The sequence below is a fragment of the Halomonas sp. C10-5 genome, assembly GCF_057169305.1.
This window is the reverse complement of sequence record NZ_CP175665.1, coordinates 1124749-1236790: the sequence shown is the minus strand read 5'-3', so window position 1 is coordinate 1236790 and position 112042 is coordinate 1124749. Positions and strand designations below refer to the sequence as shown.

At 67.0% G+C, this 112042-nt stretch carries 103 protein-coding genes, 1 tRNA gene, 1 other RNA gene, 1 pseudogene and 1 riboswitch (2 of these 107 running past the window's edge); of the genes and pseudogenes, 39 read left to right on the top strand and 67 right to left on the bottom strand.

Features of this window, described 5'->3' with window-relative positions; all coding sequences use genetic code 11:
- From mrdA to ACJ7IV_RS05805, 5 genes are all read right to left on the bottom strand, one after another.
- Positions 1 to 592 carry the 5' end (the start) of a penicillin-binding protein 2 gene (gene mrdA / locus ACJ7IV_RS05825; protein WP_483866178.1) on the bottom strand. It extends 1316 nt beyond the left edge of the window, so 592 of the gene's 1908 nt are visible here — the first part of the coding sequence; it begins with the start codon at positions 590 to 592; its stop codon lies off the left edge, out of view.
- 51 nt (positions 593 to 643) lie between these two features.
- A complete protein-coding gene (gene rlmH / locus ACJ7IV_RS05820) occupies positions 644 to 1111 on the bottom strand; it encodes a 23S rRNA (pseudouridine(1915)-N(3))-methyltransferase RlmH (protein WP_483866177.1) in 468 nt (155 codons plus the stop codon).
- Positions 1108 to 1470 (bottom strand): ribosome silencing factor, encoded by a 363-nt coding sequence (rsfS, locus tag ACJ7IV_RS05815; protein WP_213312635.1) that lies wholly within the window; start codon positions 1468 to 1470, stop codon positions 1108 to 1110. Before rsfS ends, rlmH begins: the two co-directional genes overlap by 4 nt.
- Before the next feature lie 84 nt (positions 1471 to 1554).
- Positions 1555 to 2184, bottom strand: a complete 630-nt coding sequence (nadD, locus tag ACJ7IV_RS05810) for a nicotinate-nucleotide adenylyltransferase (RefSeq protein ID WP_483866546.1) — start codon at positions 2182 to 2184, stop codon at positions 1555 to 1557.
- A 47-nt stretch (positions 2185 to 2231) separates the two neighbouring features.
- Positions 2232 to 3542 carry a glutamate-5-semialdehyde dehydrogenase gene (locus ACJ7IV_RS05805; RefSeq protein WP_483866176.1) on the bottom strand — a complete coding sequence of 437 codons (1311 nt, stop codon included), beginning with the start codon at positions 3540 to 3542 and terminating at the stop codon, positions 2232 to 2234.
- A 101-nt stretch (positions 3543 to 3643) separates the two neighbouring features.
- Between ACJ7IV_RS05805 and ACJ7IV_RS05800 the strand changes: the two genes are divergently transcribed.
- The 3 genes from ACJ7IV_RS05800 to ACJ7IV_RS05790 are packed head-to-tail and all read left to right on the top strand — an operon-like array spanning position 3644 to position 6872.
- Positions 3644 to 4522 carry a hypothetical protein gene (locus ACJ7IV_RS05800; RefSeq protein WP_483866175.1) on the top strand — a complete coding sequence of 293 codons (879 nt, stop codon included), beginning with the start codon at positions 3644 to 3646 and terminating at the stop codon, positions 4520 to 4522.
- Positions 4509 to 5435 carry a diguanylate cyclase domain-containing protein gene (locus tag ACJ7IV_RS05795; RefSeq protein ID WP_483866174.1) on the top strand — a complete coding sequence of 309 codons (927 nt, stop codon included), beginning with the start codon at positions 4509 to 4511 and terminating at the stop codon, positions 5433 to 5435. The genes ACJ7IV_RS05800 and ACJ7IV_RS05795 overlap by 14 nt, the downstream gene beginning before the upstream one ends.
- Positions 5436 to 5468: 33 nt before the next feature.
- Entirely contained in the window at positions 5469 to 6872 is a 1404-nt protein-coding gene (locus ACJ7IV_RS05790) for a bifunctional DedA family/phosphatase PAP2 family protein (RefSeq protein WP_483866173.1), read from the top strand.
- Here the strand turns inward: ACJ7IV_RS05790 and ACJ7IV_RS05785 are convergent.
- Genes ACJ7IV_RS05785 through mpl form a run of 3 tightly spaced genes read right to left on the bottom strand, consistent with a single transcriptional unit; the run spans position 6869 to position 9555 of the window.
- Positions 6869 to 7492 carry a LysE family translocator gene (locus tag ACJ7IV_RS05785; protein WP_232911744.1) on the bottom strand — a complete coding sequence of 208 codons (624 nt, stop codon included), beginning with the start codon at positions 7490 to 7492 and terminating at the stop codon, positions 6869 to 6871. The genes ACJ7IV_RS05790 and ACJ7IV_RS05785 overlap by 4 nt on opposite strands.
- Positions 7493 to 7550: 58 nt before the next feature.
- Positions 7551 to 8171: a flavin prenyltransferase UbiX gene (locus ACJ7IV_RS05780; RefSeq protein ID WP_483866172.1), complete on the bottom strand. Its 621-nt coding sequence runs from the start codon at positions 8169 to 8171 to the stop codon at positions 7551 to 7553.
- A complete protein-coding gene (gene mpl / locus ACJ7IV_RS05775) occupies positions 8164 to 9555 on the bottom strand; it encodes a UDP-N-acetylmuramate:L-alanyl-gamma-D-glutamyl-meso-diaminopimelate ligase (protein ID WP_483866171.1) in 1392 nt (463 codons plus the stop codon). The genes ACJ7IV_RS05780 and mpl overlap by 8 nt, the downstream gene beginning before the upstream one ends.
- A gap of 185 nt (positions 9556 to 9740) precedes the next feature.
- Here mpl and ACJ7IV_RS05770 point away from each other — a divergent pair, with 185 nt between their 5' ends.
- Positions 9741 to 10997, top strand: coding sequence for a 6-phosphofructokinase (locus tag ACJ7IV_RS05770; RefSeq protein WP_483866170.1), 1257 nt, complete (start codon positions 9741 to 9743; stop codon positions 10995 to 10997).
- 95 nt (positions 10998 to 11092) lie between these two features.
- On the opposite strand, the gene ACJ7IV_RS05765 is transcribed toward ACJ7IV_RS05770, so the two are convergent.
- Positions 11093 to 12826: a bifunctional protein-serine/threonine kinase/phosphatase gene (locus ACJ7IV_RS05765; RefSeq protein ID WP_483866169.1), complete on the bottom strand. Its 1734-nt coding sequence runs from the start codon at positions 12824 to 12826 to the stop codon at positions 11093 to 11095.
- A gap of 235 nt (positions 12827 to 13061) precedes the next feature.
- Between ACJ7IV_RS05765 and ppa the strand changes: the two genes are divergently transcribed.
- Entirely contained in the window at positions 13062 to 13592 is a 531-nt protein-coding gene (ppa, locus tag ACJ7IV_RS05760; RefSeq protein ID WP_483866168.1) for an inorganic diphosphatase, read from the top strand.
- Positions 13593 to 13723: 131 nt separating this feature from the next.
- Here the strand turns inward: ppa and ACJ7IV_RS05755 are convergent, their stop codons facing one another.
- Complete coding sequence (locus ACJ7IV_RS05755; protein ID WP_483866167.1) at positions 13724 to 14965, bottom strand: DUF2333 family protein; 1242 nt, start codon at positions 14963 to 14965, stop codon at positions 13724 to 13726.
- Between the two features lie 235 nt (positions 14966 to 15200).
- On the opposite strand from ACJ7IV_RS05755, the gene dsbD reads away from it, so the two are divergent.
- The 7 genes from dsbD to purH all read left to right on the top strand — a co-directional run bounded on the left by dsbD (position 15201) and on the right by purH (position 23445).
- Positions 15201 to 17081, top strand: a complete 1881-nt coding sequence (gene dsbD / locus ACJ7IV_RS05750; RefSeq protein ID WP_483866166.1) for a protein-disulfide reductase DsbD — start codon at positions 15201 to 15203, stop codon at positions 17079 to 17081.
- Positions 17082 to 17309: 228 nt separating this feature from the next.
- Positions 17310 to 17777: an acetyl-CoA carboxylase biotin carboxyl carrier protein gene (gene accB, locus ACJ7IV_RS05745; protein ID WP_483866165.1), complete on the top strand. Its 468-nt coding sequence runs from the start codon at positions 17310 to 17312 to the stop codon at positions 17775 to 17777.
- A 43-nt stretch (positions 17778 to 17820) separates the two neighbouring features.
- Complete coding sequence (accC, locus tag ACJ7IV_RS05740; protein WP_161432751.1) at positions 17821 to 19170, top strand: acetyl-CoA carboxylase biotin carboxylase subunit; 1350 nt, start codon at positions 17821 to 17823, stop codon at positions 19168 to 19170.
- Positions 19171 to 19399: 229 nt separating this feature from the next.
- Entirely contained in the window at positions 19400 to 20314 is a 915-nt protein-coding gene (gene prmA, locus ACJ7IV_RS05735) for a 50S ribosomal protein L11 methyltransferase (protein ID WP_483866164.1), read from the top strand.
- Positions 20315 to 20391: 77 nt separating this feature from the next.
- Positions 20392 to 21453 carry a tRNA dihydrouridine synthase DusB gene (dusB, locus tag ACJ7IV_RS05730; protein WP_483866163.1) on the top strand — a complete coding sequence of 354 codons (1062 nt, stop codon included), beginning with the start codon at positions 20392 to 20394 and terminating at the stop codon, positions 21451 to 21453.
- A complete protein-coding gene (gene fis / locus ACJ7IV_RS05725) occupies positions 21450 to 21770 on the top strand; it encodes a DNA-binding transcriptional regulator Fis (RefSeq protein WP_161432749.1) in 321 nt (106 codons plus the stop codon). The genes dusB and fis overlap by 4 nt, the downstream gene beginning before the upstream one ends.
- A 94-nt stretch (positions 21771 to 21864) precedes the next feature.
- On the top strand, positions 21865 to 23445 hold the full coding sequence (gene purH, locus ACJ7IV_RS05720) for a bifunctional phosphoribosylaminoimidazolecarboxamide formyltransferase/IMP cyclohydrolase (RefSeq protein ID WP_483866162.1): 1581 nt from the start codon (positions 21865 to 21867) through the stop codon (positions 23443 to 23445).
- 157 nt (positions 23446 to 23602) lie between these two features.
- Here the strand turns inward: purH and ACJ7IV_RS05715 are convergent, their stop codons facing one another.
- The 3 genes from ACJ7IV_RS05715 to folE all read right to left on the bottom strand — a co-directional run bounded on the left by ACJ7IV_RS05715 (position 23603) and on the right by folE (position 26188).
- Positions 23603 to 25060 (bottom strand): NAD-dependent succinate-semialdehyde dehydrogenase, encoded by a 1458-nt coding sequence (locus tag ACJ7IV_RS05715; RefSeq protein WP_483866161.1) that lies wholly within the window; start codon positions 25058 to 25060, stop codon positions 23603 to 23605.
- Positions 25061 to 25184: 124 nt separating this feature from the next.
- Positions 25185 to 25586, bottom strand: a complete 402-nt coding sequence (gene folX / locus ACJ7IV_RS05710; protein ID WP_205743548.1) for a dihydroneopterin triphosphate 2'-epimerase — start codon at positions 25584 to 25586, stop codon at positions 25185 to 25187.
- Between the two features lie 44 nt (positions 25587 to 25630).
- Positions 25631 to 26188 carry a GTP cyclohydrolase I FolE gene (gene folE / locus ACJ7IV_RS05705; protein WP_213312506.1) on the bottom strand — a complete coding sequence of 186 codons (558 nt, stop codon included), beginning with the start codon at positions 26186 to 26188 and terminating at the stop codon, positions 25631 to 25633.
- Between the two features lie 261 nt (positions 26189 to 26449).
- Here folE and ACJ7IV_RS05700 point away from each other — a divergent pair, with 261 nt between their 5' ends.
- A complete protein-coding gene (locus tag ACJ7IV_RS05700; protein WP_483866160.1) occupies positions 26450 to 26992 on the top strand; it encodes a hypothetical protein in 543 nt (180 codons plus the stop codon).
- A gap of 54 nt (positions 26993 to 27046) precedes the next feature.
- Here ACJ7IV_RS05700 and ACJ7IV_RS05695 read toward each other — a convergent pair whose 3' ends face one another.
- Together ACJ7IV_RS05695 and ACJ7IV_RS05690 are read right to left on the bottom strand one after the other, a co-directional pair.
- Complete coding sequence (locus ACJ7IV_RS05695; RefSeq protein ID WP_483866159.1) at positions 27047 to 28033, bottom strand: serine/threonine protein kinase; 987 nt, start codon at positions 28031 to 28033, stop codon at positions 27047 to 27049.
- 41 nt (positions 28034 to 28074) lie between these two features.
- The gene (locus tag ACJ7IV_RS05690) at positions 28075 to 28791 is read right to left on the bottom strand and encodes a double zinc ribbon domain-containing protein (RefSeq protein WP_483866158.1); all 717 of its coding nucleotides are present in this window, start codon (positions 28789 to 28791) and stop codon (positions 28075 to 28077) included.
- Between the two features lie 69 nt (positions 28792 to 28860).
- On the opposite strand from ACJ7IV_RS05690, the gene bioB reads away from it, so the two are divergent.
- The 4 genes from bioB to dkgB all read left to right on the top strand — a co-directional run bounded on the left by bioB (position 28861) and on the right by dkgB (position 32331).
- A complete protein-coding gene (bioB, locus tag ACJ7IV_RS05685; protein ID WP_483866157.1) occupies positions 28861 to 29985 on the top strand; it encodes a biotin synthase BioB in 1125 nt (374 codons plus the stop codon).
- Positions 29986 to 30067: 82 nt separating this feature from the next.
- Positions 30068 to 30152: transfer RNA gene (locus ACJ7IV_RS05680), tRNA-Leu, on the top strand.
- A 269-nt stretch (positions 30153 to 30421) separates the two neighbouring features.
- Positions 30422 to 31414, top strand: a complete 993-nt coding sequence (locus ACJ7IV_RS05675; RefSeq protein ID WP_483866156.1) for a hypothetical protein — start codon at positions 30422 to 30424, stop codon at positions 31412 to 31414.
- 113 nt (positions 31415 to 31527) lie between these two features.
- Entirely contained in the window at positions 31528 to 32331 is an 804-nt protein-coding gene (dkgB, locus tag ACJ7IV_RS05670; RefSeq protein WP_483866155.1) for a 2,5-didehydrogluconate reductase DkgB, read from the top strand.
- Positions 32332 to 32350: 19 nt separating this feature from the next.
- Here dkgB and ACJ7IV_RS05665 read toward each other — a convergent pair whose 3' ends face one another.
- The 7 genes from ACJ7IV_RS05665 to ACJ7IV_RS05635 all read right to left on the bottom strand — a co-directional run bounded on the left by ACJ7IV_RS05665 (position 32351) and on the right by ACJ7IV_RS05635 (position 40499).
- Entirely contained in the window at positions 32351 to 33139 is a 789-nt protein-coding gene (locus ACJ7IV_RS05665; RefSeq protein WP_483866154.1) for an ABC transporter ATP-binding protein, read from the bottom strand.
- Positions 33139 to 34104 (bottom strand): FecCD family ABC transporter permease, encoded by a 966-nt coding sequence (locus ACJ7IV_RS05660; protein ID WP_483866153.1) that lies wholly within the window; start codon positions 34102 to 34104, stop codon positions 33139 to 33141. The genes ACJ7IV_RS05665 and ACJ7IV_RS05660 overlap by 1 nt, the downstream gene beginning before the upstream one ends.
- Positions 34104 to 35012: a cobalamin-binding protein gene (locus tag ACJ7IV_RS05655; RefSeq protein ID WP_483866152.1), complete on the bottom strand. Its 909-nt coding sequence runs from the start codon at positions 35010 to 35012 to the stop codon at positions 34104 to 34106. The genes ACJ7IV_RS05660 and ACJ7IV_RS05655 overlap by 1 nt, the downstream gene beginning before the upstream one ends.
- Positions 35012 to 36892 (bottom strand): TonB-dependent receptor domain-containing protein, encoded by a 1881-nt coding sequence (locus tag ACJ7IV_RS05650; RefSeq protein WP_483866151.1) that lies wholly within the window; start codon positions 36890 to 36892, stop codon positions 35012 to 35014. Before ACJ7IV_RS05650 ends, ACJ7IV_RS05655 begins: the two co-directional genes overlap by 1 nt.
- 136 nt (positions 36893 to 37028) lie before the next feature.
- A riboswitch (cobalamin riboswitch) is annotated at positions 37029 to 37272 on the bottom strand.
- A gap of 70 nt (positions 37273 to 37342) precedes the next feature.
- Positions 37343 to 37798, bottom strand: coding sequence for a hypothetical protein (locus tag ACJ7IV_RS05645; RefSeq protein ID WP_483866150.1), 456 nt, complete (start codon positions 37796 to 37798; stop codon positions 37343 to 37345).
- Positions 37799 to 37826: 28 nt separating this feature from the next.
- Positions 37827 to 39152 (bottom strand): IS200/IS605 family accessory protein TnpB-related protein, encoded by a 1326-nt coding sequence (locus tag ACJ7IV_RS05640; protein WP_483866149.1) that lies wholly within the window; start codon positions 39150 to 39152, stop codon positions 37827 to 37829.
- Positions 39153 to 39302: 150 nt separating this feature from the next.
- Positions 39303 to 40499 carry an MFS transporter gene (locus tag ACJ7IV_RS05635; RefSeq protein WP_483866148.1) on the bottom strand — a complete coding sequence of 399 codons (1197 nt, stop codon included), beginning with the start codon at positions 40497 to 40499 and terminating at the stop codon, positions 39303 to 39305.
- 189 nt (positions 40500 to 40688) lie between these two features.
- On the opposite strand from ACJ7IV_RS05635, the gene ACJ7IV_RS05630 reads away from it, so the two are divergent.
- Positions 40689 to 40943 (top strand): hypothetical protein, encoded by a 255-nt coding sequence (locus ACJ7IV_RS05630; RefSeq protein ID WP_483866147.1) that lies wholly within the window; start codon positions 40689 to 40691, stop codon positions 40941 to 40943.
- Between the two features lie 54 nt (positions 40944 to 40997).
- Here the strand turns inward: ACJ7IV_RS05630 and ACJ7IV_RS05625 are convergent, their stop codons facing one another.
- Positions 40998 to 43574 carry an EAL domain-containing protein gene (locus ACJ7IV_RS05625; protein WP_483866146.1) on the bottom strand — a complete coding sequence of 859 codons (2577 nt, stop codon included), beginning with the start codon at positions 43572 to 43574 and terminating at the stop codon, positions 40998 to 41000.
- 101 nt (positions 43575 to 43675) lie between these two features.
- Here ACJ7IV_RS05625 and ACJ7IV_RS05620 point away from each other — a divergent pair.
- Positions 43676 to 43793 (top strand): annotated as a pseudogene (locus tag ACJ7IV_RS05620) (IS30 family transposase); the annotation flags it as partial.
- A gap of 390 nt (positions 43794 to 44183) precedes the next feature.
- Complete coding sequence (locus ACJ7IV_RS05615) at positions 44184 to 44786, top strand: hypothetical protein (RefSeq protein WP_483866145.1); 603 nt, start codon at positions 44184 to 44186, stop codon at positions 44784 to 44786.
- Between the two features lie 106 nt (positions 44787 to 44892).
- On the opposite strand, the gene ACJ7IV_RS05610 is transcribed toward ACJ7IV_RS05615, so the two are convergent.
- Positions 44893 to 45201: a hypothetical protein gene (locus ACJ7IV_RS05610; protein ID WP_483866144.1), complete on the bottom strand. Its 309-nt coding sequence runs from the start codon at positions 45199 to 45201 to the stop codon at positions 44893 to 44895.
- 132 nt (positions 45202 to 45333) lie between these two features.
- Here ACJ7IV_RS05610 and ACJ7IV_RS05605 point away from each other — a divergent pair, with 132 nt between their 5' ends.
- Positions 45334 to 45810, top strand: coding sequence for a nucleoside deaminase (locus ACJ7IV_RS05605; RefSeq protein ID WP_483866143.1), 477 nt, complete (start codon positions 45334 to 45336; stop codon positions 45808 to 45810).
- A 16-nt stretch (positions 45811 to 45826) separates the two neighbouring features.
- Here ACJ7IV_RS05605 and ACJ7IV_RS05600 read toward each other — a convergent pair whose 3' ends face one another.
- The 6 genes from ACJ7IV_RS05600 to ACJ7IV_RS05575 all read right to left on the bottom strand — a co-directional run bounded on the left by ACJ7IV_RS05600 (position 45827) and on the right by ACJ7IV_RS05575 (position 53186).
- A complete protein-coding gene (locus ACJ7IV_RS05600) occupies positions 45827 to 46708 on the bottom strand; it encodes an HTH domain-containing protein (protein ID WP_483866142.1) in 882 nt (293 codons plus the stop codon).
- A 73-nt stretch (positions 46709 to 46781) separates the two neighbouring features.
- Positions 46782 to 47747: a zinc-binding metallopeptidase family protein gene (locus ACJ7IV_RS05595; RefSeq protein WP_483866141.1), complete on the bottom strand. Its 966-nt coding sequence runs from the start codon at positions 47745 to 47747 to the stop codon at positions 46782 to 46784.
- A 180-nt stretch (positions 47748 to 47927) separates the two neighbouring features.
- On the bottom strand, positions 47928 to 49739 hold the full coding sequence (locus ACJ7IV_RS05590) for an acyl-CoA dehydrogenase C-terminal domain-containing protein (protein WP_483866140.1): 1812 nt from the start codon (positions 49737 to 49739) through the stop codon (positions 47928 to 47930).
- A 250-nt stretch (positions 49740 to 49989) separates the two neighbouring features.
- Entirely contained in the window at positions 49990 to 50757 is a 768-nt protein-coding gene (locus ACJ7IV_RS05585; protein WP_483866139.1) for an SDR family NAD(P)-dependent oxidoreductase, read from the bottom strand.
- Between the two features lie 16 nt (positions 50758 to 50773).
- Positions 50774 to 52444 (bottom strand): AMP-binding protein, encoded by a 1671-nt coding sequence (locus ACJ7IV_RS05580; protein ID WP_483866138.1) that lies wholly within the window; start codon positions 52442 to 52444, stop codon positions 50774 to 50776.
- 166 nt (positions 52445 to 52610) lie between these two features.
- Positions 52611 to 53186 carry a TetR/AcrR family transcriptional regulator gene (locus ACJ7IV_RS05575; protein ID WP_483866137.1) on the bottom strand — a complete coding sequence of 192 codons (576 nt, stop codon included), beginning with the start codon at positions 53184 to 53186 and terminating at the stop codon, positions 52611 to 52613.
- A gap of 157 nt (positions 53187 to 53343) precedes the next feature.
- Here ACJ7IV_RS05575 and ACJ7IV_RS05570 point away from each other — a divergent pair, with 157 nt between their 5' ends.
- Both ACJ7IV_RS05570 and ACJ7IV_RS05565 read left to right on the top strand, forming a co-directional pair.
- Entirely contained in the window at positions 53344 to 54531 is a 1188-nt protein-coding gene (locus tag ACJ7IV_RS05570) for an acetyl-CoA C-acyltransferase (protein WP_483866136.1), read from the top strand.
- Positions 54531 to 55307 (top strand): alpha/beta fold hydrolase, encoded by a 777-nt coding sequence (locus ACJ7IV_RS05565; RefSeq protein WP_483866135.1) that lies wholly within the window; start codon positions 54531 to 54533, stop codon positions 55305 to 55307. The genes ACJ7IV_RS05570 and ACJ7IV_RS05565 overlap by 1 nt, the downstream gene beginning before the upstream one ends.
- 17 nt (positions 55308 to 55324) lie before the next feature.
- Here ACJ7IV_RS05565 and ACJ7IV_RS05560 read toward each other — a convergent pair whose 3' ends face one another.
- The gene (locus ACJ7IV_RS05560; protein ID WP_483866134.1) at positions 55325 to 55561 is read right to left on the bottom strand and encodes a hypothetical protein; all 237 of its coding nucleotides are present in this window, start codon (positions 55559 to 55561) and stop codon (positions 55325 to 55327) included.
- A 301-nt stretch (positions 55562 to 55862) separates the two neighbouring features.
- Here ACJ7IV_RS05560 and arsH point away from each other — a divergent pair, with 301 nt between their 5' ends.
- The 4 genes from arsH (at position 55863) to ACJ7IV_RS05540 (ending at position 59147) form a co-directional block, all read left to right on the top strand.
- A complete protein-coding gene (gene arsH / locus ACJ7IV_RS05555; protein WP_483866133.1) occupies positions 55863 to 56588 on the top strand; it encodes an arsenical resistance protein ArsH in 726 nt (241 codons plus the stop codon).
- Positions 56589 to 56601: 13 nt separating this feature from the next.
- Complete coding sequence (gene arsB, locus ACJ7IV_RS05550) at positions 56602 to 57711, top strand: ACR3 family arsenite efflux transporter (protein WP_483866132.1); 1110 nt, start codon at positions 56602 to 56604, stop codon at positions 57709 to 57711.
- The gene (locus ACJ7IV_RS05545; protein ID WP_483866131.1) at positions 57696 to 57977 is read left to right on the top strand and encodes a CC/Se motif family (seleno)protein; all 282 of its coding nucleotides are present in this window, start codon (positions 57696 to 57698) and stop codon (positions 57975 to 57977) included. Before arsB ends, ACJ7IV_RS05545 begins: the two co-directional genes overlap by 16 nt.
- A 132-nt stretch (positions 57978 to 58109) precedes the next feature.
- Positions 58110 to 59147, top strand: coding sequence for an IS110 family RNA-guided transposase (locus ACJ7IV_RS05540; RefSeq protein ID WP_483865541.1), 1038 nt, complete (start codon positions 58110 to 58112; stop codon positions 59145 to 59147).
- A gap of 301 nt (positions 59148 to 59448) precedes the next feature.
- On the opposite strand, the gene ltrA is transcribed toward ACJ7IV_RS05540, so the two are convergent.
- The gene (gene ltrA, locus ACJ7IV_RS05535) at positions 59449 to 60687 is read right to left on the bottom strand and encodes a group II intron reverse transcriptase/maturase (protein WP_483866130.1); all 1239 of its coding nucleotides are present in this window, start codon (positions 60685 to 60687) and stop codon (positions 59449 to 59451) included.
- Between the two features lie 587 nt (positions 60688 to 61274).
- Positions 61275 to 62495, bottom strand: a complete 1221-nt coding sequence (locus ACJ7IV_RS05530; protein WP_483866129.1) for an RNA-guided endonuclease InsQ/TnpB family protein — start codon at positions 62493 to 62495, stop codon at positions 61275 to 61277.
- Positions 62496 to 62685: 190 nt separating this feature from the next.
- On the opposite strand from ACJ7IV_RS05530, the gene ACJ7IV_RS05525 reads away from it, so the two are divergent.
- Together ACJ7IV_RS05525 and ACJ7IV_RS05520 are read left to right on the top strand one after the other, a co-directional pair.
- Positions 62686 to 64035, top strand: coding sequence for a permease (locus tag ACJ7IV_RS05525; protein WP_483866128.1), 1350 nt, complete (start codon positions 62686 to 62688; stop codon positions 64033 to 64035).
- Between the two features lie 43 nt (positions 64036 to 64078).
- Complete coding sequence (locus ACJ7IV_RS05520; RefSeq protein WP_483866127.1) at positions 64079 to 64312, top strand: thioredoxin family protein; 234 nt, start codon at positions 64079 to 64081, stop codon at positions 64310 to 64312.
- A gap of 45 nt (positions 64313 to 64357) precedes the next feature.
- Here the strand turns inward: ACJ7IV_RS05520 and ACJ7IV_RS05515 are convergent, their stop codons facing one another.
- From ACJ7IV_RS05515 to ACJ7IV_RS05460, 12 genes are all read right to left on the bottom strand, one after another.
- Complete coding sequence (locus ACJ7IV_RS05515) at positions 64358 to 64690, bottom strand: chaperone modulator CbpM (protein WP_483866126.1); 333 nt, start codon at positions 64688 to 64690, stop codon at positions 64358 to 64360.
- Between the two features lie 3 nt (positions 64691 to 64693).
- The gene (locus tag ACJ7IV_RS05510; protein ID WP_483866125.1) at positions 64694 to 65635 is read right to left on the bottom strand and encodes a DnaJ C-terminal domain-containing protein; all 942 of its coding nucleotides are present in this window, start codon (positions 65633 to 65635) and stop codon (positions 64694 to 64696) included.
- 168 nt (positions 65636 to 65803) lie between these two features.
- A complete protein-coding gene (locus ACJ7IV_RS05505; protein WP_483866124.1) occupies positions 65804 to 66154 on the bottom strand; it encodes a metalloregulator ArsR/SmtB family transcription factor in 351 nt (116 codons plus the stop codon).
- A gap of 60 nt (positions 66155 to 66214) precedes the next feature.
- Positions 66215 to 67441 carry an organoarsenical effux MFS transporter ArsJ gene (gene arsJ / locus ACJ7IV_RS05500; protein ID WP_483866123.1) on the bottom strand — a complete coding sequence of 409 codons (1227 nt, stop codon included), beginning with the start codon at positions 67439 to 67441 and terminating at the stop codon, positions 66215 to 66217.
- Positions 67434 to 68465 (bottom strand): ArsJ-associated glyceraldehyde-3-phosphate dehydrogenase, encoded by a 1032-nt coding sequence (locus ACJ7IV_RS05495; RefSeq protein ID WP_483866122.1) that lies wholly within the window; start codon positions 68463 to 68465, stop codon positions 67434 to 67436. Before ACJ7IV_RS05495 ends, arsJ begins: the two co-directional genes overlap by 8 nt.
- Positions 68466 to 68515: 50 nt before the next feature.
- The gene (locus ACJ7IV_RS05490) at positions 68516 to 68938 is read right to left on the bottom strand and encodes an arsenate reductase ArsC (RefSeq protein ID WP_483866121.1); all 423 of its coding nucleotides are present in this window, start codon (positions 68936 to 68938) and stop codon (positions 68516 to 68518) included.
- A gap of 130 nt (positions 68939 to 69068) precedes the next feature.
- Positions 69069 to 69905 (bottom strand): phosphate ABC transporter ATP-binding protein PstB, encoded by an 837-nt coding sequence (gene pstB / locus ACJ7IV_RS05485; protein WP_213312627.1) that lies wholly within the window; start codon positions 69903 to 69905, stop codon positions 69069 to 69071.
- A 33-nt stretch (positions 69906 to 69938) separates the two neighbouring features.
- Complete coding sequence (pstA, locus tag ACJ7IV_RS05480) at positions 69939 to 71105, bottom strand: phosphate ABC transporter permease PstA (RefSeq protein WP_483866120.1); 1167 nt, start codon at positions 71103 to 71105, stop codon at positions 69939 to 69941.
- An 18-nt stretch (positions 71106 to 71123) separates the two neighbouring features.
- Complete coding sequence (gene pstC / locus ACJ7IV_RS05475; protein WP_483866119.1) at positions 71124 to 72380, bottom strand: phosphate ABC transporter permease subunit PstC; 1257 nt, start codon at positions 72378 to 72380, stop codon at positions 71124 to 71126.
- Positions 72381 to 72487: 107 nt separating this feature from the next.
- On the bottom strand, positions 72488 to 73498 hold the full coding sequence (locus ACJ7IV_RS05470; protein ID WP_483866118.1) for a substrate-binding domain-containing protein: 1011 nt from the start codon (positions 73496 to 73498) through the stop codon (positions 72488 to 72490).
- A 202-nt stretch (positions 73499 to 73700) separates the two neighbouring features.
- Positions 73701 to 74435, bottom strand: a complete 735-nt coding sequence (locus ACJ7IV_RS05465) for a sulfite exporter TauE/SafE family protein (protein ID WP_483866117.1) — start codon at positions 74433 to 74435, stop codon at positions 73701 to 73703.
- Entirely contained in the window at positions 74428 to 75612 is a 1185-nt protein-coding gene (locus ACJ7IV_RS05460) for a Bcr/CflA family multidrug efflux MFS transporter (protein WP_483866116.1), read from the bottom strand. The genes ACJ7IV_RS05465 and ACJ7IV_RS05460 overlap by 8 nt, the downstream gene beginning before the upstream one ends.
- Positions 75613 to 75747: 135 nt before the next feature.
- Between ACJ7IV_RS05460 and tal the strand changes: the two genes are divergently transcribed.
- Positions 75748 to 76686, top strand: a complete 939-nt coding sequence (gene tal, locus ACJ7IV_RS05455) for a transaldolase (RefSeq protein ID WP_483866115.1) — start codon at positions 75748 to 75750, stop codon at positions 76684 to 76686.
- A 73-nt stretch (positions 76687 to 76759) separates the two neighbouring features.
- Here the strand turns inward: tal and ACJ7IV_RS05450 are convergent, their stop codons facing one another.
- The 9 genes from ACJ7IV_RS05450 to ACJ7IV_RS05410 form a co-directional block, all read right to left on the bottom strand.
- A complete protein-coding gene (locus ACJ7IV_RS05450; protein ID WP_161432683.1) occupies positions 76760 to 77272 on the bottom strand; it encodes an STAS domain-containing protein in 513 nt (170 codons plus the stop codon).
- Positions 77259 to 78419 (bottom strand): PP2C family protein-serine/threonine phosphatase, encoded by a 1161-nt coding sequence (locus ACJ7IV_RS05445; protein WP_483866114.1) that lies wholly within the window; start codon positions 78417 to 78419, stop codon positions 77259 to 77261. The genes ACJ7IV_RS05450 and ACJ7IV_RS05445 overlap by 14 nt, the downstream gene beginning before the upstream one ends.
- Positions 78420 to 78428: 9 nt before the next feature.
- Positions 78429 to 79208 carry an MlaA family lipoprotein gene (locus ACJ7IV_RS05440; RefSeq protein ID WP_483866113.1) on the bottom strand — a complete coding sequence of 260 codons (780 nt, stop codon included), beginning with the start codon at positions 79206 to 79208 and terminating at the stop codon, positions 78429 to 78431.
- Positions 79209 to 79233: 25 nt separating this feature from the next.
- The gene (locus tag ACJ7IV_RS05435; RefSeq protein ID WP_483866112.1) at positions 79234 to 80355 is read right to left on the bottom strand and encodes a beta-ketoacyl-ACP synthase III; all 1122 of its coding nucleotides are present in this window, start codon (positions 80353 to 80355) and stop codon (positions 79234 to 79236) included.
- Positions 80356 to 80418: 63 nt separating this feature from the next.
- Positions 80419 to 84444, bottom strand: coding sequence for an ATP-dependent RNA helicase HrpA (gene hrpA / locus ACJ7IV_RS05430; protein WP_483866111.1), 4026 nt, complete (start codon positions 84442 to 84444; stop codon positions 80419 to 80421).
- Positions 84445 to 84674: 230 nt separating this feature from the next.
- Entirely contained in the window at positions 84675 to 86381 is a 1707-nt protein-coding gene (locus ACJ7IV_RS05425) for an AMP-binding protein (protein WP_483866110.1), read from the bottom strand.
- A 127-nt stretch (positions 86382 to 86508) separates the two neighbouring features.
- Complete coding sequence (locus ACJ7IV_RS05420) at positions 86509 to 87312, bottom strand: class II glutamine amidotransferase (protein ID WP_483866109.1); 804 nt, start codon at positions 87310 to 87312, stop codon at positions 86509 to 86511.
- Positions 87305 to 89140 carry a VWA domain-containing protein gene (locus ACJ7IV_RS05415; protein ID WP_483866108.1) on the bottom strand — a complete coding sequence of 612 codons (1836 nt, stop codon included), beginning with the start codon at positions 89138 to 89140 and terminating at the stop codon, positions 87305 to 87307. The genes ACJ7IV_RS05420 and ACJ7IV_RS05415 overlap by 8 nt, the downstream gene beginning before the upstream one ends.
- Positions 89141 to 89173: 33 nt before the next feature.
- Positions 89174 to 89602, bottom strand: a complete 429-nt coding sequence (locus tag ACJ7IV_RS05410) for a hypothetical protein (protein WP_483866107.1) — start codon at positions 89600 to 89602, stop codon at positions 89174 to 89176.
- Positions 89603 to 89647: 45 nt separating this feature from the next.
- On the opposite strand from ACJ7IV_RS05410, the gene ACJ7IV_RS05405 reads away from it, so the two are divergent.
- Complete coding sequence (locus tag ACJ7IV_RS05405; protein ID WP_483866106.1) at positions 89648 to 91735, top strand: S9 family peptidase; 2088 nt, start codon at positions 89648 to 89650, stop codon at positions 91733 to 91735.
- Positions 91736 to 91778: 43 nt separating this feature from the next.
- Here the strand turns inward: ACJ7IV_RS05405 and ACJ7IV_RS05400 are convergent, their stop codons facing one another.
- From ACJ7IV_RS05400 to dnaX, 6 genes are read right to left on the bottom strand one after another with little or no spacing between them, the layout of a single operon-like run.
- Positions 91779 to 92225, bottom strand: a complete 447-nt coding sequence (locus tag ACJ7IV_RS05400; protein WP_483866105.1) for a YcgN family cysteine cluster protein — start codon at positions 92223 to 92225, stop codon at positions 91779 to 91781.
- The gene (locus tag ACJ7IV_RS05395) at positions 92225 to 92536 is read right to left on the bottom strand and encodes a YcgL domain-containing protein (RefSeq protein WP_483866104.1); all 312 of its coding nucleotides are present in this window, start codon (positions 92534 to 92536) and stop codon (positions 92225 to 92227) included. Before ACJ7IV_RS05395 ends, ACJ7IV_RS05400 begins: the two co-directional genes overlap by 1 nt.
- The gene (rnd, locus tag ACJ7IV_RS05390) at positions 92536 to 93660 is read right to left on the bottom strand and encodes a ribonuclease D (protein WP_483866103.1); all 1125 of its coding nucleotides are present in this window, start codon (positions 93658 to 93660) and stop codon (positions 92536 to 92538) included. The genes ACJ7IV_RS05395 and rnd overlap by 1 nt, the downstream gene beginning before the upstream one ends.
- A 47-nt stretch (positions 93661 to 93707) precedes the next feature.
- Complete coding sequence (recR, locus tag ACJ7IV_RS05385) at positions 93708 to 94313, bottom strand: recombination mediator RecR (RefSeq protein ID WP_483866102.1); 606 nt, start codon at positions 94311 to 94313, stop codon at positions 93708 to 93710.
- Between the two features lie 2 nt (positions 94314 to 94315).
- The gene (locus ACJ7IV_RS05380) at positions 94316 to 94645 is read right to left on the bottom strand and encodes a YbaB/EbfC family nucleoid-associated protein (RefSeq protein WP_161432671.1); all 330 of its coding nucleotides are present in this window, start codon (positions 94643 to 94645) and stop codon (positions 94316 to 94318) included.
- A gap of 20 nt (positions 94646 to 94665) precedes the next feature.
- Positions 94666 to 96636, bottom strand: a complete 1971-nt coding sequence (dnaX, locus tag ACJ7IV_RS05375; RefSeq protein ID WP_483866101.1) for a DNA polymerase III subunit gamma/tau — start codon at positions 96634 to 96636, stop codon at positions 94666 to 94668.
- A gap of 159 nt (positions 96637 to 96795) precedes the next feature.
- Between dnaX and ACJ7IV_RS05370 the strand changes: the two genes are divergently transcribed.
- Positions 96796 to 97761 carry a DNA-binding protein gene (locus ACJ7IV_RS05370; protein WP_483866100.1) on the top strand — a complete coding sequence of 322 codons (966 nt, stop codon included), beginning with the start codon at positions 96796 to 96798 and terminating at the stop codon, positions 97759 to 97761.
- Between the two features lie 3 nt (positions 97762 to 97764).
- Here ACJ7IV_RS05370 and ACJ7IV_RS05365 read toward each other — a convergent pair whose 3' ends face one another.
- The 5 genes from ACJ7IV_RS05365 to ffs form a co-directional block, all read right to left on the bottom strand.
- Entirely contained in the window at positions 97765 to 98814 is a 1050-nt protein-coding gene (locus ACJ7IV_RS05365; RefSeq protein ID WP_483866099.1) for a histone deacetylase family protein, read from the bottom strand.
- Between the two features lie 14 nt (positions 98815 to 98828).
- Positions 98829 to 99623: an ABC transporter ATP-binding protein gene (locus ACJ7IV_RS05360; RefSeq protein WP_282041823.1), complete on the bottom strand. Its 795-nt coding sequence runs from the start codon at positions 99621 to 99623 to the stop codon at positions 98829 to 98831.
- Entirely contained in the window at positions 99620 to 100501 is an 882-nt protein-coding gene (locus tag ACJ7IV_RS05355; protein ID WP_483866098.1) for an ABC transporter permease, read from the bottom strand. Before ACJ7IV_RS05355 ends, ACJ7IV_RS05360 begins: the two co-directional genes overlap by 4 nt.
- A 47-nt stretch (positions 100502 to 100548) precedes the next feature.
- Positions 100549 to 101511, bottom strand: coding sequence for an ABC transporter substrate-binding protein (locus tag ACJ7IV_RS05350; RefSeq protein WP_483866097.1), 963 nt, complete (start codon positions 101509 to 101511; stop codon positions 100549 to 100551).
- Positions 101512 to 101788: 277 nt separating this feature from the next.
- Positions 101789 to 101885, bottom strand: an RNA gene (gene ffs / locus ACJ7IV_RS05345) — signal recognition particle sRNA small type.
- Between the two features lie 246 nt (positions 101886 to 102131).
- On the opposite strand from ffs, the gene ACJ7IV_RS05340 reads away from it, so the two are divergent.
- The 3 genes from ACJ7IV_RS05340 (at position 102132) to ACJ7IV_RS05330 (ending at position 106232) form a co-directional block, all read left to right on the top strand.
- Entirely contained in the window at positions 102132 to 103355 is a 1224-nt protein-coding gene (locus ACJ7IV_RS05340; RefSeq protein ID WP_483866096.1) for an ATP-grasp domain-containing protein, read from the top strand.
- A 66-nt stretch (positions 103356 to 103421) separates the two neighbouring features.
- Positions 103422 to 105461, top strand: a complete 2040-nt coding sequence (locus tag ACJ7IV_RS05335; protein WP_483866095.1) for a hypothetical protein — start codon at positions 103422 to 103424, stop codon at positions 105459 to 105461.
- Positions 105462 to 105467: 6 nt separating this feature from the next.
- Positions 105468 to 106232: a TlyA family RNA methyltransferase gene (locus tag ACJ7IV_RS05330; RefSeq protein WP_483866094.1), complete on the top strand. Its 765-nt coding sequence runs from the start codon at positions 105468 to 105470 to the stop codon at positions 106230 to 106232.
- Positions 106233 to 106246: 14 nt separating this feature from the next.
- Here ACJ7IV_RS05330 and mscK read toward each other — a convergent pair whose 3' ends face one another.
- Entirely contained in the window at positions 106247 to 109675 is a 3429-nt protein-coding gene (gene mscK / locus ACJ7IV_RS05325) for a mechanosensitive channel MscK (RefSeq protein ID WP_483866093.1), read from the bottom strand.
- Between the two features lie 137 nt (positions 109676 to 109812).
- Here mscK and ACJ7IV_RS05320 point away from each other — a divergent pair, with 137 nt between their 5' ends.
- The 4 genes from ACJ7IV_RS05320 (at position 109813) to ACJ7IV_RS05305 (ending at position 111984) form a co-directional block, all read left to right on the top strand.
- On the top strand, positions 109813 to 110874 hold the full coding sequence (locus ACJ7IV_RS05320) for a phospholipase A (protein WP_483866092.1): 1062 nt from the start codon (positions 109813 to 109815) through the stop codon (positions 110872 to 110874).
- 96 nt (positions 110875 to 110970) lie between these two features.
- The gene (locus ACJ7IV_RS05315; RefSeq protein ID WP_483866091.1) at positions 110971 to 111294 is read left to right on the top strand and encodes an ElaB/YgaM/YqjD family protein; all 324 of its coding nucleotides are present in this window, start codon (positions 110971 to 110973) and stop codon (positions 111292 to 111294) included.
- The gene (locus ACJ7IV_RS05310) at positions 111294 to 111701 is read left to right on the top strand and encodes a phage holin family protein (RefSeq protein WP_483866090.1); all 408 of its coding nucleotides are present in this window, start codon (positions 111294 to 111296) and stop codon (positions 111699 to 111701) included. Before ACJ7IV_RS05315 ends, ACJ7IV_RS05310 begins: the two co-directional genes overlap by 1 nt.
- Positions 111691 to 111984 (top strand): YqjK family protein, encoded by a 294-nt coding sequence (locus ACJ7IV_RS05305; RefSeq protein ID WP_483866089.1) that lies wholly within the window; start codon positions 111691 to 111693, stop codon positions 111982 to 111984. The genes ACJ7IV_RS05310 and ACJ7IV_RS05305 overlap by 11 nt, the downstream gene beginning before the upstream one ends.
- Positions 111985 to 111992: 8 nt before the next feature.
- On the opposite strand, the gene ACJ7IV_RS05300 is transcribed toward ACJ7IV_RS05305, so the two are convergent.
- Positions 111993 to 112042 carry the 3' portion of a barstar family protein gene (locus ACJ7IV_RS05300; RefSeq protein ID WP_483866088.1) on the bottom strand. It continues 424 nt past the right edge of the window, so 50 of the gene's 474 nt are visible here — the last part of the coding sequence; its start codon lies off the right edge, out of view — the gene reads right to left on this strand; its stop codon occupies positions 111993 to 111995.

Here is a 112042-nt window from a genome sequence, read left to right as displayed (position 1 = left end):
CATAGCGGCCGGGGTCGAGTCGCTCGAGCTCCTCTGCATTGATGCGCCCCACGTAGCCCAGGGCGTGGGCCATCACCTCGGCGTCGGGGTAGTAGCGCAGCAACTGGGCCTCCACCTCGACTCCCGGCAGCAGGTGGCGGTTGACCGCCAGGCGTGCGATCTGCCCCTCGTCGAGATCACTCATCAGCAACGCCGGCTGGAAGGGGCGCTGACGCTGACGCGAGCGCACGCGGAAGGCCTCCGCCTCATCGTCGGAGAGCTCGAGGATCTCCACCAGTCGCGTCAGGGTGGCGTCGAGATCCTCGACCCGCTCACGCACCAGGGTCAGGTTGTAGGTGGGTCGATTCTCGGCCAGCAGCTCACCGTTGCGATCGTAGATCAGGCCGCGGGTGGGTGGCAGCGGCTCGACACGCACCCGGTTCTTCTCCGAGCGGGTGGTGTAGACCTCGTGCTGAACCACCTGAAGGTAGGCCAGACGCCCCATCAACAGGCCGGTGAGGCTGAACACCACCACCAGCGCAAGCAGCGCACGCACCCGGAAGATGCGCAGCTCCTGCTCGGGGCTCTTGAGGTTATGACGTGACTTGCGCATCGGGTTCCCGGGGTTGGCGAGAGCGCGGCGAGAGAGCGGCGAGGCGTCGACTCAGCGGTGGTAGGGGTGGCCGACCATCAGCGTCCAGGCGCGATAGAGCTGTTCGGCGAGCAGTATCCGCACCAACGGGTGGGGCAACGTCAGTGGCGACAGCGACCAGCGCTGGTCGGCGGCGGCGGAGAGCTCCGGCGCCAGGCCGTCGGGACCACCGACCAGCAGCACCACATCACGGCCAGCCAGCCGCCAGCCTTCAGCCTGCTCGGCGAGCCGCTCGGTACTCCAGGCCTTGCCCCCCACTTCCAGGGCGACCACATGCTCGTCGCCGCGCAGCCTGGCGCGTATCCGCTCGGCCTCGCTGGCCATGGCGCGGGCAAGGTCGGCGTTCTTGCCACGCTGCCCGGGGGGGATCTCCTCCACCTGCAGGGCGAAGTCACGGGGCAGGCGCTTGCGGTACTCCTCGACGCCCTCGGTGACCCAGGCGGGCATGCGTGTGCCCACCGCCAACAGGCGCACCTTCATGCGCCGGACAGCTCGTTTTCACGTTCCAGATCGCTGGGCAGATCGGCCCAGAGCCGCTCCAGGTCGTAGAGCTGGCGGGTCTCGGGCAGCATCACATGGACCACCACGCTGCCCAGATCGACCAGCACCCAGTCCGAGCCGGCCTCGCCTTCGACGCCACGCGGCTGCAGGCCCTGCTCCTTGGCCCGCTCCACCACCCGCTGGGCCAGTGCCGCCACATGGCGGGTCGAGGTGCCGCTGGCGATGATCATCAGATCGGTCACGCTGGTCAGCCGTGCGACGTCCAGCTGGACGATATCCTTGGCCTTGAGTTCTTCCAGCGCGTCCACCGCCAGAGTCTTGAGAGCGTCGTTGTGCATAGGGTCTTCTGTCAGGCTGTCGTTGAATGGGCATTGTAACCCCTTGACCACCATCTGACAGGGTCCGTTCACCCTGAGCAGCCTTCAGCCCCGCCGATAGAGGTCGTAGGCCAGGATGTGGCGCTCCACCGCCTCGGGCAGCAGGTAGCGCACGCTGCGACCGGTGGCAAGGCGTTGCCGCAGCTCGGTCGCCGAGATCGCCATCCGCGAGGGCAGCCGCAGGCGCAGCAGGCCACCGGCGGGGCGCGCCATCAGCGTCTCGGCGTCGTCGCACTCGCGCCCGGTGATCAGTTCACGCAGCGCCACCGGCAGCGGGGACTCGAAGTCGGGGCGGTCCACCACCACCAGGTGGGCCAAGGCGAAGAGCCGTTGCGGTTCGTGCCATTCGGCCAGGCGCAGGAAGGCATCATGACCCAGCGCCATCACCAGCCGCGCATCGGGACCCAGTTCCTCGCGCAGCGAGGCCAGGGTGTCGGCACTGAACGAGGGGCCCTCACGCGAGAGTTCGCGGTCGTCGGCGACCAGCCCCGGAGTATCGCCGATTCCCAGGCGCAGCAGCGCGAGGCGCTCCTCTGGTGTGACCCGGGGTTCCCCACGCAGCGGCGGGGCCTTGGCGGGAATCATCAGGACACGATCGAGGGCCAGTGCCTCGCGAAGCTCCACGGCGCTGCGCAGATGGCCCAGGTGCACCGGGTCGAAGGTGCCGCCGAGCATGGCGATACGGGCCGGACCTGCGCGCTGCCCCGGCGGAGACGGCTCGCTCACTGGCGAACCTGGCCGTCGCCCAGCACCACGTACTTGCGAGTGGTGAGACCCTCGAGCCCCACCGGGCCGCGGGCGTGCAGCTTGTCGGTGGAGATGCCGATCTCGGCGCCCAGTCCGTACTCGAAACCGTCGGCGAAACGGGTCGAGGCGTTGACCATCACCGAACTGGAATCCACCTCGGCCATGAAGCGCCGGGCGAGAGTCCAGGACTCGGTGACGATGGCGTCGGTATGGTGGGAACCGTAGCGCTCGATATGTGCCATGGCGGCCTCGATACCATCAACCACGCGGATCGCCAGCACCGGGGCCAGGTACTCGGCGTGCCAGTCCTCCTCGCCGGCCGCCACCACATCCGGGAGGACTTCCCGGGTGCGCTCGCAGCCACGCAACTCGACGCCATGCTCGGCGTAGGCCGCGGCCAGCTTCGGCAGCAGGGACTCGGCCAGCGGCGCATCCACCAGCAAGGTCTCCATGGTGTTGCAGGTACCGTAGCGGTGGGTCTTGGCATTTACCGCGATGGCCAGCGCCTTGTCGGGATCCGCGGTGGCATCCAGATAGACGTGGCAGACGCCATCGAGGTGCTTGATCACCGGCACCCGGGCCTCGCGGGTGATGCGCTCGATCAGCGACTTGCCGCCCCGCGGGATGATCACGTCGACAAACTCGGGCATGGCGATCAGGCGACCCACGGCGGCGCGGTCGGTGGTGGCCACCACCTGCACGGTCCCCTCGGGGAGTCCCGCGGCGGCCAGGCCCTCGCGGATGCAGGCGGCGATGGCGGCATTGGAGTCGCGCGCCTCGGAGCCGCCGCGCAGGATGGCGGCATTGCCCGACTTGAGGCACAGGCTGGCCGCCTCGAGGGTGACGTTGGGGCGCGACTCGTAGATGATGCCGATCACCCCCAGGGGCACGCGCATCTGACCGACCTGGATGCCGCTGGGACGAGCGCGCAGGCCGTCGACCTCGCCCACCGGATCGGGCAGGGCCGCCACCTGGGAGAGCCCCTCGATCATCGCATCGACACGGCCGTCATCCAGGGCCAGGCGGTCGAGCAGGGCGGCATCCAGGCCACTCTCACGCCCGCGGGCGAGATCGCGGGCATTGGCGGCCAGCACCTCACCCCGCGCCGCCTCCAGGGCCTCGGCCATGGCCAGCAGCGCGGCGTTCTTGGGCCCAGTGGGCGTGCGACGCAGGACCGCGGCGGCTTGCCGCGCCGCCTGCCCCAGGCCGGTCATGTAGGCTTCGATATCGCGGATCTCCTCGGCGCCTGCCGCGGCGGCGCCGTCGCGCTGGACTTGAGCTGTCATGCCAGAGGGTATCTCCTGTGGGCGTGGCCTGAACGTGCCGGAACGGCGCTATACTGGCGCCGAGTGGGCACATCGCGGAAAGGGAGTCATAGTAAGCCACCATGCAGAGCAAGTACAAAGTCAGCCTGTTGCGCCTCAACCTGCTGCTGGCGGCCCTGCTTCCGGCGCTGATGGTGCCGACCGCCCGCGATTTCTCCGAAGGCATGCTGCTCGGCCTGGCGGCGGCTTGGCTCGCCATCAGTGCCGGTCTGGTCGAGTTCAGCCATCGCCGCCCTCCCCTGGTGCCCTGGCAGCTGCTGCCCAGCCTGCTGCTCAGTGCCCTGCTGTGGACATCCGCCGAACACTACCCCTTCTGGCTATGGGGATGGGCCGCCCTGGTGATGCTGCCCCAGCCCGCCTGGATGGCCGCCCTCAACGTGCTGCTGGCCACCCTCTCCTGGGCCTGGGTGGCACGCCTGCTTCCCGTCGAACAGGCACTGGCCGCCGGCCTGGTGCTCGCCCTGCTGCTGGCACTCGGCCTCGCCCGGGCACGCCGGCTGATACCTCTGCATGGCCAGGCCAGGGGACGTGTCAGCCTGGAGCCGGGGCTGCGCCTCTGGCCTCGCGCCAGCCTGGCCCGTGACCTGGCCCGGGAGCGTGGTCGCGGCAGGCGCGACGGCACCCACAGCGAGCTGCTGCTGGTACGCACCCGACGGCGTCACCTGTGGCGTGTGGCACGACAACTGTGCGACATGACCCGACGCTTCGAGCACTGCTATCGACTCGATGGCCGTACCCTGGCGGCCCTGCTGGTCTGTCGCGACGCCGCCCAGGCGGCCAGCAGGCGCGCGACTCTGCTGCAGCGCCTGGGCGAGGTGGAGCGCGTGAGGGCAGTGCCGCTGACAAGCACCCACTCGCTGACCGAGGAGTTCCGCGCCCTGGAGAAGCAGGCCACCACTCGAAGCGCGACGCAGGGAGCGACGCCCGATGCCGATACCTGAGACCCCACGGCTGCTGGCGGGACTCTATGCGCTGGGTGCGGTGCTGCTGCTCGGCCAGGCGCTATGGCACTACCTGGTCGGCGACTACACGCAGATCCTGCTGCCGGCCCTGCTCGCACCCCTGCTGCTGACCGCCGCGCTGATGCGCCTGGGTCAGCAGGAGACGGCACGCCTCTCGGCCTACCTGGTGCTGATCTGCGGCTACCTGATAGTCGCCACCACCCTGCCGGGAGAAGGCCATCTGGCACTGCTGTGGCTGGGACTCCCGGCAGTGCTGACCCTCCTCCTCCTGCCGCTTGGACCGGCCACGCTGCTCAACCTGACTCTGGCGCCGATCTGGCTGCTGCTGGCCGACGGCGGCCTGTCATTGCCGCTGTCACTCGCCTACCTGACGCTGGTGTTCGCCGCCGGGCTCGCCCCCTGGGGAATACGCCACCAGCGGGCCCTGCTGATGGCCACCGACCCCCGCGACGAGGAGTGCACCGCCCTGAGGTCGGCGCCACTGCTCGAACGACTGGAGAGCGAGGTGGAGCGTGCCGGGCTGCTGGACCAACGACTCGCCGTGGTGGTGATGCACCTCCCACAGCTGGAGATGGCCGATGAACAGTTCGGAGACCCCGCCCGACTGCCCCTACTGGACGCCTTCTGCAGGACGGTGGCGGAGTACAGTCGCGACCACGACCTGCTGGGCCGCATTGGCGGAGCCGACTTCTGGCTGGTGCTTCCTGACACCACCGAGAGCGGGGCCCTGCTGGTGCGCCAGCGCATCGAGGAAGCAGCGGCCGGCGCCATGCTGAACGACACCGGGGGCCTGGAGGTACGCGGCGCCACCTGCGCCCACTCCCCCGGACAGACCTTCATGGCACTCAAGCACCGCCTGGATGCCACCACACGACGCCTCGCCGATGGCTGAGCCCCTGCTCGCTCCGGCCCCGGGAGGCCTGTCATGAACCTTGCCCAGCTGCTCTACCAGCTCACCCCCTCACCGGGGCTGCTGCTGCTGATCATCGCCTGCATCGCCATGCTGGAGTCCCTGGCGCTGGTGGGGGTCCTGGTGCCCGGCGTGCTGCTGATCACCGCCGCCGCCTCCATGGCCGGGCACCAGGAGCTGGCCCTGCCGGCGACCCTGTTCGCCGCCTTCCTCGGCGCGGTGGTGGGCGACGGCGCCAGCTTCGTGCTCGGCTACACCCAGCGCGAGCGCGTCACCCGGCGCTGGCCGCTGTCGCGCCACCCGGAGTTCCTGGCCCGCGGCGCCCGTTTCTTCCAGCGCTACGGCGTGCTGTCGGTGTTCCTGGGGCGCTTCGTGGGGCCGGTACGGCCCATGGTGCCGCTGATCGCCGGCATGCTGCACATGTCGCCGCGCACCTTCACCTGGGCCAACCTCGCCTCCGCGGCGCTGTGGGCCCCGGCCTATGTGCTGCCAGGCTACCTGCTGGGACGCACCTGGGAGCAGCTGCTCGAGGTACCCCCGACGCTCAAGAAGCTGCTGGCGGTGCTGCTCGTGATGCTGCTGGTGCTGGCGGTGGCCTTCTCCTGGCTGCGTCACCACGCCGGCAGGCGCGGTCGCGTCTACCGCTTGACCGCCGGCCTGGCCCGGCGACACCCCCTGCTGCGCAACCTGTGGCTGCGCCAGAGCGGCAGCGGCGAGGTCCCGCTAGCCAGCCTGATGCTGCTGATCCTGGCGTTGGGCGGGGTATCGGGCTGGACCCTGCTGGTGATGCAGCATGACCTGCATGGCCCATTGCCCCTTGACCAGCAGATCCAGGGGCTGTTCGCGGCACTCGCACTGCCGGCCCTGACCCTGGCCAGCGAGGGACTGGCACGCATCGGCGACCTGCTCGGCGTGGTGGCGCTGAGCCTGCCCTGGGGCGTGTGGCTGGTGTGGCGGCGGCGCCTGGATGCCTTCTGGCACATCACCGCCGGGCTGGTGGGGATCGCGGCGCTCAATAGCCTGGGAAAGGCCCTTTTCGCGCGGCCGCGACCCGATCTCCCCGCCCACCTGGCGGACTCCTTTTCCTACCCCAGCGCCCACGCCTCCAGTGCGGTAGTCCTGTTCGGCCTGGCCGCGGCCTTCGCCGCTCGGGAGCTCGCCCCGGCCTGGCGCCACTGGGCCTACTGGGCGGCCATCCTCGCCGCCACCCTCATGGCGCTGTCACGCCTGGTGATCGGCGTGCACTGGTTCAGCGACCTGGTTGGCGGCGCCCTGCTGGGCCTGGTGGTCTGCGCCCTGGTACAGCTGGCCTGGCAGGCACGACCGCGGCCCCCGCTCGCCCCCTGCCCCTGGCCCTGGCTGACGGCGGCCTCGCTGGCTCTGGTGGCGGCACGCATCGCCTGGTTGCCGCCGGTCTAGCCCAGTGCCAACCACAGGCCGACACCGACCATCAGAGTGCCGGCGATGCGGTTGAGCAGGCGCACGCTTCCGCCTCGCGACAGCAAGCGGCGCAGCCGGCTGCCGCCGGTGGCGTAGAGCAGCAGGCAGATGAACTCGATGGTCAGGATCAGCGCCACCAGCACGACGAGCTGGCCGGCCAGGGCCCGCTCGGCATCGAGGAAGGGGGGCAGCAGCGCCACGAAGAAGGCCCACCCCTTGGGATTGGCCACCGCGGTGACGAAGCCCTGGGTGGCCAGCTGCACGCGCCCGGCGGGCGCCACCGCAAGCCCCTCCTCGGGGATCGCCATGCGCCCCCGGGAGCGCCACATCATGATGCCCAGATAAGCCAGGTAGGCCCCGCCCAGCCACTTGAACAGCGCGAAGAGCTCCGGCTGGCGAAGCATCAGGGCCGCTACCCCGGCGCCTGCCGCAGCGGCCACCAGCCCCACCCCGACCAGCTCCCCGGCCATCATCCACAGGCTGCGGCGCACCCCCTGGGTCATGCCCAGCACCATGGCCAGGGTCATGCACATTCCGGGGGTAAGGGAGACTAGGAAGAAGGTCGGCACGAAGACCGAGAGCAGTGAGAGGTTCAGCATGCCAAATCCTTGGTGTAGCGGCAGGAGTCCAGGGTGGCAGGGATGGGTGACGCTTCGCTTACGCGCCCTCGCCCCAGCGCGGCACCAGACGATGCTCGATGCCCAGCTGATTGAGGATTCGCGCCACGATAAAGTCGATCAGGTCGTCTATCGATGCAGGCTTGTGATAGAAACCCGGCGCAGCGGGCAGAATCACCGCCCCCAGGCGCGTCAGGTTGAGCATGTGCTCCAGATGGATCGCCGAGAGCGGCGTCTCCCGCGGCACCAGGATCAGGGTGCGCCTCTCCTTGAGCGCCACGTCGGCGGCACGCTCGATCAGGTTGTTGCTGGCCCCCGTCGCCACCGCCGAGAGGGTGCCGGTGGAGCACGGGCAGATCACCATGGCGGAAGGCGCCCCGGAGCCGGAGGCCACCGGTGCCATCCACTCCTCACGTCCGAAGCAGCGGATCTGGCCCGGCCGGGCCCCGCTGCGCTCCGCGAGGGCCGCGGCCAGTCGCTCGGGGCGGGCTGGCAGTTCGCCGTCGGTCTCGGTGGCGATCACCAGATGGGCCGCCTTGGAGATCATCACCCACACTTCATGGTCCGCCGCCACCAGCGCCTCGATCAGGCGCAGCCCGTACTGGACACCGGAGGCACCGGTCAGCGCCACGGTTACCGGGGATGCAAGGTCCTCAGCCATGGGCAGCCTCCAATGCCACCAGCAGTTTCTCGTGGATACCGCCGAAGCCACCGTTGGACATCACCACGATCCGGTCATAGGGCCTGGCCTCGGCGACCAGGGCCGCCACCAGGGCGTCCAGGTCCTGCTCCAGATGTGCCGGCACCGGGCTCGCCGCGATGATCGGCTCCAGCGGCCAGTCCAGTCCCTCGGGGCGATACCAGAAGGCGACATCGGCGGCAGCCACGCTTTCCGCCAGGCGCTCACGCAAAGTGCCCAGACGCATGGTATTGGAGCGTGGCTCGACCACTGCCAACAGCCGGCCCCGGGCAGTGGCGGCCCGCAGTCCCTGGAGGGTGGCGGCGATGGCCGTGGGGTGGTGGGCGAAGTCGTCGATCACCTGGATATTGGCCACCTCCCCGCGCAGCTCCTGGCGCCGCCGCGGCGACTCGAAACGCGCCAGGGCGGCGGCACCGCGGGCCGGATCCACTCCACAGGCGTGGGCGGCGGCCAGCGCCGCCAGGGCGTTGCGGGCGTTGTAGGTGCCGGTCAGTGGCCAGTCGACCACCGCATCCTCGTTGACGCTTTCCTTGCCCTGGCCCTCCTGATGTATCACCCGGAAGCGCGAGGCGTCGTCGCGCTCCAGCTCGAGCCGCCAGGGGCTCGCGGGGGCCTCGCCGAAGCGCACCACCGGGGTCCAGGCCCCCATGGCCAGCACGCGCTCCAGCGCCGGTTCGTCGTCGGCCACCAGCAGCAGCCCCTTGCCCGGCACGGTGCGCACCAGATGGTGGAACTGGCGCTCGATGGCGGCCAGGTCCTCGAAGATATCGGCGTGGTCGAACTCCAGGTTGCCCAGCACGACGATCTCGGGGCGGTAGTGAACGAACTTGGAGCGCTTGTCGAAGAAGGCGGTGTCGTACTCGTCGGCCTCCACCACGAAGGGCGCATCCGCAGCGCCGAGGCGTGCCGAGACACCGAAGTTGCGCGGCACACCACCGATCAGGAAGCCCGGCACCAGGCCCGCCGACTCCAGCAGCCAGGCAACCAGACTCGCCGTGGTGGTCTTGCCGTGGGTGCCGGCCACGGCGACCACCCGTCGGCCCGGAAGCACGTGCTCGGCCAGCCACTGGGGGCCTGAGACGTAGGACAGGCCCACATCGAGCACCGCCTCCACCTCGGGATTGCCCCGCGACAATGCATTACCGATCACCACCAGATCGGGGCGCGGTTCGAGGTTGGTGGGCGAATACCCTTCGCACAGGGCGATACCGGCCTCCTCGAGCTGGGTACTCATGGGCGGATAGACGCCCGCATCCGAGCCGCTGACCGTATGGCCCAGCTCCCGGGCCAGCAGCGCCAGGCTGCCCATGAAGGTGCCGCAGATTCCGAGGATGTGAAGGTGCATGGGACTCGCTCCAGCATGGATCCGGTGGCCGCGCCGGCATGGCGCGGAGAGTGGCGAGACTAGCATGGCCCCGACGAGGCCCTCCAGCTCCCCCGGGTGCAGCGCGAGGGGCTTTCGGCTAGAATCCTTCGACTTTCGCCCCATTCAACCCGAACAGCAGCGACGACCAGGAGCAGACAAGCCCCATGGCCCATAATGCCTTCTACGCCCAGTCCGGCGGCGTCACCGCCGTGATCAACGCCAGCGCCTGCGGCGTGATCGAGGCCTGCCGCCGCCACCCCGAGCATATCGGCAAGGTCTATGCCGGCCACAACGGCATCATCGGCGCCCTCACCGAGGAACTGATCGACGTCAGCCAGGAATCGGACGAGGCGATCGCCGCGCTGCGCCACACCCCGGGCGGCGCCTTCGGCTCATGCCGCTACAAGCTCAAGGACATCGAGAGCCATCGCGCCCAGTACGAACGCCTGATCGAGGTGTTCCGCGCCCACGACATCCGCTACTTCTTCTACAACGGTGGCGGCGACAGCGCCGACACCTGCCTGAAGGTTTCCCAGCTCTCCGAGAAGCTCGGCTATCCGCTGACTGCCATCCACGTCCCCAAGACCGTGGACAACGACCTGCCGATCACCGACAACTCGCCCGGCTTCGGCAGTGTGGCCAAGTATATCGCCACCTCCACCCTGGAGGCCTCGCTGGACATCGCCTCCATGTGCGCCACCTCCACCAAGGTGTTCGTGCTCGAGGTGATGGGCCGCCACGCCGGCTGGATCGCCGCCGCCGGGGCCCTTGCCGGCCAGGGCGAGGGCGAGCCGCCCCACCTGGTGATCTTCCCCGAGATCGCCTTCGACCGCGAGGCGGTCATGGCCCGCGTCGACGAGGCGGTGAAGAAGTACGGCTACTGCGTGATCGTGGTCTCCGAAGGCGCCCGCTACGAGGATGGCACCTTCCTCGCCGATGCCGGCAATACCGACGCCTTCGGCCACCGCCAGCTGGGCGGCGTGGCGCCGACCCTGGCCGGCATGGTCAAGCAGGACCTGGGCTACAAGTACCACTGGGCGGTAGCCGACTACCTGCAGCGCGCCGCACGCCATCTGGCCTCGAAGACCGACGTGGAGCAGGCCTACGCGGTGGGCGAGAAGGCGGTGGAGCTGGCCATCGAGGGCAAGAACGCGATGATGCCGGCGATCAAGCGTGTCTCTGACACGCCCTACGAGTGGCGCATCGAGGCCGCCCCGCTGGCCGAGGTTGCCAACCGCGAGAAATTCATGCCCCGCGACTTCATCAGCGAGGATGGCTTCGGCATCACCGCCGCTTGCCGCCAGTACCTGTCACCGCTGATCCAGGGCGAGGACTTCCCGCCGTTCGACAACGGCCTGCCCCGGGTGGCGAAGCTGGCCAAGCACCGGGTCGAACGCAAGCTGCCAGAGTTCAAGCTATAAGCACCTAGCGTGAGCTCGAGTAAAAAGTAGAAAGTGGCAAGCAAGCCCCGCTGGCAATGCCGGCGGGGCTTGTTTGTCACTTGCCACTCGGCGCTTTAACGCAGCAACCAGGAAAGCACCAGCAGCAGCAATAGGATCGCCGCGATGCCTTGCCAGAAGTGGCCGGAATCACGGAATCGACGCGGGCTCATGCGCGATGCTGAGGCGTCGCGAGAGATCGCCAGCGGCTGGCGCAGCTCGCGCAGAAACTCCGACATGCGTCGGTAGCGCAGCGCGCGCTGGGGATCCAGCGCCCGGCGCAACGCCTCGTCCAGCGCCTGGGGTACCTCGGGGTTGCGCTGACGTGCGCTGCGGTAGACCAGCTGCTCGAGGTCGGTATGGCGCAGCAGTCGGTTGGGCGGCACCTCGTAGGGCAGCTCGCCGGTCAACAGCCAGTAGACCGTGGAGGCATAGGAGTACTGGTCGCTGCGCCGCCCGATATCGTCGTCCAGGGCGTACTCCGGGGCGCTGTGTTCGGTGAGCCCCACCGAGCGCAGCAGCTCGCGGGCATCCTTGTGTCCGCTTCCGTCACGCATTCGACAGGCACTGAAGTCGGTCAACACGACCTGCCCATGGGTATCGATCAGTACGTTACCGGGATGGATCTGCTGGTGCAGCAGCTCCCGATGGTGAAGGGCCTGTACCGCCTTGCCCAGCTGGTTGGCGATATCCAGGCGCTGGGCGAAGGTTGCCTGGGGATGGCGCCGCGCCCACTCGACCAGCGACTCGCCCTCGACATGGGCCATCAGGTAGTAGAGATAGCGCCGGGGCCGCGATGGCTCCATCACGCGCACCACGAAGGGTGACTTGACGCGCTCCACGACCCACTGCTGGAGCAGGAAGTGCTCCAGGTAGATATTGCGATGGGAGAGCTCGGGGCTCGGAGCCTTCATCACCATCACACGCCCGCTCTGCAGGTCACTCACTCGGTAGACCCGCGACTGGGCGGTGCGTGACAGCACGGCCTGCACCTCCAGGCCGTCGAGGCGATCCCCCGGGGAGAGCTCCGGAGGGATCGGCAGCTCGCCGTATACCTTGGCCGGGCTGTCGGACTGGACGTCAGGCAGCTCATCGATGCGCACCAGCTGGAAGCAGAACTGATCGGCCCCGTAGCCGCGGGACTGGGCGCGCTGGACCGCCGCCTCGGCCAGGCGGTCACAGGCAGCATCGAGGTCGCTGGCATCCTGACGAATCAGCTGCACATACTCCGACGGCATCAGGGTGCCCAGCACCGCCTGGGTGGTAAACAGGAACAGGTCCCCCTGCTTGGCCGGAAAACGGGCATAATCGATGTCGATGCTGTTATCCATGCCCAGGGCACGGGAGGGGTAGCGATAGCCCCCCAGGTCGGTGACATGGTCACGAGTCAGCTGCTCGAACTCCGCCCCGCGTAGTCGAAACACCAGGGTATCGCCCATATGGAACAGGTGCGCCTCGGTGCCGCGCAGCACCAGTGCCGATAGCGAGGTGACATAGCTGCCCTCCGCCACCTGGCGGCTCTGGCTGTAGGTCCAGGCATTGAGGGCACGCAGTACTCGGGTCGCTGATGTCTTGACATCCCAGTGGTCGGGGGTGGAGTAGTAGTCGGCAAGAAAGCTGCGCACGCTGAGGTCCCCGGCCTGCTTGGCCATACTGTTGCGCAGTGTGGCATCGCTGATCAGCGCACAGGCCCCCTTGGCGTTGAGCTGGGGTGCCTCGGGCAGGCGCACCGACATGGAGCTGCGATGGCGCCGACGATCCGGCGCCACGAAGGCCTGACCAAAACTCAATGACAGCTGCGCGGGAGCCACTTACCCCTCCTTGCCCGATGGTTGCCTGCCCGAAGCCGCGCTCCGGGGCGGCGCCCATCATACACGGGAGCACGCCACGACGGTGCCCCTCCGAAGGTGCCGCCCTGTTGGGGCGACGGCACCTAGGTCGAATTGGTATTCAAACCGGTGGGCCCGTATAATTCTGCGGATTTTTCCCGCGCGATTTGCCAAGCCCAACTGACAACCGCCATTTGCAAAACCCAAGGAAGCGACGATGAACTTCGACAATATCCCCGCCGGCAAGGATCTCCCGAACGACCTCTACGTGGCGATCGAGATTCCGGCCAACCACGCGCCGGTGAAGTACGAGATCGACAAGGACATGGGCGCCCTGCTGGTCGACCGCTTCATGGCCACCCCGATGTTCTACCCGGCCAACTACGGCTTCATCCCGCACACCCTGGCCGACGACGGTGACCCCCTGGACGCGCTGGTCGTGACGCCCTACCCGGTCCAGCCCGGCAGCATCATCCGCGCCCGCCCGGTCGGCATCCTCAACATGACCGACGAGGCCGGCGAGGACGCCAAGCTGGTCTGCGTACCGCATCAAAAGCTCTCCAGCCTCTACGATGACGTCCAGGAAGTGACCGACCTGCCCGAGCTGCTGCGCCAGCAGATCGCCCACTTCTTCGAGAACTACAAGGATCTCGAGAAGGGCAAGTGGGTCAAGGTGGAGTCCTGGGAAGGCGTCGAGGCGGCCCGCAAGGCGATCGAGAAATCCGCCGCCGCCTATCACAAGGCCTGAATTCGCGTCCGACTGCGGCCCTCGGCCGCCTGGACTCGAGTCAGACGTGAAGCGGGCCGCCCAAGGGGCGGCCCGCTTCATTTGTCGCCTGCCAAACCCGGCCAGCCCTTCACTGGGCCGGTTGATACCGGCTACTCGCTGGCCTGTGGTGCCGGCTCTTCCTGACCGGCCTCTTCCTGACCGGCCTCTTCCTGACCGGCCTCTTCCTGACCGGACTCTTCCTTACTGGCCTCTTCCTGGCCAGCCTCTGACTGCTCGGCCTCCTGTTGATCAGCTGCTTCCGTCGCGGCCTGGGTCTCACGCTCCACGTCGACCACTTTGGGCTCGCTGGCGGGCACCTGGGTCACTTCATCGCCAGGGGCATTCTGGGCGGCATTCTCGCCAAGGACCGTGGTGATCTCCTCGACCAGGTCGCGGGCCCGGCTGACATGAAGCGCCATCACCAGCGTATGGTTGGCGAAGGGGCCGAAGCCGGAGCCGCTCATCACCACCGGGCTCCACAGGCGTCGCTGGGTCATGGCCAGCTCCGCACGCAGGCGCTCCCAGCGCTCGGTCACCCCGGCACTTTCCAGAATATCGGCCTGGTCGCGCTGCACTCCCTCGAGCATCTGGACCAGTGCCCAGCTGGTGCCGCGCGCCTCGAAGAAGACGTTGTCAACCCGATACCAGGGGGTGCCCTCGGGAAGGGCTTCGCGATCAATGGCCAGCTCACGCAGCAACTGGTGCCCGCCGGCGCCCGAGGCCAGGCGCAGGGAGAGGTCGTCGAGGCGCACCCCGACATCGGCCAGCCAGCGGCGCAGCCCGGCCCCGGGAACGAAACCCTCGGCCTGCATGCCACCCAGCGCCGCCAGCTGACTATCCAGGGCGGCCACCGCCGACGCCAGATGGGTCTCGGTGGCGGGCCGGTACCAGTCGAGGCCATCTCCGGCCAGACCACGGATCGCCTCTTCCAGGAGCTCCACTTCACTCGGGTGCATGGAAGGCAGGGCCCGCGCCAGATCCCTGGCCTGGGCCAGCACACCCCGCTCCCAGCTCGGCATATTGTCCAGCCACAGCCCCGGCGGCAGCCGGTCGTTGCGCAGGTAGCCGCCCGGCTTGTCGTAGAGGGTCTCGACGATGGAGGCCAGGGTCGCCACCGTCACCGCGCCTCGCGCGGCGGGTTCGCCACCGGCATCCCCACGCCGCTCCATGGGTACCTGCTCGACACTGTGCGGCGCCGGTGTGCGGCTCCACCAGATCCCGAGGGCCAGCGTCACTACCAGATAGATCACCAGCAGCGTCAGCAACGGCTTCCAGATCCAGCCGTATTCGGGGCGCTCCAGTGCTTCAACTCTCTCGCGACGCCTGGCGCCGCCCTTGCCCATCCAAGCCATGTGCAGGTTCCTTTCCGATACGAGACATGGGAGCGTGCGACAACGTGGCACACCTCTCGCCACGCCACTCGATGAAGACACGCCCTCCCCTGCGTTATCCTAGCACCCGACCCGCGCAAGCGGTCAGCTCATCCACCCTACCGAGCCACAGGGCCACTACCGGACTGGCACCGGAACCCTGGGCAACGGGTGGAGTCTGATCGCCAGCCACACACCAACCAAGGACAGGATTTCCGTGATCAGCCTTCGACGAACTGCCCTGACGGCCCTGCTGCTGTTGCTGATGCCGATCGCCGCCCAGGCCCAGTGGTTCGGCAACGACGAAAAGGAGTTCCTGCCGGTGCTGGAGGCCTTCCAGCCCAGTGCCTGGCATGATGGCGAGACCCTCTACGTTGGCGTCGACGTGGAGGAAGAGCACTACCTCTACCGCCACCAGTTCGATGTGGCCTCCGAGGTCGCCCTGGGCGAGCCCGAGCTCCCCGAGGGCAGCTTCACAAGCGACGAATTCCTCGGCGACGTCTATATCTTCCGCGACCGCGTGGTCTTCGAGGTGCCGCTCGAGGAGCCGCAGAGCGGTGTGCTGCCGCTGACCCTGACCTTCCAGGGCTGTGCCGATGCCGGGCTCTGCTACCCCCCCGAGCGTGTCGACCTGGAGGCCTACGAGCAGCAGGCACCGGCGGCCTTCGCTGGCTGGCAGCCATCGGATGGCGACAGCGATTCCGCCGCGGGGGGCGGCGGGGAGCAGGCCGGTGCTATTGGCTCTCCCGGCGACTTCGCGGCACCACAGAGCGAGGACGGCCGCTTCCAGTCACTGATGGCCGAGGCCAGCCTGCCACTGGCACTGGGGCTCTTCTTCCTCGCCGGACTGGGGCTGACCTTCACCCCCTGCGTACTGCCCATGGTGCCGATCCTGTCGTCGATCATCGTTGGCCAGAACCCCAGCCGGCCACGCGCCTTCGCCCTCTCCGCCAGCTACGTGGCCGGCATGGCGCTCACCTACGCCCTGGTCGGCGTGCTGATGGGCCTGTTCGGGGCCGGACTCAACCTCCAGGCGCGCCTGCAGTCGGCACCGGTGCTGATCACCTTCGCGGTGCTCTTCACCCTCTTCGCCCTGGCCATGTTCGGCGCCTTCGAGATGCGTCTCTCCCCCCGGCTGGCCGGCCGCATCGACGGCTGGCAGGCGCGCGCCCAGCAGAGCGGCCCCGCCGGTCTGGCCCTGGCCGGCGCACTGTCGGTGTTGGTGGTCTCGCCCTGCGTCTCGGCGCCGCTGGCCGGTGCCCTGGTATTCATCTCCACGACCGGCGACGCCCTGATGGGCGGTAGCGCCCTGCTCGCCCTGGGCCTGGGCATGGGGGTGCCGCTGCTGCTCGTGGGCACCTTCGGCACCACCCTGTTGCCGCGCAGTGGTGCCTGGATGAACGGTGTCAAGATCGCCTTCGGCATCCTGCTGCTGGGGGTGGCGATCTGGCTGGTCGAACGCCTGCTGCCCGCAGCCGCCGTGCTGCTGCTGTGGGCCGCCCTGGCGGTCGGTACCGCCCTGGCACTCGGCGCCATGTCCACCAACCTGCCCCAGGGGTGGGCACGGGCCCGCCAGGCGCTCGGGCTGCTGCTGCTGGCATGGGGGGTGGCCCTGGTGCTCGGAGCGGCCAGTGGTGCCAGCGATCCGCTGCGTCCGCTGGCACCGCTGACTGCCGGCACCGGGCCGGCGTCAGGTGGCACCCAGCCCGCTGCCGAGGTGACCACCGTTGACGAGCTCGACGGACTGCAACAGGCACTCGCCTCGGTACCCGAGGGTCAGGCCGCCTTCGTCCACTTCACCGCCGATTGGTGCATCTCCTGCAAGCAGCTCGAGCGTCAGGTCTACCCCGACCCCCGGGTCGCCGAACCCCTGGCCGCCTTTGCCCGAATCAACGTCGATGTGACCGACACCGATGCCGCCAGTCGCGAACTGCTCGACCGCTACGAGCTGTTCGGGCCACCCAGCCTGCTGTTCTTCCACGCCGGCGAGGAGATTCGCTCGGCTCGCATCCAGGGCGAGACCCGCGCCGAGCCACTGGCGGAACACCTGAAAGGCGTGCTCGGCTGGCTCGAGGAGCGTAACGCCGGCAACGCCTGAAACACGCATCATGACGCCGTTCACGCGCCGCTCAGCGGAGCGTGAACGGCGTTTTCGTCTGCGCTGGACATCATCCCGGTTTTTCGGCAAACTCCTGCGCTACCCTCTTTTAACGGCCTGTAGAGGCGGAAGAGTCGCTATCTTGCCGCGATCTAATGAAACTTGGCCATGGTTGACAGCACCGGGCCAACGGCCACTCACCGCACCCAACCGATCGGGACGAACGTCATGGATATCCGCAAGGTCAAGAAGCTGATCGAGCTGCTCGAAGAGTCAAACATCAGCGAAATCGAGATCCAGGAAGGCGAGGAGTCGGTTCGCATCAGCCGCCACCCCAACGGCGTGAACTGGCAGCCCAGCATGCCCCAAGGCTACGCCCCGGCCCCCCATCCGGCTCCCGCCGCGGCTCCGGCACCCGCCGAGAGCGCCGAGCCGGTCGCCGCCGAAGGTCCCAGCTTCCAGGGCCAGGCCATCACTTCTCCCATGGTAGGCACCTTCTACCGCTCACCGGCCCCGGGCGCCAAGGCCTTTGTCGAGGTCGGCTCCCACGTCAAGAAGGGCGAGACGGTGTGCATCGTCGAGGCGATGAAGATGATGAACCAGATCGAGGCCGACCGTGACGGTGTAGTCGAGGCCATCCTGGTCGAGGATGGCGAGCCGGTAGAGTTCGACCAGCCGCTGGCCGTCATCGCCTGAGCATCGCTTAGCTCTTCATTCACCCGATACTGGCGGACCCATCATGCTGGACAAGGTTCTTATCGCCAACCGCGGCGAGATCGCCCTGCGCATCCTGCGCGCCTGCAAGGAACTGGGCATCAGGACAGTGGCGGTCCACTCCAAGGCCGACCGCGAGCTGATGCACGTGCGCCTGGCCGACGAGGCCGTATGCATCGGGCCGGCCCCTTCGGCCCAGTCCTACCTCAACATCCCGGCGCTGATCAGTGCCGCCGAAGTCACCGACAGCAGCGCCATCCACCCCGGCTACGGCTTTCTCTCCGAGAACGCCAACTTCGCCGAGCAGGTGGAGCGCTCCGGCTTCACCTTCATCGGGCCCAAGGCCGAGACCATCCGCCTGATGGGCGACAAGGTCAGCGCCATCGAGTCGATGAAGAAGGCCGGCGTACCCACGGTGCCGGGCTCCGACGGCCCGCTGCCCGAAGGGGAAGGTGAGGAAGCCGAGATCCTGGCCACGGCACGCCGCATCGGCTACCCGGTGATCATCAAGGCCGCCGCCGGCGGCGGCGGGCGCGGCATGCGCGTGGTGCACACCGAGGCGCACCTGCTCTCCGCGGTCAACGTGACCCGCACTGAGGCCCACACCTCCTTCGGCGACGGCACCGTCTACATGGAGAAGTTCCTTGAGAATCCGCGCCACGTGGAGGTGCAGGTACTCGCCGACGGCCAGGGCAATGCCATCCATCTCTATGACCGCGACTGCTCGCTACAGCGCCGCCATCAAAAGGTGATCGAGGAGGCCCCCGCGCCGATGCTCGATCCCGAGGCCCGCGCCGAAGTGCTCGAGGCGTGTCGCCAGGCCTGCATCACCATCGGCTATCGCGGCGCCGGCACCTTCGAGTTCCTCTACGAGGATGGCCAGTTCTTCTTCATCGAGATGAACACCCGCGTGCAGGTAGAGCACCCGGTGACCGAGATGGTCACCGGCGTGGATATCGTCCGGGAGCAGCTGCGCATCGCCTCCGGTCTGCCGCTCTCCATCCGCCAGGAGGATGTGGAGCTCAGCGGCCACGCCTTCGAGTGCCGCATCAATGCCGAGGATCCGCGCACCTTCATGCCCTCTCCGGGCAAGGTCAGCCTCTATCACCCGCCGGGCGGCCTGGGCGTGCGCATGGACTCCCACCTCTACACCGGCTACACCGTGCCGCCCCACTACGACTCGCTGATCGGCAAGCTGATCACTTGGGGTGCCGACCGTGAGACGGCGCTGACCCGCATGCGGGTCGCCCTGGACGAGCTGCTGGTGGAGGGCATCAAGACCAACACCGACCTGCACAAGGATCTGGTGCGTGACGGCTACTTCCGGCAGGGTGGCGTCAATATCCACTATCTGGAGAAGAAGCTGGGGCTGTAACTCTTTGATCCTCAGCCACTTCAACCCCGAGTGCCACATAGCTCGGGGCTGATCCGGCGGCAGGCTTGTTCGGGGGCGCTGTGACCCCCTCCTTGGGCGCTACCGACGCCATCCCTGGCGTAGCCCCCCCTCCAAGTCTGCCCCCGGCGCCCCTAGCCAAGCCATTTTTCCAGGCCGCATCGACACCGCCGTGCGGCCTTTTTATTTCTGAGCCACCACGGGAACCTTTATGCCCTGGCTTCAACTCAAGGCCCATATCGCCCCGGAGCAGGCCGAGACCCTCGAGGAGCTGCTGCTCGCCGAGGGGGCCACCGCCATCACCCTTCAGGACGCCCATGACGACCCGGTATTCGAGCCCGAGCGCGGTAGCACTCCGTTGTGGCACGAGACGGTACTCACCGGGCTCTACGACGACCTAGAGGGGGTCGATGCCATGCTCGAACGGGTGCATCAGGCCTGGGCTGCCGAGCAGCCCGAGGAGCCCTGCCCCGAGATCGAGGTCGAGCTGCTCGCCGACCGCGACTGGGAGCGCGAGTGGATGGATGACTTCACGCCGCTGCAGATGGGTGAACGGCTGTGGATCGTGCCCAGCTGGCACGAGCCCCCGGAACCGGGCGCGGTCAACCTGCACCTGGATCCGGGTCTCGCCTTCGGTACCGGCACCCACCCCACCACCGCACTCTGCCTGGCCTGGCTCGACGGCCTGGCGATAAGCGAGGCCCTCGACGGCCAGGCGATCCTCGACATAGGCACCGGGTCGGGAATACTCGCCATCGCCGCCCTCAAGCTCGGGGCCGCCAGCGCGACGGGCACCGATATCGACCCCCAGGCGCTCACCGCGAGCCGCGACAACGCCGAACGCAACGAGGTCGCCGAGGACGCACTGCGCCTCTGCTACCCGGAGCAGCTCGACGACGGCGAGGCCTTTCCGGTCGTGGTGGCCAACATTCTCGCCGGGCCGCTGGTCGAGATGGCGCCGATGATCGCCGGACACATCGCCCCCGGCGGACGCCTGGCGCTCTCCGGCATCCTCGCGGCCCAGGCCGAGGAGGTACTCCAGGCCTATCGTGAACAGGGCCTGCGCATGGACGAGCCGGTCACCCGCGAGGGTTGGGTCCGTCTCACCGGTCGTCGCCCGAGCTAGCCACGCCCGACTGCCACTTCACCCTGTCCGGCGGGGGGCGTATGATATGCCCCCTCTTGCCGCCACTGCCCCGAGCCATGTCCGACTCCAGCCAGCCATTGCCCCGCATCGGTGACCATACCCTGCCCAACCGGGCCATCCTGGCGCCGATGGCCGGTGTCACCGATCGCCCCTTCCGGCAGCTGTGTCGCCGCCTGGGTGCCGGGCTGGTGGTTGGCGAGATGGTCACCTCGGATCCCAACCTGTGGCACACCCGCAAGTCGCGGCTGCGCATGGACCACCGCGGCGAGCCCGGGCCGCGCAGCGTGCAGATTGCTGGGGGCGACGCTGCGATGCTGGCCGAGGCCGCCCGCCTCAACGCCGACCAGGGCGCCGAGATCATCGACATCAACATGGGCTGCCCGGCCAAGAAGGTCTGCAACAAGGCGGCCGGCTCCGCGCTGCTGCGCGACGAGGCGCTGGTGGCCGAGATCCTCGAGGCGGTGGTGGCAGCAGTCGACGTGCCGGTGACCCTGAAGATCCGCACCGGCTGGTGCGCCGAGAGCAACAATGGCCTGCGCGTGGCACGCCTGGCCGAAGACGCCGGCATCCAGGCCCTGGCGGTGCACGGTCGTCACCGCCAGCAGCGCTACGCCGGACGCGCCGAGTACGACACCATCGCCGCCATCAAGGCGGCGGTGAAGATTCCGGTGTTCGCCAACGGCGATATCGACTCACCCGAGAAGGCCGCCGAGGTCCTCGACTATACTGGAGCGGATGCGGTGATGGTCGGGCGTGGCGCCCAGGGCAATCCCTGGATCTTCCGCGAGATCAACCACTATCTGCGCCATGGCGAACCCCTGTTGCCGCCGAGTGACGGCGAGCGTGCCGGCGTGCTGCGCGACCACCTGGACTCGCTCCACGATTTCTACGGTGACTTCATGGGCGTGCGTATCGCACGCAAGCACGTCGGCTGGTACCTGGCCGGCGACGATCGCTTCCATGAGGCCCAGCGGCGCGAGCTGAGGGGGTGCTTCAACCGCCTCGAGAGCACTGCCGACCAGCACCGTTTCATCGATGACCTCTTTGGTCATGCCCATTCGTCGGCCACCGCGCCTGACGAGTCGGGTGCGACCGCGAAAGGAACACGAGCCGCATGAACAGCCAAGCCCTTCCATCCGACCCAGAGCTTTCGACAGGCCGCCAACTGGACGATGCCACGCCTGATCTCTCAGTGCAGGAAGGTGGCCAGCAGCCGCTTCGCGAAGCGGTGGACCTCTCCATGCGCCGCTACTTTGCCCATCTCGATGGCGGTGAAGTCACCGGGCTCTACGCCATGGTAATGGCCGAGGTCGAGGCCCCGCTGCTCGCCTCGGTGCTCGAGCATACCCAGGGCAACCAGACCCGCGCCGCCGAGATGCTCGGCCTCAATCGCGGCACCCTGCGCAAGAAGCTCAAGCAGTATGATCTGATCTGATCCCATTCAAGAGGGGAGCCTACGGGCTCCCCTCGGCGCGTCGCCCGACCCGCCACCACCCTTTCCCTCGCCCAGCCGTCAAGAGAGTATCCCCATGGCCCAAACCTCCCCCACCCCGGTTCGCCGCGCCCTGATCAGCGTCTCCGACAAGACAGGCATCGTCGACTTCGCCCGCGGGCTAAGCGAGCGGGGCGTCGAACTGCTCTCTACCGGTGGCACCTTTCGCCTGCTCAAGGAGAACGGCATCGCGGTGACCGAGGTCTCCGAGCACACCGGCTTCCCGGAGATCATGGACGGCCGGGTCAAGACCCTGCACCCGAAGATCCACGGCGGCATCCTGGGACGCCGCGGCCAGGACGACGCGGTGATGGCCGAGCACGATATCGCGCCCATCGACATGGTGGTGGTCAACCTCTACCCCTTCGCCCAGACCGTGGCGAAGCCTGACTGCACCCTCGAGGATGCCATCGAGAACATCGATATCGGCGGCCCCACCATGGTGCGCGCCTGCGCCAAGAACCACGCCCACACCACCATCGTGGTGGATGCCGGCGACTACGCCCGGGTGCTGGGCGAGATCGCCGCCCAGGACGGCGCCGTGTCTGACGCCACCCGCTTCGACCTGGCGGTAAAGGCCTTCGAGCACACCGCCGGCTATGACGCCGCTATTGCCGACTACCTCGGCCAGCGGGTCCCCGGCGGCGAGGACGGCTTCCCGCGCACCTACAACCTGCAGTTCGAGAAGAAGCAGGCCATGCGCTACGGCGAGAACCCGCACCAGAGCGCCGCCTTCTACGTGGAGGCCGATGCCAGCGAGCCCAGCGTGGCCACCGCCGTACAGCTCAACGGCAAGGCGCTCTCCTTCAACAATGTCGCCGACACCGATGCCGCCTTCGAGTGCGTCAAGGCGTTCACCGATACCGCCTGCGTGATCGTCAAGCACGCCAACCCCTGCGGCGTGGCAGTGGGCGCCAGCGCGCTGGAGGCCTACGACAAGGCCTTCGCCACCGACCCCACCAGCGCCTTCGGCGGCATCATCGCCTTCAACGTGCCACTGGATGCCGAGACCGCCCGCGCCATCATCGACCGCCAGTTCGTGGAGGTGATCATCGCCCCCGGGGTGGCCCCCGAAGCCGCCGAGATCATCGCCGAGAAGCAGAACGTGCGCCTGCTCGACGTCGGCGCCCACTGGCCCGGCAGCCGTGGCCATGCCCACGACTTCAAGCGCGTCACCGGCGGGCTGCTGGTCCAGGACCGAGACCTGGGCATGGTCGGCCGCGACGAACTCACCGTGGTCAGCGAGCGAGTCCCCACCGAGCAGGAGCTGCGCGACCTCGCCTTCGCCTGGAAGGTGGCCAAGTACGTCAAGTCCAACGCCATCGTCTACGCCAAGGACGGCCAGACCATCGGCGTGGGTGCCGGCCAGATGAGCCGCGTCTACTCCGCCAAGATCGCCGGCATCAAGGCCGCCGATGAGGGTCTCTCGGTGCCGGGCTCGGTGATGGCCAGTGACGCCTTCTTCCCCTTCCGCGATGGCATCGACGCCGCCGCCGCCGCCGGCATCGCCGCGGTGATCCAGCCCGGCGGCTCCATGCGCGACCAGGAGGTGATCGACGCCGCCAACGAGGCGGGCATTGCCATGGTGTTCACCGGCATGCGCCACTTCAGGCATTAAGCGGCCAAGCGGCCAAGCGGCCAAGCGGCCAAGCGGCCAAGCGGCCAAGCGGCCAAGCGGCCAGAATGATTTTCACCCGTCCAAAAGCAGGCCCCGAAGGTTTCAGCCTTCGGGGCCTGCTTTTAACTTGGCGCTCGGCGCTTTCAGCTTGGCGCTATCAGCCCAGATCGATACAGAGGTACTTGGTCTCGAGGAACTCGTCCAGCCCCTGGTGACCGCCCTCGCGGCCGAGGCCCGATTCCTTGACCCCACCGAAGGGAGCAGCAGCGTTGGAGATCAGGCCGGTGTTGATGCCGACCATGCCGTACTCCAGGGCATCGGCGACGCGCCACACACGGCCTAGGTCACGGGAGTAGAAGTAGGCGGCGAGGCCGTACTCGGTATCGTTGGCCATCGCCACCGCGCTCTCCTCGTCATCGAAGGGGAACACCGCGGCCAGCGGGCCGAAGGTCTCCTCCCGGGCCACCTTCATCTGGTCGGTGGCGAAACTGATCAGGGTCGGCGAGAAGAAGTTACCGCCCAGCGGGTGCGGGTGGCCGCCCAGCAGCAGCTCGGCGCCGTGATTAACGGCGTCCTGGACGTGGTCGCTGACCTTGGAGACGGCGTTCTCATCGATCAACGGGCCGATGTTGATGCCCTCCTGGGTACCATCGCCCACCTTGAGTTCGCTGTTCATGGCCACGGCGAGCTTCTCGCAGAAGGCGTTGACCACGCTGGACTGCACCAGGAAACGGTTGGTGCACACACAGGTCTGGCCGGCATTGCGGAATTTCGCCGCCATGGCGCCTTCCACCGCGGCGTCCAGGTCGGCATCCTCGAAGACGATGAAGGGGGCATTCCCGCCCAGTTCCAGGGAGATCTTCTGGATATGCTGCGAGGCGTTGGCCATCAGCTCACGCCCGACCTCGGTGGAGCCGGTGAAGGTGATCTTGCGCACCAGCGGCGACTCGGTCATGGCCGCGGCGATCTCGCTGGCACGCCCGGGTACCACGTTGAACACGCCGCGCGGCACGCCGGCGCGCTCGGCCAGCAGGGCCAGGGCGGTGGCCGAGAACGGCGTCTGGCTGGCCGGCTTGCAGACGATGGTACAGCCAGCGGCCAGGGCCGCCCCGGCCTTGCGGGTGATCATGGCAGCAGGGAAGTTCCAGGGGGTGATGGCCCCGACCACACCTACCGGCTGCTTGGTCACCACGATGCGCTGATTGGCCTTGGCGGCGGGGACGGTATCACCGTAGACACGGCGTGCCTCCTCGGCGAACCAGCGCAGGAAGCTGGCCGCGTAGGCGATCTCCCCGGCGGCCTCCTTGAGCGGCTTGCCCTGCTCGAAGGTCATGATCATCGCCAGATCATCCTGGTGTTCGAGCATCAGCTCGTACCACTTCATCAGGATGTCGGCGCGCTCCAGGGCGGTCAGTCCCTTCCAGGCCGGCAGCGCGGCATGGGCGGCCTCGATGGCGCGTTCGGTCTCGGCGCGACCCAGGCGCGGCACATCACCCATGGGCTCGCCGGTGGCCGGGTTGACGACCTGGATCTGCTCGCCGCTGTCGGCGGCTACCCAACTGCCATCGATATAGGCAAAGGGGCAGTAGAGCTGCGTTTCCTTGAGGGCTTCCATCTTGTTCTCCCGCCGCATCGCGGCATTTGTCGGTTTGCCCTCATGCTAAGCGCAAAGGCCCCACCACTCCAAGCGACGCTGCACACCTTTTCGCATACCGGCATCAACGCGGCTTGCGGCTCTCTCAGCGAAGCTGACGGCTCTCGGAGAGAGTAATGGAGACCGAGTCGGCGAAGCGCAGGGCGTGGGGCTTGTCGATCTCGACCTGGGCGGTGAGCACCTGCTCGTGGGCCATGATCAGGTCGAGCACCTCGCGAGTCATGCGCTCGAGCAGCAGAAAGCGATTCTCCTCGACATGGGCGATCACCTGCTTGGTGATGGTGCGGTAGTTCAACGCCTGCTCGATATGGTTGAACGCCACCGCCTTGTCGGCGCGATAGCGGATCACCGCATTGATCACCACGTCCTGGCGGTTCTTGATCTCCTCCTCCTTGATGCCGATATGCGTGCGCAGGCGGAGGTTCTTGATGCGAATGGTCGCCAGATCATGGTCGAAGTGCTGGTCGTCGATGGCGTGCAGCGGCATGGCCGACTCTCCTGGGTAATGCACCTGAGTGGTGAGCTGGGGGCTCAGCGTCCGTTGATCAGCGTCAGGAACTCCTGGCGGGTCGACTGATTCTGGCGGAAGGCGCCGAGCATCACCGAGGAGGTCATGCTGGAGTTCTGCTTCTCGACACCGCGCATCATCATGCACAGATGGCGAGCCTCGATCACCACCGCCACGCCACGAGCACCAGTCACCTCCTGAACGGCCTCGGCGATCTGGCGGGTGAGGTTCTCCTGGATCTGCATGCGGCGGGCGAACATGTCAACGATGCGCGCGAACTTGGAGAGCCCCAGCACCTTGCCATCAGGCAGGTAGGCGATATGGCACTTGCCGATGAAGGGCAGCAGGTGGTGCTCGCACATGGAGTAGAGTTCGATGTCCTTGACCAGCACCATCTCGTCGGTCTCCGACTCGAACACAGCGCCATTGACGATCTCCTCCAGCGACTGAAGATAGCCGCGGTTCAGGAACTGCATGGCCTTGGCGGCGCGCTTGGGCGTGTCACGCAGGCCCTCCCGCTCGGGATCCTCGCCCAGCGCGAGGATGATCTGCCGGTAGTGGTTGGCGAGCTCTTCTGTCATGGGGGCCCCGTCAGGTCGTCACTGGATACCAGTTTTCATATACACTATATATACAGAATCTTAGATTTGTACAAGATACTGTCGCTCCAAGCCCATAGTCTAGCAGCCTGCCGACCCCGTTCGGCATTCCCGCGGCGCTTTCTCGCCTTGCCTCGACTCGCGACATCCTGCCGCACCCGAAAGGGGGCGGTGAGCCGATACCTCAGGCTGTGATATTATGCAGTCTTTCATGCTGTGCAGATCTTTCCGCGAGAGCCCGACATGACCAAGACACCACTGCTGCTGGGCCTCCTGCTGGCCCCCTCCCTGGCATCCGCCGCCACCCTTGAGCTCCCCGCCGATGCACGCCTGGAAGTGCAGGTGGTCGAGTCATTGAGCCTCGGCGCCGACACCCCGCGCCAGGACGACATCCTGCTGCGTCCGGTGGCCGATGGCAGCGGTAGCCACCAGGTGCCCGACTACTGCGTGATGGTCGGCGATGCACAGCTCGATGGCGAGCGCATCCGTATCACCACCTCCAGCGTCACCTGCATCGACACCGAAGGCAACGACAGCCATATCTACAGTGGCGAGATCTCCGCCGCGGCCTACGACAGCGACGGCGAGTTCGGCATCAATGCCTGTCAGGAAGGCCGCTGCGAGCTCTCCCCGGAGCACGGCTTCGAGCTCCAGTTGGCCAGTGAGCTGGCCATCGAGGAACAGGCGAACCCGTCCGAGCAGATCAATATCGAGCGCCGCCAGGCCGAGGGCGACGGCGTCGCCAACCCGATCCCCGCCGAGCAGCCCGATCCCGATACCCAGTAATCCCCCCACCGACAGCTGATCCGCGCCTCCTCGTCCAGAAGAGGTGCGGCGTCTTCATGCCAACCAGCGCGGCGCCCGCTCGAGCGCCTGACGCTGCTGCTCCAGGGTCCTGATATGGCCGTCCCAGTAACCCGCATCTGCCAGCCAGGGAAAGGCTACCGGAAAGGCCGGGTCCTCCCAGCGTGAAACCAGCCAGGCGCTGTGACGCAGCAGGCGAAGGGTACGCAGCGGCTCGGCCAGGGCCAGTTCGCGGCGGTCGAACTCGCGGTGCTGCTCGTAGCCTTCGATCACCTCCGAGAGCTGCATGTGCCGCTCCTCCGGGGCCTGCGCGGTGATCAGCATCCACAGGTCCTGCACCGCCGGGGCCATCAGGCAATCGTCGAAGTCCACCAGCGCGAAGTGTTCGTCGCGACCCAGGATATTGCCGATATGGCAGTCACCATGGACGCGTATCGCCTGCTCTGGGTCCCAGCGATATGCCGCCAGCGCTTCATGCAGCGCCGTCGTGACACGCTCATAGGCCTGGCGCTGAAGGCGACCCAGCCAGGGGCCGGCGAGCACACGCTCGCGGGCGTCGCGCACCATGCCATCCAGGTCCATGGCGCCGCGGTGCCTGAAGGGCTTCCGCTCACCCACCGCATGGACGCTGCCGATCAGCTCGCCCAGGGCAAACAGGTGGGCGGGGTTCTCCAGCTCCGGCGCCTGACCCGGCAGTTGCGGAAACAGCGCAAAGTGAAAGCCCTCGGCATACTGCAGGCTGCGCCCTTCGGCGTCGCGCCAGGGTGCTGCCACCGCCACGTCCGCCAGCGCGAGTTCGGCGAGGAAGTCATGCTCCTCCTGGATGCGCGCATCGCTCCAGCGTTCCGGGCGATAGAACTTGGCCACCCAGCGACGGCGCTCGTCATCGTGGACCAGGTAGACGCGGTTCTCGTAGCTGTTCAACGCGAAGGGCTCGCCGGGCAGCCAGAAACCCAGCGACTCGATGGCCGCCACGACCCGGGCGGGAGACAGCGTGGAGAAGGGGTGCAGATCAGCATCCATGGTCCATCCTCCAAGGAAAACCCCACTCTACCAGGCTTCGCTCATATTTCCCCCAGTGGCGTGCGTGCCACGGCCCAAGCCTCCACCTCCTCGGCTCCGGCGGCCAGACAGGCGCGAGCCAGGGCATCCAGGGTCGCCCCGGTCGTCATCACGTCGTCGAGCAGCGCCACTCGGGGCGGCAAGGCGACCTCCACCCGGAAGCCTCCACGCAGGTTGGCTCGCCGTTCGCTGCGGCTGAGCCCACGCTGACTGGGCGTATCGTGCAGGCGTCGGCCACGCAGCAGCGGCACCCCCAGTCGCCTGGCTAGTCGTGTCGCCAGCCACTCGGCCTGGTCGAAGCCACGCCCGCGGGCGCGATACGCATGCAGCGGTACCGGCACCAGTGCCTGGGGCCAGGTGCTCGCCCGCTCGCTCAGTGCCGTTTCCAGCAGCGCCAGCAGCACCGTTCCGGCCCGCGGTGAGGCCTGGAACTTGAAGCGCCGCACCAGCCAGGCGATCTCGTCGTTGTAGCGCAACGGTGCCCGAGTACGCACGAAGGCCGGTGGCCGTCGCAGGCAGGTGCCACACGTCCGGCCCCGCCACGCCTCGGGCTGCGGCTCGCCACACACGGGGCATGCGGGCAGGTTCCACGACAGCCCCTCGAAGCAGGCCTGGCACCAGGGCCGCTCGGCGAGGACCGGCGCGAGGCAGAAGGCGCATCGCCCCGGCAGGGCCCGGCGCAGCACCCTGTCAACCAGAAGATAAACACGAGTTGACATCGCCATCTCGCACCGTAAGCTATCCGTCAACTTGTTAATTCTCACAAAGTTGACCATAGGCACTTCCCCATGACTCCGACGCCGCCTTCCGGTGCAGCCGATACCCAGAACCTAGCCACCCCGGGCGAGGTGCGCCACGACTGGACCCTCGACGAGATCAAGGCGATCTTCGCGCTGCCCTTCAACGACCTGCTGTTCCAGGCCCAGCGGGTGCATCGCGCCCACTTCGACCCCAACGCCGTACAGGTCTCCACCCTGCTCTCGATCAAGACCGGCGCCTGCCCCGAGGACTGCAAGTACTGTCCGCAGTCCGGCCACTACAACACCGGCCTGGGCAGGGAGAAGCTGCTGGAGATCGAAAAGGTTGTGGAGCGGGCCCGGGCGGCCAAGGACGCCGGCGCCAGCCGCTTCTGCATGGGGGCGGCCTGGAAGAGCCCCCGCGAGCGTGACCTGGAGGTGGTGCTGGAGATGGTGCGCCGCGTCAAGGCGCTGGGGCTCGAGACCTGCATGACCCTGGGCATGGTCGATGATGACCAGGCGGGGCTCCTGGCCGAGGCCGGCCTCGATTACTACAACCACAACCTCGACACCTCACCGGAGTACTACGGCGAGATCATCACCACCCGCACCTACGCCGACCGCCTGGCGACCCTGGGCCACGTGCGCGAGGCGGGCATGAAGGTGTGTTCCGGCGGGATACTGGGCATGGGCGAGGCACCCCGCGACCGCGCCGCCCTGCTCCAGCAACTGGCACACCTCGATCCGCACCCGGAATCGGTGCCCATCAACATGCTGGTCAAGGTGCCCGGCACGCCGCTCGAGAACGCTCCCGACCTCGACCCCATCGAGTTCATCCGGGCCATCGCCGTAGCTCGCATCCTGATGCCGAAGAGCCACGTGAGACTCTCCGCCGGCCGCGAGCAGATGGATGATGCGACCCAGGCACTGGCCTTCCTGGCCGGGGCCAACTCGATCTTCTATGGCGAGCAACTGCTGACCACCGCCAACCCCCAGGCGGAGCACGACCGGGCGCTGTTCACCAGGCTCGGCCTGCATTCCGAACCAGTGGATTCCAGCATGCCTACTGGCTGCGCCGACGCTACTCGCCGGCAGGCCTCACCGGAAGTCGAGCTGGCACACCAGATCAGCGAAGCGGGCTCCGTCGATCTCGCCTATGACGCGAGCGGCAAGTGAGCATCTGCTAAAACGATCGGCTCGGACGCTGTGATGGCAATTGACTTGCCTCGGGGCGTCCGTAAAATACGACGCCTGCCGTGCGGATGTGGTGGAATTGGTAGACACGCCAGATTTAGGTTCTGGTGCCTTCGGGCGTGGGAGTTCAAGTCTCCCCATCCGCACCATTCGATTTCCCCCTAGCTTCTCCCCTCCTAGCATCGTCTAGTCGATGTACCGGATTTCCTGATGTGACCGTATTGTGACTCAGGCGGTTGACGCTCCCCGGACCCGATGCGGCGCAAGATGCGCGTAACGCTCCATCATCGTGATGCTGGACATCTCGCCACAACCGGTACCGATACCATTTCGGCACAGGAAATGCGCCGAATTACCGAGGTCATGAAGGGCTGGTTCGGATAGACTGCCGTGAACGTATTCACGCGAGATCCTAGAGATGAGAAAGGCGCTCATCGCCCTTGCCGCATCGCTGAGCCTGATGCCCCATGCCCAGGCCGACACTCAGATGCCCCATGACGATAGCGACCTGCCCGAATGGGCGGAAAAGCGTATCGGCCCCTTCCACGCCACCATGACCGACTGGGTGGATGGCACGTCCCGCAGCATCGACGGCTTCTTCGGTACCACCGACGCGCTGACCGTGGACTCCGACTCCTACCTGCGCATCAGCCAGGAGTTCGCCTGGAAGGAGGGCGAGGAGTTCGACCAGGACCTGGGCGCCCGCTTCCGCCTCGACCTGCCCACCACCGAGGAGCGCCTGCGCCTGATCATCGAGAGCGAGCCGGAGGAGACTCGCGGCACTCTCGGCGAACAGGAGTCCTCGCTGACCGACGACCGCGTCGACAGCATCGAGGACGTGCTGGTGGGACTGCGCACCATGGGGGAAGGCGACCGCACCCGGGAGTGGAACACCGAGCTCGGCGGCGGCGTCAAGCTCCGCCTGCCGCTGGAGACCTACGCCCGCGTCACCTCCGAACGGCTGTGGACCCTGGACGACGGCCCCTGGCAGCTGCACAGCGACAACCGCTTCTCCTGGTTCAACGACGACGGCTACTCGGCGCGCACCCGCTGGGATCTGGGCCGCCCGGTGGACGAGAAGCGTCACTTGCGCTTCATCAGCAACGCGCAGTGGCGTGAGGAAGTGGACACGCTGGAGTTCAGCCAGACTGCCGAACTCAACCAGCGCATCAGCAGTCGCAGCGTGCTGCGCTACTCCGCCGTGGTGCTGGGCGAGAGCCTCTCCCACACCACCATCGAGGACAGCTACCTGCAGCTGCGTTTCCGCCGCGATATCCACAAGGGCTTCACCTTCCTCGACGTCGCCCCGGCGCTGCACTTCCCTCGCGAGGTCGACCGTGACCCACGCTGGGCACTGACCCTGCGGGTCGAGATGTACTTCCGCCGCTTCATCGATCAGGTCTCGCTCTAGACTCGAGTGCGCCATGATAGCGACGCGGCCTTGAAGGAGCGGGACCGAGCCCCAAGGTGAAAAGGCAACGGCTCGCCGCGGCGGGCCCGCCATCCATCGACAAGGAGTCGCCCATGACGCGCATTCCCAATCCCGGTTTCGGCACCTTCCGCCTGGAAGGCGAGGTCCTCAAGGAGAGCGTGAAGAGCGCCCTGGCGGCAGGCTATCGGCATGTCGACACCGCCCAGTTCTACGGCAACGAGGCCGAGGTCGGCGAGGCGCTACGCGAAAGCGACATACCACGCGAGGAGATCTTCCTCACCACCAAGGTGTGGCACGACCGGCTGCGCCCCGGCGATCTGGAGGCCAGCGTCGACGAGAGCCTGGATCGGCTCGACACCCCCTACGTCGACCTGCTGTTGATCCACTGGCCCTCACCGGACGGCGAGGTGCAGATGGACGACTACCTGAACGCACTCAAGGCGGTGCAGGATGCCGGCAAGGCGAAGCATATCGGCGTTTCCAACTTCACCCGCGCCCACATCGACCAGGCGATCGCGATCCTCGGCGAGGGGACGCTGCTCACCAACCAGGTTGAGGTACACCCCTACCTGCAGAACCGCGAGCTGGTGGCGCACTGCCAGGAGCACGGCATCCAGGTCACCGCCTACATGCCGCTTGCGGTGGGCAAGGTGATGCAGGACGAGACCCTCAAGGCGATCGCCACCGACCACGGCTCCAACCCGGCCCAGATCGCCCTGGCCTGGATCAAGGCCCGTGGCCTGGTGACCATCCCCTCCTCCACCAAGGCCGAGCATATCCAGAGCAACCTGGCGGCCTTCGACATCACCCTGAGCCAGGAGGAGATGGCCCGCATCGCCGAGCTCGACCGCGGCGAGCGTATCGCCAACCCCGACTTCGCCCCGGCCTGGGACTGACTCGAGCAGTCACACCCCCTCAGCGCGCCGGCACGAACACCGGCGCGCCATCCACCCAGGCGGTGGCCAGCCGCTGGCCATAGAGGCGCTCCAGCGCCTCGGGAACCAGCATTGCCGCCGCCGGCCCCCAGCACGCCTCGCCATCCGGATAGAGCAGCAACAGGTGGTCGCACCAGCGCGCCGCCAGGTTGAGGTCGTGCAGACACATCATCACCGCCCGCCCCTCTGTCGCCTGCTCCCTGAGCAGCGCCATCACCGATGTCTGATGATGCAGGTCGAGGTGGTTGGTAGGCTCGTCGGCGAGCCAGATTGCCGGCGCCTGGGTCAGCACCGTGGCAATTGCCAGGCGCTGACGCTCTCCGCCCGACAGGGTGCTCACCAGACGCTCGGCCAGGTGGGCCACGTCGAGTCGCTCCAGCGCTGCCTCGGCCAGTCGCAGCTCCTCGGCGCCCTCCATCTGCCAGGGAGAGAGCCAGGGGTGACGCCCGATCAGTGCCGTCTCGCGCACCGTGGCGGGGAAGCCATCATGGCGCTCCTGGAACACCAGCCCCAGGCGCCTCGCCACCTCGCGGCGGCGCAGCGCAGCCAGGGGCCGTCCATCGAGGCACACCTCACCACGACACGGCGGGCGTAGTCCGGCCAGGGTGTGCAGCAGGGTGGTCTTGCCGGCACCGTTGGGCCCCAGTACGCCCCATACCTGCCCCGCCTCGACACCCAGGTTCAAGGCGCTGCCATCCTCGCGCCCCGGTACGTCGATCACCAGCTCACGGGCCGCCAGGGCCGACGTTGACTTGGCAAGATCGCCCATCAGGATCCCCGGTAGAGCAGGTAGAGGAAGGTCGGCACGCCAAGCAGAGCGGTGATCACTCCCACCGGCAGCTGCTCAGGGGCAATCACGGTACGCGCCAGGGTATCGGCGAGCAACAGCAGGGTGCCACCGGCCAGGGCACAGGCGGGCAGGATCAGGCGCTGGTCGTTGCCCAGCGCCAGGCGCAGCATATGCGGCACCACCAGGCCCACGAAGCCGATACTGCCGGCGCCGGTAACCGCCGCGGCAGTGAGCAGGCTGGCCGCCAGGTAGAGGCTCCACTCCAGCCGCCGTACCGACACACCAAGGGCAGCGGCCTGCAGCGGCCCTCGCGCCAGCACGTTGAGGTGGCGCCCAAGAGGCACCACCAGCAGGCAGGCGCCAAGCAGCAGCGCCAGCAGCGGCCAGGGGGAGCCAGCATGGGCGAGATCGCCCATCAGCCAGTAGAGCATGCCCGGCAGGCGCTCGACGGGGCTAACCGCCAGCATCAGCGTGATCAGCGCGCCCCAGCCAGCCGCCACCACCACCCCGGTGAGCAGCAGCCGCGACGGCGTCCAGCCGCCACGCCCGTGGGCCAGGCCGAACACCAGCAGGGTCGAGACCAGGGAACCGACGAAGGCCGAGCCCGAGATCACGAGCCCGCCGACTCCCGCCAGCATGGCCATCAGCGCCCCCACCGCGGCCCCCCCGGAGAGCCCCAGCACGTAGGGGTCGGCCAGCGGGTTGCGCAGCAGCACCTGCATCAGCGCCCCGGCCACGGCGAGCAGCCCGCCCACCGCGAAGGCGGCAAGCGAGCGTGGCAGGCGCAGCTCCAGGATCAGGGTGCGCGAGAGCGCCTCGCCTCCGCCGCCCAGGGTGGCCAGGATCTCCCCGGGCGCCAGGCTCACGCTGCCCAGCGCAACGGAAAGCACCAGCGCCACCAGCGCGGCCAGCGCCAGCAGCCCGAGGGGGCGAAGCAGCGCCATCACTCGACCGCCTCCCCGCGCCGTTCACGGGCCTCGTCGAGCAGCTCGCAGACCCGCCGACTGCCCTCCAGCAGTCGCGGAGTGGGCCGCTGGATCAGCGACGGCGGCACGAAGAAGAGGTTGTCGCGTGCGACCGCGGTGAGACCCGGATAGCCACGCCAGCGATCCAGCCAGTCGCGATTGTCCTCGCCCCGGCCACCGGCGAGGATCACCTCCGGGTTAGCCGCCAGCAGGGCCTCCTCGTCCAGGCGAGGCGCCAGGCGCTCGAGCCCGCCGAACAGGTTGAGGCCACCGCACAGCCGCAGCACCTGGCCGATCCAGTGCTCGTCGTTGATGGTCATCAACGGCTGGTCCCACACCTGGTAGAAAACCGACACCGGCGTGGCCTCGGCGTAACGCTCGGCAAGCGCCGCCATGCCCTTCCGGAAGCGCTCGGCTTCGGCCTCGCCCGCCTGCCGGGTACCGGCCAGGTGCGCCAGTTGCTCGATGGAACCGCTCACTTCGGCGAAGGTGCGCGGCTCGATATAGAAGACCGGCATGCCCAGCGTGTCGAGACGCTCGAGCTGCTCGGCGGGGTTGCCGGTGACCCAGCCGATCACCAGATCGGGCTTGAGCGACAGCAGGCGCTCCAGGTCGAGCCGGCTGTGGCTGCCGACCCGGGCAATCTTGCTAGCTTCGGGGGGATAGTCGCTGTGGTCGACGACAGCCACCACCCGTTCCCCGGCTCCGGCGGCGAAGGTAAGCTCGGTGGCCCCCGGTGACAGCGCAGCGATGCGCGAGGCGGGCTCATCCAAGCACACCTCGCGCTCCAAGGCATCCACGGCACACACCTCGGCCCGAGCCTGGGCCGCCGCCAAGGGCAGCAGCGCCAGACCGCTGAGGAGTAGTAGAAAGAGTCGATTTATCATCACTGCCCGAAGTGCACGCTAAGGAAGGCGCTGCGACCGGCGTTGATATAGTCGAATGGAATGCTCGCCCAGGTATCAGGATCGAGGTCCGATCCCTGGGCCGTGGCATACTCCTTGTCCATCACATTCTCCACGGTGGCACGCAGCGACCATAGCGGCGCAAACTGCCAGCCGGCGCGCAGGTTGACGATACCGTAGCCGGGCAGACGCTGCTGGTTGGCGCTATCGTTGTAGCGGTGATTCTGGGCGACCCAGGATGCGCCCATTGACCAGTCACCCAGCTCACGATCGATATCGACACGCAGGCCTTCGCTGGCGCGGCGTGCCAGTCGATTGCCGGTCTCGCGATCCTCGGGGTCGATCCAGGTGAGTGCCGTCGCCAGTGTCCAGTCATCGATCTCGACGCCTGCCGAGAGCTCGACCCCACGAATACGAGCCTCGTTGACGTTGACCGGTCGGAAGCTGGCATCTGGAGCGATCAGGTTCTCCACTTCGGTCTGGTAGGCGGCGAGATCCCAGAACCAATTCGAATACTGGCCACGAACACCCAGCTCGAAAGTCTCGGAAGTCTCGGCTTCCAGATCCGGATTGCTGGACCCCATAAACGGGAAATAGAGTTCGTTGAAGGTGGGAGCCCGAAAGGCCGTTCCGTAGCTGGCCCGGGCGACATGGCGATCATCCAGGGCATAGCCCAATGCCAGGCTACCGGTAAGCTCCTCGCCGAATGCCTCGTTGTCGTCGTGGCGCAGGCTGAGCTGGGTGGTCAGCGGCTGGAAGTCCAGCAGACCCTGGGCGAACACTGCGCGGTTGTTACGACTCTCCTCGTCGTAGCTGAGCCCCGAGGTCTGGCTATCGCCAAGATCATCCTCGCTGTACTCGGCACCAATCACCACCTCATGGGGGCCGAATGCCAAGGTGTTCTTCCAGTTGGCGGCGCGGGTTCGAGTCTCGAACAACGAGGTATAGGACGGTGCCACGGTATCGCGCTCATCGCGAGCCTCACTCAGGCTGACACGGCTCGACCAGGTATCCGTCACCGGAGCTTCTGCATAGACCGCCGCGACCTGCTGAACGATGTCGTCCTCGGCAGGGCCCGAAACGTCGTATTCCGTATTTCCCCGTCCACGCAGCGCCAGCATGCCCACCTCGGCGCCGCCGTCGAAGGTATGCGAGAGCCGCACCAGCCCGGTGGTGTTGTCATAGCCCTTGTCGTCACCGTCGCGGCGTACCGGTTGTCCCTCGGTATCGAAGCGGCTGGCGGCGAAGTGGTAGCGAGTGCCGCCCTCGGCGCCAGAGAGGCTGGCGCTGTAGCGCTGGGAGTCGAAGGAGCCACCTCCGAAGGAGAATCGCGGCGTGGGCCCACCCTCCCCTTCCGGGGTGAAGAGCTGGATCACCCCACCCACCGCATCGGCGCCATAGAGGCTGCCGCGGGGGCCACGCACGATCTCGGCGCGCTCGAACATGCGTGGGTCGAGGAACTCCCAGGCCGCCCCGCCACTGGTGGCGGAGCGCAGGCGAATGCCGTCGATCAGCAGCACGTTGGCATTGCTGCCAGTACCACGCATAAAGACGCTGCTCTGCTTGCCAAAGCTGCCCTGGGTGGTCACATCCACCCCCGACTGGCCGCGCAGCAGATCGGTCAGGCTCGTCGGATCCTGGCGACGCAGGGTGGCCTCATCCAGCAGGGTCACCGAGGCCAGGCTCTCGTCGGCAGTGCGCGGCGCCAGGGCCGCAGTAACTACCATGGGGTTCAGGGTCTGGGGAGCGTCGGCACGGTCGGCCGCCTCGTCCTGTGCCGAGGCGGCGTGGGAGATGACGGCCAGCGGCAGTGCGGCCAGGGCAAAACCCCTCAGGCCACGGAAGACATGCGAAGTGTTCATTTTCTGTCCCTTGCTCGCCGTGCTCACCCGCACGGCGCTCATTCTTTTATGGAGCCGGCGAGAAGAGGCGAGGAAGGGAGGAAGTCGGCGAAAGGAAATGTCGACGCGTGCCCAGCCCCACGACCGCCCTCCGCGATCCGGCATGAGCTCTCGGGCCGGTCTCCGGGCTGACGAGCGAAGGGCTGGCTTGAAGCCTGGCCTGCTTCGGAACCGCCGCCTTCCCATGCCGTCAGGCACAGTGGCGTTGTGGCAGCTCGTATCTCGATCACCGTTGCGGGGGCAGCGTCGGAGTGGCGGGTTGTTGTGAAGAACACCGCGAACCGACTTCCCGTTTACCCGATGGAGCGTCATCCATCGGCACCTGAGAGTGCGCGTAAACTAGCAATCCGGCGGGAGGGCGTCAATTCGCTGGGCCGCCGCTCGATACACCAGCGCGGTGCCCCGCACCAGTTACTTTACCTTGTCCTTCCACATGGCATGGCAGGTGACGCAGGCGGTATTCAGTTCCTGCAGGGACTGGCTGGCGGCGGGCCAGTCCCGCGCTGCCGCCGCTTCGGCGGTGCCCTCGGAATATTCATCCAGCAGCTTGTCGAAGGAGACCAGGCTGGACTTGAACCCGGCCTGGTCCCCTTCCGCCATGATGGTCCAGGGGTCGTGGCTCGGTGCCGGATGGGTGAGGATGATGTTGGCCCCGCTCTTCACCATCTGCGGATTCTGCCGCAGGATGCCTTCAAGCATCAGGCCGGAGGCGCCGCCCATGACCTCCATCAGCTCGCGATAGGTCATGTCTGCACGCTCCATGCCGGCCACCAGGCCTTCGGCGGTGCCCTCCTGAGCCTGGGCACCACCCACCAGCAGGGCCAGGGTGGCAGCGATCAGCGATGTGGTCCTGGCAAGGGATGTCATCGGTCTCTCTCGTGAACACTCCCACGCATCATGCGACGCATTGATGCGGGGCTTCAGGCTCTCGCCGCCAGAGCGTTGAGAGCGTGACCGGTGTTCTCGGTTTGCCAGGGGAGCTTCTGCCCGCTGACAACTGCCCGTCCTTGCGGCGGGTCAGCTTGTGTTTCCAAGCCCAATAGCGGGCACCGATGTTGTAGCTGGCGTTGAGGTCGGCGTTGTACTGCTTGCCGTTCGGAAAGGTAGCCAGTTCGTGCTGTGCCTTGTCCCGCTTGACGCGACCCGAGCCATCGAAAGCCCAGGAAGACGTGCCCCGGGCATAGACGTAGACAACCCGACCACCCGCCTCGGCCATTTTCTGCTCGATCAGCGTGGCCAGCCAGCGATGCAGCCACTGATGAAAGCGCTGGCGAAGTCCCGACCGCTTCTTGCCAGCCTTGGGGCGCCCGCCCTTCAGGTCTTCCAGCACGATCACATCGGCTCCCTGTGCCAGTGCGAAGTCGACCAGTCGACGGGAGGTCTGCTGGGCGATGTCCTCGTTGATGTGCTGGGCCTTGCGATACCATGTCCGCCCGAACCCTTTCGAGAGCCTGGCGGTCTTGCGCGCCTTGCGGCGAATCAGCGTGGCGCGCTTGTCGCGACGGTCTATGTCCGCGGCGGGGTGGAAGAATCCACGCGCTGCGACAGTGCCGTCCGGTGTCACGATGCTGGCCGTGGCCAGCGTATTGATCCCCACGTCCACGGCGCATACGCGCTGCTGGTCAGGGAGGGATTGAGGCGCCAACGCCACCGGCACCGCCAGGTGGCAGCGTCGATTGAGCACCAGGGTGGGCGACTTCACCGTGCCGAGAAGATGGCGCTGACGTACCGCCTTGATCGCCACGTTATGCCACAGCCACTCCTTGCCATCCCACAGCTTCAGGCTGGCGGTGGTGAAGTCGGCATCGAACTTGACCAACTGCCCGCGATACATCGCCGGATAGCAGCCGGCCACGGGGTTGAAGCGCGGTGGCTGGGCATTTTTCCGCTGGCGATCTCCCGACTGCCAGGCCCAATAGCGGGTCAGGTAGCTCGATACCTGGCCCTTGACGAACTCGATGGCGGCTCGGCGCAGGTAAGACGGAAACTTATAGAAACGCTTGGCGAAGTAGTGGTGGCGAGGCGAGGGATTTTTACTGGTGGGGTGCATCAGCCGCTCCACGGCAGCGGCAAAGCTGGAGGCCTGCTGCAGCGACGGCCAGTTGGCCAGGACCACCACCGACAACGCACGGCAGAACTGACGGTACTCCGCCAGCGTCAAACGCATCAGGTGTCGCTGCTGCGTCGTGGCTTGTAGTGGCCACTTGTCCGTGCGAATCATGGTTCGAGTCATGGAAAAAGCCTAAGCCATTACCTGATATTTACCCAGTATTTGCCTTGACGTTCGCCAAGGCTCGCCGCTTAACTAGCGCATCACGCTTCGCGTCGATACGTAGGATGCGCGGCTGACTGGCTCAATGTGACGGCATGCTCAGGCGCATGCTTCTGTCGCTTCCGCCGGCCATAGCCTCGCGGCCAGCAGGGTGGCAGCCAGGGCCAGGATGGCCAGGACCGCGAAGGCGGGCATCATGCCCAGGGCGCTACCCAGCCAGCCGGCCAAGGGATAGGCCACCAGCCAGCAGGCGTGGGAGAGCGAGAACTGGGCGGCGAACAGTGCCGGGCGCTCCTCCGCCGTACAGGATTGCTTGAGCAGCCGGCCGGTGGGGGTCATCACCATCGAGGCACCGGCGCCCAGCACGAACCACAGCAGCAACAACCCCACGAAGCCGGGCGCCATCAGCCCCGCCAACAGGCTGGCACTCATCAGCAGACCACCCGCCAGCATCACCGGGCGCTGCTCCAGACGCTCCAGCAGCCTGGGCAGGCTGAGCGCGACGACCATGGAGCCACCACCTGCGGCAGCAAAGGCGATAGCCACCTGGGTCTCCCCCAGGCCGAGCCCATGGCGCACGTAGACCACGGTATTGACGATCTGCATGGCCCCGGCCGCGGCCACCGCCATGTTGAGGGCCAGCAGTCCGCGCAGCCGCGGGGTGCCGAGATAGCGACTCATGCCCCGGGTCAGCCTGACCCAGACCCCGCCGCCGGTCGGCTGAGGATGCGGCGAAGGCAGCGACACGCTGACCACCAGCAGCGCCGAGAGCAGGAAGGCCGTCGCATTCAGCACGAACAGCAGGTTGAAGGAGATCACCACCAGCAGCAGCGCGGCAACCAATGGGCTCAGCAGGTTCTCCAGGTCATAGGCCAAGCGTGACAGGGAGAGCGCGCGGGTGTAGCGCCGTTCATCCTCGAAGATATCGGGAATCGTGGCCTGGAAGACCGGTGTGAAGCCAGCCGAGCAGGCGTTGAGAAGGAAGATCAGAAGGTAGACCTGCCACACCGCGGTGACGAACGGCAGGCTCACCACCACCGCGGCGCGCAGCAGGTCGAGGGTGACCAGCAGGGCGCGCCGTGGCAATCGGGTGGCATAGGCACCCACCATCGGAGCGATGCCCACATAGGCGATCATCTTGATGGCCAACGCCGTGCCCAGCACCTCCCCGGCACGCTCCCCGGCCAGTTCGCTCGCCAGCAGCGCCAGGCCGACCGTGGTCAGCCCGGTGCCGATCAGGGCGATCACCTGTGCGGAGAACAGGTGGCGATAGCGACGGTCGCGAAACAGCTCCATACCGATCCTCTTGGCGTGGGGTGACCAATGACCACCCGCAGGCATCTCGACTCACACCCTCCCTGAGGGGATACGGATAGCCTAATTCCGGTCGTGTGAAGGATAATTGATACTGGGCAAGTGAAGACGATTTCGCCCATCATGTCGTCAGGGCCAATGGCCTTGCCACCCATTCACAAGGAGAGGTGTATGAAATCCCTGTTCCGAGCTGCCGCCGCGCTGTTGGCGGTCATTGTCCTCTCGGGCTGTGCGGTCTACGCCGATGGCTACAGTTATCGCACCGGATATGAGCGCAGCCAGGGGGTGCCAAGCGGTCACCTGCCGCCTCCCGGCGAATGCCGTATCTGGTATCCTGAGCGGCCGGATGGGCAGCAGCCACCGCCCGGAGACTGCGACGAGCTCCGTTACGAGGTTCCCCCTGGCGCACGCCTGATTCGCGGCTGACGCGCATAAGGAATGGCACCTTATCTAGCCTAGCTGTTTAGTCCCGGGCCTGTTTCAGTGCCCCGTTGCTACCGGCAGTTGCCCGGGCAGTTTCAGGACAGCTTCCCGGGACATCGGCCTCGCGAAATAATAGCCCTGCAACAGGTCGCAGTTGCGGCGGACCAGGTCCTGCTGCTGGTCCCACGCCTCGATGCCCTCGGCGACCACCACCAGGTCCAGGTGGTGCGCCATGGTGATGATCCCCTGCACGATTGCTGCGTCGCTGCGTTTGGTCCCGATATCCTTGATGAAGGCACGGTCGAGCTTGAGCTTGTGGATAGGCAGGTCACGCAGGTAGCTAAGGCTGGAAAAGCCGGTGCCGAAATCATCCAATGCGACACGAATACCCATCGCCTTGAGCTCGTTGATGAGTTCGATGGCCGGCTCGGCGCCGTCGATCAGCACGCTCTCGGTGACCTCCAGTTCCAGCAACTCGGGCGGGAGGCCAGCATCGTCTAGTGCTGTCCTAACATCCTCCAGAAAACCAGTACGGCGGAACTGCAGCGAGGAGATGTTCACGGCAACCGGTCCCGCAAGCCCACCTCTGTCACGCATGGCAGCGGCGTCCTGACAGGCGCGACGCAGGATCCAGCGCCCCAGTGGGATGATCTGACCGGTCTGCTCGGCCAGCGGAATGATTACCCCGGGTGAGATCATCCCACGTTCGGGGTGGTGCCAGCGGATCAGTGCCTCCAGCCCTCGGATACGACCGTTCACCGCTTCCACGATAGGCTGGTAATGGAGCTCGAACTGGTCATGCCGCAACGCCGTGTGCAGGTCATGGCGTAACAGCACAGTCTCCTTGGTGATCCGTTGCTGGTCACCTTCATACCAGTGCCAGGTGTTGCGTCCCTGCTGCTTGGCGTCTGCCACCGCCAGATCGGCGCGCTGCATCAGCTGGTAGGCATAGTCCACACGTTCGCAGTTGCAGGAGATGCCAATGCTGGCACTGATGTGCAACGGCCTGCCTTCGACCATGAAAGGTTGAGAAATCGTGTTCAATATCCGCTCGGCCATCTCGATACCTGCCTGGCGCCCGTCGAGGTCGGGAAACAGCAGGGCGAACTCGTCACCGGTCACGCGTGCCAGAGTATCGTCAGTCCCCACCACCTGACGCAGACGTTCACCGACGGCAACCAGCAGCTGGTTGCCGATGTGGTAACCCAACCCATCATTGATCGTCTTGAAGCCGTCCAGGTCGAGGTGCATCACTATCAACAGCCCCGATGCTTCCTGGATCTGCTCGAAAGATGTCTCCAGGCGCTCATCGAATACCGCACGGTTGGGCAGGCCAGTCAACTGGTCATGCAGCGCCTGATATGCGAGTTGGGCCTCCTGCTCACGATGTTGGGTGATGTCCTGTTGGATGCCGATGTAGTGGGTGCAGTTTCCCTCCTCATCGAACACCGGGCTCAACGAGAGATGGTTCCAGAAGGTCGTGCCATCCTTGCGGTAATTGAGCAGCGGAACATCCACAGGCTGCTGCTCGGTGAGGGCCTGATGGAGGGCGGTAATGGCCTCGGGGTCGGAATCCGGACCCTGAAGGAAGCGGCAGTTGCGGCCTAGCACCTCCTCCGGGGCATATCCCGTGAGTCGATAGAAGGCGTCATTGGCATATACCAGAGGTATGTCGGGCTCAGCCGCATCGGCCATGACCACGCCATTGGGTGTGGCCTGTATGCCACGCTCCAGCAGCCGGCGCGCTTCTTCTTCCTGCTTGCGCGCGGTGACGTCGCGGCAGATGCCGTACACCCCGACCACCTCACCATCCACCGAGACAGGAAAGTTCAGGATCTCTAGTCGATAGGAGTGTCCGTCGCGATGGACGCCGACGGTTTCGTACTGGTGTGCTCCCCCTTCCCTGGCGATATCGAATCCCGCCTGGGTATGTTCCCTGAAGGCCGGCTCGATGAACTCATTGAAATGGCGGCCGATCAGCGCTTCCTCGGGATATCCCGTAATGCGCGTCAGCGCCGCATTGCCCCGCTGGAAGCGCCCCTCCATATCGAACTCGTAGACCCCATCGGGGTGGTTCACGAACAGCGAGCGGTGCCATTCGGCCAAGGCGCGATGGTTGCTGGCATCACGGTCGCGCAGGATCGCAAGGGCTACCAGCGCCGCGGCCTGCTTCATGCGTCGGCGACTCGCCTCGGTAGGGTGATTGGGATCGCGAAAGTAGATACCGAAGGTGCCCAGTAGCTCACCTTCGGCGGTCAGAACCGGGGTCGACCAACAGGCGCGCAGTCCCTCGCACTGGGCGGCGTCGCGGAACGCCGCCCAGCGCGGGTCGGTGAGGATATCCTCAGTGTTCACCGGCTCGCGACAGTAGGCCGCGCAGCCGAACGAGCCCACATCGGGACCAATGGGCACCGCCTGGAGGTGGTCCTGGTAGGCTTGCGAGAAGCGCTGGTTGGGAATGAGGCTGAGCGTCTGACGCCTGGTATCGAAGCGCATGAAGGCGGGCACGCCATCCGGCAGCAACACCTCGATCCAGCGTGCGATGGCGTCCAGGGTCTCCTCGAGCGGGACCTGCTGAGCAATCCGCTCGTGAACCTCCTGCTGCGCCTCCATCAGGGCCAATTCATCAAGCACTTCAACCGCTCCATGTCCATGTCTCCGGGTTGTTAAGCGACGTCCTTTGTCGCCTGTCAATATAGCGAATGGTGGATGAATAACCAGAAACGGGCAAGATGGTCAAGAAGCTGAATGAGTGCCCCCGAAAGCGTCTCAGCTTTCGGACACCGGCGCAGGTGTTCATAGGGAAAATACTCAGGAGCCTTGGATACCGCAGGTGCTGCGTTTATTACTTGAATTCAGGGTCAAAACCAGACATCAGAAATCCAAAATAAAACCGGCGTTTTTCCGAAACGGGAGCGTCGCCCGTGCTCCGAGAAAACGCCGGTGAAGCGTTGCGTCTGCTGAGTCTCGTCATCATCCTGCATCCCTGCCCCCTGCGCCGGCCTTTTGCGGGCCTTGCTCTCCTGCCAGCCATTCCAGCCTAGCTCAGGGGGCTTCGGACTGCCACGCCTGCCCTGTCCACGAACCAGGGTGCTCAATGAGCACCGGCACACGGGGTCTCCGCTGGCTATATTGATAGGGATGGACCGCCCTTCGCGCCTGGCCTGCCTCACCGGCAGCAGCGCATTCGTACCGGGCGCCAGCAGCAAGCAGGCCTGCCCGGTTCACCTGGAGGATCACGAAATGAGTGGCATCCTGCGGGGCGGCGTCATCGCCATCGGGCTTTTGGCAGCAACTCTGTCGAATGCACCACTGATGGCCGACGACACCGAAACGATGATCGAGACACTGCGCACCGCCACGCAGCGCTTCGAAGACGTGAACGTAGCCCTGGCGGAAGGCTATGTGCCGGATCCCTCCGGCGAGTGCGTGAAAGCCGGAGCTCATGGCCTGCCGCCAGAACTCGGGCACATGGGCATCCACTACCTGCGCCCTGACCTGCTGGGCCTCACCACCACCGAGCCACGCGTAAACGGCAACGGCACTCATACCGACTTCATGCCCCCCGCCATCCTGCTCTACGAGCCCCAGGCGGACGGGTCCATGGTGCTGGTGGGCATCGAGAACCTGGTGTTCGCGCGGGCCTGGCAGGAGGCCGGCAACGATGAGCCACCAAGCTTGCTGGGCCGCCGCTGGGACTACATGGCCGATGACCCAGTCATCCCCGGCGACCAGGCCCACGGCTTCGAACCCCACTACGACCAGCACGTCTGGTTCCGCGAGAATCCGAGCGGCAACCTGGAGCCCTTCAACCCAGCAGTCAGCTGCGATCTACGCAGCACCTAACCCCATAGGGGAGGCATTACGCCTCCCCTATTCTTTCGCCCGCGATGCCCCGCCGCTAGGTTCCGACGTCAAGCCGATAGCCCAGTGCCTCGAGCCGGTGACGTTGTCACGTGATCAAAGCCACACCAGGCCCATAGATGTCTTCGGGATTACCCGCCAGCACCGCCATACCGGCCTCGTCATCGGCGTGCAGAAGGTGCTCGCCGCAGTGCCGGCATCGCCAGACTTCAAGGTCGCTCCCCTCTGCCGATACCTCTAGCTCGCTGGCGCCCTGAGCGAGCTGGATTGCGGCCAGGGGCCAGAGGCTCACGGGCTCACCCTCGGTATCCCGGCCTTGGCCGAGGGAGCCGCCGCACACCAGCAGCGAGACGGCACCGCAGCCGCAGTCGAGTTGCACATAGGGTCCATTGCTCATGTTTGGCTCCTCGGGAAGGGGGTGGCCACAGTGTGGCAGCCGCAGGCGACCCTGCCGAACCGGGACCCGGCTTGGCCAGCGCCGGGCGTGGAGTATGCTGGTGGCTCACACGGAACCCAAGGAGCCCTGATCATGATCGACGACACGGACATGACCCACCTGGAGCGCTGCGTGGCACTGGCGGAGAAGGGCCTGGAGGCGGGCGACGAGCCGTTCGGCTCAGTGCTGGTGAGCGGCGACGGCGAGGTGCTGGCGGAGGACCACAACCATGTGGCCGGCGGGGATGCCACCCAGCACCCGGAGTTCTTCCTGGCACGCTGGGCCACGGAGCACCTGACGCCAGAGCAGCGCGCCAGGGCCACGGTATACACCTCGGGCGAGCACTGCCCCATGTGCGCGGCAGCCCACGGCTGGGTAGGCCTGGGACGGATCGTCTACGCCAGCTCCTCGCAGCAGCTCATCGGCTGGCTCGAGGAGATGGGCGTTGCGCCGGCGCCGGTGGCCCCGCTGCCGATACGGCAGGTGGTGCCGAACGCGGCGGTCGAGGGGCCGGTGCCGGCCTTCGCCGAGCGGATCCGCGAGCTGCACCGCCGTCTGCACGGCGCCTGAGGGTCTCGCTGCCGGCTCAGCCGCTGGCCAGGGCCTGTTGCACGAAAGCCTCACAACGCTGATGGGCCGCGCGCTGGCTTAACCCGGCCCAGTAGGCCTCGAACTCGGGGCGCCGCGGCAGGGTGCCGAACTGCATACCCCAGCCGATGTGAGAGCCCACGTAGACATCGGCCGCGCTGAAAACATCGCCGGCAATGTAGGACTTTCCCGCCACGGCGCCGGCCAGGGCTTCCACCAGCGTCCAGTAGTCGCCGCAGCCCAGCCGCATCTTTTGCTCCGCCGTGGGCTGCACACCCAGGTCATTGAGGGCTATTGCGCTCTCCAGCGGCCCGGCTGCAAGGAAGAGCCAGCGGTAGTAGTCGCCCCTGGCAGACAGCGGCGGCGCCAGCCCCGCCTCGGGGAAGGCATCCGCCAGATAGGCACAGATCGCCGCGGCCTCGGTGACCACGGTGTCGCCATGGCGGATGGCGGGCACCTTGCCCAGCGGATTGATCGCCAGATAGTCAGGAGCCTTCATGGCGGCACCGTACTCGAGGGCCACCATGCGGTAGTTGACGCCGAGCTCCTCCAGCATCCAGTGGACGATGCCGCCCCGCGACAACGGGTTGGTGTAGAAGACCAGCTCGGCGGGCGCCGCCTCGGACGAGGCACCCTCGGTGTGCTGGCTCCCTTCGGGTTCCCCCAGTGCCGGCGGCGGCAGCGTCACCTCGGGCGGCAGCACATACCCCTCGCCGGGCTGGTTGACCACCTCGATACCCACCGCGCGCAGCACGGCGATCTCCTGGTAGAGCGTGCGCAGCGAGATGCCCAGCGCCTCGGCAAGCTCGGGACCGGGTACGGGCTCCTGACGGTGGCGCAGCTGGCGAATCAGCTGCTGCAGGCGGATGGATCGAGACATGGACGATTCCTCCTGAAGTGGTCGACATGCGACGGAGCGTCAAAACGATCAGCATGCCTCGACCGATGTCGGTTCACAGACCCTGAGCACCGCGACGCAGCCAGTCATGCACAAAGACCAGTTTCTGGCGTGCGGCATCCGAGAGCACGAAGGGATAGAGGTCGGAGAGTCCCATGGAGCGATTGACGTGGTTGACTCCCGCCACCAGGCTTGCCGCGACATGGATCAGGCGCTCGGCGTCGGGCTCCATGTAGGGGTCCCAGTGGGGACTCGGCAGCTCCGGCGAGGAGAGGCCAGCCGCCACGAAGCTATCCGTGATATCGGTGAGATGCAGCAGGTGGGCGGCGGTCTCGGCCCAGTCCTCGTGGGGATGCGCCGAGGCATAAGCGGTCAGGAAACTCGACTGCCAGCCGGGTGGTGGACCGTCGTTGAAGTACTGCTGGAGCGCTCTGGGGTAGTCCACTCGCTCGTCGCCGAACATGTTGCGGAAGGCATCAAGGAAGTCCTCCCGCAGGCTGAGCCGCCACCAGAGCATATGCGAGATCTCGTGGCGCATATGGCCGATCATGGTGCGGTAAGGTTCTTCCAGGGCCTCCCGACGCGTGGTGCGCAGCACCGCATCCGCCTCGGCCACGCTGATTGTCACCACCCCCCCGGCATGACCCATGGCCACCGGGGTCGGACCTTCGGCCAGCATATGAAACACCGGCGGAGCACCGGGATCCTCGGGCCGGAACCAGTGCCAGCGCCCCAGGTTGTCGAGCACCCAGCGCTTGGCGGCCTCGGTCTGCGCCCAGTTCGGCATGGCATCGGGGATGGCGGGATCCGGCGCCAGTGCGGTCATGGCGCAGGAGCGGCAGAAGGCGCCCTGTTTCGGGGCGATCCAGTTGCAGCCGATGACCTCACGATTGACGCAGAACGGCGGCATGGGCAGAAACGCCCTGGCCTGTGGGTCATAGGCGACGGGCGTGCCGTCGGCGGTGGCGAGGTTATCGAACCAGAGGGACCCGGCACCGACCGGGTTGGCAAAGACACGCATGAGGCAGTCACTCCGCTGTTACCGCAAGGCAGATGGCCCGACGCTCTACTCCGCATCGTCCTCCTTACTCGTCAGCGGAGCAAACTCCCTCCGTAGCATGCTGTTCAACGCGAACAAGGCGGCGAGGGAAGCCCCCGCCGCCTGTCGTTCGCCGTTATGAACGCAAGTCCATAAATCGACTCAGATTTCAAACCCCAGGCCGAAGTCCTCGGCGCTGATCGCCATCAGCGGCTCGGCGCCGGCCTCGATGGCTCCCTTGTGGGCGCGGGTGCGTGGCACCAGCCGCTGGTAGAAGAAACGTGTGGTATCGAGCTTGGCACGGTAGAAGGCGCCCTCCTCGGTGCCTTCGGCCAGCGCCGCCCTAGCCTGCTTTGCCGCGCGAGCGAACAGATAGGCCAGGGTCACGTAGCCGGAGTACATCAGGTAGTCGACGCTGGCCGCGCCCACCTCCTCGCGGTCGGTCATCGCTTTCATGCCGATAGCCATGGTCATCTCGCCCCACTCGGCGTTGAGCTTGGCCAGCGGGCGCACGAACTCGGCCAGCTCGCTGTTGCCCTCCTCGGCCTGGCAGAACTTGTGGATCTCCTTGGTGAACACCTTGAGGCTCTCGCCCTGGCTCATCAGCACCTTGCGGCCCAGCAGGTCGAGGGCCTGGATGCCAGTGGTGCCCTCATAGAGGCGGGTGATCCGCGCATCGCGCACCAGCTGCTCCATACCCCACTCCTGGATGAAGCCGTGGCCGCCGAACACCTGAACGCCCTCATTGGTGGCCTCGAAGCCCGCCTCAGTGAGGAACGCCTTGACGATCGGAGTCAGCAGGCCCAGCAGGGTCTCGGCGCGCTCTTTCTCGGCAGCATCCGTGCCGTGCTCGACGATATCGATCATCTGCGCGGTGTAGAGCACCAGCATCCGGCCACCCTCGGCGAAGGCCTTCTGGGTCAGCAACATGCGGCGCACGTCCGGGTGGACGATGATCGGGTCGGCGGCCTTCTCCGGCGCCTTGGGTCCGGAGAGCGCACGCATCTGCAGGCGGTCGCGGGCATAGGCCAGGGCGTTCTGGAAGCTTGCCTCGGTGAGGCCCAGTCCCTGGATGCCGACGCCGATGCGGGCAGCGTTCATCATGGTGAACATGCAGGCCAGGCCCTTGTTGGGCGCGCCTACCAGGAAGCCTTTCGCCGCATCGAAGTTCATTACGCAGGTGGCGTTGCCGTGGATGCCCATCTTGTGCTCCAGCGACCCGCACACCACGCCGTTGCGCTCGCCCGGGTTGCCGTCGGCATCGGGCAGGAACTTGGGTACCACGAACAGCGATATGCCCTTGGAACCCTCGGGGGCGTCGGGCAGCTTGGCCAGCACCAGATGGACGATGTTCTCGGCCAGGTCGTGCTCACCCGCGGAGATGAAGATCTTGGTGCCGGTGATGTCATAGGCGCCGTCATCGGTGGGCACCGCACGGGTCTTGATCAGGCCGAGGTCGGTGCCACAGTGGGGCTCGGTCAGGCACATGGTGCCGGTCCAGGTGCCCTCCACCAGCTTGGTCAGGTAGGTGGCCTGCTGCTCCTCGGTGCCGTGGTGGCGCAGGGCGTCGGCGGCGCCGTGGGAGAGCCCCGGATACATGCCCCAGGCCAGGTTGGTGGAGCAGATCATCTCGTTGAGCACCATGGCCAGCGAGTGTGGCAACCCCTGGCCGCCGTGGGCGGGGTCCGCAGCCAAGCTCGGCCAGCCGCCCTCCACGAACTGGGCATAGGCCTCCTTGAAGCCCTTCGGCGCCTTCACCTCACCACCCTCCAGCAGGCAGCCCTCCTGGTCGCCACTCTGGTTGAGCGGCAGCAGCACCTCGCGGGCGAAACGCCCGCCCTCCTCCAGGATGGCCGCCACCACGTCGGGGCTGGCCTCCTCGCCACCAGGCAGGCTGGCGTAGTGGGCCGGGTAGTCCAGCAGCTCGTCCATGACGAAGCGGATATCGCGCAGGGGGGCCTGATAGTCGGGCATCTCAACTCTCCAATTCCACGCCTGGCCACGAGAAGTGTCGCCAGCGGTCAGTCACGAAAAGTGGCGACGGCCACTTTCAAACATGCGTTTGAAATTACGCGCGCAAGAATGGGGAGTCAAGCGTTCGTTTAAATTCCAGCCTCAAGCGACAAGGCGCAAGGGATGCCACCCATGAGCAAAATGAAAAAAGGAGCAAGCCAAGGGGTTTCCTTGAAGCTTGCTCCTTGTGGCTTGCAGCTCGCCGAAGGCCCTACTGCATGCGAATCCCGCCGTCCAGGCGGATCACCTCGCCGTTAAGCATGGGGTTGGTGATGATCTGCTCGGCCAGGCGGGCGTACTCGTCGGGCTTGCCGAGCCGCTTGGGGAAGGGCACGGCGGCGGCCAAGGCTTGGGCGGCCTCGTCGGGGATCTCACTCATCATCGGGGTCTCGAACACGCCGGGGGCGATGGCCATCACGCGCACGCCGTGGCGCGAGAGCTCACGTGCCGCCGGCAGGCTCATGCCCACCACCCCGGCCTTGGAGGCGCTGTAGGCGCACTGCCCCACCTGGCCGTCCATGGCGGCAATGGAGGCGGTATTGATGATCACCCCGCGCTCGCCATCCTCGCCCGGGGCGTTCTTCGCCATGGCGGCGGCGGCCAGGCGCATCACGTTGAAGGTGCCCACCAGGTTGATCTGGATGGTGCGGTTGTAGGCCTCGAGGTCGGCAGGGTTGCCCTCGCGGTCGACCAGCTTGGCCACGCTGACCACGCCGGCGCAGTGCACCACACCGGAGAGGCCGCGCTCGCCGCCGAGGGCGACGGCGGCCTCCACCGCGGCCTGGATGTCGTCGCCAGAGGTGACATCGCCGCGCACCGCCCGGGCGGCGTCGCCCAGGCGCTCGGCGTGGGCCTGGACGGCGTCGCTGAGATCGCAGAGCACCACCCGGCCGCCGCCGGCGACCAGTCGCTCCGCGGTGGCCGCCCCCAGCCCGGAGGCGGCACCGGTGATCAGGAAGGTATTGTCCTTGACTTGCATATCGGGTTCCTCGGAGTTACTGGGCCGGTGCCTCGGTCTTGTCGACGGCATCGGCGCGCAGCTTGAAACGCTGGATCTTGCCGCTCGGCGTCTTGGGCAGCTCCTCGACGAACTCGATCACCCGCGGGAAGGCGTGTGTAGAGAGCCGCTCACGTACCTGCTTGCGGATCGCTTCGGCCAGTTCGTCGCTGGCCTCGAAGCCCTCGCGCAGCACCACATAGGACTTGATGATCTCGCCGCGGATCTCGTCGGGCTGGCCCACGGCGGCGGACTCGGCCACCGCCGGATGGGTCATCACGCTGTTCTCCACGTCGGTGGGGCCCACACGGTAGCCGGCGGTGGTGATGATGTCGTCGTCACGGCCGGCAAACTGGAAGGTGCCATCCTCGTTGCGGATCACCACGTCGCCGGTCAGGTAGTAGCCCTCGGCGAAGGGGTGCTTCTCCTGCCAGGTGTAGCCGGGGAAGAAGTGCGCCGGGGAGTTCGCGATGTCCACGGCGAGCACACCCGGCTCACCCGGAGGCAGCTCGTTGTATTCGGCATCGAGGATCGCCAGGCGGTAGCCGGGCATCGGCACGCCCATGCCGCCGACGTGCTTGGGGTGGGCCAGCGCATGGTGGTTGTTGCAGGTCATGCCGGTCTCGGTCTGGCCGTAGTGGTCCATGACCGGACAGCCCAGGGAGCGCTCCACCCAGGTGACCACTTCGCTGTTGAGCGGCTCACCGGCGGAGCTCGCCGCGCGCAGCTCCAGGGTCTGGTGGGCGTCATCGAAGAGGCCCGAGGCCTTCATCAGCCGATAGGCGGTGGGTGCGGCAGCAAAGTTGGTGATGCGATGGCGCTTCATGAAGTCAAGCGCCCCCTCGGCGCTGAAGCCCGCCTCGCAGAAGTGGGTGGTCACGCCCAGCAGCAGGGGCCCGGTGATGGCGTAGTAGAGGCCGTAGGCCCAGCCCGGATCGGCCATGTTCCAGAAGCGGTCGGTGTCACGCAGGTCGACGGCCAGCTCCATATAGAGGGCGAAGGCCGGCATGGCGGCAAGCGGCACGGCCACTCCCTTGGGCTTGCCCACGGTGCCGGAGGTGAACATCTGCAGGAAGGGGGCGTCGCGACCCAGGCGCGGCGGCGTGGCCTCGATGGGCGCATGCGCCAGGGCATCGGCCCAGTCGAGGTCCTCCCCGTGGTCGGCGCTGGGCCCGCCCACCGCCAGCACCGGCGGGCACTGGGAGAGGCCATCAAACTTGAAGCGGTTGGCGTGATCGGTGATCACCAGCCGGGTGTCGGCGCGGCCCAGGCGGTAGTCCACGGCATCGGGGCCGAAGGCGGTGAACAGCGGCTGGTAGACGGCGCCGATGCGCCAGGTGGCCAGGATCGCCACCAGCAGCTGGGGCGAGCGCGGCAGCATGCAGGCGATGCGGTCGCCCACGCCCAGGCCGCGCTCGGCGAACCAACCGGCGAGTCGGGCACTCTCGGCCTCGAGCTCGGCGTAGCTCATCCGGTTGACGTTGCCCTGGGTATCCTCCTGGACCAGGGCCAGCACCTCGCCGCGTCCGGCGCGCAGGTGGCGGCCGCAGCAGGACTCGAAGGCATTGGCCTTGCCGTCCTGATGATCGTCGAGCCGGGCGATGACGTCATCGATGGAGAAACGCTCCAGATAGTCACGGTACTCTGGCATGTGGGCTTGCGTGCTCATGGGCTGTCCTCGTTGGAAGGTTTGTGGTTGTTATGGTTTGCAGTTAACGTAAGCGTAAACCTATCAAGCGCTAGGTTTACGCTAGCGAGTCGGACCGCACAGGGCAAGGGCAGTGAACAGGAGAAGCGACTAGACGTTGGTCGAGCCGGCGCGGGATGCGCCGGTTTCAGCCGGTCGGGGCGGAGCGAGTGATCATGGCGACCAGCTCGTCGGCGAGCTCGTCGGGGGTGCGCGGCCCTTTGGGGTCATACCAGCGCACCGTCCAGTTGAGCGCTCCCATCACGAAGCGCGAGACAAGGAAGCGGTCACCATGGACCAGCCCCTCAGCCAGGGCCTCGTCGATCACTTCCTCCCACAGCGCCTCGTAGGCGTCGCGCAGGTGGCTCAGGTGATCTCGCGCCTCGGGGTCCAAGCGACGCCATTCGTAGAGGGCGACCACATGGGCGTTACGGTCGGTGAGCAGGGTCTCGAGGTGAGCGCGGGCCATGGCGTGCAACCGCGCCGAGGCGCTGCTGTCACAGCGAGCAAGGGCCTCCCGGGCGATGACCAGGGCATTCTCGGTGCCCTCTTCGATCACCGCGGCCAGGATCTCCTGCTTGTCGCGGAAGTGATGGAAGAGGCTGCCGGACTTGATGCCCATCTCCTGGGCCAGCATGCGCACCGTGGTGCGATCGAAGCCCTCCTGGACGAACAGCTGGGCGGCCAGGCGGGTCAGCTCCTTGCGGCGTGGGGATGCATTCATTACATTCATCGACATTTACACTAGCGCTTGCTTGGTTGACCCTGAGAAAAGCACAGCCCCGCCGGTGGGTCAACGCGGCACGGGGCCAGCCGGGACCTCGACCTACAAACACAACGCGGCTCCACCGGGAGTCGCACACCACTCCGGGAGAACCCTCATGAGCCATGCCAACGACATCGTCTTTCTTTCCGCCGCCCGCACCCCCATGGGCGGCATGCTCGGCAGCCTGTCGAGTCTCACCGCCCCCGAACTCGGAGCGGTGGCCATCCGTGCCGCCATCGAGCGTGCCGGCATCAGTGCCGACAGCATCGACGAGGGCATCATGGGCTGTGTGCTGCCCGCCGGCGTCAAGCAGGGCCCGGCCCGCCAGGCCATGCGCCAGGCCGGCATCCCCGACGCCATCGGCGCCACCACCATCAACAAGCTGTGCGGCTCGGGCATGAAGGCCACCATGCTGGCCCACGACCTGATCCGCGCGGGCAGTGGTGAGGTTGTGCTGGCCGGCGGCATGGAGTCCATGTCCAACGCCCCCCACGTGCTTTCCAAGGCGCGCACCGGTTACCGCCTGGGCCATGGCGAGCTCAAGGACCACATGTTCCTCGATGGCCTGGAGGACGCCGAGACCGGCAAGCTGATGGGCGTCTTTGCCCAGGACATCGCTACGGCCCGCGACTACAGCCGTGAGCGCCTGGATGACTTCGCCATCGCCTCCCTCGAGCGCGCCATGGAGGCCACCAACGCCGGCCACCTGGATGCCGAGATGGCGCCGGTTACCATCACCGACCGCAAGGGCGAGACCATCGTCAGCCATGACGAGCAGCCCTTCCAGGCCAAACTCGACAAGATCCGTTCGCTGCGCCCCGCCTTCGCCAAGGAGGGCACCATCACCGCGGCCAACTCCAGCTCCATCTCCGACGGGGCCTCGGCGCTGATCCTGGCCAGCGGCGCCGCCGCCGAGCGTCTGGGCACCAAGCCGCTGGCACGCATGCTGGGCCACAGCACCCACTCCCAGCACCCCAGCGAGTTCACCATCGCCCCGGTGGGCGCCATCGACAAGCTGATGAAGAAGCTCGACTGGACGGTGGACGACGTCGATCTGTTCGAGATCAACGAGGCCTTCGCGGTGGTCACCCTGCTGGCCATGGACGGGCTCGACATCCCCCACGACAAGGTCAACGTCTTCGGCGGCGCCTGCGCCCAGGGCCATCCCATCGGCTCCACCGGCTCACGGATCATCGCCACCCTGATCCACGCCCTGCGCACCAGGGGCGGCAAGCGCGGTATCGCCAGCCTGTGCATCGGCGGCGGCGAGGCCACCGCGGTGGCGGTCGAACTGGTCGACTGATGGAGGCCTTCACCCTCAAGACCCCGGCGGGCGACATCCACGTCGCCCGCTGGCGGCCGTTGGGCACACCACCGGCTGCCAGCCCCATCGTCCTGCTCCATGACTCGTTGGGTTGTATCGCCCTGTGGCGCGACTTCCCTGCCCTGCTCGCCGAGGCCAGCGGCCGCGAGGTGATCGCCTACGACCGGCTCGGCTACGGCGAGTCGGCCCCCTACCCCGGCCCCCAGCCGGCCACCTTCGTCGCCGACGAGGCCAGCGGCAGCTTCGCCACGCTGCGCGAGGCGCTCGCGCTAGAGCGTTTCGTGCTGCTGGGGCACAGCGTGGGCGGCGGCATGGCGGTCGAGATCGCCGGTGCCCATGCCGAGGCCTGCGAGGCGCTGGTAACGGTGGCGGCCCAGGCCACCATCGAGCCGCTCACCCTGGCCGGCATCCGCGAGGCGGAGTCGGCCTTCGCCGAGCCGGGCGCGATGAGGCGGCTCGCGCGTTACCACGGCGACAAGGCCGAGTGGGTACTGAGGAGCTGGGTCGACAACTGGCACTCCGAGGCCTTCGACGGCTGGACCCTCGACGACGCCCTGGCCCGGGTGCGCTGCCCGACCCTGGCGATCCACGGCGAGCACGACGAGTACGGCTCCCTGGCGCAGCCGCGTCGCATCGCGTCCAGGACCCCGGGGCCCGCCGAGCCGCGACTCCTGCCCTGCGGCCACGTTCCCCACCGTGAGTGCCCGGAGGTGCTCGCCGTCCTCGTGGCCAACTTCTTGCCCGACCGGCCATGACCCCTCCGGGGGCCGTCTCAGGCTCCCATCAGCTGCTCCAGCGCAAGGGCAAGCGCCAGGCCCATTGCCAGCATGGGCAGCGACCAGCGATGGAACTCCCACCACAACCCCGGCCGCTTGCCCAGACGCAGGGCGATCAGGTTGGCGAGCGACCCGATGGCCAGACCGAAACCGCCCAGGCTGACGCCCCAGGCCAGCGGGCGCCACTCCTGGGCCACCTCGGCCAGCAGCAGGGTAGCCGGGACGAGACTCATCGCCGCGATGCCATCAGACCGTCGAGGCGCAGGGTCGGGCAGGCGGTCACGGGGGCATCCTCAGGGTCAGGAGGCGGCATGATAGCAGGCCCGCCACTCCCTCAAGGCCAACGCAAGGCATCTCCCCACCCAGGCCCCCCAGCGGGGTCTCGCCGGCCTTCCAGCGCGCCCCGGACCAGCGCAAAGCTCTGGTGTCCGGGTGGTGGCATTGATTACATATGGATTTCCATATATTTTGGAAGATCCTTGAGGAGATTCACCTTCGTGTCCTCCGGGAAGAGGCCCCACAAGGAGACACCCCGTGACGCCCCATCCCCTTGACGACCTGCCCAACATCGACCGCGAGCGCTTCCAAGTGCCCGACGCGGCCAGCCTGGGCATACCCGTGGACCGCGAGCATGCGCCGCGCATCCTGCTGCTCTACGGCTCGCTCAGGCAGCGCTCCTTCAGCCGCCTGGCGGTGGAGGAAGCCGCCAGGCTGCTGCGCGCCATGGGCGCCGAGACCCGCATCTTCGACCCGCGCGGCCTGCCGCTGCCCGACGCCGAGGAGGCGACCCACCACAAGGTGGCGGAGCTGCGCACGCTGGCCGAGTGGGCCGAAGGCATGGTTTGGTGCTCGCCGGAGCGCCACGGTGCCATGACCGGCATCATGAAGGCGCAGATCGACTGGATCCCCCTGGCGCTGGGCGCGGTGCGTCCCACCCAGGGCAAGACCCTGGCGGTAATGCAGGTGTGCGGCGGCTCCCAGTCGTTCAACACGGTCAACCAGCTGCGCGTGCTGGGGCGCTGGATGCGCATGGTGACCATCCCCAACCAGTCCTCGGTGCCCAGAGCCTTCATGGAGTTCGACGACAACGACCGTATGAAGCCCTCGCCCTTCTATGACCGCATCGTCGACGTCATGGAGGAGCTGGTGAGATTCACGCTGCTGGTCCGCGGCCGCAGCGAGGTGCTCACCGACCGCTACTCCGAACGCAAGGAGTCGACCGCCGAGCTCTCCGCCCGGGTCAACCAGCGCACCATCTGACAGGAGTCTCACCATGACCACTCATCAGGAATCCCATTCGCCCAGCACCTCGGAGGGCATGGGGCTCTTCGAGCGCTTCCTCTCGGTGTGGGTGGCACTGGCCATCGTCGCCGGGGTGCTGCTCGGCCAGTTCGCTCCCGCGGTGCCCGAGACGCTATCGGGCTTCGAATATGCCCAGGTGTCGATCCCGGTGGCGATCCTGATCTGGGCGATGATCTTCCCGATGATGGCGCAGATCGACTTCTCCGCCGTGCTCGGCGTGCGCCGCCAGCCCAAGGGGCTGATCATCACCACCACGGTGAACTGGCTGATCAAGCCCTTCACCATGTTCGCCATCGCCTGGTTCTTCCTGATGGTGGTCTTCCAGCCTCTGATTCCCGAACCCCTGGCCAGCCAGTACCTGGCCGGCGCCATCCTGCTGGGGGCGGCGCCCTGCACCGCCATGGTCTTCGTGTGGAGCTACCTGACCCGCGGCGATGCCGCCTACACCTTGGTGCAGGTCGCCCTCAACGACCTGATCATGCTGTTCGCCTTCGCCCCCATCGTGGTCTTCCTGCTCGGCGTCTCCAACATCCCGATCCCCTGGGACACGGTGGCGCTGTCGGTCTTGCTGTATATCGTCATCCCACTCACCGCCGGCTACCTGACCCGGCGCATCCTGATCGCCCGCCGCGGCAGCGAGTGGTACGACAACGTCTTCATGAAGAAGGTGGGGCCGATCACCCCCATCGGGCTGATCATCACCCTGGTGCTGCTGTTCGCCTTCCAGGGCGATGTGATCCTCGAGGCGCCGCTGCATATCGTGCTGATCGCCATCCCGCTGATCATCCAGACCTTCCTGATCTTCTTCATCGCCTACGGCTGGGCCAAGGCCTGGAAGGTGCCCCACAGCGTGGCGGCCCCCGGCGCCATGATCGGCGCCAGCAACTTCTTCGAGCTGGCGGTGGCCGCCGCCATCGCGCTGTTCGGCCTGCAGTCCGGCGCGGCACTGGCCACGGTGGTGGGGGTACTGGTGGAGGTGCCGCTGATGCTGGCCCTGGTGCGCATCGCCAACAGCACTCGCCATCACTTTCCGGCCGCCACACCGCCGAGGCCAGGGGCTGAGCCATGGCCATCGAGGTGAGTGAGCGCGCCAGGGAATGGCTGAAGAAGAAGGGTGGCGTGGCCACGGTGCGGCTCTCTCCGCGCCACGGCTGCTGTGGCGGCGGGGCCGATATCGCCGTGGCCGAGGTCAGGGCGCCGGATGCGCCCGAGCGCTATACCCGCCTCGAGTTGGGGGATGTGACCGTATACATCGACCCGACGCTGGTCGACCAGGGCCTCAGGCTGGATGTCGAGGGCTTCCTGGGCCTTCGCCACCTCTTCGTGGACGGCGCCTCTCCCTGTTGACGCGGTATCGGGTCGGAGGGGGGCTAGCCCCCGTCCGCCCACACCACCAATGGGATGGAGTCCTCCCCCCCCACCCTCGGCGCCAATGCGCCACACTGAGAGGGTAAGGCCACCGGCTGAGGAGCGCATCCCATGAACATTACCCGCGTTGGTGTCGACATTGCCAAGTCTGTCTTCCATGTCCACGGCGTCGATCGTCATGATCAGGTTCAATGGCGCGGCAAATACAAGCGTGACAAGTGGCTGGAGGCCATCGTCAACCGTGTCCCGGCAGGCGCCGAGATCGGCATGGAAGCCTGCGCGTCGTCCCACCATTGGGCGCGTGCGCTGCAGGCGCGTGGCTATCGCGCCAAGCTGATCGCCGCCCAGTTTGTCAAACCCTACGTCAAGAGCAACAAGAACGATCGCGTGGATGCCGAGGCGATCTGCGAGGCCATGGGCCGCCCCCACATGCGCTTCGTGGCCGTCAAGACGGTCGCCCAGCAGGACGTGCAGGCGGCGCATCGCATCCGCAGTGAACTGGTTCAGCAACGTACCGCCAAGGCCAACCAGATTCGTGGCCTGATCGGCGAGTACGGGCTGGTGGCGCCCACCGGCATCGGCCAGCTGCGCGCGGCCCTGCCAGGCTGGCTGGAGGACGCCGAGAACGGTTTGACCGATGACTTCCGTGCCCTGTTGGCGGGGCTCGCCGAGGATCTGCGCCACCTTGATGACCGAATCGTCGCGGTGACAGAACGCATCGAGCGCCACGCCCAGACAGACCCTGTCGCCAAGCGGTTGATGGCCCTGCGTGGCGTCGGCATCTTGACCGCCAGCGCGTTGGCCGGCGCCCTGGGCGACGCCCAGGCCTTCAAGCGCGGGCGCGATTTTGCCGCCTCGCTGGGTCTGACACCCCGGCAACACAGCACGGGAGGACGCGACCGCCTGCTGGGCATCAGCAAGCGCGGCGATAGCTACCTACGAACCCTGCTGACGCATGGCGCGCGCGCCGTGCTGCGTTACAGCAAGGGCAAGGAGGACAACCTCAGCCACTGGGTCAGACAACTGGCTGAGCGCAAGCATGCCAACGTGGCGGTCATCGCGCTGGCCAACAAGACGGCGCGCATCGCCTGGGCGATCACACGTCACGACAGTGACTATGACCCTGAGTTGGCGGCGCATGTGGCGTAACACCAACCCATTCAATTTACTTGATTTACAGTGAGATAACCCACCATCACGATTGCTGAGCATGCTGCAGATGGCGCACAGGTCGAACCGACGTCAGCAAACCCCTATATGCCTAAGAGCGAGTTGCTCGTACCACCGATTGGGAGCTGGCGTGCGGATAGCCCATCAGGGTCCGATGCCGTTGGTATCATTAGAAAGACCGGATATACGTGTGCAGTCGTACCTACCGTCCATCGTGCCCATGCTTGCAAACGGGGAGGACTCCATATACGGGCAAACGGATCCGTACCACGGCGGTTGGTCAAGTGTTGGCAAACCGTTTCATGTAGAAACTTACACCACGGAAGCCTCGGGCGTGCCACCAACGGTTGTTCATCGCGAATCGTGTTCGATGGAGCTGGGCCAGGAACCACCAGCGCTTGTGCTGGCCGTACCCCTTGGCCTCCTCCACCGGGAGTCCGAGTTGAATCATCTTCCTGACCCGGGTTCGCGGCTTGAACCACTGTTTCATCAGGCACATCCGTAGACGGCTTCGGATCCAGCTGTCGAGGTCGGCAAATAACCGGCGTGTTTCCGCCAGCCGAAAGTAGCTCGTCCAGCCTCTGAGGTACTTGTCGAGGCGGGCCAGCTTGACCTCGATCGATTCTCGATCATGTCCTCGGGTCAGTTGCTTGACCCGTCTCTTGAAGCGCTTGATCGTCTCTGTGCTGCAGCGGATCCGGGGGTTGGCCATCCCAAGGAAGCCATATCCCAGGAAACTGCTGCGCGAGGCGGCCACGACGCGACTCTTACTCCGGTTCACCGGGAGTTTCAGCCGTGTCTCCAGAAAGGCGGTCGTGCTTTCCTTGACCCGGCGACCCGCCCGACGACTCTTGACGTAGACCTGACAGTCATCGGCGTATCGGCAGAACCGATGGCCTCTGGCGTCCAGTTCCTTGTCGAGATCATCGAGTAGGATATTGCTGAGCAAGGGACTCAGGGGAGACCCCTGAGGCGTGCCTTTCTCGCGCTGGCTGACGAGACCACCCATCATCATCCCCGATTGCAGGTAGCGGCGGATCAGGCCAAGCAAACGCTTGTCGGGAATCCGCTTCGCCAACCTGGCCATCAGGATGTCGTGGTTGACCTGGTCGAAGAACTTCTCCAGGTCGATGTCGACCACGATGTTGTGGCCCTGCTTGACGTAGTCATGGGCCTGCTCAATCGCCTGCCAGGCGTTCCGGCCCGGTCTGAAGCCGTAGCTTGAAGGTGAGAAATCCTTCTCGTAGTGAGGGCTGAGCACTTGATGGATGGCTTGCTGGATCAGACGGTCCACCACGTTGGGGATGCCCAACATGCGGTACTTCCCTTTCCCTTTCGGGATGTGAACCGTCCTGACCGGCCCTGGCTGATAGGTCCCTGTCCGGAGTGCTTCTTTGAGCTCCTGCCATGACGCTTTCAGAAAGTGCCCGGTCTCTTCAATGGTGCGTGTATCGGGGCCAGGGGCCCCTTTGTTGCGCTGCACCCGGCCCCATGCATCCGCCATATTGGCGCTGTCCAACACATCATCCATGGATACCGGGTAGCAGGGTTCACAAGGTCTCCAGCCTGCGGTCGGTCTGCCGCTGCCAGTAAACTGCGGTCGGTTGTCATCGCGTTGGTCAGAGATCACAGAGAGACCTTTCACTTGCCTTTGGCCCTTCGGTGGGATGTTGCCACCTACTATGGCCGCTGCTGACTTCCCTCACGCCCTTGCCTCCCCTCCCGCTGAGCGGTTGGCTTGGCTCCGGCGGTCGTGAGGGACCTCCCGGGGTAAGACGCACATCTTTCCCGCCATGTAGCCGCCTCATATACGTGCTGCGCTGCCGTGTTGGGATGAGCTTTGTGTTCTTCAGCACACTCACTCTACGCAGCCCGCCTCCTATGAGATTCGTGTTCCTCGGCTCGGCGGTTTGCCGCAGGCTTCCTTCAGATTCCACCTCGCGATGGACACCCTTGCCGTATAGGCTAACAGCTACTCCCAACTTCACTGCTCGGGACTTTCACCCTATAGATGTGCGCCGTGCCCGGCGCACTGACGTCCTCCCCTCCCTCAGCTGCTTAGGCAGCTGCCGCCTGCGGCGGAAAGGAAGGGGATTCCTACGGCGCTCAGGCGCGGCATTGAGCCGCTCCTGAGTCGCTTCGGTGGGTTCCTGCTGCTGGCGGCCTTAGTGCACCACTCACTTCACAGGCTAACCGGGCGTGCCCCGCCCTTAATACATTGATGGCGCCGACATGATCGGCATTGGCCGCAAAGCCGCATTCGACGCAAGCAAACCGGGCCTGACTGCGCCGGTTCTCGGCGGCGACATGACCACACTTGGGGCAGGTGCGGCTGGTGTTGTGCGGTGGCACAACGACAAGATGCGCCCCGCGCCAGGCCAACTTGTAGTCGAGCTGGCGGCGGAACTCGTACCACCCCTGATCGAGGATCGAGCGGTTGAGGCCAGACTTCTGCCGGATCTGGCGGCCTGGCTGCTCGACACTGCCTCTGGCCGAGCGCGACATGTTGCCTACCTGCAGGTCTTCCAGCACCACGAGCGCGTGGTTTTGGCTGATCGTGGCGGAAGCCTTGTGCAGGTAGTCGCGCCGGGCATTGGCGATGCGAGCCTGGATTTTCTGGACGCGGCCCTTGGCCTTCTTCCAGTTGTTGCTGAACTTGACCTTGCGGCTCATGGCTTGCTGCGCCTTGCGCAGTGCCGTCTGGTGTTTCTTGAAGCTATTGAGTGGTGCCAGGTAGCTGCCATCGGAGAGCGTAGCGAACCGCGCCACGCCCGTGTCGATGCCCACGGCACCGCCAGTCGGCGTCGGCACTGCGACCTCGCGCTCGGTCTGGATCGAGACGAACCATCGCCCCGCTGACTGGCTGACGGTGACGTTCTTGACCGTCCCCAGCACCTCACGGCTCTTGCGGAAGCGTAACCAGCCGAGCTTGGGCAGGTAGAGCCGCCGGTTGCCCTGGTCGAGCCGGATCTGCTTGGGATCGGGATAGCGGAAGCTGTCGCGCTGCCCCTTCTTCTTGAACCGCGGGAAGTCGGCCCGCTTGGCGAAGAAGTTAGCGTAGGCGCGATCCAGATCCTTCAGCGATTGCTGGAGCGGGTGGATCGGGCCATCCCGGAGCCAAGGTGTCTCGGCGCTATTGCGCCAGCCGGTGAGCTGCTTGCACAAGGCGGCATAGCTGAGCTTCTTGTCACCGGCTTCATACCGTTCCTTTTGCAACGCCAGGCCCCGGTTGAACACGAAGCGGGCCATGCCGGCGAACTGGCGCATTTTCCGCACCTGCTCCCCGTTGGGCATCAGTTCGTATTTGAAGGCCTGGAGGCGTTGCATGGCGATCCGGTGACTGTAACTATATCCAGTATTATAGGAGGCCTTCGGCGTCCGCGCTACCCTTCCCCGCACTAGAAGTACGGGGCATGCCGCGCATTCTGGTCAAGGCGGCAACAAGTCCCGCTTTTAAATATATGCATAGACATATATATTGAAGGTACCGATCGACGCCTACGACACGAGGCCTCTCATGCCGGACACTCAACCCGCTGCCCCCTTTGCCAGGCGACTGCTGTGGCTGGCCAGGGAGAACCCCGACCAGGTCCGCTGGATCGGTGCCGTGGTGGGCATCTTCCTGCTGATCTACTTCCTGCCCGCCGGCACCGCACGATTCGACAACGCCGTGCTGGAGGGCATCCGCCTGACCCACTGGTACGCCCAGGAACATGTGATCCTCTGCCTGCTGCCGGCCTTCCTGATCGCCGGCGCCATGGCCGCCTACCTGAGCCAGGGCGCGGTGATGCGCTACCTGGGCCCGGCGGCGCCCAAGCCGGTGGCCTTCGGCATGGCCTCCGTGTCGGGGATGCTGCTGGCGGTTTGCTCCTGCACCGTACTGCCGCTGTTCGGCGGCATCTACAAGCGCGGCGCGGGCCTGGGGCCGGCGGTAGCCTTCCTCTACTCGGGGCCGGCGATCAACGTCATGGCGGTGGTGGTCACCGCCAAGGTACTGGGCCTGGAGCTGGGCCTGGCGCGGGCCATAGGCGCCATCGTCTTCGCGGTGGTGATCGGCGTGATCATGCACCTGATCTATCGCCGCGAGGAGCTGGCGCGCAGCCAGCAGAATGCCCGCGGCTTCGGCGTCGATGACGACGGCCGTCCACTGGGCCAGGTAGCGGCCTTCTTCGGCCTGATGATCGGCATCCTGGTATTCGCCAACTGGGCCGCGGCCGACAGCCCCACCTGGATGGCCATCCACGCCTTGAAGTGGCAGATCACCGCCGTACTTGCCGGGCTCTTCGCCCTGCTGCTGATGCGCCGCTGGGGTTGGCCGCTGCGCCAGGTGGCGATGCTGGCCGGTGCCGTGGTGCTGGCCGCCCTGCTGGTGCCGGGCGTACCGGAGCTGGCCTTCGCGGTGGGCATCATCGGCATCATGCTGATCGCCACCCTGCGCGAGGATGATCGTGAGTGGGCCGAGCAGAGCTGGGACTTCACCAAGCAGATCATGCCGCTGCTGCTGGCCGGGGTCTTCGTTGCCGGGCTGCTGCTGGGGCGGCCCGGCGAGGAGGGGCTGATCCCCTCCGAGTGGGTGGTGATGGCGGTGGGCGACAATGGTTTCCAGTCCACCTTCCTGGCCTCGCTGCTGGGCGGCTTCATGTACTTCTCGACCCTCACCGAGGTGCCCATCGTCCAGGGCCTGATCGGCAACGGCATGGGCAAGGGCCCGGCGTTGGCGCTGCTGCTGGCCGGCCCCGCACTGTCGCTACCCAACATGCTGGTGATCCGCACCATCATGGGTACCCGGAAGACCCTGGTCTACTGCACGCTGGTGGTGGTCATGGCGACCCTGACCGGCTATCTCTACGGACAGCTGTGGCCATGACGCCCAGCATTTCCAAACCCGACGATTGCAAGAGGAGCACACCATGAAACTGAGCATCTACGGCAAGGGCTGCAAGAAGTGCGAGCAGCTGACCGCCAACGCCCAGCAGGCCGCCGAGACCCTGGGCCTCACCGTCGAGATCGAGAAGGTCATCGACATGAACGCCATCATCGACAAGGGGGTGATGCGCACCCCGGCACTGGGCATCGACGGCGAGGTGGTACTCGAAGGCAAGGTGGCAAGCCCCGAGGAGCTCGAGGCACTGCTCAAGACCTGAGCACGACAGCCTTCGAGGATTGGTGAACCCGCCGGCGGCGTGACCTCAGCTTCCAGGCGGTGCTGGGTCATCCACCAGTCCCGCGGCTCGCAGCCGCTCCCTCAGGCGCTGGTTCTCCTCGATCAGGTCGGCGGCCAGGGCGGCGAGCTCGGGCGCTGCCTCGAAGTCGCGCTCCAGCTGACTCATTCGGCGGGCACGCGTCAGGTCATGACTGGTGAAACGCCAGCTCGCCACATAGGGCGAGCCATCGGCCAGCAGGCCGCTCTCGATGCGCTCGATGACCCAGTCGGTGTCTACCGAGCAGGCACGGGCCAGATCCTCGAGGGTCAGGGTCACCTCGTCGACCAGTTCACCGCTGACGATATGCTGCTGGGCCATGACCTAGCCTCCCCTGCGTTGGCGCGGATTGAAAGCCAGTTCATCCGCCATGGTGGCATAGAGCTCCCGGGCCCTGTCGGTATCGGCCGGTGGCAGCACGACCTCGAGTTCCACATACAGATCACCCGGCTCCGGCCCCGGGATACCCCGCCCCTTGAGACGCAACCGGCGACCGGTCTGCGACCCGCCGGGTACCTTGAGCTTCACCGGTCCCGAGGGTGTCGGGGTTTCGATGCTGGCTCCCAGGGCGGCCTCCCATGGCGTCACCGGCACCCTTTGATACACGTCTCGCCCCTCCACCCGATACCGGGAATCCGGCCTGAAATGGATCTCCAGATAGAGGTCACCCGCCGGACCACCGCCGAGGCCGGGACTCCCCTGGCCAGCGAGGCGAATATGCTGGCCCTCCTTCACTCCCTTGGGGATACGCACGCTCAGGGTGTGCTCCCGGGAGACCACGCGGCCCTGTGAGTCGACCTCGGGCACGTGCAGGACGATCTCGCGGGTCGCGCCCTGAAAGGCATCCAGCAGGTCGATGTTGATCTTGGCGTGGCGATCCTCGCCGCGCATTTGATAGCCACGCCCTCCTCGCCCTGCCCGGCCCCCCTGACCGAACAGGTTGGCGAAGAAGTCACTGAACTCCCCGAGGTCGGCCTCCTCGAAGCCTCGGCCGCTGAACTCGAAGCCGGCATCCCAGTCCGGGGGTGGCTGGAAATCCTGGCCCGATCGATACTGCTGGGCCAGCTGGTCATAGGCGAGCCGCTTCTCCGGATCGGAGAGCACCGCCTTGGCCTCGTTGATCTCCTGCATGCGCTGGGCAGCGTCGGGCTCCTTGCTGATGTCGGGATGATACTTGCGCGCCAGTTTGCGGTAGGCCTTCTTGATCTCCTCGGCCGTCGCGGTCTTTGCCACCCCGAGCACCTGGTAGTAATCCTTGAATTCCACGTGTTGAAGCTCCGGCAAGGGGCAAATGCCATCCTGAAGCACGATGCCACGGGCCCCACTCCTGAAAGGATCCAGCCACTAGTCCCAAGACTAGTCGAAAATGCTCGAGGGCAGGTGACGGGTGGGCATGGGACGGTTGAGGGTGAAAGGCGAAAGACCCGGCATGCCTCAGCACATCGCCAGGCGACGATCCGGCCGATTACCCATGCTGGCCAGGCGATTCTTCAGCAGGCCAAGGCGCTCCCCCTGGCCCTGCCGGGCGGCCGTCAGAACATCCTCAGCCCACTCCGGTAGCGCCGGTACCAGTCCGTAGTAGACCCACTGCCCTTCGCGCCGGTCGCTGAGCAACCCGCAGTTGCGCAGCTGGGCGAGGTGACGCGAGACCTTGGGCTGGGAAACCTCCAGGGCATGAGTCATCTCGCAGACGCACAGCTCCCCCTCGCTCAGTATCAGCAGGGTCAGCATCAGGCGCGTCTCGTCACTCAGGCACTTGAACAGGTGTAGCGGGTCCAGCGACATCGGGATTTCCTTGCTCGAGGCTTCTGGCCATTCTACGCCACGGCTAGCGCTGGGCGAAGTTCAGGGCTGGGCGTCTCGCGGCAATGCCAGGGCCATGAAGGCACTTGCCGCCACCAAGGCGGACGAGATCCACAGACAGGCGGCTAGCCCGTACTCCTGATAGACCCAGCCGGAGAGCAGCGTGCCGGCGAGCCGCCCCATGGCATTGGCCATGTAGTAGAAGCCCACGTCCATGGAGACCCCATCGGCGCGGGCATAATGGACGATCAGGTAACTGTGCCAGCTGGAGTTGATGGCGAACAGCACGCCGAAGGCCAACAGGCCCGCCACCAGCCAGCCCACCTCGGCCAGGGGCAACAAGGCCAGCAGCGCCGGCAGGCCCGCCAGCATCAGGGCCCAGAACACGGTGATGCCGCGCGCCCCGCCCTTGACCAGGCCGGTAAGGCGCGGCGCCTGGGTCTGCACCCCGCCGTAGCCGATCACCCACACCGCCAGCAAGCCCCCCACGGTCCAGTGGCTCCAGCCATGCTGCTCATAGAGGAACACCGGCAGCGCCACCACGAACCACACATCCCGGGAGGCGAACAGGCAGAGTCTTGCCGCCGAGAGCACATTGATGGCCCGAGACTTGGAGAACACCTCGGAGAACTTCGGCTTGCGCTTCTGGCGACCCAGGTCGGCCTTGAGCCGGGCCAGCGACAGGCCGAGTACCGCCACCAGCATCACCGCCATGGCAATCACCGCCCCACGGAAGCCGATCAGCGACAGCAGCAGCCCGCCGAGGAAGAAGCCGGCGCCCTTGAGCGCGTTCTTTGAGCCGGTGAGGATCGCCACCCAGCGATAGAGGGCAGAGCCAGCGCTGGGGCTGTCCTTGGGCACCAGCACCTTGACCGCGCTCTTGGCGCTCATCTTGTTGAGGTCCTTGGCGATGCCAGAGAGCGCCTGCGCCGCCATCACCCAGGGAACGCTGAGCGCCGCCGCCGGCACCATCAGCATGGCCAAGGCCACGATCTGCAACCCGAGTCCGACGTTCATGGTGCGGTTGAGCCCCAGGCGTGCGCCCAACCACCCACCCACCAGGTTAGTGACGACCCCGAAGGCCTCGTAGAAGAGGAACAGCAGCGCCACTTCCAGCGGCGAGTAGCCCAGCTGGTGGAAATAGAGCACCACCAGCATGCGCAGGGCGCCGTCGGTGAGGGTGAAGGCCCAGTAGTTGCCGGTGATCAGCAGGTACTGGCGCACCTCGTAGGGCAGTGCCTTGACGCGTGAAGCGAGCGATTCAGCCACGTACCACCTGCTCGCTCCCTACTTTCAGGACCAGCTCGGCGGTGCGGTTGGCATAGCCCCACTCGTTGTCGTACCAGGCGTAGAGCTTGAGCTGGGTGCCGTTGATGACCATGGTCGATAGCGCATCGATGATCGAGCTGCGCGGGTCGGTGCGGTAGTCGATGGAGACCAGCGGGCGCTCCTCATAGCCCAGGATGCCGGCGAGCTCGCCTTCAGCTGCCTGTTTCAGGGCCCCATTCACTTCCTCCACCGTCACTTCGCGCTCGAGTTCGAAGACCATGTCGGTGAGAGAGGCGTTGGCCAGCGGCACGCGGATGGCGTGGCCATTCAGCTTGCCAGTCAGCTCCGGGAAGATGGCGGTGATCGCCTTGGCGGAGCCGGTGGTGGTGGGAATCAGGCTCATGCCGCAAGCCCGCGCGCGCCTGAGATCCTTGTGGGGAGCGTCGAGGATCGTCTGGGTATTGGTGATGTCATGCACCGTGGTCATGGAGCCATGGCGGATGCCAAAGGTTTCCTGGATCACCTTGACCACCGGCGCCAGGCAGTTGGTGGTGCAACTCGCCGCGGTAACGATGCGATGGATCTCGGGGTCATACTGATTGTCGTTGACCCCTACCACCACGTTGAGCACGCCCTCCTCCTTCACCGGCGCGCTGACCACCACCCGCTCGACACCCAGGTCGAGGTAGGCCTGAAGCTTGTCCTTCGTCTTTATCTTGCCGGAACACTCGATGACCACCCGGCAGTCGGACCAGTCGCTCTCTTCCAGGGCCCGGTCGGCACTGAAGGCGATTCGCTGACCGTCGATCACAATGGTGTCATCCTCGGCCCGGATGCCCTGCCCCGGCGACCACTGGCCGTGGACGGAGTCGAACTCGAGGAGGTGGGCGAAGGTGGCGGTATCGCCGCCCGGGTCATTGATGCGCGCAAGCTTCACCTCGCCGGCCGCGACGCGAGGCCAGAGACTGCGCAGCACCAGGCGCCCGATGCGCCCGAAGCCGTTGATGCCGATGGATAGGGTCATGATCGTCTCCCGTTGGAAATCCCGCTGTGTGAGCTTGCCTGTCTCGAGTCTCAGTCCCGGGCGTCGCGTGCCTTGATCTGCAACCACAGCGACAGGCGATGACGGATCTCGTTGAGGGCCTGCTCGTAGGCATCGGCGCGCCCGATCAGGCGCGGGTCGCGAATATCCCAGTAGAGATGCTCATCGCTTTCGCCCTGCCAGTCACGACATGCCTGCTGGGCCTTGTCGCAGAGCACGATCACCGCCGCGAAGTGCTCGCCAGCGAAGGCGTCAAGCGACTTGCTGGCCAGCCCCGCCGTGGAGATGCCCTGCTTCTCCAGGGCCGCCAGGGTCAGCGAGTGGGGTTCATCCGGTTCGCTGCCCGCGCTGAAGGCCTCGAAACGATCGCCGGCCAGGTGGCGCAGCAGGGCCTCGCCCATCAGCGAGCGGGCGGAATTGGCATTGCACAGGAAGAGCACGCGCTGCTTGTCCATGGGAAGTGGCCTCTGATGACATATGGAATTTCATATATAAAGCCAACGGATGTCAATCGCATGACAGCCACAGATGACGACGGGGAGGCCGAAGCCTCCCCGTCGCAATCGCCTGGTCATCGCCTTGGCGTCAACCGTAGCGCCCGGTGATGTAGTCCTCGGCCTTCTTGGTGGCCGGGTTGGAAAACATCGTCTTGGTGTCGTTGTACTCGATGATCTCACCCAGGTGGAAGAAGGCAGTGTAGTCCGCCACCCGCGCCGCCTGTTGCATGTTGTGGGTCACCGTGATGATGGTGAACTGCTCCTTGAGACGGTCCATCAGATCCTCGATGGTGGCGGTGGAAATCGGGTCCAGCGCCGAGGTCGGCTCGTCCATCAGGATCACGTCGGGTTGTACGGCGATGGCTCGGGCAATGCACAGGCGCTGCTGCTGACCGCCAGAGAGCGAGGTACCGGGCTGGTGCAGCTTGTCCTTGACCTCCTCCCACAGGCCGGCGTCACGCAGCGCCTTCTCCACCAGCTCGTCCTGCTCGGGCTTGCGGCTCACCAGGTCGTGCATGCGCGGGGCGTAGGCGATGTTCTCGTAGATCGACTTGGGGAAGGGGTTGGGTTTCTGGAACACCATCCCCACGCGGCGGCGTAGCGCCACCTCGTCCATCTTCACCTGGTTGACGTCACGACCGTCCATCTCCACCAGTCCCTCGATACGCACGCTGGGGATCAGGTCATTCATGCGGTTGAGGCAGCGCAGGAAGGTCGACTTGCCGCAGCCGGAGGGGCCGATAAGCGCGGTGACATTCTTCTGGAACAGGTCGATATTCAGCCCCTTGAGGGCCTGGCTCTCGCCGTACCAGAGGTTGAGGTCGCGCACGCGGATGCTCAGGTCGTGGCACGCCGACTCGTTGCGGGTATGGGGCTGGCCCACCTCGGGCGCGGCGCTGGCGGTATGACGGGGAGCGGCTTGCATGTTCATGTCGGATTCCTCTGTGGCGTGCCGGGCTTACCAGCGACGCTCGAATTTCTTGCGCAGGATGACGGCGGTCGCGTTCAGGAAGATCAGGATGCTCAGCAGGACCAGGATGCCCCCGGCGGTCTTCTCGACAAACGCCTTGTCGGGCTCCCCTGCCCAGGTGAAGACCTGCGCCGGCAGCACGGTGGCCGCCTCGGTGAAGGAGGCCGAGACATCGGGAATGAAGGCCACCATACCGACGATGATCAGCGGCGCGGTCTCGCCCATGGCCTGGGCCAAGCCGATGATGGAGCCGGTCATGATGCCGGGCATCGCCAGCGGCAGCACGTGGTCGCGCACCACCTGCCAGCGCGAGCAGCCCACCCCGAAGGCGGCGTGGCGGATGGAATCCGGCACACTGCGCAGGGCCGTGCGGGTGGCAATGATGATCACCGGCAGGGTCATCAGCGCCAGGGTCATGCCACCCACCAGCGGTGACGACCGCGGCACCCCGAAGAAGTTGATGAAGATCGCCAGACCCAGCAGGCCGAACAGGATCGAGGGAATCGCCGCCAGGTTATTGATATTGATCTCGATGAACTGGGTAAAGCGGTTGTCGGGAGCAAACTCCTCCAGATAGACCGCGGTCATCACCCCGATGGGGAAGGCGATGGCCAGGGTCACCAGCATGGTCATCACCGTGCCCACCGCGGCGGAGAGGATGCCCGAGGCCTCCGGCATCTTGGAGTCGCCGGTGGTGAAGAAGTTGGTGTTGAACCTGAGCTCGACGCGCCCTTCGGCCAGCAGCTCGTCGACCCGCTTTACCTGCTGGTCATTCAGCTTGTGGCGATGCCCCTTGAGGTACTGATCGACCTGGGCGTCGGCGAGCACCCAGCGGCTCTCGCTGGTGCCCAGCAGTTCGGGATTCTCGCGCATCTGCACCGGGATCATGCGCTCGAAGGTACGGCTAACCAGGCGCGACAGGTCGGGATCCAGGGCGGCACGCCCCATGCGGCTTGCATCCTCGTTGTAGTCGATCTCCACCTGGATCTGGGCCTGCTGGAAGGCCGGCAGGCCCTTGCCCAGCATGTCGGAGAAGAACCACAGGAGGAACAGGCCGGCCAGCCCCAGGGCGCCCATGGAGATCCACTTCAGCCGCGCCGAGCGGCGATGGCGCTTGCGCAGCTGGGAGCTGATCTCGTCGAAGGTTTGACTCATCTCGGCGATTCCTCGGCGTTACAGGTTATTGACGCGATACTTCTCGCGGAAGCGACGGATCATCAGCACCGAGACCAGGTTCAGGCTCAGGGTCACGGCGAAGAGCACCAGGCCCAGCGCGAAGGCGGACAGCGTCTCGGCGCTCTCGAACTCCAGGTCCCCGGTCAGCGCCGCCACGATGCGCACCGTCACCGTGGTCATGTCCTCGAAGGGGTTGGCGGTGAGGTTGGGGCGCATGCCCGCGGCCATCACCACGATCATGGTCTCGCCCAGCGCCCGGGAGACCGCCAGCAGCGAGGCGGAGATGATCCCCGGCAGCGCGGCGGGGATGACCACGTCGCGAATGGTCTCGCCCTTGGTCATGCCCAGCGCCAGTGAACCCTGACGCATGCTGTCGGGCACCGAGTTGATCACGTCGTCGGAAAGCGAGGAGATGAAGGGGATGATCATGATGCCCATCACCACACCCGGTGCCACGGCGTTGTTGTAGGCGGCATCTACGCCGAAGAAGCCGGCGATATCGACGATCAGCGGCGCCACCGTGATGGCGGCGAAGAAGCCGTAGACCACGGTAGGAATGCCCGCCAGCACCTCGAGGGTCGGCTTGGCCAGGGTGCGCACCCGCGTCGGCGCGAACTCGGCCATGTAGATGGCCGACAGCAGGCCGACGGGAATCGCCACCAGCATGGCGATGGCGGTGATCATGAAGGTGCCGGCGAACAGCGGCACGGAACCGAACTGGGCGCCGGTTGCGCCCTCCTCGGCACGCCCGGCGGCGGCCAGGAAGCTGGCGCCCGGGTTCCAGACCGTGCCGGTGATGAAGTCCCAGAAGCTGTGCATCTGGAAGAAGCGCAGTGCCTCGAAGACGATCGACACCAGGATGCCGAAGGTGGTCAGGATCGAGATCATGGCCGCGGTGACCAGCACCCAGCGAATCACCCGTTCGATCGCCTGGCGGGCGTGGAAGTCGGGCCTCACCTGGCGCATGCCGACCATCAGGCCCACGGCGGCCATGACCAGGCTGCCGGCGAGCAGATAGGGAGTGGGGATCTCGGCACCCAGCAGCAGCAGCACGAAGGCGCCAACGGCGCTGACCACGATGGCGGGCCCGGCGGTGGCGAGCACGGCGAACCAGGCGTACTGATCGGGTTGGGCGTACATGGCCGTGCCGGAGGCGCGCACCCGTGCGGCCTTGGCACGACCCAGGAAGAAGGCTATCAGACCCAGCAGCAGCAGGACGCCGCTGAACAGTGTGAGGAGTTGGTCGGTCTGCATAGGGCTCTCTCGGTGACTGTCTACGGCAGCCAAGGCTGCCGGAACGTGAGACGGCCGGCAGCCTGGGCTGCCGGCCGGGTCAGGCGTCCTTGCCCGAAGAATTTCCCTTACAGATCGGAGACCTGCAGTTTGGCGCGGTTGGCGACCTTCTCGCGGGTCTGCTCGCGCTCGGCCTCGGGCAGCGGAATCAGGCCCAGATCACCCAGGTAGCCGCCCTCGCCGATCATGGTCTCGGAGACGAACATGTCGACGTAGTCATACAGCGGCGGCACTTCCTCGGCATGCTGGTTCTTGACGTAGAACCACAGCGAGCGCGCGATCGGATAGTCGCCGGAGCTGATCGCCTCGGGCTCGGCCGCGACGCCGTCGATATTGGCGGCGATCAGGGCGTTGGGGTTCTCTACTAGGAAGGAGTAGCCGAAGATGCCGAAGGCACCGGTGTCCTCGGTGAGGCGCTGGACGATCAGGTTATCGTTCTCGCCGGCATCGATATAGGCACCGTCGGAGCGGATATCGGTGTAGCCCTCGCCGCCGTAGGCTTCCATCTCCTCGGAGGCGGCTTCCATCACCAGCTCCTCGAAGGCGTCACGGGTGCCGGAGGTGCTGGGCGGGCCGTAGATGGAGATCTCGCGCTCCGGCAGGGAGGCGTCGATGTCGCTCCACATCTGGTAGGGGTTTTCGACCAGCTCGCCGTCCACCGGCACCTTGGCGGCCACGGCCAGGAACAGCTGCTCGAGGGTCAGGTCGACGCCCTCGTTCTCGCTGGACTGGGCGAAGACGATACCGTCGGAGCCGATCTTGACCTCGGTGACGTCGGTCACGCCGTTCTCGATGCAGCGCTCGACCTCGGAGGCCTTGATGCGACGCGAGGCGTTGGAGATATCCGGAGTGCCCTCACCCACGCCGTTGCAGAACAGGCGGATGCCGCCACCGGAGCCGGTGGACTCGATGACCGGTGTCGGGTTGCCGCTCACGGCGCCGAACTCTTCGGTCACGTAGCTGGCGAACGGGTAGACGGTGCTGGAGCCGACGATGCGGATCTGGTCACGGGCGTGGGCCACGGTGGCCACACCCATGACGGCGGCGGCAATGGCAGTGGTCTTGAGGATGCGATTCATGGAGCGATCTCCTGATGAGGACAGTGTGCAACCTTTACGGGTGACACCTTGCCCCAGCCAGATGACAGCTTTATGACATTGCCATCCTGATCGCTGGGGAGGTCGACCCCGCTGCAGGGCACACCTTGCCGCAGGCAGATGACAGCTCCATGACACTGTAGGCCACGGTGGCGAGAAAATCCGCGGCCACAGGCAATTCGGGTTACAGCAGCAGCCCAAGGGCCGCGAGGGTGCAGAGCGACAGCGATGCTCCCTGCAGCAGACGCCGGTCAAGACGATGGGCGACACGGCCGGCCAGCCAGCTGCCGGCCAGCACGCCCGGGGCGAAGCTCAGCGCCATGCCGAAATGCCAGGGATGGATCAGTCCCGCCGGTGCCAGGGTGGCCAGCGTCATCAGGGCCGTGACCACAAAGAAGGCCGAGAGTGTGCCGCGCAGACGCGCCGGCGAAAAACCATGCAGCAACAGCACCATGGGCGGCCCGCTCAACGCTGCCACGGTACCGAAGACCCCCGAGAGGATGCCCGCCCCGAACAGGGTGGCACGGTTGACCGGCAGGCGGAAGCGGAACAGGGTCACCGCCACCGCGAACAGCACGCTGCCGGCGATCAGCTTTTCCAGCACCGCCATGGGGGCGGCTAGCAACAGCCACAGCCCCAGGGCGTTGCCGGGAACCCGCCCGATCAGGGCCATGCCGACCTCGGCCAGACGCACCTCGCGCCAGTAGTGGCGCAGCGTGGTCAGCGCCACCGTGAAGCCGAACAGCACCAGGACCACCGGTACCAGACGCGGCTCCAGCATCAGCAGCAACGGTGCTCCCACCACCGCCAGGCCGAAGCCGGTGGCACGCTGCACGAAGGCACCCAGCGCCAGCACCGCAGCGCAACCCAGCCACACCGCGGGGCTCATGTCGGCCCAGGCCAGCAGAGCCTCAGGCATGGTCGCCACGGCCCGCCAGCAGGCGTATCCCCAGGTTGGCCAGCAGGGTGGCCCCCAGCATGGTGCCCACCATGGGCCAGGCACTGTCGATCTCGAAGGCACCCACCAGGACCCCGGCCAGGGCCCCGCAGGAGAACTGGATACTACCCTGCAGGGCCGCCGCAGTAGCACTCATGTGCGGGAAACGGTCGAGCAGCGAGGTAATGGCGTTGGGCGCCACCAGCCCGATGGTGCCGGCAAACAGCATGATCAGCGGCACCATGGTGTACAGCGACTCCAGTCCAGTGGCCACCATGAAGGTCAGCCCGAAACCGGCAGTCAGCTGGATCCCCAGCCCCAGGCGCAGGTTCTGCAGGGGGGTGCGCCAGCGTAGCAGGCGGATATTGAGACGGTTGGCGGCCACCATGACCACCACATTGACGCCGAACACCAGCGGATAGAGCGATGGCGTCAGGCCGAAGTGTTCCAGGTAGAGAAACGGGGAGGCGGTGACGAAGGCGAACAGCCCGGCAAACGACATCGAGGCGGCAGCGATGAAGCCCATGGCGTTCCGATCTCGCAGCACACTGACGTAGTTGGCCAGTACCGTGACCAGCGTCGCCGCGGAGCCGCCGGGGGGCCGCGTCTCCGGCAGCTTGGTGCCCAGCAGCCACATCAGGAAGCCGGCGTAGGCGGCCAGGAACACGAAGATCAGCCACCAGTCGGCGAGATAGAGCAGCCCGCTGCCCACCACCGGCGCCACCAGCGGGGCCATCAGCATGATGATGGCCATGGTCGACATCACCTTGGCGGCCTCGCTGCCCTTGAAGCAGTCACGCACGATGGCCGCCGAATTGACCACCGTGGCGCCCCCCCCCAGCGCCTGCACGAAGCGCCAGCCCAGCAGCTCACCCAGCGAGCCCACCGTGGTGATCACCAGGCTGGCCAGCAGGAAGACCACCAGCCCGCCGAGCAGCACCGGCTTGCGCCCGACCCGGTCGGAGATCGGGCCGAACACCAGCTGCCCCAGGGCGAAGCCGGCCAGGAAGGTGGAGAGCGACAGCTCGCTGTGGTGGATGCTGGCGCCCACGTCATCCGCCAGGGCGGCCATGGCCGGCAGATAGGCATCGATGGCGAAGGGAGCAAGCGCGGTATTGGCCGCGACCAGCAGCGCCAGGCGGCGGGCAGTGAGCGTCAAGGCGACTCCTCGCAGAGCAGATGAAAGTCTTTGATAGGCTGCAAATGATAAACGATTATACGCACGCCTGCCGGGAGCTGTTCGCTCCCCGACCGGCTTGCTAGAGTGGGAAACCGATTCATGGAGGAGCCCATCATGGCCGACGACCTGCTGACACAACTCAAGGCAATGACCACGGTGGTCGCCGACACCGGCGATATCGAGGCGATTCGCCGCTTCCAGCCCACCGATGCCACCACCAACCCCTCGCTGATCCTGCAGGCGGCCCAACAGGAGGCACGCCGCAGCCGGCTGGCCGAGATCGCCCGGTCAGCCACCGACCTCGACGACGCCCTGGATGCCGTGGCGGTGGAGATCGGCAGCGAGATCAGCGGCCTGGTACCGGGCTATGTCTCCACTGAGGTGAGCGCACGCCTCTCCTTCGATACCGACGCCACCCTGGCCCGGGCCCACTCGCTAATCGAGCGCTACGCTCGCCACGGCGTGGGTCGTGAACGCATCCTGATCAAGGTCGCCGCCACCTGGGAGGGCATCCGCGCCGCCCAGCAGCTGGAGCGCGAGGGCATCCACACCAACCTTACCCTGCTGTTCAGCTTCGCCCAGGCCCAGGCCTGTGCCGATGCCGGAGTCACCCTGATCTCCCCCTTCGTGGGGCGCATCCTCGACTGGCACAAGGCGCAGCAGCCGGAGGCCGACTTCAGCGACGACAACGACCCCGGCGTGCGCTCGGTGAAGCGCATCTACGAACACTACAAGGGCCATGGCTACCAGACCATCGTGATGGGCGCCAGCTTCCGCAACAGCGGCGAGATCAAGGCCCTGGCAGGCTGCGACCGCCTGACCATCTCCCCCGCCCTGCTCGAGGAGCTCGCCGAGACCTACGGCCCTCTCGAGCGCCGGCTGACGCCCCAGGACGCCGAGACCCGTCCTCCGGAGCCTCTGGACGAGGCGGAGTTCCGCTGGGCCTTCAACGAGGATGCCATGGCCACCGAGAAGCTGGCCGAGGGGATTCGCAAGTTCATGGCCGACCAGCGCAAGCTGGAAAGCCTGCTGGGGGAGCTGAGAAAAGGCTAGGGCAAAGGGGCCCGGGGCAGTTGTCGCGCCGCCTGCTGGTACCGAGGGGTATGCTGCCCGGCCCCACTGGCCGTCACTGCTGGTGGGAGGAGCCCTCCTCCTGAGCCTCGAGCATCTCGACGAGGGGCTGGAACTCCTCGCGGTTATGCTCATTCATGCGCATCAGGATGCGATGGGCCTCGAGGATACGCCGACGCGTCTCGTCGACGTCGGTGGGAATCTCCGGCAGGTCGCAGAGCTCGCAGGTCTCGGTGATGGGTGACTCCACCATGGTGAAGTAGCGCGCGAAGCCCATCACGTCCAGCATGCGCTGCACATCGGGATTGTCGGCAACGATGGTGGGCCGCTCGGCCAGCCGCCCCTGCACGGCCATGGCCACCTTGGCCAGGAAGCCCAGGGCGGTGGAGTCCACGTTGCTGGCGTCACGCAGGTCGATGATCAGCGTCTCGAGACCGGGCGTCTGCGCCAGCTGCTGGGCCTGACGGTCCAGGGTGGCACAGAGGGTGAGCCGCACGTCGCCGCACAGCTTGAGGACGAATACGCCGGCATCGAATGCCGCCTTGATACGTCCTTCAGGAATCAGCATGGCCAAATCCGCTCAACATCATGATCGTCAGGTCATCGGGCAAGGCTTCCTCGCCCGGCGTGAGGTCAAGGGCCAGATTGGCCCTCAGGTCCGCCAGCGTCGCGCTGGCTTGGACCTGCTGCTCGAGTTCCCTGAGCCGCGAGTCGAGCGTATCGCCCGGCAGGCACTCCAATACTCCATCCGAACACAGCCACAGGTGGAAATTCCCGGGTAGCGAGCAGCCCAGCGTGGGGTACTCGGCGCCCGGAAACAGCCCCACCGGCATGCCTTCGCCGGCCAGGGTGGTCACCTTGCCATCCACCACCAGCAGGGGCATGGGCAGCTGCGCGCCCAGCGAATAGTGCAGATAGCGACGCTCGAGGTCAATGATACCCACGAACAGGGTGGCATGCTTGCCGATGCCGGTGTCCAGCAGCTCGCGGTTGAGATCCCCCAGCCAGCGTGCCGGCAGCGCCTCGGGGTGCTCGCCGTCCCACTCGTTCTGCCAGCGATTCGCCAGGTACTTGAGCAGCACGGTGACGAAGGCCGAGGAGGCCCCGTGGCCCGAGACATCGGCGAAATAGAACAGCAGGAAGCGCTCGTCGAGCAGATGGAAATCGAGGAAGTCCCCAGAAAGATAGAGGTAGGGCGCGAACCAGTAATCGCAGGTCACCCCACCCAGGGTCTGGGGCCGCGGGGGCAGCATCTTGCGCTGGATCTGACCGCCGGCCTGCTGGTCGAGGCGCAGCATCGCCAGGTGGGTCTCCAGGGTCTCGTTGAGCTCCTCCAGGCGCGTCTGGTCCTCGCGGCGCGCCTCCTCCAGGGCTCGCAGGCGGATCACCTTCCGGATCATGCGGCGCAGCAGCTGGCCGTGCCTGCAGGGCTCGACGATATAGTCCACCAGCCCCGCATCCACCGCCGAGAGCAGGTCGGGGGCGTCGCGGGTATCGCTCACCACCAGGGTCGGCAGGCGCTCGCAGAGCCCTGGCCAGTCGCTGGCGGGTACCGCCCGCACGTGAGCCACCACCAGGTCGACGCCGGTGGGCAGCTCCTCGGCACGGCTCACCGCCACCACCGCCAGACCGTCCCGGGCGATGGTCTCGGCCAGCGCATCACGGGCCGGGCCGGGCTCGTCGATCACGCCGATTAGCTGCTTGGGACGGTCCATGGTCAGGCCTCAGTCGGCAAAAGCGTCGTCGAAGTCGGCATCGTCGAAGTCGAACTCGTCGCTGGCGAAGGGGTCGTCACCCAGCTCGCCGTCGCTGACCTCGAAGCGGCGCTGCTGCAGCCAGGCGTCGCGGATGAAGCTGTAGCGATCACCCTGGATCAGCGCCTCCTGGTCGAGCAGCCCCGCCCGAGTGTCGATCACACGCAGTGCCGTCAGCGCCAGGCTGGTCTCGTCATCGTCGATGTAGGTGGTCGGATAGGCGTACATGTCCGCAGGCAGGCCGCCGGTATCGCGCAGGGTACTCGGCCCCAGCAACGGCAGCACCAGGTAGCGTGACTCCTCCCAGCCCCAGGCACCCAGGGTCTGGCCGAAGTCCTCCTCGTCGCCGGTGATCTCCATGCGGCTGGCCACGTCCCAGAGGCCCGCCACACCCACCGTGGTGTTGATGATGAAACGCGAGGTGGCGATGCTGGCATTGCGCACCTTGCCCTGCAGCAGGCTGTTGAGGACGGTACGCGGCTCACCCAGGTTGGAGAAGAAGTTGCCCACCCCGGTCTCCACCGGATCCGGCGTGATGAAGCGATAGCCCCGCGCCACCGGCTTCAGGGCATAGCGGTCGAGCACATCGTTGAAGGCGAATACCTTGCGGTTGAAGCCCTCCCAGGGGTCGGCGGGGTTTGGCTCCCGGTCGACCCCGCCACCGCTCGCGCAGCCCGCCAGCATGGCCGTCGCGGCCAGTGCCACGACCCCGCCCAGCAGCCGTTTTCCCTGTGCCTTGCCATCACTCATCGTCATCTCCCTTGCGTTGTCCATGTCAGGCGCGCCGCACCACCACGCTGCCGGCACTGTAGCCGGCACCGAAGGAGCAGATCACCCCACTGTCGCCGGCGGCCAGGTCATCGCGATGCAGGTGGAAGGCGATGATCGAGCCCGCCGAACTGGTATTGGCGTAGCGGTCAAGGATCACCGGCGCCTCGCGCTCGTCGGGGTCACGCCCCAGCACGCGACGCGCGATCAGGTCGTTCATGTGGCGGTTGGCCTGGTGCAGCCACAGGCGTGTCAGGTCGTCGCCGGAGAGGCCCAGGCTCTGCAGGTGATCGCCGATCAGTGACGCCACCATGGGGCACACCTCCTTGAAGACCCGCCTGCCCTCCTGCACGAACAGCTTGTCCACGGCCAGCGGATCGGCATCGGTGACCCGATTGAGGAAGCCTGAGTTGTTGCGGATGGCATTGGAGAAGCGCGTCACCAGGCGGGTGCCGAGGATCTCGAAGCGTGACTCGGCGCTGGCCAGGTCATCGCGCTCCAGCACGATGGCGGTACAGGCGTCGCCGAAGATGAAGTGGCTGTCGCGGTCACGAAAGTTGAGATGTGCCGAGCAGATCTCGGGGTTGACCACCAGTGCGCGGGTAGCGTTGCCGGCGCGGATGGCGTTGGCCGCCGTCTCGATGGCGAAGGTCGCCGAGGAGCAGGCCACGTTCATGTCGAAGGCGTAGCCACCGGCCCCCAGCTCGGCCTGCAGCTCCACCGCCAGCGCCGGATAGGGGCGCTCCAGGTTGGAGCAGCCGACGATCACCAGGTCGATATCGGCGGCCGCCACGCCGGCGCGCTCGAGCGCCTCGCCGGCGGCCCTGGCGCCCATCTCGCACTGGATCGAGGGCTCGTCGTTGCTGCGTTCGCGCAGCCGGGGACGCATGCGCTCGGGGTCGAGGATGCCCTCGGCATCCAACACATGGCGACTGTGAATACCCGACGCCTTGACGATGAACTCGCTGCTGGAGTGCGCCAGGGGCTCGCGCTCCCCGGCCGCGATCGCCTCGGCATGGCGCGCGTTATCGGCGTCCACCCAGGCGTTGAACGAGGCCACCAGGGCATCGTTGTCGATGCTCTGCTCCGGCGTGAAGAGTCCCGTGCCGGTGATCACCACTTGATTCATGCAGTTCTCCTTGCGGCGGCCGCTGCCACCCTGGTCGTCGCGATGACCGTTGCTCCCGGGCGCTCAGCCGCGCCCGGTGATCTCCGCCCAGCGCTTCTCGAGACGCTTGGCGGAGACCGGAAATGTCGTGCCCAGTTGCTGGGCGAAGAGCGAGACGCGCAGCTCCTCGATCCACCAGCGAAACTCGGCCAGTTCAGGCGGTACCACCCCGCCCCGTCGTTCGCTTGCCAGGCGAGCCTCGAGGCGGGCCTCGAACGACTGGACCTCCTGCATCAGCATCTGGTCGCGATTGCGCTCCCGCGGCGCCTTCTCCAGACGAATCGATGCCGCCTCCATATAGCGAGGATACGCCTCCAGCCACTCCCCCGCCTCACGGATAAAGCCGGGATGCACCAGGCGTGCCATCTGTGCCTTGAGGTCAGAGTAGACCAGCGCCAGGGCCAGATTGAGATTGCCCTTCAGCGCCTTGGTCACGGCCAGGTGCCCCTTGAGGGCCTCCTCGAGGATGCCCAGCAGGCGACGTGCCTCGGGAACCAGCGCCTCTCGGCCCTGGGCCAGACGGGCCACAAGCTCCTCGCTGGAGCGCGGCAGCGGATCTACCGCCACCACCTGGGCGAACACCGTGCGCACCAGGTCATCGGCGAACTGGCGCCTGCTGCCCACCTTGGCGAACAGCAGCGCACAGGTCTCCACCCCCGCAAGGCGCTCGATCTCGCGCACGACCTGGGGCAGTTCGCGCATGGCCAGGGCCACCACGCCATCGCGGTGCGCCTCGTGGGCCTTGTCGGGGTGGTCGAAGAGCTCCACCCGGAAGGCCTCGCCGCTGGGTACCAGGGCCGGGAAGGCCTCGACCCGGATGCCCGCCTGGGTGGTCACTCGCGACTCCGGCAGCCCCTCCGCGGGCAGGGTCTCCAGATCGTCGGCAACACTCGCCTCGCGAGCCAGGGCGCGGGCCCCCTCCCCCGCGGCGGCCTCGAAGCGCCGCTCCAGCTCCCGGGCATCGCGGCCCTGTCCCAGCGTCTGTCCGGCATGGTCGACCACGCGCAGGTTGATCACCAGGTGGGGCTCGAGCTGGTCCAGGCGCCAGTCATCGGGATGCACGCGCACCCCGGTCCTGCGCCGCAGGAACTCCCCCAGCGCCTCGGTCAGCGGCACGTCATCGGGGACCATGGTCTCCAGGGCGGCGTCGACCCAGTCGGGGATCGGCACCACCTGGCGGCGAATCGCCTTGGGCAAGGATTTCATCAGGGCGATGCACTTCTCACGCAGCAGGCCCGGCACCAGCCATTCCAGGCGGGCCAGGGGCAGCTGGGGCAGCATCGCCGCCGGCACGGTGAGGGTCACGCCATCGTCCACCGCGCCGGGCTCGAAGTGGTAGGCGAGCGGATAGCGCACCCCGTTGAGTGTCATGGCGTCGGGGTAGTCCGCCTGGGTCACCTCGCTGGCCTCCCGGGCCAGCAGAGCGGCACGGTCGAACTTGAGGATATCGGGGTTCTCGGCCTCGGCCTGCTTGCGCCACGCCTCGAAGCCCTTGCCGTTATGGATCCCCTCGGGGAGTCGCTCGTCGTAGAAGGCGAAGAGGGTCTCCTCGTCGACCAGGATGTCACGCTTGCGGGCGCGATCCTCGAGGTCCTCGACCTCCTCGATCAGCGCCCGGTTGTGGGCGAAGAATTCGCCGCGGGTCCGGAACTCACCCTCCACCAGGGCCCGGCGGATGAACAGCTCGCGGGCCTCGCCCGGGGCGATCGCCCCGTAGTTCACGCGCCGGCCACTGACGATGGGCAGGCCGAACAGGGTCACCTGTTCGCTGGCCACCACCTGGGCACGTTTCATCTCCCAGTGGGGCTCGGCGTAGCTGCGCTTGACCAGATGGCCAGCCACCGGCTCGATCCAACGCGGGTCGATCCTGGCCACGCTGCGCGCGAAGAGTCGCGAAGTCTCCACCAGCTCGAAGGCCATCAGCCACTTGGGGTTCTTCTTGGCCAGCCCCGAGCCCGGATGGATGACGAACTTGCGGTTGCGGGCCCCCAGGTATTCGCGATTCTCGGTGAGCAGGCCGAGATGCGAGAGCAGCCCCGGGAGCAGCGCGCGATGCAGGGCCACGCCACTCTGGCGCCGCGCCTCTCGAGCGGCTTCCGTCGGCTCGCCTTCCTCGGTCACGGGGAGAGGGGCCGGCGGTGGCACCTCGATCTGCATGTCACGCAGCAGCTGGCGCAGCTGGCGGAAGGTGTCGTGCCACTCGCGCATGCGCAGGTAGTTGATGTAGCGCTCCTTGCACCAGCGCCTGAGCTGGTTGCCGGAGAGCGCCTCGCGGGCCGCCTCGAAGCCGTGCCAAAGGTTGAGCAGCGCCAGGAAGTCGGAGTCGGGGTCCTGCCAGCGGCGATGGGCCTGATCGGCGGCCTGGCGCTTCTCCGCCGGGCGCTCGCGGGGATCCTGTACCGCCAGCCCCGCGACCACGATCAGCACCTCACGCAGCCCGCCCTGCTCGGCGCCGGCTAGCACCATCCGCGCCAGGCGCGGGTCGATGGGCAGGTGGGCCAGCTTGCGCCCGACGGCGGTCAGCCGCTGGGCCTGATCCACCGCGCCCAGCTCGAACAGCAGCTTGAAGCCGTCGGTGACGAAGCGCGAGTCCGGCGGGTCGACGAAGGGGAACTCCTCGATACTGCCGAGCTTGAGCGACAGCATGGAGAGGATCACAGAGGCCAGGTTGGTGCGCTGGATCTCGGGGTCGGTGAATTCGGGGCGAGCGAGGAAGTCCTCCTCGTCATACAGGCGAATGCAGACGCCCTCAGCGATTCGCCCGCAGCGCCCCTTGCGTTGGTTGGCGCTGGCCTGGCTGATCGGCTCCACGGGCAGGCGCTGGATCTTTGAGCGGTAGCTGTAACGGCTGATGCGCACCAGGCCGGGGTCGATTACGTAGCGGATGCCCGGCACGGTAAGCGAGGTCTCGGCGACGTTGGTCGAGAGCACGATGCGTCGCCCGGTGTGGGGGGCGAAGACGCGATTCTGCTCGGCATTGGAGAGCCGCGCGTAGAGCGGCAGGATCTCGGTGCCACGCAGCTCGGCACGGCGCAGGGTATCGGCGGTCTCGCGGATCTCGCGTTCGCCGGGCAGGAATACCAGCACATCGCGGGGGCCATGGCGCCAGCCCTTGTCGCGCTCGATGCGCTCGATCTCCTCCACGGCATGCAGGATGCCCTCCTGCAGGGTGCGATCCTCCTCGTCATCGGTGTCACGCACAAGCGGGCGGTAGTGTACCTCCACCGGGTAGGTGCGCCCGGAGACCTCCACCACCGGGGCCGGTGCGGTCTTGCCGCTCTTGTCCGGCAACGCGAAGTGCGCGGCGAAACGCTCCACGTCGATGGTCGCCGAGGTGATGATCACCTTGAGGTCGGGGCGTCGCGACAGCAGGCGCCGCAGGTAGCCGAGCAGGAAGTCGATATTGAGGCTGCGCTCGTGGGCCTCGTCGATGATGATCGCCTCGTAGCGGCGCAGGTCTGGGTCGTGGCGAGTCTCGGCCAGCAGGATGCCGTCGGTCATCAGCTTGACCAGGGTGTCATCGCCGCTCTGGTCGGTGAAGCGCACCTGATAGCCCACCTGCTCACCCAGCGGTGTCTCGAGCTCCTCGGCCAGGCGCGTGGCCACCGAGCGGGCCGCCAGGCGCCGCGGCTGGGTATGGCCGATCAACCCGCGCCGCCCCAGGCCCAGCTCCAGGCAGAGCTTGGGGAGCTGGGTGGTCTTGCCGGAGCCGGTCTCGCCGGCCACCACCACCACCTGGTGGTCGCGCAGGGCCGCCAGGATATCCTCGCGGCGCTCCACCACCGGCAGTTCGGGCGGGTAGTTCAGCGTCACCGGCCGCGCCGTGCGCCGCGCCACCAGGCCGGCAGAGCGCGCCATGGCCTTCTCCACCTCGGCCAGACCGCGGTCCACCGGCTTGCCCTCCTTCAGGCGACGCGCCAGCCCCTTGAGGCGCTTCTCGAGGGTCGGGCGATCGCGCAGCAGCACGCCATCCAGCCCTCGGCGCAGCTGGCGCAGGCGGTCGGCATCGGACAGGTGGTGGGGGGTAACGGCAGGGGTCTCGTCGGACACGGCGACTCCGGTCAGGGCTGACAATAACGCCCGCGCCGGAGGCTCCGGCGCGGGCGGTTCATTGTAACGCCGCGGCCATGGCGGCGGCCAATCACCGGCATCAAAGAACGACTTTCGGCGTTGGCCGGCTCGCTCGAGGCTGTTCCGGCGATAGGCCTTCGAGGGGGCGCTGTGAATACCTCCTTGTACGCTACCTCGGCCGTCCCTGGTCCTCGGACCCCCTCTCCGACCTATCCCCGGCGCCTCTCGCTTTCGCTACCCGTGCCGGTCTTCTCCCGCTCCTCGTCGCGAAGCTGACGGCGCAGCACCTTGCCCACATTGGTCTTGGGCAGCTCGTCACGCACCTCGACGGTGCGCGGCACCTTGTAACCGGTGAGCTCCTTCTTGCACCAGGCGCGCAGCGCCTCGGGGTCGATCTCCGCGCTGCCGCGGGGCACCACGAACAGCTTGATCGCCTCGCCGCTGGCCTCGTCGGGTATTCCCACCGCCGCCGACTCGAGCACGTCGGGGTGTTGGGCCACCACATCCTCGATCTCGTTGGGATAGACGTTGAAACCCGAGACCAGGATCATGTCCTTCTTGCGGTCGACGATGCGGATATAGCCGTCCGTGTCCAGCACCGCGATATCGCCGGTATGGAACCAGCCCCCCTCGTCGATCACCTGGGCGGTCTCGTCATCGCGGTTCCAGTAGCCCTTCATCACCTGGGGACCCTGGACGCAGAGCTCGCCCGCCTCGCCCAAGGCCAGGTCGTTGCCGTCGGCATCCACCACCTTGACCCGGGTACCGGCCACTGGCTTGCCGATGGTCCCCAGCCGGATGGCATCCACCGGATTGAAACTGACCACCGGTGAGGTCTCGGTGAGCCCGTAGCCCTCGGCGATATCACAGCCGGTGACCTCCTTCCAGCGCTCGGCCACCGGCTTGGTCAGCGCCATGCCCCCGGAGATGGTCAGGTGCAGCCTGGAGAAGTCCAGCGAGCGGAAGTCCTCGCGGTGGCAAAGCGCGTTGAACAGGGTATTGAGGCCGATAAAGGCGGTGAAGGGCACCTTGCGCAGCTCCTTGACGAAGCCCGGCAGGTCACGCGGATTGGTGATCAGCAGCGAATGGTTGCCGGTCTCCATCAGGAACAGACAGTTCACCGTGAAGGTGTAGATGTGATAGACGGGCAGCGGCGCGATCACCACCTCATGGCCGTGATCGAGGCCGGGACCGATGGCCTGGCCGGCCTGGAGCATGTTGGCCACCAGGTTGCGATGGGTGAGCATGGTGCCCTTGGCAAGCCCCGTGGTACCGCCGGTGTACTGCAGCGCGGCGATGTCATCGAGGTCGCGCTCCACGTCGTGGTGCTGGCGTGCGGCGCCCTCCTTCAGTGCCTGTCGCAGCGGCGTGTGTCCGGGAAGCCGGAAGGCCGGCACCAGCTTCTTGACGTGCTTGACCACCAGGTTGATCAGCGGCCGCCGGGGAAAGTCATGGAGGTCGGCCAGTTCGGTCACCACCACGTGCTGGATATCGGTGCGCTCGAGGATCTTCTCGAGCTTGTCGGCCATGTTGGCGAGGATCACGATCGCCTTGGCGCCGGCGTCCTTGAACTGGTGGGCCATCTCCCGCTCGGTGTAGAGCGGGTTGGTGTTGACCACCACCAGCCCGGCACGCATGGCGCCGAACACCGCCACCGGAAACTGCAGCACGTTGGGCAGCTGGATGGCGATGCGGTCGCCTGGCTGCAGGGTGGTCTCGTGCTGCAGCCAGGCCGCGAAGTCGCCGGAGAGACGATCCAGGTCGGCGAAGCTCAACGTCTGGCCCATGCAGCTGAAGGCCGGCTTGTCGGCATACTTGCCCACCGCGGCGTGGAAGATATCGGTGACCGAGCGGTACGCCTCCATGCCTTCGAGCTCGGGGCCTTCGAGAATGGGGGCGTGGGCATGTTCACTCATGACGTGTCTCCGCAATATCGCCGATGCGCCATCGACGCTTGTTGTTTTCCCGTGGCTACCTTACTACCGCGCCTGGAGCGCTGTAAAACGATCGATTCAAACTATCGTTTGCAGCGCTCGCCGGCAACTATGCCGACGCCGGGTGATTGCCGAAGCGCGCGCAGATCTGGCCGTCGCGCCACACCAGCAGCTCACCGGGCACCATGCGCTCCCAGGCCTCGTTGTCAGTCAGCGGTTCGGTGGCGATCACCGAGACAATGTCGTGGGTGGTGGTGTGCTCGGCGAAATTCACCGTCAGCTCGGCGTCGGAGAGGCTGGCCCTGCCGAAGGGGGCTCGCCGGGTTATATGCGCCAGCTTCGTCGAGCAGAAGGTGTAGAGGTAGTCACCGTCGGCCAACAGCAGGTTGAACACGCCCAGGCCCCGCAGCCGCTCGCAGAGCTGGTGCAGCAGCCGCCACAGTCCCTCGCGCTGCTCGGCACTTTCCGGACGCTCCGGGAAGCGCTGGCGCAGCTCGCCAAGCAGCCAGCAGAAGGCGTGCTCGCTGTCGGTGTCACCCACCGGCCGGTAGAAGGTCAGCGGCAGCGATTGCCAGCCGGCGAGCTGACCATTGTGGGCATAGCACCAGGGCTGACCCCACATCTCGCGCACGAAGGGATGGGTATTGGCCAGGCGAACCTGGCCGACATTGGCCTGGCGAATATGGCTGATCACGATATGCGACTTGATCGGGTAGTCGCAGATCAGCCGGGCGATGGGCGAGCGCACCGAGGGGTGCGGGTCGCGAAAGTCGCGATAGCCGCCCTCCTCGTAGAAGGCGATACCCCAGCCGTCGCGATGCGGCCCGGTGCCCCCGCCGCGATGCAGGAAGCCGGTGAAGCTGAAGCAGATGTCGGTCGGCACGTTGGCACTCATGCCCAACAGTTCACACATGCGGATCCTCCCGATGGGCGTGGCGTCGCTGGCGGCGGCGGCCACGTAGCATGAGCAGCAGTAGTGCCACCAGCAGCAGGCCTGCGGCCACGGCCCAGGCCAGCGGCCGAGCGGCCAGTGCCGCGAGGTGCGGAAGCCAGCTCGTGCGCCAGCGCTGGATGCCGGCCGCAACGAGTTCATTGAGGGTAGCGACGAGGCGTTCCACGGTCCCATCGGGCGCCTCGTCGGCGCCGTGCCCAGTGGTGAGGTCCTGATGGAAACGCTCGGCGGAAAGCTCGCCATCCGCGGCGGCCAGGTCGAGGCCGGTAGCCGACTCGGCAAACAGCACCAGGCGTGGCAGGCGCAGCGCATGGGTCTCTCCCCCCAGCTCTACCTCGGCACCCAGCAGCAGCGGACGACTGACGCTGTCGTCCAGTTCGGGGAGCGCGATCGTCCAGCGCCGCTCGCCCAGCGGTTCGACGGCGAGGCGATCACCGGCGAGCTCGGCCCAGGGGCGGGTGTTGGCGTGCCCCAGCTCGGGGTGGCGCGCCGCCACCACCACCCGCTGCGACTCGGGCTCATGGCTTGCCACCAGGGGGGCCAGCAGGTTGATCGCCTGGACGCGCTGTCGGACAAAGCCCTCGGCCTCGGCGCTGATGACCAGGCTGGCGGTGCCGGGCAGCGAAGGAGGCGGCAGCACCCCGCGGAAGCGCTCGCCATCACGTGCAAGGGTCGCCGCCGACTGCACCTCGCCGTCGTCGGCGACGAGTTCGGCGCGCAGCTCAAGCTCCTCGAGTTCGCCATCGAAGGGCAGGCCATTGCGCGCAAGCCACGCCTCCACCGGCAGCGGGAAGCCCAGGAAGGTCGTGGCCGGCAACTTGCCGGTACGCAGGGCCAGCGCCGAGGCGACCCCGATGCGACTCTCGCCGGTGATCTCGCCCTCGACGCGCCACTCGCCGGGGCTGGGCTCGGGCACCCGCAGCAGGTCGAAGCGCGGCTCGACCTGCCAGCGACCGCCCGGGGGCGGAGTGGCGGCGCGATACTCGCTGCCGTCCGGGCCCACCAGGACCAGCGGCTCGGCGCCGGGCTCGTGGAAGAGCAGCGCCGAGAAGGACTCGATACCCGGCTCGATGCGAAATTGCCCGTTCGCAAGGGGGATGCTGTCGGCGGGGAAGATGCGTTCGACGATATCCAGGAAGGCACCCAGCAGGCTCTCGGGAGAGGCCACCAGGGCCGGCAGGCCACCGGTCGTGCGCGAGAGCGATTCGACCAGCGCCATGTCGGCCTGGTCGGAGAAGGCGATGGCGTGGACGACCACCCCCTCGTCGGCCAGGCCCGGCGCCAGCTCGTCGAGCAGCCGACGGCGCGAGGCGTCATCCACCCCGGGCTTGGCGCCGCGGGAGGGCGACAGGTCGATCACCCCATCGGTAAGAAGTACCAGATGACGCCAGCCGTCCGCCTCGGGGGCCGCTGCGCGGCGCACCGCGCTCTCGATATCGGTGTAGGGCTGCACGCCGGCGAGGCGCGGACGCAGCTGGCGGGCGTCGGCGCGCCAGTCGCCATCCACCTCACCCCGAGGCAGGGGGTTGGCCACGGTCTCGCCGAAGGTCCACACGCCGGCGGTGGTTCCCTCGGGCAGCAGCGAGACCAGTAGCTCCAGGGCGCTGGCGCTGAGCCGCTCGGGGTCATTGGCGCGCATGCTGCCGGAGACGTCGATGATGACGCGCACTTCCGGCCGGCTCTGCACCGCCTGTGCCAAAGCGGTAGGGGCCAGCAGCGCACACAGGCAGACAAGCACCAACCAGACGCCGATGCGCCGTCCTGCCAAGCCCCGGGCTCTGCTGGCCATCCTGGCCTCCTTAGTCAATCACCCCTGGTCGAACTAGCCGATCACCGGCTCCCGGCGCTCGGCACCACGCCGATCATCGGCATCATCCTCGGGCTCCTGCCTGACTTGCGCCCCACCACGCCGCCTGCCAAGCCACCACAGCAGCAACCCGAAGACAGCCCCCAGCCCCGCGCCCAGCAGCGTGAGGGTCAGGGCCGGCATCAGCGCCTCGGTATTGCGTTCGAGGAAGGCCACCGTCGCCACGACCACCGCCGGCGCGAGACCGGTGTAGAAATCCCCCTCCTCGAGCAGCGGCAGGCGGAAGCGCGCCGGCATCCACATCACACCCGCCACCAGCCAGGTGATCGGCAGCCGCAGCAGTCGCGGCAGGAAGGCCAGCCCCAGGTAGCCGGTGAGCAACACCACCAGCGACAATACGCCGTAGCTCAGCCATAGTAGGCTCATCGATTCGGTAATAGGCATTGCCACCTCACTTTTCTCTCATCCGAGTATGGTACATCCCGAGCAATGAAAGCACAGCCGCCGCAGCACCCCGACCGCCCTCTTTCCTCCCCGGTTTCTCGCTTCCGCCGTCCGGACGACCCCGAGTGGCACTGGCTGGAGGCGCGCGAGGACCCGGAAGTAACCGGCTTCCTGGAGGCCGCCAATGCCGAGTGCGATGCCTGGTTCGCCCCGCTGGAGGAGCTCGTCGAGCGCCTCTACCACGGGCACCTGGCACGTCGCGAGCTCGCCGTCCACGGCCTGCGCACGCCGCTGGACCACTATACCTACTGGAGCGAGACCGCCGCCGATGCCGACTATCCGGTGTGGTGGCGTCATCCCAATGGCAAGCCCGACCGCGCTGCGCCCTTCCTCGACCTGGAGGCCCGAGCCGCGGCCCACGACTTCCTCGAACTCGGCGACATGGCCCTGTCGCCTGACGAGCGCTGGCTAGCCTGGACCGAGGACACCACCGGCGACGAGATGTTCGACCTCTTCCTGGCTCGACTCCCCGACGGCGAGCCCGTGCGCCTGCTGGAGGGCATTGGCGCCGAGCTGAGCTGGGCCGAGGACGATGCCACCCTGCTGTTTACCCGTTACGACGCCACCCAGCGCCCCGAGAGCGTATGGCGCCTGGGGCTGACCGAGGGCGAGGCGGACGAACCCGTGCTGGTGCTGCGCGAGGAGGACCCGGAATTCTGGCTGGGCCTGGGCAAGACCCGCTCCCGGGAGTGGCTGGTGCTGGAGAGCGCCTCCAAGGACACCAGCGAGTGCCACCTGATACCGGCCCATGCCCCGGCCACGCCACCGCGCTGCTTCCGTCCCCGGGAGAGCGGCGTGGAGCTCGCCCTGGACCATCGCCCCGGGCACTTCTACCTGCTGCACAACCGCGGCGCGACCCATTTCCGCCTCGACCGGCTGGCGGAGTCGCGCCTCGACAGCGGCGCCGACGCCGAACGCTGGCAACCGCTGATCGCCCACCGCAACAGCCATACCCTGGAGGGCGTCGACGCCTTCAGCTGGGGGCTGGTGATCACCGAGCGCGACCATGACGAGGCCCAGGTGCACCTGAGGGTCATGGAGTTCGACCCCGACCACGCCGTCACCCGGGACGAACGCCTGCCGCTGCCGGAAACGCCATGCAGTCTGGCGCTGGGCGACGAGCCCCACTTCGACAGCCGCCGCCTGCGCCTGCGTGAAGAGTCCTTCGTGCTGCCGGTCAGCTGGATCGAGCACGACCTGGACAGTGGCGCGCGCCGCCTGCTCAAGCAGCAGCCGATCCACGGTGACCTCAGCCCCGAGCAGCTCGCCTGCGAGCGGCTGTGGGCGACCTCCCACGACGGCGAGCGCATCCCGGTCTCGGTGGTGATGCGCACCGACCTGGTCGGCCACCCGTTGCCGACCCTGCTCTATGGCTACGGCGCCTACGGCGAGGTGCTGGATCCCTGGTTCTCGGTGGCCCGCCTGGAGCTGCTCTCCCGCGGCGTGGCCTTTGCCGTGGCCCACGTGCGCGGCGGTGGCGACCGTGGCGAGCCCTGGTACCTGGCCGGCAAGCTCGAGCACAAGGCCAACAGCTTCCGCGACTTCCTGGCCGCACGCGACGCCCTGGTGGAGCACGGCATCGGCGACGGCGAGCGCATCGCGGCCTACGGCGCCAGCGCCGGCGGCCTGCTGGTGGGTGCCAGCCTCAACCTGGCACCGGAGGCCTTCTGTGCAGCAGTGCTCGACGTGCCCTTCGTGGACGTGCTGCGCACCATGGAGAACCCCGACCTGCCGCTGACCACCGCCGAATACACCGAGTGGGGCAACCCCGACGACCCCGATGCCCGGCGGCGCATCGGCGCCTACTCACCGCTGGACAACCTCGCCGAGGCCCCCTACCCCACGCTGTTCCTGCAGGGCAGCTGGCACGACACACGGGTGCCCTACTGGGAGCCGGCCAAGCTCTATGCGCGGCTTACCGAACTGGGCAGCGCACGCGGGCCGGTGCTGCTGCGCACCGACATGGCCGCCGGCCACGGCGGTGCCTCGGGTCGCTTCAAGGCATGGCACGACGGCGCCCGCCAGGACGCCTATATCCTCTGGGCGCTGGGCGTGGTGCACCTCGAAGCCTAGCCTGCCGCGCAACGGGGGGGAACCGACGGCTGCCCCCGGACAATCAATCGATGGGTATCACCGCGATGATATGGTCCTCGTATTGCTCCTCGGGGACCCCGCGGCTGGAGACGGCGAAGCTGCGCACGCTGACGCCCTTGCGATGGACGCGCTCGGGGTCACCGCTGAGCAGCGGATGCCAGGCGGCCAGCTTGCGCCCCTCGGCGACCCGACGGTAGGCGCAGGAGCGCGGCAACCAGCGAAACTCGTCCACCCGCTCCGGCGTCAGCTGGGTGCACTCCGGCACCCGCGCCAGACGATTGGGATAGTCGCTGCAGCGGCAGCTGTGGATATCCAGCAGCTCGCAGGCCAGGTTGAGCACCGCCAGTTCGCCGGTCTCGTCATCCTGGAACTTGAGCAGGCAGCACTGGCCGCAGCCGTCACAGAGCGACTCCCACTCCTCGGCGGTGAGCTCCTCGAGGGGATACTGCTCCCAGAACCGCTCTCGCATCAGTACCTCGCCTCGGTGGGGGTGCGGTAGAGATCCAGCAGGTACTCCTCCTTGGCGGGAGGCATCTGCAGGTAGAAGCCCTTGTCGCGGATCGCCTGCATCACCTCGTCGGCGCGGGCACGGCCCAGCCGCTTGTCGGGGCTGAGGATCAGCATCATGGCCGGCTGCGGCTTGCCGAAGCGCGCAAGCAGCGGCTCGGGCACGCGCTCCACGCCTTCGCGCTTGTCGACGTAGAGATACATCTCCTCCTTGAGCGGACTCTTGAACACCTGGCACAGCAGCCGATTACCGGATAGACGGTCGTCATTCATCACGCTAGCTCCTCCAGGGCCTTCACCAGGCCCGCATTCAGGCGTTCGCCGCGCCAGCCCTGTGGCAGGGGCAGGGCTTCTCCCTCCAGGTGGGCGGTCAGCAGGGCTTCCAGGTCGCGGCGACGCAACAGCACCTCCGGGGCCAGTCCCAGCGCCTCGGCCTCGGCATTGACCACCTTCTTCAGCGCCTTGATGCCGCGCTTGAACTCGGGCTCCATGGGTGACGGCAGCTCGCCGGGCAACTCGGCCGCGTCGCAATGCCGCGCCTCGGCTACCAGAGCCAGCAGGGTATCGCCGTCGCGCTTGACCAGGCTCGGCTTGACGTCCTCGAGCCGCGAGAGCTCGTAGCGGTTCTCCGGCATCGCCTCGGCGATGGCGAACAGCACACGGTCGTGAACCAGCCAGCCCCGCGGCAGGTTGCGGGCACGTGCCTCGCCTTCGCGCCAGGTGGTCAGTCGCCGGTAGGCCTCGATCTGGCGTGGCGCCAGGCGCCACAGCTGGCGCTGGCGCAGGTACCACTGGCCGTCGGCGGCCACGCTGCGCTCGGCCTGGGCCAGCATCGCCTCGCCGTCGGCCTCCAGCCAGTCGCGGCGCCCCAGGCGCTCGAGCTCGCGACACTGTTGTTCCCACACTTCCACCAGGTAGACCACATCCAGGGCGGCGTACTGGCGCTGTGTCTCGGAGAGCGGGCGCACCAGCCAGTCGGAGCGGGTCTCGTCCTTGGGCAGGCTCTCGCCGACCCAGTGCTCCACCAGCTTCTGGTAGCCCATGGCGGGATTGTCGCCGAGCAGCCCCTGGGCGACCTGGGTATCCACCAGCGGACGCGGCGTCACCCCAGCCCAGCGCGTGAAGACTTCCAGGTCCTCGCTGGCGGCGTGCAGCAGCTTGAGCGGGCCCTCGGCCAGCAAGCGGCGGAAGGCATCGGTGCAGGCCACGGCCTGGGGGTCGACCAGCCAGGCCGGGCCTCCGGCGGAGAACTGGATCAGCGCCGGCACCGGGTAGAAGGTGTTCTCGCGGAAGAACTCGGTATCCAGGGCGATGACATCTGCCTCGGCCACCGCCTGGCAGGCGGCATCCAGGGCCTCGGGGGTATCGATCCAGTGAATCTCGGGGGTCAGGGGCATCGGGGTTCCGGCAGTGTTGAAAGGGAATGAGGCGAGCGGGCGTGGGCTCAGTCGCCTCGGAACGGCAGGCGGCCATTGAAGGCACGGCTCAGTGTGCCACCGTCGACATACTCCAGCTCGCCTCCCATGGGCACACCATAGGCGAGGCGCGACAGGCGTATGCCGTGGGCCGTGAGCTGGGCGGCGATATAGTGAGCGGTGGCCTCGCCCTCGACCGTGGGGTTGGTAGCGAGTATCACCTCCTCGACCCCCTCCTCGGCGACCCGCGACTCGAGGGCGTCGAGGCCCAGGTCCTCGGGGCCGATGCCGTCGAGGGGCGAGAGATGGCCGTGCAGCACGAAGTAGCGGCCGCGATAGCCGCCGGCCTCCTCGATGGCGAGCTGGTCTGCGGGCGACTCCACCACGCAGAGCAGGCCATCGTCACGACGGGCACTCTCGCACAAAGCGCATACCTCATCCTCGGTGAGGGTACGACAGCGCCGGCAGTAGCCGACGCGCTCCAGGGCATCCTCGAGCACCGCGGCCAGGCGCCGCCCACCGTCGCGGTCGCGCTCCAGCAGGTGCATGGCCATGCGCTGGGCGGTCTTGGGCCCCACGCCGGGCAGCACCCGCAGCGACTCCATCAACTTCTCGATGAGGGGGGAGAAGCTCATCGTCAGAACGGCATCTTGAAACCGGGCGGCAGATTAAGGCCAGCGGTCGCCTCTTCCATCTTGGCCTTGGAGTTGGCCTCGACCTTGCGCACGGCATCATTCACCGCGGCGGCCAGCAGGTCCTCGAGCAGCTCCTTGTCCTCCTCCATGACGCTCTGGTCGATATCCACCTTGCTGACATCGTGGCGGCCATTCATGGTCACCTTGACCATGCCCGCGCCCGCCTCGCCCAGCACCTCGGCGCGGGCGACCTCCTCCTGGACGCGCTGCATCTTCTCCTGCATCTCCTGGGCCTGCTTCATGATGTTGCCCATTCCACCCTTGTTGAACATGGTGTGTCCTCTCTGGTCGTCTAATGTAGGTCGCCGGCGGGTTTCACCGTGGACTCGATCAGCCGGGCGCCGAAGGCCTGCTGAAGTTGCTGTACATGGGGGTCGCTCCCCAGCGCCTCAACCGCGGCGGCATGACGCTGGGCCGCCAGACGTTCGGCCTGCTGGCGGGGAGTCTCGAGGCTCGACGGAATCTCGCCCTCCTCGACCACCAGCCGACGCGGGACGCCGTGCTCGGCCAGGGCTTGCTGCATGCGCTCGATATGAACCTCGGCGCGCATGGCGGAAAGGGTCGGGTCGAGGCGCAGCTTCAGCCGCTCGCCGTCATCCTCCTCCACCACACAGCCGGCGGCCAGGTTGCGGGTCAGGCCACCCAGGCCCAGCGCCTCGAAGCCGGCCAGCCAGTCGGCATGGCTGAAGCGACCATCCGCTGCGTTTGACACCGCCGCCCACTCGGGTTCCACGGCGTCGGGGCCGGCGGCCTGGTCGGCCGATGGGGCGGCAGGCGGTGGGGTATCCTCGGCGCGGGCGGAGGGCCCGAGCGGTGCCGCGTCGACGCGCGGCGTAGGCGGCCGGGATGCCGCAGACTCTGGCTCTGGCTCTGGCTCTGGCTCTGGCTCTGGCGGCGATGATGTTGCCGGCGCCGGCATTGGGTCTGACTCGGGTGCCGGTTCGGCCTCGACCCAGGGCGGCGGCGCGACCGATTCGGCGGGAGGCTCGCTCGGCGGCGGCGGTTCCAGGGAGCTCGATTCGGGAGCCGGCGCCGCAGACGCCCCGGACGGGGGCACCCCGCCAGCCGCCTGGCCCTCCGACTGGCGGGCGGCCGGCGTCGACCCACCCTCCCCGGGCGTGCCACGCAGCGGCAGTGGCGTCGTCGCCGGCCGGGGCACGCCCTGGGGGCGGAAGGCCAGCATGCGCAGCAGGGTCATCTCGAGCGCGGTGCGCAGGTCCGGGGCACTGGCCATGTCGCCACGCCCCTGGATACCGATCTGGTAGTAGAGCTGCACGTCCTCGGCGGTGAACCGCGAGGCGAGCACCAGCAGCGCCTCGCGATCCCCCTGGGCGTTGTCCAGGGCCTCGGGCACCATCTGGGCGATGGCCAGCCGGTGCAGCACGGCGGTCACCTCATCGAGCACACCGGCGAAGTCCGGGGCGCGCTCGGCAAGGTTCGCCACCTCGGCGAGCAACCGCGCGGCATCCACCTCGGCCAGGGCCTCGACCAGCGCCAGCACATGGCGCTGGTCGAGGGTGCCCAGCATGGCCGCCACGTCGGCATGCTCGACGCGCCCCTGGCCGAAGGCGATGGCCTGGTCGGTGAGGCTCATGGCATCGCGCATGGAGCCCTCGGCGGCCCGCCCGAGCAGCCACAGGGCGCTCTCCTCGAAGGGCACCGACTCGGCCTCGAGCACCTTGGCGAGGTGCTCGACGATACGCTCCGGCGGCATGTGCTTGAGGGTGAACTGCAGGCAGCGTGACAGCACCGTGGGAGGCAGCTTCTGCGGGTCGGTGGTAGCCAGCAGGAACTTCACATGGGGCGGCGGCTCCTCCAGGGTCTTGAGCAGCGCATTGAAGCTGCTGGTGGAGAGCATGTGCACCTCGTCGATCAGGTACACCTTGTAGCGCCCCTGGGTCGGCGCGTACTGCACGTTGTCGAGCAGTTCGCGGGTGTCCTCCACCTTGGTGCGCGAGGCAGCGTCCACCTCGATCAGGTCAACGAAGCGCCCCTCGTCGATAGCCCGGCAGCTGTCGCACTCGCCACAGGGAGTGGAGGTCACGCCCTCGTCGCCCCGCCCACCGGCAGTGCAGTTGAGGCACTTGGCGAGGATGCGCGCCAGGGTCGTCTTGCCCACCCCGCGGGTGCCGGTGAACAGGTAGGCGTGATGCAAGCGCCCCTGGTCCAGCGCATTGACCAGCGCCCGCTGGACGTGCTCCTGGCCGACCAGTTCATGGAAGGTGCGCGGTCGCCACTTGCGGGCCAGAACCTGATAGCTCATGCGGCGCGATATCCTTGCGGGAAAACGAAAGCCGGCGAGGCCGGCATGAAGCCTTCATTCTAGCGCCCGGGGGACGCCGCGGAAAGCGAGCCACCATGCCCGCCGCCGCGCGGCTGTGCTAGTCTGGCCGCCACTGGCCATTACAGGGACGACGACACCATGAGCCAACCCCAAGACCCCGACCACGCCGCCGCATCGATCACCTACGCGCAGGTCGCCGCCGCCGCCGAAAACCTGGAGCAGCGTGGCGCCGAGCCGACCCTGCAGCGGGTGCTGGAGCTGCTCGGCACCGGCTCGCCCAACATTGCCCAGCGACACCTGAGCACCTGGCGTGACGCCCGTACTGTCCCCGAGCCGCCTGCCCCGCGGCTCCCCACGGGGCTGATCGACGCCCTGGAGAAGGAGCTGGCGGCGCATGCCGAGAGCGGCCTGAGCGAGGGCCAGCGACTGGCCGAGGAGGCGCGCGCCGATGCCACCACCCTGGCCGAGATCGGCGAGGCCCTGGAGCGACGTAACCTCGAGCTGGAGCGGCGTCTCGAGCAGGTCGAGCGCGAGGCCAGGGCCACCAGCGAGCGCTGCAGCGCCCTGCAGGCCGAACGCGACGGCCTGCGCGACGAGCTGGAGCGTGAGCAGCAGCTGGCCCGGGAGGCTCAGGAGGGGCTGATTCAGCACCGCCAGCAGGTGGCCATGCTGCGCGAGCAGCTGGACGAGGCCCAGCAGGCGCGCCTGAGCGCCGAACGCGAGACGCGTGCCGTGGACGAGGAGCGAATCAAGGCCGAACGTGCCCAGGCCGTGGCGGAGAGCCAGCGCGACGGCGCCCTGGAGCAGGCTCGCGAGAAGGCCGAGCAGATCGGCCAGCTCAAGCGCGAGATGCAGGAGGAGCGCGCCCGTCAGCGTCAGGAAGTCACCGAGATGCGTGCCGAGCAGAAGACACGCCTGGACGCCGTGGAGCGCGCCAAGCAGGAGGCGCAGAAGCAGGCCCAGGAAGCCGCCCAGCGGGCCACCAAGGCGGAGATCCGTGCCGAGGCGCTGCAGGCCACCCAAAGCGCCCTCAAGTCCCGCATGGACGCCATGCAGGTGCAGCAGCGCCAGCGTGGCATGCGCTCCCAGGGCGAGCGGGAGTAAACCCTAACTCCGCTTCCCGGCCTGGCCCTGCTCGAAGCCGCCGAGCACGTTGGCCACATTGATGCCGATCTCCTCCACCGCATAGCCGCCCTCCATCAGTACCAGGGTGGGCAGGCCCAGCGCCGCCAGACGGCGACCCATCTCGGTGAAGTCTTCGCTTGCCAGGGTGAAGGCACTGATCGGGTCGCCCGCGAAGGTATCCACCCCCAGCGAGACGATCAGTAGCTCGCAGCCCGCCTCGCGGATGCGCTCCTTGGCGGCCTCCAGCACGTGGAACCAGACCTCGGCGCTGCTGCCTTCCGGCAGCGGATAGTTGACGGTATAGCCCGCCCCGTCGCCCTCGCCCACTTCGTCGGCATGGCCCATGAAGTAGGGGAAGCAGGTCATGGGGTCGCCGTGGATCGACACGAACAGCACATCGCTGCGCCGCTCGAAGATCTGCTGGGTGCCGTTGCCGTGGTGGAAGTCCACATCGAGGATCGCCACCCGTGACAGGCCCGCATCCAGCGCCCGCTGGGCGGCAACCGCGGCATTATTGAAGAAGCAGTAGCCGCCGAACTGGTCCACGGCGGCATGATGCCCCGGCGGGCGGCACAGTCCGAAGGCCGGCTCACCACTCGCCAGCACATGGTCCAGCGCCGAGAGCGCCACATCCTTGCTGGCCATGGCCGCCTCGAAGGTACCCGCGCAGATCGAGGTATCCGCCCCCAGGGCGTAGTGACCCAGGCGCCCGTCGACGCAGCTGGGGATGCGCCGCCCCGGCATGGTCCGGGTAGGCCAGACCCAGGCGATCGCCTCGCCCTCGCGCCCCAGCGCCCGCCAGTCATCCCAGCAGTTCGCCAGGAAGTCGACGTAGTCGGCGTCATGTACCGCCAGCACCGGTGCCAGGCCGTGCTCGGCGGGTGCGAACACCTCGCCGACCCCCGCCTCGCGCAGGCCCGCGAGGATCATGTCGACCCGCTCCGGGCACTCCCAGGGCGGCACCAGCTGGCCGCCATCGAGTTCCGTGCGTGCCCGGCGCGCCTTGGTGGCGTCTGAGTGATAGATACGCATGGTTTGTGTCTCCTTCAGCCCAGCAGCAGCGAATCGTCGTCGACCTGCTCGCCGCGGGCCCGCTCGAAGAGCCTGAGCAGGTCCGGCACATCGAGCCCCTCGCGCTCCTCGCCCTTGACGTCGAAGGCCACCTCGCCCTGGTCCATCATGATGGTGCGATGCCCCACGTCCAGCGCCTGGCGCATGCTGTGGGTGACCATCAGGGCGGTGAGACGCTGTTCGCGGATGATATCGGCGGAAAGCTCGAGTACGAAGCTCGCGATGCGCGGGTCCAGCGCCGCGGTATGCTCATCCAGCAGCAGGATCTCCATGGGCTGCAGCGCCGCCATCAGCAGGCTGACTGCCTGGCGCTGGCCGCCGGAGAGCAGCCCGATGCTGTCGTGGAGACGATCCTCCAACCCCAGTCCCAGGCGCGCCAGGTTGTCGCGCAGGCGGCTGCGCAGGCTGGGGTCCAGCGCCCGCCCCAGGCGCCGACGACGCCCGCGGGCGAAGGCCAGGGCCATGTTCTCCTCGAGGGTCAGGGTGCTGCAGGTGCCGGCCAGCGGGTCCTGGTAGACCCGCGCCACCAGGTCGGCACGCTTGAAGGCCGCCAGGCGGGTGACGTCGCGCCCGCCGATCAGCACCCGCCCCGGCTGGGCGATGATCTCCCCGGCCAGCACGTTGAGCAGCGTCGACTTGCCGGCGCCGTTGCCGCCGATCACGGTCACGAACTCGCCCTCGTCGATGGTCAGGTCGATCCCCTTGAGCACGTGGTTCTCGAGCGGCGTGCCGGGATTGAAGGTGACGTGGATATCCTGGAGTTCGATCATGCGCTGCGCCTCCTGAGCTTGAGCCGCGGGAGCACCAGCGCGAAGCCGACCAGCAGGGCAGTGACCAGGTTGAGGTCCTGGGCCTGGAGGCCGATGAAGTCGGCGTTGAGCGCCACCGCCACCATCAGGCGATAGAGGATGGAACCGAAGATGCAGGCCAGGGTGGCCACCAGGATGGTGCGCCCGGGAATCAGCGACTGGCCACCGATGACCGCCGCCAGGCCCACCACGATGGTGCCCACGCCCATGGTCACGTCGGCACTGCCCTGGCTCTGGGCGAACAATGCGCCACCCAGGGCCACCAGGGCGTTGGAGAGCGCCATGCCGGAGAGCACCATCACCGAGGTGTTGATGCCGTTGCCCGAGGCCATCCGGGCATTCTCGCCGGTAGCCCGCATCGCCAGACCCACCTCACTGTTGAGGAAGCGGTTGAGCAGTGCGGTGACCACCACCAGGCCAACGAGGATCGCCAGCGGAAAGACGATATAGCGGCTGACCGGCAGCGACTCCAGCGGCGTGAAGATGGTGTCGTCGGTCAACAGCGCGATATTGGGTCGACCCATCACCCGCAGGTTGATCGAATAGAGCGCGATCATCGACAGGATAGAGGCCAGCAGGTTGAGGATCTTGAGCTTCACCGCCATCCAGGCGGTGACCGTTCCGGCCATGGCACCGGCTATCACCGCCAGGGCGGTGCCCACCCAGGGGTTGCCGCCGCCGACGATCCACACCGCCGCCACAGCGGCACCCAGCGGGAAGCTGCCGTCGACGGTGAGGTCGGGAAAATCCAGAACGCGGAAGGAGAGATAGACGCCGAGCGCCACGAAACCGAAGATGAGGCCAAGCTCGATGGCCCCCAGAAAGGCGATAAGACTCATGAATGCTTCCAGTCACGGGGAGGGCTGCCCCTCCCCGGTTCAATGCCTCAGTCGAAGATCTCGACCGCCTGCTCCTCGAACTCGGCCGGGATCTCGTAGCCGATCTGCTCGGCGGCGCCACGGTTGAGGATCAGCTCGAGCTTCTCGACAGTGCCCACCGGCAGGTCACCGGCCTTCTCGCCACCCAGGATGCTGGCGATCATCTCGCCAGTCTGGCGACCCATGTCGTAGTAGCTGAAGCCCAGTGACGCCAGGGCGCCACGCTCGACGGAAGAGTTGTCGCCGGTGAACACCGGGATGTCGGCGTCGTAGCCCACCTTGAGCACGCTCTCCAGGGCCGAGACCACGGTGTTGTCCACCGGCACATAGATGGCATCCACGCGCCCGGCCAGGCTGCGCGCCGCGCCCATCACCTCGGAGGTACGCGAGGCGGTCACCTCGACCAGCTCGAAATCGAGCTCGGGTGCCATCACGCCGAGCTTCTCGGCCTGGGAGACGGAGTTGGCCTCGCCGGGGTTGTAGATCACGCCCAGCCGGCCGGCCTCGGGGAACATGTCGCGGATCAGCTGCAGCTGCGCCTCCAGAGGCGGGGCATCCACCACCCCGGTGATGTTGCCGCCGGGAGCCTCCATGTCACTCACCAGCTTGGCGATCAGCGGGTCGGTGACGGCGGTGAAGACGATGGGAGTATCGTCCTGCAGCGCCGACGCCGCGGCCTGGGCAGACGGCGTGCTGATCGCCAGCACCAGGTCGGGGCGATCGCCGGCAAACTTGCGGGCGATCTGAGCGGCAATGGAGGTGTCACCCTGGGCGTTCTGGAAGTCGACCTCGAGGTTGTCGCCCTCCACGTAGCCGCGCTCGGCCAACTCGTCCAGGGCGCCCTGGCGACTGGCATCCAGGGCCGGATGCTCGACGATCTGGGTGATACCCAGGGTGACGGTCTCGGCCTGGGCCACCCCAGCCATCAGCATGGAGCCCAGCACCGTGGAGAGGATTCGACGCCGCATCATGGTGTTCCCTCTTCTTCTGTAGATGTGTTGTTGCGCTTGGTGAGTCGTTGCCACGCCTAGGGAAGGCGAAGTCTGCACCTTAGCGCGCTTCACCGCCGCGGCCAATACGACCTTCCAACGAACGTCCGTTTGGCGGCTGCTTCAGGGATATTGACCACAGGCGCCCGACAACCTCGACCGACACGGAGCAAAGACGAGGAGGCAACTGGATGGGGGGATAAGGGGATGCGAGATACGGCCAGCCAGCCGGCGGGAGCTGGGCCCGAAATGGAGGCGGCCCCGACAGCCACATCCCGGCACACGCGGCCACCGCTACCGTTGCTCCCTTCCGGGCCTGGCGGGGTTTGCGGTTTGGCGTTGCGGGAGGACCGACGGGGCCACCACAGCGCGACATCGTCTCGATGCCGACTCGGCCTGGTTGACGTTGTCGATCAACGTCTTGCCGAGAGCGGGCGCACTATAACAGCGCCACCGGAGGCAAGCAAGGGCGCGGGCCGGCACATTGCAGGATGTCGACCAACGCTGAGTGCTGTAGCATGAGGATTAACCCTTCCTTACGCCATTATCTCTGCACGATACGTCAGGGAGGCTTGCTCATCGCCGAACACAGGAGGCGCCCCATGAAAAAGGATCCGAACAAGGGCTATATCGCTCTGCTGGGCTGGAGCCTGAACGCCGTCGAAGCCGCCGAGAACTTCGACCGACGCTACGTCGTGGTGGCGCCGGACTGGGCGGAGGAGTATTGCCAGAAGCATGATATCCCCTACGTGCCGTGGAACTTCGAGCGCTTGAACGACCGCTCCATGGAGATCGCCGAGACGCTCAAGAAGATGGGCGTGGACGTCGCCATCCCCATGTTCGAGGAGACCGTGGAGTGGGCCGGCGCCATCAACTCGGTGCTGCTCGACAACCCGCGCCTCTACGGCCAATCGCTGCTGCTGCGCGACAAGGCACTGATGAAGCGCCGTGCCCAGCTGGGCGGCATTCGCGTGGGTATCTTCGAGGAAGCCCACGACAAGGAGGACGTCATCCGCTTCCTCAAACGGGTCAACCAGACCCTGCTCAAGCTCGACGGCGACCCCAATGACCCCATCCACCTCAAGGCCTTCGACAAGGCCGGCTGCCTGGGCCACCGGGTGATCCGTACCCCCGACGAGGTCGATACCATCCCCGACGAGGAGTTCCCGGTGCTGATGGAGTCGCACCTGGACGGCTGGGAGTTCGCGGTCGAGGCGTGGATCCACGACGGCAAGATCGTGTTCCTCAACATCTCCGAGTACGTGACCCTGGGCTACTCGGTGTTCGTGCCGGCCTCCCCGGAGCTCGAGAAGTACCGCCCGCAGATCACCGCCCAGATCGAGAAGCTGATCAAGGCCTTCGATATCGAGTTCGGCCTGATCCACCCCGAGTACTTCGTCACCAACGACGGCGAGATGTACTTCGGCGAGGTCGCCTATCGTCCGCCGGGCTTCAAGGTCTTCGAGCTCCTCGAACGGGTCTACGGGTTCAATGCCTACCAGGCCAGCATGCTGGTGTTCGACCCCAAGGCCACCACCGAGGAGGTCAAGGCCTTCTTCCCCAAGGAAGTGGTGGATGCCGACGGCTATGCCGGCTGCTTCGGGGTCTATCCGCGCCGCCGCGTGGTCAGCAAGCTGGAGATTCCCGAAGAGGTCGAGGACGACCCCTACTTCGAATCCCACGAGCTCACTCCGCCTCTGGAAGAGACCGTCACCAAGCGCACGGCCTTCGGCACCCACTGGGGGCTGATCTACTTCAAGGGCGACGAGGCGGCACGCATGAAGGAGCTGCTCAAGCATATGGAAGAGCTTGATTTCTATGTGTGAGCTTGATTTCTGCGCGTGATCTGGGCTGTCATGTAATGCATGACAGCCGGACGACAAGGATTCAGCGTGACGACGCAAGATGAGACTCAGCCGGGTGGCGGCGAGACGCCACCCGACGATGCCAAGCTGCGCGGCCTGCTGGACAAGCTCGATGAGGCGACCGCCCTGCTCGAAGGTGCACGCGACTTCGCCAAGCCCGGCAAGCTACCGCGGGTGCTGGATACGGCACGCCGCGTACTGCTTCAGGAGGGTGGCGCCGCCGCCATCGAGAAACGCGCCCAGACCCTGGAGCAGGCCGGCGTGTTCGCCGGCTCCGACTGGGAGACCCCGCAGTACCTGCTGCCCACGCTGACGACCCACGCACTGAAGAGCGCCGACCCCAACATGGTGGTCATCGAGGCGCTCAGCGAACTTCGCCTGCTGGCAGTGGCCAAGGGGGAGTACCTGCACCCCATGATCTCCGCCGAGCAGGCACATCACTACCTGACCCAGGTGATGGCCATCAACCTGTGGCTGCTGTTCGGCGCGCCCAGCGAGGCCGAACGGGAGACCCAGGGGCGCCTGGCCAATATCCCCCGCCACCTGTTTCACCATCTGGCCGAGCGCATCGGCTACGAACATATCGTCGACAGCCTGATCGAGGAGATCTGGCGCATCCTGCAGCAGCGGCCCATCCAGGTAGAGCCGGTCAAGCAGATGATCACCCAGATCGCGCTGTGCCAGACCAACCCGGATATCGATCTCGGCGCCAGCGGCCAGGGCGCCGACCGCCTGGTCAGCTCGCTGTTCGGCCCGACCTGGGCCTGCCGCGAGGACCCGGGCATCGACGTCTACCGCGAGCGGCTCGCCAGCATGGACACCGCCGCCCTGCAGGGCGAGGCCACCGGCTTCGCCCGCGCAATGCACGATACCGGCCTGGTCTCGCCCTACCACCCGGTGCTGCTGCGCCACCTGCTGGATCACGGTGACCACCTACTGGCCGAGGCGCTGGGCCTCTCCGCCACAGGCCGCGACTGCCTGCTGTGTTACCGCGAGTTGGTCTCGGCGCTGATCCGCGGCGGCGTGCACCCGGCCACTCCCCAGGCCGCCTACGGCCTAGCCCTGACCCTCGAGCGCGGCATCCTCTACCAGCCTCCAGTGGCCCCGGCCATGTGGCGCCAGCTGGGCCTGACGCTCTCCGAGTGGTCACAGTCACGGCTCAACCTGGCCTTCGGCGAGGCGATCTCGCCGCGAGCCAGGCTGCTCGAAGGGGTGCTGTGCATGCTTGGCCAGCCACTGGGTGTGGGCCAGGGCAACAACCCCACCTGCCAGTCGGCCCGGGCGCTCTCCATGTGGGCCTACAACGACCCGGACTACCTGCTGCAGATGGTGGCCTGGGCGGCGCGTGACGACGAGATCATCATGCATTTCGAGGGCCAGCCGATCTCCTCCATGGCCAGCCTCTCGGGGGTGGCCCAGAGTCTGCCCATGGACCTCGACCCGGTGTCGCTGATCGTGGTACCCCACCTCGACCGTATCTACGCCGAGATGGGCCGACGCTGCATCGGCCGCGAAGGCGACCCGCACCGCTGGGTCAATCCCGAGTTCCACGGCTGGTGGTCCGGGCGAGGCTTTCGCATCAACGTCGACGTGGCCAGCGGCCAGCTGCATGAGCTGGATACCTTCCTGCGCCACTTCTATGCCAGCTACCACCCCTACTACAACGGCAACCAGCCGCTGATCCATCCGCAGCCGGCGGGCATCGCGGTCACCGACAGCGCGGCACGCTTCATCGGCTGGCACGCCATCACCGTGCTGCGAGTCAACCTTGACCCCTCCGACGTGATGCGGGTCTACTTCTTCAACCCCAACAACGACAGCGGCCAGGACTGGGGCGACGGCATCAAGGTCAGCACCGCCGGCCACGGCGAGCGAGCAGGAGAGGCGTCGCTGCCCTTCGAGCAGTTCGCCTCGCGCCTCTACATCTTCCACTACGACCCGCTGGAGCGCGGCGAGCTGGCCCAGATCACCCAGGAGGAGCTCGATCGCGTGATCGGCCATATCCACCGCAGCTGGGGTGCCGACCGCATCCCGCCTACCGACCTGCAGGCCGACGAGGGACCCTAGGGGAAGATGCCGCGCCTCGACCAGTTGCTCGTGTCCCAGGGCCTGGCCCGCTCCCGCACCCGCGCCCAGCGGCTGATTCGCCACGGCCGGGTTCGCATCGCCGATTCGGGCCGGGTGCTCGCCAAGCCGGGCGAGAGGCTGCCCGAGGAGACCCGGCTCGCGGTGGAGGAGGACCCCGAGGAGCGCTACGTCTCCCGTGCCGGACTCAAGCTCGAGGCGCTGATCGAGGCGCTCGACCTTGAACTGACGGGCCGGCTGGTGCTCGACGTGGGCCAGTCCACCGGCGGCTTCACCGACTGCGCCCTGCGCTTCGGTGCCCGCCATGTGGTCGGCGTGGAGGTGGGTCATGACCAGCTCGACCCCGAGCTGCGCGCAGATCCCCGGGTGACCTGCCTGGAGGGGCTCAACGCCCGGGCCATGGCCGACGATACCCGCCTCAAGGCGGCCTTCGCGGCGCAGGGCGCCACCGGGCCGGACCTGGCGGTAATGGACGTCTCCTTCATCTCCCAGACGCTGATCCTGCCCCAGCTGGCCGCACTGCTACCCGCAGGCAGCCAGCTGGCCAGCCTGGTCAAGCCCCAGTTCGAGGTGGGCCCCAGAGGGGTCAACGCCCGCGGCCTGGTCACCGACCCCGAGCGCTACCGGGAGGTGGAGGCGCGCATCCGCGACTGCTGCGCAGAAGTGGGCCTGGAGGTCCGCCACTGGCAACCCAGCCCGCTGCTGGGCGGCGACGGCAACCGGGAGTTCCTGCTCCACGCCGTGCGGCGCTGACCCCCAGGGGCGCCTCAGCGCCCGTCACCTCCCCCGCCACCATCGGCATCACCGGTCTCGATATCTCCCGGATCCCCCTGAGCGCCGGGTGCTGGGTGGTGCTCCGCCAGGGCTTCGGCGCTGGAGCGCCTCTCCACCCGGCGCTCCAGCCCGTCGCTGGCGCGATGCAACCGGACGTCGAGCTGGTTGAAGGCGATCTCGATACCATGCTCTGCAAACAGCTCGCCGACCCGGCAGTTGATCTCGTCGGTGGCGAACAGCCGATCGCCGAGGCTGTTGACGAAGATGCGCAACTCGAAATCGAGGGTGCTGTCACCGTAGTTCATGAAGAACACCTGAGGCTCGGGGTCCGCAAGTACCCGGGCGTTCTCGTCGGCGGCCTGGCGCAGCAGACGGTGCACCAGGCGATGATCCGAGCCGTAGGCCACGCCATAGGTCAGCACCACCCGGGTGACGGTGTCCGACAGCGACCAGTTGATCAGCTGGTCGGTGACGAAGGTCTTGTTGGGGATGATGATCTCCTTGCGGTCGAAATCGGTGACCGTGGTGGCGCGGATGCGGATGCGGCTCACCGTGCCGGTGAGGTTGCCCAGGGTCACGGTATCGCCGATGCGCACCGGCCGCTCGAAGAGGATGATCAGCCCCGAGACGAAGTTGGCGAAGATCTCCTGCAGACCGAAGCCAAGGCCGACACCCAGCGCCGCCACCAGCCACTGCAACTTGTCCCAGGAGACTCCCAGAGTGCCCAGCGACGCCACAAGGCCGGTGCCGACAATGGTATAGGAGAGCAGCGAGGTGATGGCGTAGGCACTGCCCTGCTTGAGGTCGAGGCGTGACAGCACGCTGACCTCCAGCAGGCCCGGCAGGTTGCGCGCCAGCATAAGGGTCAGGGCGATGATCAGCAGCGCCGTGAAGATGTCCGCCACCGACAGGGCGTCGGTCACCAGGTCATCGCCCTCGCCACCCCAGATCGCCACCTCTTCCAGGTAACCCAGCACGGTGAGCAGGTCGGCCCATACCAGGTAGAAAAGCAGCACGAAGCCGATCAGCAGGATCAACTTGGAGAGGCGCAGTGACTGCTGGTTGATCTGCTCCATGTCCAGGGGCGGCTCCTCGACGATCTCGGGGCCGCCGTCGGCTCCTTCCTTGCTCTCGGCCCGGCGGCGCGCCAGCGCACGCCGGAACGCCAGGCGACGCGCCGCGACCGCCAGGCCACGCACCACCGACGCCTCCACCAGGATCCATAGCCCCAGCAGGTAGAGCGTGATGACGAAGCGTCCGACCAGGCTCAGGGCCGTGTACTCGAACCCGCCGACAATCAGCCCGACCAGCACCAGCGGCACTGCAGCCATGGCCAGGCCCAGCACCAGGCGGAACAGCCTGACGCCGAAGAAGGGCGTATGGGCCAGGATCAGCCTCGCCAGGATCACGCTCATGGCCAGCAAACCCAGCAGCAGCAGCGCCAGGGCCAGCGGGCGCTGGCTCAGCCCGAACTCGGACTCCCGCGCCAGGGTGGCAATGGCCAGCACCGGTATCAGGGCCAGCCCCAGCCAACCCAGCAACCGGCGCAGCCGCAGGACATAGTCTGCCGGCCAGTAGAAGTGCCTGATAGCCACGCCATCAGGCGCCAGCAAGAGGCGCGACCAGGCCACCACACCCCACGCCAGGGAGAGTTGCAGGCCGGCCATGCCCAGCGCATCGGCGATGGCATCGCCACCCCCCAGCAGTGCCAGGCTGGCCGCCGCCAGCAGCAGCGGCCCCGACGCCGCCAGCAGCGCATTGAGGAGAATCGCCAGGGGTGTATGAAGCTGACTATCGCTGCGCAGGCGCCCGATCTGCTCATTGAGTCGGGCGAGGCGCGCCTTGAGCGGCCGGCGCCTCCACAGCAGGGCCGCCGCCAGCAGCAGTGGCGGCAGCCCCGCCACGGCGCCCGCTGTGGGCAGGCTCCAGGTGGTGGGCAGTACCTGACGCCACTCCCCTTCATTCCATTCCAGGACGAGGTTGTCGGGAATCTGGCGAATCCAGGCCAGGCCCAGTGGGCGCGTATTGGCGACCCAGAACAGCTGCTCATCGATGGTGGTGCGCAGCCCGCGCGTGGTCTCGTGCAACTGTTGCTGGTTGAGCTGCAGCTCGATGGCCGAGCTGAGCAGACTGCCATAGGTCTGCTCGAGGCGATCGACCAGTTCGCGCCGTGACTGATAGAGGCGCTGCAGGGAGTCGACCAGCCCTTCGCTGCTCTCCACCCCCGCCTCCGCCAGGCGCTGGTTGGCCATACGCTCTCCCTCACGCAGTTGATCGCGCTGGCGCGCCAGATCGAACTGGCGCAGGCGCAGATCGGCGATCTCGTCCTGGAGGTTGCGGCGAGCCTCGACCTGGGGCAGCGCACGGCGCTGTTCTCGCAGGATACGCGCCAGCAGCGTCGAGCCCCGGATCGCCTCGATCTGCTCGTTGAGGCTACGCTCAAGCTGACGCACCTGGTCGAGACTGCTGCGTACCGCGAGGCTCTCGCGCACCAGGGCATTGCTGCGGTCGTTGGCACGCAGCAGCTCCTGGCTGAGGGCGCGGTTGACCTCCTGGGCGCTCTCCAGAACCGGATGCCCCTCCTCCAGCAGCGGGTCATCGCGGACCGCATCGGCGATGGCCTGCTCGGAGGCCATGCGTCGCTTGCGCTCGATGACATTCTGCAGCAGCGCAAGCTCCGCCTCCTGGCTCGCCTGCTGGCGTGTCAGCAGTTCCTGGCGACGCTGGTCCAGCTCACGAAGTCGGGTGTTGGTCCCCAGCTCGCGCTGGTGATAGAGCAGCCGTGCCTCGGCGAGGGCACGGGCCACCTGGCGCCGCCAGCGCTGGGGGTCATCGGCGGGAACATCGTTGACATCCAGCTCGTCGAGGTCGCGTCGCGCCTCTTCCACCCGCCGCATGGCCTCGGCGATGGACTGCTGTGCCCGCTCGGGCAGGGTCTGGGCGGTGAGCAACTGCGCATTGACCTCGGCGAGGCGATCCTGAAGGCGCTGCAACTCCACCACCGCCTCCTGTTGGCGGACCTCCAGTTCATCCAGTGAGAGTTCATCCAGTTCGGCGGCGGAGACCTGGCTGGCCGCCGTCTCCTCGTTCAGCTCGCGCTCCAGGCGCAGCAATTCCTGAGGCGCCTGTTCCACTCGGCTCTCGAGCGCCTCACGGCGCTGTTCGACCTCGGCCAGAGCATCCAGATCGGCGAGAGTCGCCGTCAGCAGATCGATGGTGGCCTGATCCTCTTCGGAAGGCCCCTCCTCGCCGGCCCCCTCCTCGAGGGCCGCGAGTCGCTCCTCCACGGCGGCACGCTCGGGCAGTGACTCCTGCTGGGCCAGAGCCGGCAACACCATGACCAGAAACAGCAGCCCCACCAACCAGCATGCCGCATGTCGCCACCCACTCCCTCTGGCACCACCGCCTGCCTGTCCGCTCACGCTACTCTCCCGCTGGGTTATCCCTGCCATCGATTCTCCGCCCCCACTCCCGGCAAGGCAATCACCACGCGCCCAACGGTTGACTTGCCTTCCGGGCGTGGTAGAACAGCGGTCTAACCCTGCACCGGACCCCTGCCATGCGTCTGCCGATATGCACCGCTGCCCTCACCTCACTGGCCCTGCTTATGAACGGCACAGCCCAGGCCGCGTCGGACACCACCGACCGCGCCGCGCTGGAGGCACGCCTCGCCGAGCTGCGCAGCGAGGCCGCCGCGGTGCAGGCGAGGCTCGAGGCCCTGGAGGAGGAGCCAGCTTCCGCTACGGCGGGCCCCGGCGAGTTCGCCTGGCCCTCGCCTCCACCGATCGCCCCCGGCGACATCGCCGTGGTCGAGGCCGCCGAGCGCCGCCAGCTCGAGCAGGAGTCCAACCGCAACCCCTACGCCATCACCGCCTATCGGCGCAACTACCTGTTTCCGTTTACCTACAACCGCAAGCCCAACCATGCGGCCTATACGGAGTTGACCGGCGAGGAGGGGATGGAACGCAGCGAGCTGAAGTTCCAGTTCAGCGCCAAGGTGGCCCTTGCCGAGGGGCTGTTCGGCAATACCGGGGACCTCTACTTCGCCTATACCCAGCGCAGCTGGTGGCAAGCCTATAACACCGACGACTCGTCGCCCTTCCGCGAGACCAACTACGAGCCCGAGATTTTCCTGAGCTTCGACAACGACTGGCAGATCCTGGGCTGGGCCAACATACGCAATCGCCTGGCCATCAACCACCAGTCCAACGGTCGCTCCAACGAGCTGTCGCGCAGCTGGAACCGCCTCTACCTGGAGACGGTCTTCCAGCGTGGCGACTGGGCGGTGAGCCTGGCCCCCCATTACCGCCTGCCGGAGACCACCGGCGATGACGACAACCCCGATATCGAGCGTTACATGGGCTACGGCGATGTGACGCTGGCCCGACGCTTCGACGACAACGAGCTCAGCCTGATGGTGCGCGGCAACCCCGGAGCCGGGCATATGGGGGGCCAACTCGACTACTCCTGGCCACTCTTCGACAGCAAGATCCGCGCCCACGTACAGTATTACCACGGCTACGGCGAGAGCCTGATCGACTACGACCAGAGCACTCAGCGCCTGAGCCTGGGCTTCAGCCTCAACCCGCTGTTCTCTCCCAGCAGCGGTCTGCTGCGCTAGCCCTGACCGGCGTCAAGCATCTGCAGCCGGGGCACTGTCAAGCCGCGCCCCGGCTGCTATGCTGGGCCTGTCACCCACCGTCACAGGAAGACTCACATGGCCAATCGCACCCAAGAATCCACCGAGCAGCTCAAGGAAGACCTGCAGCACCTCAGCCAGACCATCGAGGAGCTGGTCAACGCCACCGCCGACGACTCACGCAGCAATATCAAGGAGCTGCGTTCACGCGCCGAGAAGCGCCTCAAGGAAACCCGCGAGCGCCTCGAGTCTCGCGGGGAGCGGCTCTACGGGGAAGCCCGCGAGACCCTTGACCACCAGGTGGATGCCTGCGATCGCTACGTCCGCGACAACCCCTGGACCAGCATCGGCATCGGCGCCGGTGTAGGGGTCGTGATCGGCATGCTTATCGGGCGTCGCTGATGGCATCCAGCCAGGGACCGGCTCAGCGGGTTTTCACCGCCGGCAGGCGCCTGCTGGGCAGCCTGCTGGCGACCGGCGAGACGCGCCTGCGTCTCGCCGTGCTGGAGCTGGAAGAGGAACGTGCCCGCCTGGTGGGTCTGCTGCTGCTCGCCGGGCTGGCACTGATCCTGCTGCTGCTCGGCATTGCGGTGCTCACCACCCTGGTGATCGTGGTCTTCTGGGACAGCTACCGACTGACTGCCATCGCCGTGAGCGCCGGCGTCCTGCTCGGCGGCGGCCTGCTGCTCTGCCTGCGGGTGATGCAGTTGGCGCGCCGGCGCACCCTGCTGGCCAGCACCCTCAAGCACCTCGCCACCGACCGCGACCTGGTGGAGCACGATCGTCGGGAGGCCCGCCATGACGACTAACCGCCGGCCACGCACCCCGCGCGCCGCTACCAAGGCCGAGCTGGAGGCGCGTATCGAACAGCAGCGCGTGGATATCCTGGTCGCCGCCAGCCGCTGGCGCAGTGCCACCCGGCCAATCGATGACGGCTGGCGCAACCTGATGCGCTTCAAGGCGCCCCTATACGCGGTGGGCGGCCTGCTCCTGCTGCGCCTCGGCCGACATCCGGGGCGACTGCTGAGACTCGGCCGCCGCGCCACCGCCGGCGCCCTGGTGGTCAACCGCGCCCGACGCCTGCTGCGCTGAGCCCCGGGCTACCCGATCGCCTCACGCGGCAGCGCCGGCAACTCCAGGGCCCAGGAGG

Bases quoted from the DNA above. Each gene is read 5' to 3' on its own strand.
- rlmH (WP_483866177.1), bottom strand. From the start codon at position 1,111: ATGAAGGTGCGCCTGTTGGCGGTGGGCACACGCATGCCCGCCTGGGTC.
- rsfS (WP_213312635.1), bottom strand. From the start codon at position 1,470: ATGCACAACGACGCTCTCAAGACTCTGGCGGTGGACGCGCTGGAAGAA.
- nadD (WP_483866546.1), bottom strand. From the start codon at position 2,184: ATGCTCGGCGGCACCTTCGACCCGGTGCACCTGGGCCATCTGCGCAGC.
- ACJ7IV_RS05805 (WP_483866176.1), bottom strand. From the start codon at position 3,542: ATGACAGCTCAAGTCCAGCGCGACGGCGCCGCCGCGGCAGGCGCCGAG.
- ACJ7IV_RS05800 (WP_483866175.1), top strand. From the start codon at position 3,644: ATGCAGAGCAAGTACAAAGTCAGCCTGTTGCGCCTCAACCTGCTGCTG.
- ACJ7IV_RS05795 (WP_483866174.1), top strand. From the start codon at position 4,509: ATGCCGATACCTGAGACCCCACGGCTGCTGGCGGGACTCTATGCGCTG.
- ACJ7IV_RS05790 (WP_483866173.1), top strand. From the start codon at position 5,469: ATGAACCTTGCCCAGCTGCTCTACCAGCTCACCCCCTCACCGGGGCTG.
- ACJ7IV_RS05785 (WP_232911744.1), bottom strand. From the start codon at position 7,492: ATGCTGAACCTCTCACTGCTCTCGGTCTTCGTGCCGACCTTCTTCCTA.
- ACJ7IV_RS05780 (WP_483866172.1), bottom strand. From the start codon at position 8,171: ATGGCTGAGGACCTTGCATCCCCGGTAACCGTGGCGCTGACCGGTGCC.
- mpl (WP_483866171.1), bottom strand. From the start codon at position 9,555: ATGCACCTTCACATCCTCGGAATCTGCGGCACCTTCATGGGCAGCCTG.
- ACJ7IV_RS05770 (WP_483866170.1), top strand. From the start codon at position 9,741: ATGGCCCATAATGCCTTCTACGCCCAGTCCGGCGGCGTCACCGCCGTG.
- ppa (WP_483866168.1), top strand. From the start codon at position 13,062: ATGAACTTCGACAATATCCCCGCCGGCAAGGATCTCCCGAACGACCTC.
- ACJ7IV_RS05755 (WP_483866167.1), bottom strand. From the start codon at position 14,965: ATGGCTTGGATGGGCAAGGGCGGCGCCAGGCGTCGCGAGAGAGTTGAA.
- accB (WP_483866165.1), top strand. From the start codon at position 17,310: ATGGATATCCGCAAGGTCAAGAAGCTGATCGAGCTGCTCGAAGAGTCA.
- accC (WP_161432751.1), top strand. From the start codon at position 17,821: ATGCTGGACAAGGTTCTTATCGCCAACCGCGGCGAGATCGCCCTGCGC.
- prmA (WP_483866164.1), top strand. From the start codon at position 19,400: ATGCCCTGGCTTCAACTCAAGGCCCATATCGCCCCGGAGCAGGCCGAG.
- dusB (WP_483866163.1), top strand. From the start codon at position 20,392: ATGTCCGACTCCAGCCAGCCATTGCCCCGCATCGGTGACCATACCCTG.
- fis (WP_161432749.1), top strand. From the start codon at position 21,450: ATGAACAGCCAAGCCCTTCCATCCGACCCAGAGCTTTCGACAGGCCGC.
- purH (WP_483866162.1), top strand. From the start codon at position 21,865: ATGGCCCAAACCTCCCCCACCCCGGTTCGCCGCGCCCTGATCAGCGTC.
- ACJ7IV_RS05715 (WP_483866161.1), bottom strand. From the start codon at position 25,060: ATGGAAGCCCTCAAGGAAACGCAGCTCTACTGCCCCTTTGCCTATATC.
- folX (WP_205743548.1), bottom strand. From the start codon at position 25,586: ATGCCGCTGCACGCCATCGACGACCAGCACTTCGACCATGATCTGGCG.
- folE (WP_213312506.1), bottom strand. From the start codon at position 26,188: ATGACAGAAGAGCTCGCCAACCACTACCGGCAGATCATCCTCGCGCTG.
- ACJ7IV_RS05700 (WP_483866160.1), top strand. From the start codon at position 26,450: ATGACCAAGACACCACTGCTGCTGGGCCTCCTGCTGGCCCCCTCCCTG.
- ACJ7IV_RS05695 (WP_483866159.1), bottom strand. From the start codon at position 28,033: ATGGATGCTGATCTGCACCCCTTCTCCACGCTGTCTCCCGCCCGGGTC.
- ACJ7IV_RS05690 (WP_483866158.1), bottom strand. From the start codon at position 28,791: ATGTCAACTCGTGTTTATCTTCTGGTTGACAGGGTGCTGCGCCGGGCC.
- bioB (WP_483866157.1), top strand. From the start codon at position 28,861: ATGACTCCGACGCCGCCTTCCGGTGCAGCCGATACCCAGAACCTAGCC.
- ACJ7IV_RS05675 (WP_483866156.1), top strand. From the start codon at position 30,422: ATGAGAAAGGCGCTCATCGCCCTTGCCGCATCGCTGAGCCTGATGCCC.
- dkgB (WP_483866155.1), top strand. From the start codon at position 31,528: ATGACGCGCATTCCCAATCCCGGTTTCGGCACCTTCCGCCTGGAAGGC.
- ACJ7IV_RS05665 (WP_483866154.1), bottom strand. From the start codon at position 33,139: ATGGGCGATCTTGCCAAGTCAACGTCGGCCCTGGCGGCCCGTGAGCTG.
- ACJ7IV_RS05660 (WP_483866153.1), bottom strand. From the start codon at position 34,104: ATGGCGCTGCTTCGCCCCCTCGGGCTGCTGGCGCTGGCCGCGCTGGTG.
- ACJ7IV_RS05655 (WP_483866152.1), bottom strand. From the start codon at position 35,012: ATGATAAATCGACTCTTTCTACTACTCCTCAGCGGTCTGGCGCTGCTG.
- ACJ7IV_RS05650 (WP_483866151.1), bottom strand. From the start codon at position 36,892: ATGAACACTTCGCATGTCTTCCGTGGCCTGAGGGGTTTTGCCCTGGCC.
- ACJ7IV_RS05645 (WP_483866150.1), bottom strand. From the start codon at position 37,798: ATGACATCCCTTGCCAGGACCACATCGCTGATCGCTGCCACCCTGGCC.
- ACJ7IV_RS05640 (WP_483866149.1), bottom strand. From the start codon at position 39,152: ATGATTCGCACGGACAAGTGGCCACTACAAGCCACGACGCAGCAGCGA.
- ACJ7IV_RS05635 (WP_483866148.1), bottom strand. From the start codon at position 40,499: ATGGAGCTGTTTCGCGACCGTCGCTATCGCCACCTGTTCTCCGCACAG.
- ACJ7IV_RS05630 (WP_483866147.1), top strand. From the start codon at position 40,689: ATGAAATCCCTGTTCCGAGCTGCCGCCGCGCTGTTGGCGGTCATTGTC.
- ACJ7IV_RS05615 (WP_483866145.1), top strand. From the start codon at position 44,184: ATGAGTGGCATCCTGCGGGGCGGCGTCATCGCCATCGGGCTTTTGGCA.
- ACJ7IV_RS05610 (WP_483866144.1), bottom strand. From the start codon at position 45,201: ATGAGCAATGGACCCTATGTGCAACTCGACTGCGGCTGCGGTGCCGTC.
- ACJ7IV_RS05605 (WP_483866143.1), top strand. From the start codon at position 45,334: ATGATCGACGACACGGACATGACCCACCTGGAGCGCTGCGTGGCACTG.
- ACJ7IV_RS05600 (WP_483866142.1), bottom strand. From the start codon at position 46,708: ATGTCTCGATCCATCCGCCTGCAGCAGCTGATTCGCCAGCTGCGCCAC.
- ACJ7IV_RS05595 (WP_483866141.1), bottom strand. From the start codon at position 47,747: ATGCGTGTCTTTGCCAACCCGGTCGGTGCCGGGTCCCTCTGGTTCGAT.
- ACJ7IV_RS05590 (WP_483866140.1), bottom strand. From the start codon at position 49,739: ATGCCCGACTATCAGGCCCCCCTGCGCGATATCCGCTTCGTCATGGAC.
- ACJ7IV_RS05585 (WP_483866139.1), bottom strand. From the start codon at position 50,757: ATGCAAGTCAAGGACAATACCTTCCTGATCACCGGTGCCGCCTCCGGG.
- ACJ7IV_RS05580 (WP_483866138.1), bottom strand. From the start codon at position 52,444: ATGAGCACGCAAGCCCACATGCCAGAGTACCGTGACTATCTGGAGCGT.
- ACJ7IV_RS05575 (WP_483866137.1), bottom strand. From the start codon at position 53,186: ATGAATGCATCCCCACGCCGCAAGGAGCTGACCCGCCTGGCCGCCCAG.
- ACJ7IV_RS05570 (WP_483866136.1), top strand. From the start codon at position 53,344: ATGAGCCATGCCAACGACATCGTCTTTCTTTCCGCCGCCCGCACCCCC.
- ACJ7IV_RS05565 (WP_483866135.1), top strand. From the start codon at position 54,531: ATGGAGGCCTTCACCCTCAAGACCCCGGCGGGCGACATCCACGTCGCC.
- ACJ7IV_RS05560 (WP_483866134.1), bottom strand. From the start codon at position 55,561: ATGAGTCTCGTCCCGGCTACCCTGCTGCTGGCCGAGGTGGCCCAGGAG.
- arsB (WP_483866132.1), top strand. From the start codon at position 56,602: ATGACCACTCATCAGGAATCCCATTCGCCCAGCACCTCGGAGGGCATG.
- ACJ7IV_RS05545 (WP_483866131.1), top strand. From the start codon at position 57,696: ATGGCCATCGAGGTGAGTGAGCGCGCCAGGGAATGGCTGAAGAAGAAG.
- ACJ7IV_RS05540 (WP_483865541.1), top strand. From the start codon at position 58,110: ATGAACATTACCCGCGTTGGTGTCGACATTGCCAAGTCTGTCTTCCAT.
- ACJ7IV_RS05530 (WP_483866129.1), bottom strand. From the start codon at position 62,495: ATGCAACGCCTCCAGGCCTTCAAATACGAACTGATGCCCAACGGGGAG.
- ACJ7IV_RS05525 (WP_483866128.1), top strand. From the start codon at position 62,686: ATGCCGGACACTCAACCCGCTGCCCCCTTTGCCAGGCGACTGCTGTGG.
- ACJ7IV_RS05520 (WP_483866127.1), top strand. From the start codon at position 64,079: ATGAAACTGAGCATCTACGGCAAGGGCTGCAAGAAGTGCGAGCAGCTG.
- ACJ7IV_RS05515 (WP_483866126.1), bottom strand. From the start codon at position 64,690: ATGGCCCAGCAGCATATCGTCAGCGGTGAACTGGTCGACGAGGTGACC.
- ACJ7IV_RS05505 (WP_483866124.1), bottom strand. From the start codon at position 66,154: ATGTCGCTGGACCCGCTACACCTGTTCAAGTGCCTGAGTGACGAGACG.
- ACJ7IV_RS05495 (WP_483866122.1), bottom strand. From the start codon at position 68,465: ATGACCCTATCCATCGGCATCAACGGCTTCGGGCGCATCGGGCGCCTG.
- ACJ7IV_RS05490 (WP_483866121.1), bottom strand. From the start codon at position 68,938: ATGGACAAGCAGCGCGTGCTCTTCCTGTGCAATGCCAATTCCGCCCGC.
- pstB (WP_213312627.1), bottom strand. From the start codon at position 69,905: ATGCAAGCCGCTCCCCGTCATACCGCCAGCGCCGCGCCCGAGGTGGGC.
- pstA (WP_483866120.1), bottom strand. From the start codon at position 71,105: ATGAGTCAAACCTTCGACGAGATCAGCTCCCAGCTGCGCAAGCGCCAT.
- pstC (WP_483866119.1), bottom strand. From the start codon at position 72,380: ATGCAGACCGACCAACTCCTCACACTGTTCAGCGGCGTCCTGCTGCTG.
- ACJ7IV_RS05470 (WP_483866118.1), bottom strand. From the start codon at position 73,498: ATGAATCGCATCCTCAAGACCACTGCCATTGCCGCCGCCGTCATGGGT.
- ACJ7IV_RS05465 (WP_483866117.1), bottom strand. From the start codon at position 74,435: ATGCCTGAGGCTCTGCTGGCCTGGGCCGACATGAGCCCCGCGGTGTGG.
- tal (WP_483866115.1), top strand. From the start codon at position 75,748: ATGGCCGACGACCTGCTGACACAACTCAAGGCAATGACCACGGTGGTC.
- ACJ7IV_RS05450 (WP_161432683.1), bottom strand. From the start codon at position 77,272: ATGCTGATTCCTGAAGGACGTATCAAGGCGGCATTCGATGCCGGCGTA.
- ACJ7IV_RS05445 (WP_483866114.1), bottom strand. From the start codon at position 78,419: ATGGACCGTCCCAAGCAGCTAATCGGCGTGATCGACGAGCCCGGCCCG.
- ACJ7IV_RS05440 (WP_483866113.1), bottom strand. From the start codon at position 79,208: ATGAGTGATGGCAAGGCACAGGGAAAACGGCTGCTGGGCGGGGTCGTG.
- ACJ7IV_RS05435 (WP_483866112.1), bottom strand. From the start codon at position 80,355: ATGAATCAAGTGGTGATCACCGGCACGGGACTCTTCACGCCGGAGCAG.
- ACJ7IV_RS05425 (WP_483866110.1), bottom strand. From the start codon at position 86,381: ATGAGTGAACATGCCCACGCCCCCATTCTCGAAGGCCCCGAGCTCGAA.
- ACJ7IV_RS05420 (WP_483866109.1), bottom strand. From the start codon at position 87,312: ATGTGTGAACTGTTGGGCATGAGTGCCAACGTGCCGACCGACATCTGC.
- ACJ7IV_RS05415 (WP_483866108.1), bottom strand. From the start codon at position 89,140: ATGGCCAGCAGAGCCCGGGGCTTGGCAGGACGGCGCATCGGCGTCTGG.
- ACJ7IV_RS05410 (WP_483866107.1), bottom strand. From the start codon at position 89,602: ATGCCTATTACCGAATCGATGAGCCTACTATGGCTGAGCTACGGCGTA.
- ACJ7IV_RS05405 (WP_483866106.1), top strand. From the start codon at position 89,648: ATGAAAGCACAGCCGCCGCAGCACCCCGACCGCCCTCTTTCCTCCCCG.
- ACJ7IV_RS05400 (WP_483866105.1), bottom strand. From the start codon at position 92,225: ATGCGAGAGCGGTTCTGGGAGCAGTATCCCCTCGAGGAGCTCACCGCC.
- ACJ7IV_RS05395 (WP_483866104.1), bottom strand. From the start codon at position 92,536: ATGAATGACGACCGTCTATCCGGTAATCGGCTGCTGTGCCAGGTGTTC.
- rnd (WP_483866103.1), bottom strand. From the start codon at position 93,660: ATGCCCCTGACCCCCGAGATTCACTGGATCGATACCCCCGAGGCCCTG.
- recR (WP_483866102.1), bottom strand. From the start codon at position 94,313: ATGAGCTTCTCCCCCCTCATCGAGAAGTTGATGGAGTCGCTGCGGGTG.
- ACJ7IV_RS05380 (WP_161432671.1), bottom strand. From the start codon at position 94,645: ATGTTCAACAAGGGTGGAATGGGCAACATCATGAAGCAGGCCCAGGAG.
- dnaX (WP_483866101.1), bottom strand. From the start codon at position 96,636: ATGAGCTATCAGGTTCTGGCCCGCAAGTGGCGACCGCGCACCTTCCAT.
- ACJ7IV_RS05370 (WP_483866100.1), top strand. From the start codon at position 96,796: ATGAGCCAACCCCAAGACCCCGACCACGCCGCCGCATCGATCACCTAC.
- ACJ7IV_RS05365 (WP_483866099.1), bottom strand. From the start codon at position 98,814: ATGCGTATCTATCACTCAGACGCCACCAAGGCGCGCCGGGCACGCACG.
- ACJ7IV_RS05360 (WP_282041823.1), bottom strand. From the start codon at position 99,623: ATGATCGAACTCCAGGATATCCACGTCACCTTCAATCCCGGCACGCCG.
- ACJ7IV_RS05355 (WP_483866098.1), bottom strand. From the start codon at position 100,501: ATGAGTCTTATCGCCTTTCTGGGGGCCATCGAGCTTGGCCTCATCTTC.
- ACJ7IV_RS05350 (WP_483866097.1), bottom strand. From the start codon at position 101,511: ATGATGCGGCGTCGAATCCTCTCCACGGTGCTGGGCTCCATGCTGATG.
- ACJ7IV_RS05340 (WP_483866096.1), top strand. From the start codon at position 102,132: ATGAAAAAGGATCCGAACAAGGGCTATATCGCTCTGCTGGGCTGGAGC.
- ACJ7IV_RS05330 (WP_483866094.1), top strand. From the start codon at position 105,468: ATGCCGCGCCTCGACCAGTTGCTCGTGTCCCAGGGCCTGGCCCGCTCC.
- ACJ7IV_RS05320 (WP_483866092.1), top strand. From the start codon at position 109,813: ATGCGTCTGCCGATATGCACCGCTGCCCTCACCTCACTGGCCCTGCTT.
- ACJ7IV_RS05315 (WP_483866091.1), top strand. From the start codon at position 110,971: ATGGCCAATCGCACCCAAGAATCCACCGAGCAGCTCAAGGAAGACCTG.
- ACJ7IV_RS05310 (WP_483866090.1), top strand. From the start codon at position 111,294: ATGGCATCCAGCCAGGGACCGGCTCAGCGGGTTTTCACCGCCGGCAGG.
- ACJ7IV_RS05305 (WP_483866089.1), top strand. From the start codon at position 111,691: ATGACGACTAACCGCCGGCCACGCACCCCGCGCGCCGCTACCAAGGCC.